The 107,505-nt window shown below is 64.9% G+C and carries 104 protein-coding genes and 2 tRNA genes; 48 read left to right on the forward strand and 58 right to left on the reverse strand.

What is annotated here, in order from left to right:
* Positions 1–208, forward strand: a 208-nt coding sequence (locus tag ACFSCT_RS03715; RefSeq protein ID WP_379140185.1) for a hypothetical protein, incomplete at its 5' end; no start/stop codon positions are given.
* Positions 209–618: 410 nt separating this feature from the next.
* Here ACFSCT_RS03715 and ACFSCT_RS03720 read toward each other — a convergent pair.
* Positions 619–695 (reverse strand) — tRNA-Pro (locus tag ACFSCT_RS03720).
* Between the two features lie 82 nt (positions 696–777).
* Between ACFSCT_RS03720 and ACFSCT_RS03725 the strand changes: the two genes are divergently transcribed.
* Together ACFSCT_RS03725 and ACFSCT_RS03730 are read left to right on the forward strand one after the other, a co-directional pair.
* The gene (locus ACFSCT_RS03725; RefSeq protein ID WP_379140188.1) at positions 778–1,602 is read left to right on the forward strand and encodes a helix-turn-helix domain-containing protein; all 825 of its coding nucleotides are present in this window, start codon (positions 778–780) and stop codon (positions 1,600–1,602) included.
* A gap of 41 nt (positions 1,603–1,643) precedes the next feature.
* Positions 1,644–2,036 (forward strand): VOC family protein, encoded by a 393-nt coding sequence (locus ACFSCT_RS03730; protein ID WP_379140190.1) that lies wholly within the window; start codon positions 1,644–1,646, stop codon positions 2,034–2,036.
* On the opposite strand, the gene ACFSCT_RS03735 is transcribed toward ACFSCT_RS03730, so the two are convergent.
* Genes ACFSCT_RS03735 through leuC form a run of 5 tightly spaced genes read right to left on the reverse strand, consistent with a single transcriptional unit; the run spans position 2,000 to position 7,296 of the window.
* Positions 2,000–2,995 (reverse strand): DMT family transporter, encoded by a 996-nt coding sequence (locus ACFSCT_RS03735; protein ID WP_379140192.1) that lies wholly within the window; start codon positions 2,993–2,995, stop codon positions 2,000–2,002. The genes ACFSCT_RS03730 and ACFSCT_RS03735 overlap by 37 nt on opposite strands.
* Before the next feature lie 3 nt (positions 2,996–2,998).
* On the reverse strand, positions 2,999–4,126 hold the full coding sequence (gene leuB, locus ACFSCT_RS03740; protein ID WP_379140193.1) for a 3-isopropylmalate dehydrogenase: 1,128 nt from the start codon (positions 4,124–4,126) through the stop codon (positions 2,999–3,001).
* Between the two features lie 57 nt (positions 4,127–4,183).
* Positions 4,184–5,242 (reverse strand): endonuclease/exonuclease/phosphatase family protein, encoded by a 1,059-nt coding sequence (locus tag ACFSCT_RS03745; protein ID WP_379140194.1) that lies wholly within the window; start codon positions 5,240–5,242, stop codon positions 4,184–4,186.
* Positions 5,242–5,847 (reverse strand): 3-isopropylmalate dehydratase small subunit, encoded by a 606-nt coding sequence (gene leuD / locus ACFSCT_RS03750; RefSeq protein ID WP_379140195.1) that lies wholly within the window; start codon positions 5,845–5,847, stop codon positions 5,242–5,244. Before leuD ends, ACFSCT_RS03745 begins: the two co-directional genes overlap by 1 nt.
* A 12-nt stretch (positions 5,848–5,859) precedes the next feature.
* Complete coding sequence (gene leuC, locus ACFSCT_RS03755) at positions 5,860–7,296, reverse strand: 3-isopropylmalate dehydratase large subunit (RefSeq protein WP_379140196.1); 1,437 nt, start codon at positions 7,294–7,296, stop codon at positions 5,860–5,862.
* A gap of 237 nt (positions 7,297–7,533) precedes the next feature.
* Between leuC and ACFSCT_RS03760 the strand changes: the two genes are divergently transcribed.
* The 4 genes from ACFSCT_RS03760 to ACFSCT_RS03775 all read left to right on the forward strand — a co-directional run bounded on the left by ACFSCT_RS03760 (position 7,534) and on the right by ACFSCT_RS03775 (position 10,680).
* Complete coding sequence (locus ACFSCT_RS03760; RefSeq protein ID WP_379140197.1) at positions 7,534–8,943, forward strand: mechanosensitive ion channel family protein; 1,410 nt, start codon at positions 7,534–7,536, stop codon at positions 8,941–8,943.
* Positions 8,944–9,097: 154 nt separating this feature from the next.
* On the forward strand, positions 9,098–9,523 hold the full coding sequence (gene rsfS / locus ACFSCT_RS03765; protein WP_379140198.1) for a ribosome silencing factor: 426 nt from the start codon (positions 9,098–9,100) through the stop codon (positions 9,521–9,523).
* Between the two features lie 21 nt (positions 9,524–9,544).
* Positions 9,545–10,012 (forward strand): 23S rRNA (pseudouridine(1915)-N(3))-methyltransferase RlmH, encoded by a 468-nt coding sequence (gene rlmH, locus ACFSCT_RS03770; RefSeq protein WP_379140200.1) that lies wholly within the window; start codon positions 9,545–9,547, stop codon positions 10,010–10,012.
* The gene (locus ACFSCT_RS03775) at positions 10,009–10,680 is read left to right on the forward strand and encodes a glutathione S-transferase family protein (protein ID WP_379140201.1); all 672 of its coding nucleotides are present in this window, start codon (positions 10,009–10,011) and stop codon (positions 10,678–10,680) included. Before rlmH ends, ACFSCT_RS03775 begins: the two co-directional genes overlap by 4 nt.
* A gap of 39 nt (positions 10,681–10,719) precedes the next feature.
* On the opposite strand, the gene ACFSCT_RS03780 is transcribed toward ACFSCT_RS03775, so the two are convergent.
* The 4 genes from ACFSCT_RS03780 to smpB all read right to left on the reverse strand — a co-directional run bounded on the left by ACFSCT_RS03780 (position 10,720) and on the right by smpB (position 13,821).
* The gene (locus ACFSCT_RS03780; RefSeq protein WP_379140203.1) at positions 10,720–11,904 is read right to left on the reverse strand and encodes an amino acid aminotransferase; all 1,185 of its coding nucleotides are present in this window, start codon (positions 11,902–11,904) and stop codon (positions 10,720–10,722) included.
* Positions 11,904–12,755 carry a 3-mercaptopyruvate sulfurtransferase gene (gene sseA, locus ACFSCT_RS03785; protein ID WP_379140206.1) on the reverse strand — a complete coding sequence of 284 codons (852 nt, stop codon included), beginning with the start codon at positions 12,753–12,755 and terminating at the stop codon, positions 11,904–11,906. Before sseA ends, ACFSCT_RS03780 begins: the two co-directional genes overlap by 1 nt.
* A 187-nt stretch (positions 12,756–12,942) precedes the next feature.
* Positions 12,943–13,242 (reverse strand): hypothetical protein, encoded by a 300-nt coding sequence (locus ACFSCT_RS03790; protein ID WP_379140209.1) that lies wholly within the window; start codon positions 13,240–13,242, stop codon positions 12,943–12,945.
* A gap of 108 nt (positions 13,243–13,350) precedes the next feature.
* Entirely contained in the window at positions 13,351–13,821 is a 471-nt protein-coding gene (gene smpB, locus ACFSCT_RS03795; protein ID WP_379140210.1) for an SsrA-binding protein SmpB, read from the reverse strand.
* Between the two features lie 102 nt (positions 13,822–13,923).
* Between smpB and ACFSCT_RS03800 the strand changes: the two genes are divergently transcribed.
* Positions 13,924–15,597 (forward strand): thiamine pyrophosphate-binding protein, encoded by a 1,674-nt coding sequence (locus tag ACFSCT_RS03800; RefSeq protein ID WP_379140212.1) that lies wholly within the window; start codon positions 13,924–13,926, stop codon positions 15,595–15,597.
* A 75-nt stretch (positions 15,598–15,672) separates the two neighbouring features.
* Here ACFSCT_RS03800 and ACFSCT_RS03805 read toward each other — a convergent pair whose 3' ends face one another.
* Positions 15,673–16,665, reverse strand: a complete 993-nt coding sequence (locus ACFSCT_RS03805) for an asparaginase (RefSeq protein ID WP_379140213.1) — start codon at positions 16,663–16,665, stop codon at positions 15,673–15,675.
* Between the two features lie 236 nt (positions 16,666–16,901).
* Between ACFSCT_RS03805 and ACFSCT_RS03810 the strand changes: the two genes are divergently transcribed.
* The 3 genes from ACFSCT_RS03810 (at position 16,902) to ACFSCT_RS03820 (ending at position 19,797) form a co-directional block, all read left to right on the forward strand.
* Entirely contained in the window at positions 16,902–17,417 is a 516-nt protein-coding gene (locus ACFSCT_RS03810; protein ID WP_379140215.1) for an invasion associated locus B family protein, read from the forward strand.
* A gap of 158 nt (positions 17,418–17,575) precedes the next feature.
* Positions 17,576–18,751 carry a dual-specificity RNA methyltransferase RlmN gene (gene rlmN, locus ACFSCT_RS03815; protein WP_379140217.1) on the forward strand — a complete coding sequence of 392 codons (1,176 nt, stop codon included), beginning with the start codon at positions 17,576–17,578 and terminating at the stop codon, positions 18,749–18,751.
* A gap of 125 nt (positions 18,752–18,876) precedes the next feature.
* Positions 18,877–19,797, forward strand: a complete 921-nt coding sequence (locus tag ACFSCT_RS03820; protein ID WP_379140219.1) for a hypothetical protein — start codon at positions 18,877–18,879, stop codon at positions 19,795–19,797.
* 39 nt (positions 19,798–19,836) lie between these two features.
* Here ACFSCT_RS03820 and ACFSCT_RS03825 read toward each other — a convergent pair whose 3' ends face one another.
* Complete coding sequence (locus ACFSCT_RS03825; protein WP_379140220.1) at positions 19,837–20,673, reverse strand: LOG family protein; 837 nt, start codon at positions 20,671–20,673, stop codon at positions 19,837–19,839.
* Between the two features lie 100 nt (positions 20,674–20,773).
* On the opposite strand from ACFSCT_RS03825, the gene dapD reads away from it, so the two are divergent.
* The gene (gene dapD / locus ACFSCT_RS03830; RefSeq protein WP_379140222.1) at positions 20,774–21,610 is read left to right on the forward strand and encodes a 2,3,4,5-tetrahydropyridine-2,6-dicarboxylate N-succinyltransferase; all 837 of its coding nucleotides are present in this window, start codon (positions 20,774–20,776) and stop codon (positions 21,608–21,610) included.
* Positions 21,611–21,646: 36 nt separating this feature from the next.
* On the opposite strand, the gene ACFSCT_RS03835 is transcribed toward dapD, so the two are convergent.
* Both ACFSCT_RS03835 and hppD read right to left on the reverse strand, forming a co-directional pair.
* A complete protein-coding gene (locus ACFSCT_RS03835; RefSeq protein WP_379140224.1) occupies positions 21,647–21,988 on the reverse strand; it encodes a Rieske (2Fe-2S) protein in 342 nt (113 codons plus the stop codon).
* Positions 21,985–23,109, reverse strand: a complete 1,125-nt coding sequence (gene hppD, locus ACFSCT_RS03840; protein ID WP_379140226.1) for a 4-hydroxyphenylpyruvate dioxygenase — start codon at positions 23,107–23,109, stop codon at positions 21,985–21,987. The genes ACFSCT_RS03835 and hppD overlap by 4 nt, the downstream gene beginning before the upstream one ends.
* Positions 23,110–23,246: 137 nt before the next feature.
* Between hppD and ACFSCT_RS03845 the strand changes: the two genes are divergently transcribed.
* Positions 23,247–23,723, forward strand: coding sequence for an Lrp/AsnC family transcriptional regulator (locus tag ACFSCT_RS03845; RefSeq protein WP_379140227.1), 477 nt, complete (start codon positions 23,247–23,249; stop codon positions 23,721–23,723).
* Here the strand turns inward: ACFSCT_RS03845 and ACFSCT_RS03850 are convergent.
* Positions 23,714–24,475: a TSUP family transporter gene (locus ACFSCT_RS03850; RefSeq protein ID WP_379140229.1), complete on the reverse strand. Its 762-nt coding sequence runs from the start codon at positions 24,473–24,475 to the stop codon at positions 23,714–23,716. The two genes, ACFSCT_RS03845 and ACFSCT_RS03850, sit on opposite strands and share 10 nt — an antisense overlap.
* A 135-nt stretch (positions 24,476–24,610) precedes the next feature.
* Here ACFSCT_RS03850 and ACFSCT_RS03855 point away from each other — a divergent pair, with 135 nt between their 5' ends.
* Positions 24,611–25,633 carry an NAD(P)H-dependent flavin oxidoreductase gene (locus tag ACFSCT_RS03855; RefSeq protein WP_379140230.1) on the forward strand — a complete coding sequence of 341 codons (1,023 nt, stop codon included), beginning with the start codon at positions 24,611–24,613 and terminating at the stop codon, positions 25,631–25,633.
* Positions 25,634–25,657: 24 nt separating this feature from the next.
* On the opposite strand, the gene ACFSCT_RS03860 is transcribed toward ACFSCT_RS03855, so the two are convergent.
* Positions 25,658–26,044, reverse strand: a complete 387-nt coding sequence (locus ACFSCT_RS03860) for a MerR family transcriptional regulator (RefSeq protein ID WP_379140232.1) — start codon at positions 26,042–26,044, stop codon at positions 25,658–25,660.
* 164 nt (positions 26,045–26,208) lie between these two features.
* On the opposite strand from ACFSCT_RS03860, the gene ACFSCT_RS03865 reads away from it, so the two are divergent.
* From ACFSCT_RS03865 to ACFSCT_RS03875, 3 genes are read left to right on the forward strand one after another with little or no spacing between them, the layout of a single operon-like run.
* Positions 26,209–26,676, forward strand: coding sequence for a PaaI family thioesterase (locus tag ACFSCT_RS03865; RefSeq protein ID WP_379140366.1), 468 nt, complete (start codon positions 26,209–26,211; stop codon positions 26,674–26,676).
* Complete coding sequence (locus ACFSCT_RS03870; protein WP_379140234.1) at positions 26,673–27,185, forward strand: PaaI family thioesterase; 513 nt, start codon at positions 26,673–26,675, stop codon at positions 27,183–27,185. The genes ACFSCT_RS03865 and ACFSCT_RS03870 overlap by 4 nt, the downstream gene beginning before the upstream one ends.
* A 28-nt stretch (positions 27,186–27,213) precedes the next feature.
* The gene (locus ACFSCT_RS03875) at positions 27,214–28,572 is read left to right on the forward strand and encodes an MATE family efflux transporter (RefSeq protein WP_379140367.1); all 1,359 of its coding nucleotides are present in this window, start codon (positions 27,214–27,216) and stop codon (positions 28,570–28,572) included.
* Here the strand turns inward: ACFSCT_RS03875 and trpS are convergent.
* Positions 28,544–29,566: a tryptophan--tRNA ligase gene (trpS, locus tag ACFSCT_RS03880; RefSeq protein ID WP_379140235.1), complete on the reverse strand. Its 1,023-nt coding sequence runs from the start codon at positions 29,564–29,566 to the stop codon at positions 28,544–28,546. The genes ACFSCT_RS03875 and trpS overlap by 29 nt on opposite strands.
* Positions 29,567–29,656: 90 nt before the next feature.
* Between trpS and ACFSCT_RS03885 the strand changes: the two genes are divergently transcribed.
* Positions 29,657–30,358 carry a rhomboid family intramembrane serine protease gene (locus ACFSCT_RS03885; protein ID WP_379140237.1) on the forward strand — a complete coding sequence of 234 codons (702 nt, stop codon included), beginning with the start codon at positions 29,657–29,659 and terminating at the stop codon, positions 30,356–30,358.
* A 55-nt stretch (positions 30,359–30,413) separates the two neighbouring features.
* Here the strand turns inward: ACFSCT_RS03885 and murJ are convergent, their stop codons facing one another.
* From murJ to ACFSCT_RS03900, 3 genes are read right to left on the reverse strand one after another with little or no spacing between them, the layout of a single operon-like run.
* On the reverse strand, positions 30,414–31,958 hold the full coding sequence (gene murJ / locus ACFSCT_RS03890) for a murein biosynthesis integral membrane protein MurJ (RefSeq protein WP_379140239.1): 1,545 nt from the start codon (positions 31,956–31,958) through the stop codon (positions 30,414–30,416).
* Positions 31,955–34,738, reverse strand: coding sequence for a [protein-PII] uridylyltransferase (locus tag ACFSCT_RS03895; protein ID WP_379140241.1), 2,784 nt, complete (start codon positions 34,736–34,738; stop codon positions 31,955–31,957). The genes murJ and ACFSCT_RS03895 overlap by 4 nt, the downstream gene beginning before the upstream one ends.
* 2 nt (positions 34,739–34,740) lie before the next feature.
* Positions 34,741–35,922, reverse strand: coding sequence for a penicillin-binding protein activator (locus ACFSCT_RS03900; RefSeq protein ID WP_379140242.1), 1,182 nt, complete (start codon positions 35,920–35,922; stop codon positions 34,741–34,743).
* 165 nt (positions 35,923–36,087) lie between these two features.
* Here ACFSCT_RS03900 and rsmI point away from each other — a divergent pair, with 165 nt between their 5' ends.
* The 15 genes from rsmI (at position 36,088) to ACFSCT_RS03975 (ending at position 49,582) form a co-directional block, all read left to right on the forward strand.
* Positions 36,088–36,969 (forward strand): 16S rRNA (cytidine(1402)-2'-O)-methyltransferase, encoded by an 882-nt coding sequence (rsmI, locus tag ACFSCT_RS03905; RefSeq protein WP_379140368.1) that lies wholly within the window; start codon positions 36,088–36,090, stop codon positions 36,967–36,969.
* A 26-nt stretch (positions 36,970–36,995) separates the two neighbouring features.
* Positions 36,996–37,403 (forward strand): YraN family protein, encoded by a 408-nt coding sequence (locus tag ACFSCT_RS03910; protein ID WP_379140370.1) that lies wholly within the window; start codon positions 36,996–36,998, stop codon positions 37,401–37,403.
* Between the two features lie 94 nt (positions 37,404–37,497).
* Complete coding sequence (gene gshB / locus ACFSCT_RS03915; RefSeq protein WP_379140243.1) at positions 37,498–38,460, forward strand: glutathione synthase; 963 nt, start codon at positions 37,498–37,500, stop codon at positions 38,458–38,460.
* Between the two features lie 93 nt (positions 38,461–38,553).
* Positions 38,554–40,068, forward strand: coding sequence for a YifB family Mg chelatase-like AAA ATPase (locus ACFSCT_RS03920; RefSeq protein WP_379140245.1), 1,515 nt, complete (start codon positions 38,554–38,556; stop codon positions 40,066–40,068).
* Positions 40,069–40,204: 136 nt separating this feature from the next.
* Positions 40,205–41,467 (forward strand): bifunctional phosphopantothenoylcysteine decarboxylase/phosphopantothenate--cysteine ligase CoaBC, encoded by a 1,263-nt coding sequence (gene coaBC, locus ACFSCT_RS03925; RefSeq protein WP_379140372.1) that lies wholly within the window; start codon positions 40,205–40,207, stop codon positions 41,465–41,467.
* Complete coding sequence (locus ACFSCT_RS03930; RefSeq protein ID WP_379140246.1) at positions 41,467–42,510, forward strand: cysteine desulfurase family protein; 1,044 nt, start codon at positions 41,467–41,469, stop codon at positions 42,508–42,510. The genes coaBC and ACFSCT_RS03930 overlap by 1 nt, the downstream gene beginning before the upstream one ends.
* 43 nt (positions 42,511–42,553) lie before the next feature.
* A complete protein-coding gene (gene sufB, locus ACFSCT_RS03935) occupies positions 42,554–44,080 on the forward strand; it encodes a Fe-S cluster assembly protein SufB (RefSeq protein WP_379140248.1) in 1,527 nt (508 codons plus the stop codon).
* A gap of 96 nt (positions 44,081–44,176) precedes the next feature.
* Entirely contained in the window at positions 44,177–44,788 is a 612-nt protein-coding gene (locus tag ACFSCT_RS03940) for a hypothetical protein (protein WP_379140250.1), read from the forward strand.
* A gap of 31 nt (positions 44,789–44,819) precedes the next feature.
* The gene (gene sufC / locus ACFSCT_RS03945) at positions 44,820–45,575 is read left to right on the forward strand and encodes a Fe-S cluster assembly ATPase SufC (RefSeq protein ID WP_379140252.1); all 756 of its coding nucleotides are present in this window, start codon (positions 44,820–44,822) and stop codon (positions 45,573–45,575) included.
* The gene (locus ACFSCT_RS03950) at positions 45,575–46,939 is read left to right on the forward strand and encodes a SufB/SufD family protein (RefSeq protein ID WP_379140254.1); all 1,365 of its coding nucleotides are present in this window, start codon (positions 45,575–45,577) and stop codon (positions 46,937–46,939) included. Before sufC ends, ACFSCT_RS03950 begins: the two co-directional genes overlap by 1 nt.
* A 4-nt stretch (positions 46,940–46,943) precedes the next feature.
* The gene (locus ACFSCT_RS03955; RefSeq protein ID WP_379140256.1) at positions 46,944–47,474 is read left to right on the forward strand and encodes a hypothetical protein; all 531 of its coding nucleotides are present in this window, start codon (positions 46,944–46,946) and stop codon (positions 47,472–47,474) included.
* Positions 47,471–48,082, forward strand: a complete 612-nt coding sequence (locus ACFSCT_RS03960; RefSeq protein WP_379140258.1) for a YIP1 family protein — start codon at positions 47,471–47,473, stop codon at positions 48,080–48,082. The genes ACFSCT_RS03955 and ACFSCT_RS03960 overlap by 4 nt, the downstream gene beginning before the upstream one ends.
* A 3-nt stretch (positions 48,083–48,085) precedes the next feature.
* Positions 48,086–49,303 carry a cysteine desulfurase gene (locus tag ACFSCT_RS03965; RefSeq protein WP_379140260.1) on the forward strand — a complete coding sequence of 406 codons (1,218 nt, stop codon included), beginning with the start codon at positions 48,086–48,088 and terminating at the stop codon, positions 49,301–49,303.
* A 46-nt stretch (positions 49,304–49,349) separates the two neighbouring features.
* Positions 49,350–49,426: transfer RNA gene (locus ACFSCT_RS03970), tRNA-Arg, on the forward strand.
* A gap of 15 nt (positions 49,427–49,441) precedes the next feature.
* A complete protein-coding gene (locus tag ACFSCT_RS03975) occupies positions 49,442–49,582 on the forward strand; it encodes a hypothetical protein (RefSeq protein ID WP_379140262.1) in 141 nt (46 codons plus the stop codon).
* Between the two features lie 22 nt (positions 49,583–49,604).
* On the opposite strand, the gene ACFSCT_RS03980 is transcribed toward ACFSCT_RS03975, so the two are convergent.
* The 9 genes from ACFSCT_RS03980 to ACFSCT_RS04020 form a co-directional block, all read right to left on the reverse strand.
* Positions 49,605–50,375, reverse strand: a complete 771-nt coding sequence (locus ACFSCT_RS03980; RefSeq protein ID WP_379140264.1) for an HpcH/HpaI aldolase family protein — start codon at positions 50,373–50,375, stop codon at positions 49,605–49,607.
* Positions 50,376–50,384: 9 nt separating this feature from the next.
* Entirely contained in the window at positions 50,385–51,167 is a 783-nt protein-coding gene (hpaH, locus tag ACFSCT_RS03985) for a 2-oxo-hept-4-ene-1,7-dioate hydratase (protein ID WP_379140266.1), read from the reverse strand.
* 11 nt (positions 51,168–51,178) lie between these two features.
* The gene (locus ACFSCT_RS03990) at positions 51,179–52,633 is read right to left on the reverse strand and encodes a 2-hydroxymuconic semialdehyde dehydrogenase (protein ID WP_379140268.1); all 1,455 of its coding nucleotides are present in this window, start codon (positions 52,631–52,633) and stop codon (positions 51,179–51,181) included.
* Positions 52,634–52,645: 12 nt separating this feature from the next.
* Positions 52,646–53,320 (reverse strand): class II aldolase/adducin family protein, encoded by a 675-nt coding sequence (locus tag ACFSCT_RS03995; protein ID WP_379140270.1) that lies wholly within the window; start codon positions 53,318–53,320, stop codon positions 52,646–52,648.
* Entirely contained in the window at positions 53,320–54,180 is an 861-nt protein-coding gene (locus ACFSCT_RS04000) for a VOC family protein (RefSeq protein ID WP_379140272.1), read from the reverse strand. The genes ACFSCT_RS03995 and ACFSCT_RS04000 overlap by 1 nt, the downstream gene beginning before the upstream one ends.
* Positions 54,177–55,034, reverse strand: coding sequence for a VOC family protein (locus ACFSCT_RS04005; protein WP_379140274.1), 858 nt, complete (start codon positions 55,032–55,034; stop codon positions 54,177–54,179). The genes ACFSCT_RS04000 and ACFSCT_RS04005 overlap by 4 nt, the downstream gene beginning before the upstream one ends.
* 63 nt (positions 55,035–55,097) lie before the next feature.
* Positions 55,098–56,060: a TRAP transporter substrate-binding protein gene (locus ACFSCT_RS04010; RefSeq protein ID WP_379140276.1), complete on the reverse strand. Its 963-nt coding sequence runs from the start codon at positions 56,058–56,060 to the stop codon at positions 55,098–55,100.
* Positions 56,061–56,119: 59 nt separating this feature from the next.
* Positions 56,120–57,394, reverse strand: a complete 1,275-nt coding sequence (locus ACFSCT_RS04015; protein ID WP_379140278.1) for a TRAP transporter large permease — start codon at positions 57,392–57,394, stop codon at positions 56,120–56,122.
* On the reverse strand, positions 57,391–57,999 hold the full coding sequence (locus tag ACFSCT_RS04020) for a TRAP transporter small permease (protein WP_379140280.1): 609 nt from the start codon (positions 57,997–57,999) through the stop codon (positions 57,391–57,393). The genes ACFSCT_RS04015 and ACFSCT_RS04020 overlap by 4 nt, the downstream gene beginning before the upstream one ends.
* A gap of 114 nt (positions 58,000–58,113) precedes the next feature.
* Between ACFSCT_RS04020 and ACFSCT_RS04025 the strand changes: the two genes are divergently transcribed.
* On the forward strand, positions 58,114–58,848 hold the full coding sequence (locus tag ACFSCT_RS04025) for a GntR family transcriptional regulator (RefSeq protein ID WP_379140282.1): 735 nt from the start codon (positions 58,114–58,116) through the stop codon (positions 58,846–58,848).
* 55 nt (positions 58,849–58,903) lie between these two features.
* On the opposite strand, the gene ACFSCT_RS04030 is transcribed toward ACFSCT_RS04025, so the two are convergent.
* The gene (locus ACFSCT_RS04030) at positions 58,904–59,656 is read right to left on the reverse strand and encodes an IclR family transcriptional regulator (RefSeq protein WP_379140283.1); all 753 of its coding nucleotides are present in this window, start codon (positions 59,654–59,656) and stop codon (positions 58,904–58,906) included.
* 160 nt (positions 59,657–59,816) lie between these two features.
* On the opposite strand from ACFSCT_RS04030, the gene ACFSCT_RS04035 reads away from it, so the two are divergent.
* The 7 genes from ACFSCT_RS04035 to ACFSCT_RS04065 are packed head-to-tail and all read left to right on the forward strand — an operon-like array spanning position 59,817 to position 65,634.
* Positions 59,817–60,806, forward strand: a complete 990-nt coding sequence (locus tag ACFSCT_RS04035; RefSeq protein WP_379140285.1) for a cupin domain-containing protein — start codon at positions 59,817–59,819, stop codon at positions 60,804–60,806.
* Positions 60,807–60,809: 3 nt separating this feature from the next.
* The gene (locus tag ACFSCT_RS04040; protein ID WP_379140287.1) at positions 60,810–61,538 is read left to right on the forward strand and encodes a fumarylacetoacetate hydrolase family protein; all 729 of its coding nucleotides are present in this window, start codon (positions 60,810–60,812) and stop codon (positions 61,536–61,538) included.
* Between the two features lie 23 nt (positions 61,539–61,561).
* Positions 61,562–62,014 (forward strand): DoxX family protein, encoded by a 453-nt coding sequence (locus tag ACFSCT_RS04045; protein WP_379140289.1) that lies wholly within the window; start codon positions 61,562–61,564, stop codon positions 62,012–62,014.
* Entirely contained in the window at positions 62,011–62,697 is a 687-nt protein-coding gene (gene maiA / locus ACFSCT_RS04050; protein WP_379140291.1) for a maleylacetoacetate isomerase, read from the forward strand. Before ACFSCT_RS04045 ends, maiA begins: the two co-directional genes overlap by 4 nt.
* A gap of 42 nt (positions 62,698–62,739) precedes the next feature.
* Positions 62,740–63,777, forward strand: coding sequence for a TRAP transporter substrate-binding protein (locus tag ACFSCT_RS04055; RefSeq protein ID WP_379140293.1), 1,038 nt, complete (start codon positions 62,740–62,742; stop codon positions 63,775–63,777).
* A 14-nt stretch (positions 63,778–63,791) separates the two neighbouring features.
* A complete protein-coding gene (locus tag ACFSCT_RS04060) occupies positions 63,792–64,337 on the forward strand; it encodes a TRAP transporter small permease (RefSeq protein WP_379140294.1) in 546 nt (181 codons plus the stop codon).
* On the forward strand, positions 64,327–65,634 hold the full coding sequence (locus ACFSCT_RS04065) for a TRAP transporter large permease (protein ID WP_379140297.1): 1,308 nt from the start codon (positions 64,327–64,329) through the stop codon (positions 65,632–65,634). Before ACFSCT_RS04060 ends, ACFSCT_RS04065 begins: the two co-directional genes overlap by 11 nt.
* Positions 65,635–66,019: 385 nt before the next feature.
* Here the strand turns inward: ACFSCT_RS04065 and ACFSCT_RS04070 are convergent, their stop codons facing one another.
* The 4 genes from ACFSCT_RS04070 to ggt all read right to left on the reverse strand — a co-directional run bounded on the left by ACFSCT_RS04070 (position 66,020) and on the right by ggt (position 72,504).
* Positions 66,020–66,988 carry a diguanylate cyclase gene (locus tag ACFSCT_RS04070; RefSeq protein WP_379140299.1) on the reverse strand — a complete coding sequence of 323 codons (969 nt, stop codon included), beginning with the start codon at positions 66,986–66,988 and terminating at the stop codon, positions 66,020–66,022.
* On the reverse strand, positions 66,985–69,930 hold the full coding sequence (locus ACFSCT_RS04075; protein ID WP_379140301.1) for a hybrid sensor histidine kinase/response regulator: 2,946 nt from the start codon (positions 69,928–69,930) through the stop codon (positions 66,985–66,987). The genes ACFSCT_RS04070 and ACFSCT_RS04075 overlap by 4 nt, the downstream gene beginning before the upstream one ends.
* Positions 69,930–70,241, reverse strand: a complete 312-nt coding sequence (locus ACFSCT_RS04080) for a hypothetical protein (RefSeq protein ID WP_379140303.1) — start codon at positions 70,239–70,241, stop codon at positions 69,930–69,932. The genes ACFSCT_RS04075 and ACFSCT_RS04080 overlap by 1 nt, the downstream gene beginning before the upstream one ends.
* Before the next feature lie 520 nt (positions 70,242–70,761).
* Complete coding sequence (ggt, locus tag ACFSCT_RS04085; protein WP_379140306.1) at positions 70,762–72,504, reverse strand: gamma-glutamyltransferase; 1,743 nt, start codon at positions 72,502–72,504, stop codon at positions 70,762–70,764.
* A 194-nt stretch (positions 72,505–72,698) separates the two neighbouring features.
* Here ggt and ACFSCT_RS04090 point away from each other — a divergent pair, with 194 nt between their 5' ends.
* From ACFSCT_RS04090 to ACFSCT_RS04100, 3 genes are read left to right on the forward strand one after another with little or no spacing between them, the layout of a single operon-like run.
* Positions 72,699–73,373 carry a lysophospholipid acyltransferase family protein gene (locus ACFSCT_RS04090; protein WP_465263172.1) on the forward strand — a complete coding sequence of 225 codons (675 nt, stop codon included), beginning with the start codon at positions 72,699–72,701 and terminating at the stop codon, positions 73,371–73,373.
* Positions 73,370–74,311 carry a phosphatidate cytidylyltransferase gene (locus tag ACFSCT_RS04095; protein ID WP_379140309.1) on the forward strand — a complete coding sequence of 314 codons (942 nt, stop codon included), beginning with the start codon at positions 73,370–73,372 and terminating at the stop codon, positions 74,309–74,311. The genes ACFSCT_RS04090 and ACFSCT_RS04095 overlap by 4 nt, the downstream gene beginning before the upstream one ends.
* Before the next feature lie 12 nt (positions 74,312–74,323).
* Positions 74,324–74,968 (forward strand): CDP-alcohol phosphatidyltransferase family protein, encoded by a 645-nt coding sequence (locus ACFSCT_RS04100; RefSeq protein ID WP_379140311.1) that lies wholly within the window; start codon positions 74,324–74,326, stop codon positions 74,966–74,968.
* A gap of 30 nt (positions 74,969–74,998) precedes the next feature.
* On the opposite strand, the gene ACFSCT_RS04105 is transcribed toward ACFSCT_RS04100, so the two are convergent.
* From ACFSCT_RS04105 to ACFSCT_RS04145, 9 genes are all read right to left on the reverse strand, one after another.
* On the reverse strand, positions 74,999–76,681 hold the full coding sequence (locus tag ACFSCT_RS04105; protein ID WP_379140314.1) for an ABC transporter permease: 1,683 nt from the start codon (positions 76,679–76,681) through the stop codon (positions 74,999–75,001).
* Between the two features lie 48 nt (positions 76,682–76,729).
* On the reverse strand, positions 76,730–77,755 hold the full coding sequence (locus ACFSCT_RS04110; protein ID WP_379140316.1) for a Fe(3+) ABC transporter substrate-binding protein: 1,026 nt from the start codon (positions 77,753–77,755) through the stop codon (positions 76,730–76,732).
* A 101-nt stretch (positions 77,756–77,856) separates the two neighbouring features.
* The gene (locus ACFSCT_RS04115; RefSeq protein WP_379140317.1) at positions 77,857–78,924 is read right to left on the reverse strand and encodes an ABC transporter ATP-binding protein; all 1,068 of its coding nucleotides are present in this window, start codon (positions 78,922–78,924) and stop codon (positions 77,857–77,859) included.
* Positions 78,925–79,178: 254 nt separating this feature from the next.
* Positions 79,179–80,783 (reverse strand): GMC family oxidoreductase, encoded by a 1,605-nt coding sequence (locus ACFSCT_RS04120; protein ID WP_379140319.1) that lies wholly within the window; start codon positions 80,781–80,783, stop codon positions 79,179–79,181.
* Between the two features lie 86 nt (positions 80,784–80,869).
* Complete coding sequence (locus ACFSCT_RS04125) at positions 80,870–81,871, reverse strand: branched-chain amino acid ABC transporter permease (protein WP_379140321.1); 1,002 nt, start codon at positions 81,869–81,871, stop codon at positions 80,870–80,872.
* Position 81,872: 1 nt separating this feature from the next.
* Positions 81,873–82,760 (reverse strand): branched-chain amino acid ABC transporter permease, encoded by an 888-nt coding sequence (locus ACFSCT_RS04130; protein WP_379140323.1) that lies wholly within the window; start codon positions 82,758–82,760, stop codon positions 81,873–81,875.
* A 3-nt stretch (positions 82,761–82,763) separates the two neighbouring features.
* Complete coding sequence (locus ACFSCT_RS04135) at positions 82,764–83,468, reverse strand: ABC transporter ATP-binding protein (protein ID WP_379140325.1); 705 nt, start codon at positions 83,466–83,468, stop codon at positions 82,764–82,766.
* Entirely contained in the window at positions 83,465–84,244 is a 780-nt protein-coding gene (locus tag ACFSCT_RS04140; protein WP_379140327.1) for an ABC transporter ATP-binding protein, read from the reverse strand. Before ACFSCT_RS04140 ends, ACFSCT_RS04135 begins: the two co-directional genes overlap by 4 nt.
* An 11-nt stretch (positions 84,245–84,255) precedes the next feature.
* Entirely contained in the window at positions 84,256–85,458 is a 1,203-nt protein-coding gene (locus ACFSCT_RS04145; RefSeq protein ID WP_379140329.1) for an ABC transporter substrate-binding protein, read from the reverse strand.
* 219 nt (positions 85,459–85,677) lie between these two features.
* Between ACFSCT_RS04145 and ACFSCT_RS04150 the strand changes: the two genes are divergently transcribed.
* Together ACFSCT_RS04150 and ACFSCT_RS04155 are read left to right on the forward strand one after the other, a co-directional pair.
* On the forward strand, positions 85,678–86,583 hold the full coding sequence (locus ACFSCT_RS04150; protein ID WP_379140331.1) for a LysR family transcriptional regulator: 906 nt from the start codon (positions 85,678–85,680) through the stop codon (positions 86,581–86,583).
* 88 nt (positions 86,584–86,671) lie between these two features.
* A complete protein-coding gene (locus tag ACFSCT_RS04155) occupies positions 86,672–86,971 on the forward strand; it encodes a hypothetical protein (RefSeq protein ID WP_379140334.1) in 300 nt (99 codons plus the stop codon).
* A gap of 351 nt (positions 86,972–87,322) precedes the next feature.
* Here the strand turns inward: ACFSCT_RS04155 and pta are convergent, their stop codons facing one another.
* From pta to ACFSCT_RS04195, 8 genes are all read right to left on the reverse strand, one after another.
* Positions 87,323–88,297: a phosphate acetyltransferase gene (gene pta, locus ACFSCT_RS04160; protein WP_379140337.1), complete on the reverse strand. Its 975-nt coding sequence runs from the start codon at positions 88,295–88,297 to the stop codon at positions 87,323–87,325.
* 173 nt (positions 88,298–88,470) lie between these two features.
* A complete protein-coding gene (locus ACFSCT_RS04165; protein ID WP_379140338.1) occupies positions 88,471–89,487 on the reverse strand; it encodes a YeiH family protein in 1,017 nt (338 codons plus the stop codon).
* Between the two features lie 182 nt (positions 89,488–89,669).
* Positions 89,670–91,451, reverse strand: a complete 1,782-nt coding sequence (gene xsc / locus ACFSCT_RS04170) for a sulfoacetaldehyde acetyltransferase (protein ID WP_379140340.1) — start codon at positions 91,449–91,451, stop codon at positions 89,670–89,672.
* Positions 91,452–91,463: 12 nt separating this feature from the next.
* On the reverse strand, positions 91,464–92,855 hold the full coding sequence (locus ACFSCT_RS04175; protein ID WP_379140342.1) for an NAD(P)/FAD-dependent oxidoreductase: 1,392 nt from the start codon (positions 92,853–92,855) through the stop codon (positions 91,464–91,466).
* An 8-nt stretch (positions 92,856–92,863) separates the two neighbouring features.
* Entirely contained in the window at positions 92,864–93,259 is a 396-nt protein-coding gene (locus ACFSCT_RS04180; protein WP_379140345.1) for a nuclear transport factor 2 family protein, read from the reverse strand.
* 17 nt (positions 93,260–93,276) lie between these two features.
* Entirely contained in the window at positions 93,277–94,617 is a 1,341-nt protein-coding gene (locus tag ACFSCT_RS04185; RefSeq protein ID WP_379140346.1) for a TRAP transporter large permease, read from the reverse strand.
* The gene (locus tag ACFSCT_RS04190) at positions 94,617–95,174 is read right to left on the reverse strand and encodes a TRAP transporter small permease (RefSeq protein WP_379140348.1); all 558 of its coding nucleotides are present in this window, start codon (positions 95,172–95,174) and stop codon (positions 94,617–94,619) included. Before ACFSCT_RS04190 ends, ACFSCT_RS04185 begins: the two co-directional genes overlap by 1 nt.
* A gap of 81 nt (positions 95,175–95,255) precedes the next feature.
* The gene (locus ACFSCT_RS04195; RefSeq protein ID WP_379140350.1) at positions 95,256–96,257 is read right to left on the reverse strand and encodes a TRAP transporter substrate-binding protein; all 1,002 of its coding nucleotides are present in this window, start codon (positions 96,255–96,257) and stop codon (positions 95,256–95,258) included.
* Between the two features lie 117 nt (positions 96,258–96,374).
* Here ACFSCT_RS04195 and pdxR point away from each other — a divergent pair, with 117 nt between their 5' ends.
* Positions 96,375–97,910, forward strand: a complete 1,536-nt coding sequence (pdxR, locus tag ACFSCT_RS04200; protein ID WP_379140352.1) for a MocR-like pyridoxine biosynthesis transcription factor PdxR — start codon at positions 96,375–96,377, stop codon at positions 97,908–97,910.
* Between the two features lie 223 nt (positions 97,911–98,133).
* Here the strand turns inward: pdxR and ACFSCT_RS04205 are convergent, their stop codons facing one another.
* From ACFSCT_RS04205 to ACFSCT_RS04230, 6 genes are read right to left on the reverse strand one after another with little or no spacing between them, the layout of a single operon-like run.
* Positions 98,134–98,841 (reverse strand): response regulator, encoded by a 708-nt coding sequence (locus ACFSCT_RS04205; protein ID WP_379140354.1) that lies wholly within the window; start codon positions 98,839–98,841, stop codon positions 98,134–98,136.
* Entirely contained in the window at positions 98,834–101,542 is a 2,709-nt protein-coding gene (locus tag ACFSCT_RS04210; RefSeq protein ID WP_379140356.1) for a DUF4118 domain-containing protein, read from the reverse strand. Before ACFSCT_RS04210 ends, ACFSCT_RS04205 begins: the two co-directional genes overlap by 8 nt.
* Before the next feature lie 9 nt (positions 101,543–101,551).
* Positions 101,552–102,100 carry a potassium-transporting ATPase subunit KdpC gene (gene kdpC, locus ACFSCT_RS04215; protein ID WP_379140358.1) on the reverse strand — a complete coding sequence of 183 codons (549 nt, stop codon included), beginning with the start codon at positions 102,098–102,100 and terminating at the stop codon, positions 101,552–101,554.
* Positions 102,101–102,109: 9 nt separating this feature from the next.
* Positions 102,110–104,149, reverse strand: a complete 2,040-nt coding sequence (gene kdpB, locus ACFSCT_RS04220; RefSeq protein WP_379140359.1) for a potassium-transporting ATPase subunit KdpB — start codon at positions 104,147–104,149, stop codon at positions 102,110–102,112.
* An 8-nt stretch (positions 104,150–104,157) separates the two neighbouring features.
* Positions 104,158–105,843 carry a potassium-transporting ATPase subunit KdpA gene (gene kdpA / locus ACFSCT_RS04225; RefSeq protein ID WP_379140361.1) on the reverse strand — a complete coding sequence of 562 codons (1,686 nt, stop codon included), beginning with the start codon at positions 105,841–105,843 and terminating at the stop codon, positions 104,158–104,160.
* A gap of 1 nt (position 105,844) precedes the next feature.
* The gene (locus tag ACFSCT_RS04230; RefSeq protein WP_181744148.1) at positions 105,845–105,934 is read right to left on the reverse strand and encodes a potassium-transporting ATPase subunit F; all 90 of its coding nucleotides are present in this window, start codon (positions 105,932–105,934) and stop codon (positions 105,845–105,847) included.
* Between the two features lie 640 nt (positions 105,935–106,574).
* On the opposite strand from ACFSCT_RS04230, the gene ACFSCT_RS04235 reads away from it, so the two are divergent.
* Positions 106,575–107,174, forward strand: a complete 600-nt coding sequence (locus ACFSCT_RS04235; protein ID WP_379140363.1) for a calcium-binding protein — start codon at positions 106,575–106,577, stop codon at positions 107,172–107,174.
* A gap of 111 nt (positions 107,175–107,285) precedes the next feature.
* On the opposite strand, the gene ACFSCT_RS04240 is transcribed toward ACFSCT_RS04235, so the two are convergent.
* On the reverse strand, positions 107,286–107,505 hold a 220-nt coding region (locus ACFSCT_RS04240; protein ID WP_379140365.1), incomplete at its 5' end, for a hypothetical protein.

The raw sequence follows: 107,505 nt of genomic DNA on the forward strand, positions 1-107,505 counted from the left end.
CCTGATCAAAGGGAATCACGATCGACGCTTCTGCGGAAGCCAAAACGATTCAGGGTTTGGACGAAAAGCTTTAAGTAGCGTGAGCTATGCGATGGACGCATGCCTTACTATAAATTCGTGCTTAAACGCCGCTTTCAAAGCCTTCGATCGGGCCGGTTTTTTTGACGCGCTACATGAGGTCAGGTCAATTGAAAACTCCAACGACTGATGAGGCGGGGCAGAGCGCTATGCAGAATTTAGGCATGTTCGGAGAGCCTGCCTTCACGCCCGCTGCTGTCAAGGAATTGCCGCAGTTCTTCACTGGATATTGAGACCCCTCCGAGCTGCGATTGGTGCGGGCGCGTTAAATTGGGGCTTTGTCCTGTACATCTTAAATTCACCCGGCGCGAGGCCGCTCAGATGCAGCGAATGGCCGCAACGGCGGGCCGCACTGCAGCATCCTGTTCGACCGCGAAGGTCGGCAATGGGCCGATCTCGACTGCGCTCGTGAAGAGGTTGATGGCCGCTCAGCAGCCGCCTTGGGCCATGACCACGCAAGCTCATGCGACCCCGCGCGCCGGGCCGCCTTTGTGAAACAAAAGGCAAACCTTCCTGAAACGCCATACCATATCGGGAATATGGTCGGAGCGAGAGGATTCGAACCTCCGACCCCCTGCTCCCGAAGCAGGTGCGCTACCAGGCTGCGCTACGCTCCGACCGTGGGGGGCGAGGTAGCGCGGCGGGGGCGGGAATGCAAGGGGTATCGGGAACTTTCGGGAAGGCGCCGGGTTTCGGGTCATGTCCCTCAGCCATCGCATGATCCAGCGCGCGCCAAGGCCCGGGCTTCGGGGTCTGGTGGATCGGCTGTCCGCCTATCGCGCCGATGGCACGGGCAGCGCAAACAGCCGTCAGGCCGCGCGGCCGGTGCTGCCGCTGATCGTGAATTTCGGGCCGGGCTATGACATCGCGCTCGGGTCGGGCGCGGCCAGCCGGCACGAGGCGGGCTTCGTTGCCGGGCTGTTCGCCGGGCCGGTCAACATCCTGACGCCGGCCGGGGCGGAATCGGTGCAGGTCGATCTGACGCCGCTGGGTGCGGCCTGTTTCTGGGGCGGTGCGGGGGCCGATCTGGCAGGCCGCATGGCCGGGCTGGACGACATGATCGGGGCCGAGGGTGCGCGTCTGCGCGACCGGCTGGCCGCGACCGATGACTGGTGGCTCAGGCTGGATCTGGCCGAGGCCTTTGTCGCCGGTCGCCTGCGGCACCGACCCTCGGCAGCCGTTCTGCATGCCTGTCGGCGCATCACACGCGCTGGCGGCGATCTGAGGATCGGCGTATTGGCGGACGAGATCGGTTGGAGCCGGCGCCACCTTGCAAACCGCTTTCGCGCCGAGATCGGCACGACGCCGAAGTTGCTGGCCCGGCTGATCCGCTTTGACCGGGCGCAACGGCTGTCGCGGGGTGGCAGTTCCGGGGGCTGGGCCGACATTGCGGCGGCTTGCGGCTTTACCGATCAGGCGCATCTGGTGCGCGAATTCCGGGCGCTGGCCGGCGACAGCCCCGGTGCCTGGCATCACGCCAACCGGTCCGCGCAGGTCACAAAACCACAAGACGGCGGCCGTTAGCCGGTTCACCTTGGGCGTGTCACAACCGAAAGGGCACCGCCATGCAGGACGCACCGCGCCTTTACCCGATTCTCCGCTTTGCCGATCCGGACGCCATGATCGGCTGGCTGACCAGCGCGCTGGGTTTTTCCACCCGCGCGATCTATCGCGACGAGGCCGGAGGCGTCCGGCATGCCGAGCTGATGCTTGGCCCCTCGATCCTGATGGTCGGCACGGCACAGGATGGCACGGTCGGAAACGGCCTGCCGCCCTATGTCGCCGTCGACGATGCCGACGCGCTTCATGGCCGGCTGGCCGCCGCCGGCACCGTCATCGTCGATCCGCTGAAGGATACCGATTACGGCAGCCGCGATTTCTCGTGCCGCGACCCCGAGGGGAACCTGTGGTATTTCGGGACCTATCGCCCGTCACCCTCGGACACGGCGGGGACCTGACCGCGACGGCGCGGATGCAGCAGGCGTTGCAGCAGCGACGGCTTTGGGCTGACTGCGGTTTCGGCGCTCATCCGGGTCTCGGACACCGGGCGGGTCGCCGATCTGCCGGTGCTTTCGCGCCAGACGATATAAAGCCCCGAGGCGATGATCACCGACGCGCCGACGATCGTATTCAGGTCCAGCGATTCGTTGAACAGCAGCCAGCCGAAGATCGCGGCCCAGATGATCTGGGAATATTGCATCGGCGCGACCACCGATGCCTCGCCGTGGCGATAGGCGGCGATGAACAGGAAACCGGCGACCAGACTCAGCGTCGAAATTATCGCGGCCAGGCCCAGATCGCCCAGCGTCATGGGCGTATATCCAAGGGTCAGCATGCCGCCGGTTACCAGAAAATTGCCCAGCATCGGATAAAGCATCAAGACGACGGTGCGTTCGGACCCGCCCAGCTTGCGGGTGATGACCGCGTTGGTCGAACCCGCGATGGCACCCCCCAGCGCTGCCAGATGGGCCAGAACCAGTTGGGCCTGCCCCGGGCGCAGCACGATCAGCACCCCGACCAGACCGACGGCCACGGCCATCCAGCGGTGAACGCCGACCCGCTCGCCCAGTATCGGGATCGACAGCATCGTGATCAGCAAAGGCGTGGCGAACAGGATCGAATAGACCTGCGCCATCGGCAGATGCGAAAAAGCGTAGAACCCGCAAACCCCCGAGGTGATCATACAGATCACCCGGCCCGTCAGCCAGCCGGGCGCGCGCGGGCGCAGATCAATGCCCGACCCGGTCCTGACCAGCAAGACGGTCAGCAGCGGGAATGTGAAAAGCGCCGCGAAGAACAGCACCTGATAGGATGGATAGCGCGATCCCAACGCCTTGATGATCGCGTCATGCGTCGAATAAAGCGCCATCGAGGCAAGCGCGAACCCGGCGCCTTTGACGTTGGGACCAAGCTGCATTTGTCAGGCCAGCGTGTCGAGCGCCTTCACGATGTGATCGCCCATCTGGGCGGTGCTGACCGGGGTGCCGCCGTCCGGGCCCATCAGGTCGGCGGTGCGCACACCGTCGGCCAGAACCTTCTCGACCGCCTGTTCCAGCAGGTCGGCCTCGGCCCCGCGATCGAAGGAATAGCGCAGCGCCATGGCGAAGCTGAGGATGCAGGCGATCGGGTTCGCCTTGCCCTGACCGGCGATATCCGGGGCCGAGCCGTGGACGGGTTCATACAACGCCTTCGGGCTGCCGTTTTCCATCGGCGCGCCAAGGCTGGCCGAGGGCAGCATGCCAAGGCTGCCGGTCAGCATGGCGGCGGCGTCGGACAGGATGTCGCCGAACAGGTTGTCGGTGACGATGACATCGAACTGCGACGGGCGCCGGACCAGCTGCATCGCGCCGTTGTCGGCGTACATGTGGCTAAGCTCGACCTCGGGGTATTCGTTGTCGTGGACCCATTGCACTTCCTCGCGCCACAGGATGCCGGATTCCATGACATTGGCCTTTTCCATCGAGCACAGCCGGTTGTTGCGCTTTTTGGCCAGCTCGAACGCCGCGCGGGCGACGCGGCGGATCTCTCCGCTGGTGTAACGCTGGGTGTTCACGCCGACGCGGCCGCCTTCGTTCTGCGGGTTGTTGTCGTCGGAATGGATGCCGCGCGGCTCGCCGAAATAGACGCCCGAGGTCAGTTCGCGCACGATCAGGATGTCGAGGCCGGCCACAACCTCGCGCTTCAGCGACGAGAAATCCGCCAGCGCGTCGAAGCATTGGGCGGGGCGCAGGTTGGCGAACAGGTCCATTTCCTTGCGCAGACGCAGCAGGCCGCGCTCGGGCTTCAGGCTGAAATCGAGGTTGTCGTATTGCGGGCCGCCGACCGCACCCAGCAGGACCGCATCCGCCGCCTGCGCCTTGGCCATGGTCGCGTCGGTCAGGGGCGTGCCATGCGCGTCATAGGCGCAGCCGCCCACCAGATCCTCGGAGACGTCGAAGGCCATGCCCCGGTTCGCCTCGAACCAGCCGATGACCTTGCGGACCTCGGCCATGACCTCGGGGCCGATGCCGTCGCCGGGCAGGATGAGCAGTGAGTAGGGGGCTGACATGGATGAAGTCCTTATTCCTGAAGGGTTGGCTTTGGGTAATCCCCGCTTTCCGCAGGGTCAAGGCAGGTTCAGATCGACCCAGACCAGCCGGTGGCGCGAGGCCGCCGTGACCACCGGGGCGAGGGGGTCGGGGGGCGCCGGCCACAGCACGCCGGCGTCCTTTATGCGCAATGTGCTGGCGGGCAAAACATAATCGACCCGCAGGTTTCCGGGTCCGTCGGCGTCGGGCCAATCGGCGGTGTCCAGCGACGGGTCACCCTTTTGGCCCGGGTTTTCCGCGCCCGCCGCGCGGCCGCCGGGGCTGGCCGGTTTCGGGTCCTGCACGCGCGGGTCATTCAGGACCGACTGGATGCCATCCGGCCGGCCTTCACCATCGACCGGGTCCAGATTGGCATCGCCGAGGATCACGAAGGGTGCGCCTTTCAGCCGGTCCAGATAGGACAGCCAGAACCTGCTTTCGTCGGCATTGCGGCGGCCGTTCCGGTCCTCGGGGCCGTCAAAGACCGGGGGCGTGGCGGCATAGGCCAACAGATGCAGCGCCGTGCCGCCGGGCAGGTTCACCGGCACATCCCAATGCGCGGTCGTGGACAGGCGCTGAATCTCGGCGGCGGCGGTCGAAAGCCCGGCGCCGTTCATGCTGTTCCCGGGAACATCGCGCCAGAGCGTATCAGACATGTCGGTGACGGTTCCCAGCGGCAGGCGGGACAGGATCGCCATCCCCCCCTGGCCGCTGAAAAAGCCAAAGCCCTGCGCGTCCTCGGGCGTGACGACCCGGCCGTCGCCATCCATGTCGACCTCCGTCGCCATGCCGGTATTGGGGCGCCCGGCATAGCGGTAGGGATAGGGCGCGCCCGCCTGCTCCAGCCGATCGGCCAGCGCGCGCAGCGCCAGTCCGTCGTAATCCCAGTCGATGCCGGTCAGCAGCAATACATCGGCGCGGGATGCGGCGATGACCTGAACCACGGCGGCGATCTGCGGGTCCTTGGCCTCTTGCAGATCGGACAGCAAAAGCCCCGGACCCTTGCGGGTCAGGTCGGGGCTGAACGTGGCGATCCGAATGCTGTCGGCCATCGCAGGCGCCGCCAGCAAAAGCGACAGCGCCAGCGCGCGAAACATCAGACCCAGGGCTGCGATTGCGCCATCCGGGACTCATAGGCGTCGATCTTCGAGGATTTCTCCATCGTCTGACCGATATCGTCCAGGCCGTTCAGGAGGCAGTGTTTCTTGAACGGGTCGATGTCGAAATGATAGGTCTCGCCGCCCGAGCCGGTGACCGTCTGGCTTTCCAGATCAATGGTGATGCGGGCGTTGGCGCCGTTGCGGGCGTCCTCCATCAGCGCGTTCACCGCGTCCTCGGGCAAGACCACCGGCAGGATGCCGTTCTTGAAGCAGTTGTTATAGAAAATATCGGCGAAACTGGTCGAGATGACCGAGCGGATGCCGAAATCCAGAAGCGCCCAGGGGGCGTGCTCGCGCGACGAGCCGCAGCCGAAATTGTCGCCGGCGACGATGATCTCGGCCTGACGGTAAGCCGGCTGATTCAGCACGAAATCAGGCACTTCCGAGCCATCCTGATTAAACCGCATCTCATCGAACAGGTTTTTGCCCAATCCGGTGCGATGGATGGTTTTCAGGAATTGCTTGGGGATGATCATGTCGGTGTCGATATTGACCAGCGGCATCGGTGCCGCGACGCCGGTCACTGTGGTGAATTTGTCCATGATCGCGTTCCCTTAAACCGTTTCGCCCATGACTTCGCGGACATCAGTCAGATGCCCGGCGATGCCCGCCGCCGCCGCCATGACCGGCGACATCAGATGGGTGCGTCCCTTGTAGCCCATCCGCCCCTCGAAATTGCGGTTCGAGGTCGCGGCGCAGCGCTCGCCCGGCGCAAGCTGGTCGGGGTTCATCCCCAGACACATCGAGCAGCCGGCAAGGCGCCATTCAAAGCCCGCATCGGTGAAAATCTTGTCCAGACCCTCTTCCTCGGCCTGGGCGCGCACAAGGCCGGAACCGGGCACGACCATGCCGCGCACCCCGTCGGCCAGATGCTTGCCCTTGACGATCCCGGCGGCGGCGCGCAGATCCTCGATCCGGCCATTGGTGCAGGAGCCGATGAACACCGCGTCGATCGCGATCTCGTTCAGCGGCGTGCCGGGCTTCAGACCCATATAGTCAAGGCTGCGGCGCGCGGCCTCGACCTTGCCGCCCTCGAAATCCTCGGGCGCCGGCACGCGGTCGGTGATCGGCAGCACGTCTTCGGGGCTGGTGCCCCAGGTGACGACCGGGGCGATGTCCTCGCCGCGGATGGTCACAACCTTGTCCCAATGCGCGTCATCGTCGGTGTAAAGCGTCTTCCACCAAGCCAAGGCGGCTTCCCACGCCGCGCCTTTCGGCGCGTGCGGACGGCCTTTGACGTACTCAAACGTTTTTTCGTCGGGCGCGATCAGCCCGGCGCGGGCGCCGCCCTCGATCGCCATGTTGCAGACCGTCATGCGGCCTTCCATGGACAGATCGCGGATCGCCTCGCCGCAATATTCAATGACATGGCCGGTGCCCCCAGCGGTGCCGGTCTTGCCGATCACCGCAAGGGTGATGTCCTTGGCGGTCACACCCGGGCGCAGCTTGCCGGTGATTTCCACCTTCATGTTCTTCGATTTCTTCTGGATCAGCGTCTGGGTGGCCAGCACGTGTTCGACCTCTGAGGTGCCGATGCCATGCGCCAGCGCCCCAAAGGCGCCATGCGTCGCGGTGTGGCTGTCGCCGCAGACCACGGTCATGCCGGGCAGGGTCCAGCCCTGTTCGGGGCCGACGATGTGGACGATGCCCTGACGGATGTCGGTCACCGGGTAATAGGTCAGCTCGAATTCGCGGGCGTTCTTGTCCAGCTCTTCGACCTGAATGCGCGATTCCTCGTTGTCGATATGGGTTTCGCGCCCGGCTGTGGTCGGAACGTTATGATCCGGCACGGCGATGGTCTGGTCCGGGCGGCGGACCTTGCGGCCGGTCATGCGCAGACCTTCGAACGCCTGCGGGCTGGTCACCTCATGCACCAGATGCCGGTCGATATAAAGCAGGCAGGTGCCGTCCTCGGAACGGTCGACCACATGGGCGTCGAATATCTTGTCGTAAAGCGTGCGGGGCGCGCCCGCATTGGTGTTGCCGGTCATGGCTTGTCTCTCGCTGTGAAGGGCTGGATGTGAACGTCTGGCGGGCATGGCGCGCAACGCGGCGCGCGTGCCGTCACAGTCGTGCAGTCACGGAAAGGCTTTCGCCATAAAAGCGCCCCGGCAGGCGGGCGCGGTCGTGAATGTCGAAAAAGCGCATCATGGGTCGGAGTAATAGTACCCAACCCCCCTTGTGGCAAGGGGGAGAGCAGAGTCTAATCCCAGACGAGGAGGGAACGGATGGGCGGCATCGACCCCGGCATATTCAGCGCGGCCGAAGGATTGTGGAGACAGGTTCTGACCTTTCTGCAATCCATGCTTCTGCCATGGCGACTCGCGCAGTTGGGGATCATCGTCGGGCTGTTTCTGATCGCGCATGTGTTCGCGCGCTTCGCCTCGCACCGGCTGACGCATTGGCTGCGCGGGCGCGAGGGATGGCCGAAATGGCGCCTGCGCCTTGGCATCCTGATCGAGCAGCGGATGCGGATCATCCTGTTCGCGGTGCTGGCATGGGCGGTGGTGCTGGTGATGCGGCAGGCGACCTGGCCATCGCGCAGCCAGATCGTGGCGCTGGCCGCGATGATTTCGACGGCATGGGTGCTGATCGGTCTGACCACCCGGCTGATCGGCAACCGGTTCGTGCGCCGGATCGTGACATGGACGGCATGGATCTGGGCGACGCTGTATTTCCTTGGGTTCCTTGATCCGGCCTCGCGGTTTCTGGACAGCGTGGCGATAACCTTCGGCGCGTTCCGGCTGTCGGCGCTGACCGTGCTGAAGGCGCTGGCGGTCACCACGCTGCTGTTCGCCGGCGCGCGCTTTCTGTCGGCGCTGGTGACCGGGCGGCTGGCGCAGAACGAGGATATCTCGCCCAGCATGCGGGTGCTGACCGCAAAGCTGGTGCAGGTGGTGCTGTTCACCATGGCGCTGGTGGTCGGGCTGAAGGCGGTCGGCTTCGACCTGACCGGGCTTGCGGTGTTTTCCGGCGCGGTCGGCGTCGGCCTTGGCTTCGGTCTGCAAAAGGTCGTGTCGAACCTCGTGTCGGGGGTGATCATCCTGCTGGACAAGTCGATCAAGCCCGGCGACGTGATCAGCCTTGGTGATACCTTCGGCTGGATCGACAGCCTTGGCGCCCGCTATGTCAGCGTCGTCACCCGTGACGGCAAGGAATACCTGATCCCGAACGAGGATCTGGTGACCGGGCAGGTGGTCAACTGGAGCCATACCAACGAATTCGTGCGGCTGGACCTGAAGTTCGGCGCCTCATACGCCGATGACCCGCATGAGGTCAGCAAGGTCGCGATCAATGCCGCCGTGACCGTCAAGCGGGTGCTGGCGCATCGCAAGCCGGTCTGCTGGGTGATCGGGTTCGGTGACAGCTCGGTCGATTACGTGCTGCGCTTCTGGATCAAGGATGCCGAGGCCGGGCTGACCAATGTGCGCGGTCAGGTCTATCTGGCGCTGTGGGATGCGTTCAAGGAAAACGGCTTCTCGATACCCTTCCCGCAACGCGAAATCCGGGTGCTGAACCCATCGCTGGCGATCGCGCCGGCGACCGCGCCCACGGCCGGGACGGCGGTTGAGGCGGCGGACGCCTCAAAATTCAGGATGCCCAAGGACGATCCGCCGCAGGATCGCGACGACGCCTGACGCCGGCCGGATGCTGCCTGTCGGGCCACTAGGGGCAACAATTTCCACCACCACGCATTGAGAATTGCGCTTTTCATGCTATCTTTAGGGTATCCCCGGCGCCGGGGGTTTTGCGGCGCGCGACATAAAGGATGAACCCCTGTCAACCTCCCCTATGCCGGATCTGAATCCGGCAGGAACCGCCGCGGCCGCGCCGCTGAACGCCGATTTCACCAGCGATCAGCTTCTGGACCGCATCCTTGCATCGCTGGAAGACGACAAGGCCGAGGATATCGTAACGATAGATCTCCGCGGTCGGTCAGCCATGGCAGATTACATGGTGATCTGTTCGGGCCGCTCCAGCCGTCAGGTCGCCGCCATCGCCGAAAAGCTGGTGCAGCGACTGAAAGACCAGACCGGCCGCACCGCCCGGGTCGAGGGTAAGGACACCGGCGACTGGGTGTTGATCGACACCGATGATGTCGTCGTCCACGTCTTCCGGCCAGAGGTGCGCGAGTTCTATCAGCTGGAAAAGATGTGGATGCCGCCGGAAAGTCTGGCCGGTCTCCGGTCTCCGGTTCAGGATCCGGCCCGGGTCTGATCCGGGCGGGATCTGCGCCGAATGCGCATCGTCGTTATCGCGGTGGGCCGTTTGCGGGCCGGCCCCGAGCAGGTTTTGGTTGACGATTATCTGGATCGCTTCGCCAAGACCGGCCGCGCGCTTGGCTTGCCTGCGGCGCAGGTGATCGAGGTTGACGACCGCAAGGGCGGCGGCATGGCGGCCGAGGCGGTGCTGATCGGCCGCGCCATCCCGGACGGCGCCGCGATCGTCGTGCTGGACGAACGCGGCACGCAACCGACCTCGCCCGAGTTTGCCGGGCGACTGGCCGGCTGGCGCGATCAGGCCCGCGATGTGGCGCTGATCATCGGCGGCGCGGACGGGATCGCGCCCGAATTGCGCGCCCGCGCCGATCTGGCGATCAGCCTTGGCCGCATGGTCTGGCCGCATATGCTGGTCCGGGTCATGCTGGCCGAGCAGCTTTATCGTGCCGCGACGATCCTGTCCGGCAGCCCGTACCACCGGGAATGAGCTTGATAACCGTCCATCATCTGAACGACTCGCGGTCGCAGCGCGTCCTGTGGGCGCTGGAGGAAATGGGCCGCGATTACGAGATCATCCGCTATCAGCGCGATCCCCGGACCATGCTGGCACCGCCCGCTTTGCGCGCCATTCACCCTTTGGGCAAGTCTCCGGTGATCGAGGACGGTGCCGAGGTCGTCGCCGAAACCGGCGCGATCCTTGAATATCTGACCGAAGGGGCGCCCTCTGACCTGCGTCCCGACCGCGCCACCGGCGTGGGGCGACGGGTGACCTATTGGCTGCATTACGCCGAAGGCTCGGCCATGACGCCGCTTTTGCTGCGGCTGATCTTCGATCAGATGCCGGTCAAATCGCCCGCCCTGTTCCGGCCGGTCGCACGCGGCATCGCGGGGCGGATGAACGATCTGCTGATCCAGCCGCAGTTGGAGACCCATATCGGTTATTGGGAGGATGATCTGTCCGAGGGGCATTTCGCCGGCCCGGATTTCACCATCGCCGACATCGTGATGAGCTTCCCGGTCGAGATGGCGGCCCTGCGCGTTGGCCTTGGCGACAAACCCGCCCTGCATGACTGGCTGGCCCGGATGCACGCCCGGCCGGCCTATCAGCGCGCGCTGGAGCGCGGCGGGCCATACAGCGGCGGGGCGGCGACGTGACCGCCCGCGCGCCGGTTTGTTCCGCTGATCAGATGCTGATCAGATTCCGACGTCGATGATCGCCTGCGCCAGAACCGGCACGGTGTTCTTGTTCAGCCCGGCGATGTTCAGGCGCGAATCCCCGACCAGATAGATGCCGTAATCCCGTTTCAGCGTCTCGACCTGTTCCGGCGTGGCGCCAAGCCGCGAGAACATGCCGCGATGCGCCGCCAGAAACCCGAAACGGTCCGAGCCGGAGCGTTCGCGCAACTCGCGCACCAACTGCTCGCGCAGGTCGAGCATGCCGGTGCGGACCTCCTCAAGCTCGGTTTCCCAGTCCCGCCGCAATTCGGGGTCCGTCAGGATCGTGGTGACGATCCGGGCGCCATGGTCGGGCGGAAAGGAAAACGTCTGGCGGTTCAGATGCGCCATCGCCCCCTGCGCCAGATCGCGGGTCGCGCTGTCGGGACAGATCGCCAGCAGGATGCCGGTCCGCTCGCGGTAGATGCCGAAATTCTTGGAACAGCTTGCCGCGATCAGCACCTCGGGCAGGCGCGATGCGATCAGCCGGGTGCCGGCGGCATCCGCGTCAAGCCCGTCGCCGAAACCCTGATAGGCAAGGTCGATCAGGGGGGTGGCGCCGGTTTCCGCAAGCAGCGCGGCAACCTCGTCCCATTGCGCGATATTCAGGTTCGCGCCGGTCGGGTTGTGGCAGCAGCCGTGCAGCAACACCAGATCGCCCGGTTTTGCGCCGCGCAGATCCTCGATCATGCCGTCGAAATTCACCCCGCGCGTCTCGGCATCGAAATAACGGTAGGTCAGCGTCTCGACGCCCAGATAGTTCAGGATCGAGACATGGTTCGGCCAGGTCGGATCACTGACCCAGACCCGCAGCGCGGGGTTCGCCATCCGCGCCAGGTCGATCCCCACCCGCAGCGCGCCGGTGCCCCCGACCGAGGCGACGGTGGCCAGCCGGTCCACCGGCAGATCATCGCCAAGGATCAGCCGCGCCATCGCTTCGCGATAGGCCGGCTCTCCGGGCAGGGCGGTGTAGGTCTTGGTGGTCTCTTCGCGCAGGATGCGTTCCTCGGCCTTCCTGACCGCCCGCATGACCGGGGTCAGCCCGGTTTCGTCCTTATAGACACCGACGCCAAGGTCGATCTTTTCCGCACGCGGATCGGCGCGGAACTCGGCCATCAGGGCAAGGATCTTGTCGGGGGATTGCGGTTGCAGGTTGGACAGCATCAGGCCTCTCCGGTTTCGATTTTCAGATCGCCGAACATGCCCCATTCGGCCCACGACCCGTCGTAAAGCGAATGATGCCGGTGCCCGGCGCGCTCCAGCGCAAGCGACAGCACGGCAGCGGTCACGCCCGAGCCGCAGGTGGTGATGACCGGCTTCGACAGATCGACGCCGGCGTCCTGAAACAGCGCCCGGATCTCGTCGGGTGATTTCATCGTACCGTCGGCGTTCAGCACCTTCTTGAAGGGCAGGTTGCGGGCGCCGGGGATATGGCCCGTTCGCAGGCCCGGCCGCGGCTCGGGCGCATCACCGCGGAAACGTTCCGCCCCGCGGGCGTCGACGATCGCATGATCCCCCAGTTTCGAGGCGCGGGCGACCTGCGTCACATCCTTGACCAGACCGGCCTGACGCTGAACGGTGATGTGGCGGTCGCGCAGGATCGGGGGCATGTCCTCGACCGCGCGTCCCTCGGCCAGCCATTTGCCAAGACCGCCGTCCAGCACCGCCACATCGCTTTTGCCCATCAGCCGGAACAGCCACCACACCCGTGCGGCGCTGCGCACGTCCGAATTGTCATAGATCACCACCTGATGGCCGTCGCCGACGCCCATGGCGCGCATCCGGCTGACGAACATCTCGGGCTGTGGTGCCATATGGGGCAGCGCGCTGCGGTGGTCGCTGATCTCGTCCAGATCAAAGAAGCGCGCGCCGGGAATATGCGCGGTCTCATATTCTTGTCGTGCATCGCGCGCCGGATCCAGATGCCAGGTTGCGTCCAGAATGCGCAGGTCGGGGTCGTTCAGATGGGCGGCAAGCCAATCGGTCGACACCAGCGTCTTGGGATCGTCGGTCATCGGATATTCCCCATGTCGGATCGCCCCGGTGTAACCGTCCCCTCCCATCGCCGCAATAACCCGCCGGGCCTTGGCGCACCGGCCGCGGCATAAAAACGGGGCGCGCCGGCGATCTGGCGCGCCCCGTCATCTGATCGGCCTGTCCCGGAACGTGGTCGGAACGGCGCCGGACCAGAGATTTATGGGTTCAGGCCTTGTTCATCGCGTTCTTGATGACACCGATAACGGCCATCAATATGCCGCCGCCCGCGCCGCCGCCCAGAACGTTCGAGATGACGGTGTTCAGGTCCACACCCGTCGCCTGAACCGAGGCTGCGGTGCCGCCGGCGCCCAGTGCGGCGAGTATCCACTGGCCGATGCCACCGCCCAAGGCCCCCGCGACCGAGTTTCCCGCGGTGCCGAGGCTGATGGATTTGGCGATCGCACCCACGATGTTGCCCCCGATCGCACCAGAAACAAGGCTGATGATAAGCGGAAGATAGTCCATTTCATCCCTCCCAGGATTTGGATGGACCTATCATATCAAATTAAGGTGAGTTTTGCGGCAAATCGTCCGTATAACAACGCCTTGCGCCCGCGATGTGGCGGAAAAGACTCAGCCCTGCTTCAACAGCCGCTGTTTCTGGCGGCCCCAATCGCGCTTGGCCTCGGTTTCGCGTTTGTCGTGGTTCTTTTTGCCCTTGGCGATGCCCAGCTTCAGCTTCACCCGGCCGCGATCGTTGAAATACATCACCATCGGCACCAGCGTCATGCCCTCGCGCCCGATCGCCTGCCACAGCCGCGCCAATTCCTTGCGCGACACCAAGAGCTTGCGGCGGCGGCGTTCCTCGTGCCCGAAGACGCCGGCCTGCATATAGGCGGCGATGTAGCTGTTGATCAGCCACAGCTCTCCGTCCTCGACGCTGGCATAGCTTTCGGCGATGTTCGACTGGCCGGTGCGCAGGCTTTTCACCTCGGACCCGGTCAGCACGATGCCGACCTCCAGATCGTCCTCGATATAGTAATCGAAGCGCGCCCTGCGGTTTTCGGCGATGGTCTTGCTGTTGGGGTCTGATTTCTGGGCCATGGTCCGGTTCAGATAGTCAGCGGGGCGGGGCGTGTAAAGCCACCTCGCCTTGCGGTCGCCTCACGGATCGCTAAGGTCTGCGCGGAACAGCAGGGGGCAAGAATGGCAAAGAATTCGCGGCATGGTGGCCAGATACTGGTGGACGCGCTGAAGGCGAATGGCGTCACGCGGGTGTTTTCCGTCCCCGGCGAGTCATTTCTGGCCGCGCTGGACGGGCTTTATGAATCGGGCATCGAGAATGTCGTCTGCCGGCAAGAGGGTGGGGCCTCGATGATGGCCGAGGCGGCGGCCAAGCTGACGGGCCGTCCGGGCATCGCCTTTGTCACCCGTGGCCCCGGCGCCAGCAACGCCAGTTCCGGCATTCACGTCGCGATGCAGGATTCGACCCCGATGATCCTGTTCATCGGCCAGATTTCCCGGTCGGACCGCGACCGCGAGGCCTTTCAGGAGGTTGATTACCGCGCCATGTTCGGCCCGCTGGCGAAATGGGTGGCCGAGATCGACCAGACCGAACGCATTCCCGAATACCTTTCGCGCGCCTTCCAGATCGCCATGTCGGGGCGTCCTGGGCCGGTGGTTCTGGCCCTGCCCGAGGATATGCTTTCGGCCCGGGTCGATACGCCGGACATCCCCCCGGCACCGCCGCGGGTGCTGGCCGTGGCGGCGGATGCGGTGACGGCGGTGACCGAGGCGCTGGCGCAGGCCAAACGGCCCTTGGTCGTTGCCGGGGGCGGGGTCTGGAACCAGAAGGCGGCGGATGATCTGGCGGCTTTCGCCGCCGCGTGGAACCTGCCCGTCGCGGTCTCGTTCCGGCGGCAGTCCTATATGGACAACCGCCTGCCGCATTATGTCGGTGATCTGGGCGTCGGGATGAACCCCGCACTGGGCGCGGCGCTGGAAAAAGCCGATCTGGTCCTGTCGCTGGGCAGTCGTCTGGGGGATTCGGTCACCCGTGGGTATGAGCTGATGAACCCGGCGCGGCAGGACAAGCGCATCGCGCATGTCTATCCCGACCCGAATGAGCTGGGCCACCTGTGGCTGCCGGACCCCGGCATCGTCGCCGACGCGCCGGCGATGGTGGCGGCGCTGGCCGAAACCACGCCCCCCGTCGGCGCGTCGTGGGACGCTTGGACCACCGAATGCCGCACGGCCTATGAAAACTGGCGGAAACCCAAGGAAACACCCGGCGCCGTGAAGATGGAGAATGTGGTTCGCTGGTTGTCCGACAATCTTCCCGAAAACGCCATCATCACCAACGGCGCCGGCAACTATGCCGCGTTCCTGCACCGCTATTATCAGTGGAAACAGGCCGGCACCCAGCTTGCGCCGACCTCGGGGTCGATGGGATACGGGCTGCCGGCGGCGATCTCGGCCAAGATCGCGCATCCGGATCGGGTGGTGGTCTGCATGGCGGGGGACGGCTGTCTGCAAATGACCGTCAATGAGCTGTCGACCGCGCTGCAATATGGCGCCGGCGTGATCGTCATCGTGGCCAACAACGGCCAGTACGGCACCATCCGCATGCATCAGGAACGGCATTATCCCGGCCGCGTCTCGGGCACCGGGCTGGCCAGCCCCGATTTTGCGACGCTGGCCCGCGCCTATGGCGGCCACGGGGAAACCGTCACGGAGGATGGCGAATTCGCCGCCGCCTTCGCGCGTGCCCGGGCCGCAGGCACCCTCGCGGTGATCGAGCTGCGTCTGGACCCCGAGGCGCTGACCTCGGGCGCGACGCTGTCGCAGATCCGTGCGGCGGCCGAGGCTGCGGCGCCCTGACCGGGTGCAACACGGGGCCGTAACAAGGGGGCCCAAATACCGGGCCGCAACACCGGGGCCCACCGGAAGGCGTGCCTAGTTCGCGAACCCCGGCGCCAGCCGCAGCTCCCCGGTTTCAAAGCCGCGCCAGTTCTTCTGGGGATCGGTCAGATAGCGGCCGACCACCGGATCGCCGCTGTCCAGCACGCCAAGCCGGACCAGAAGCGCGGTGATTGCGGCCTCGGAGGCGCGGGTGCCGCCGTCAAGGATCTTCAGCGCGATGCCAAGGCCTTTTTCGGGCAGAATACCGACGAAAACCGCCTCGGCCCCGGTCTTGACCGCCGCCGCCCCCTTGGCCGCCCGCATGATTGCCGTGCAGGCGCGCCCCTCGCCCGCGACCAGTTCGGGATGGGCCATCATCGCCTGCGTCAACCGCGCCGCCGCCCGGCTGCGCGTATCGTCGCGCTGATCCGCCGTTGCGAAAAACGCCATCGCCCGCCCGAGCCCGGCCAGCGAGGTAGCGAAATTCGGCGCTGAACAGCCGTCGATGCCGAAACCGGGCGAGGTCTCGCCGGTGACCTCCTCAAAGGCCTGCCGCACGGCTTTCTGCACCGGATGGTCGACCTCGACATATTCGCTGCCGCCGCCAAGATGCTTGTTCAGCGTCAGAAAACCCGCGTGCTTGCCGGAACAGTTGTTATGAAGCTGACAGGGTTTGCTGTCGGTGCAGGTCAGGGCGCGGTTCGCCTCGCGGTCCTGCGGCATGTGGCTGCCGCAGCGCAGATCGGGTTCGGCCAGTCCAAGGTCGTCCAGCCACTGGCCGACACGTTGGGTGTGGATCGCGGCGCCGTTATGGCTGGCGCAGGCAAGGGCAAGCTGCTGGGTCGTCAGCCCGGCCGCATCGGCCGCACCGCTTTCGATCAGCGGCAGCGCCTGAAGCATCTTGCACGAGGACCGCGGATAGATGATCGCCTGCGGGTCGCCCCATGACTGAACGATCCCCTTCGCATCGCAGATCACCGCATGTCCCTGATGGACACCCTCGCGCAGGTCGCCCCGCCAAACCTCGATCAGATCAACAGCAGACATCCCGTTTCCTTTCAGATTCAACACCAGTTTAAGCGCAAATTTGTGCGATTTCTGATCTGGGGGGCTTTTTTCACGCCCAACAATTGCGTTACCCTGCGGCTGCGAGGTTGAAAAGGCCGCCGTCTTGATAAAAAAGTGCCCCCAAAGGCACGCGAACGCGCCGGGATTGCTGCGAGCATGCCGTGAACCCCCGGGGTGGCGATGGCGCCAGAGGCAGAATGGCAGGAGGCTGATCCATGAATAAATTGACGCTGCTGGGTGCAGGTGCGCTGTTTGCGGCGTTGCCGCTAGTGGCGGCCGCGCAGGTATCCACGAATGTGGTCGCCGTAGAAGGCGACTGGAGCGTGTTTGCCGGCGATAACCCGAAGGAATGCTGGGCTGTGTCGCAGCCGACGCAGACGGTTAACACCCGCGACGGCAAACCGACCGAGGTGCAGCGCGGCGACATCCGGCTGTATGTCGCCTATCGTCCCGGCTCGGGCGCCGAGGTTTCGTTCGGTGGCGGCTATCCCTTTGCGGCGGATTCCGCGGTCGAGGCGAATGTCGGCGGCCAGACCTTCAAGATGTTCACCGAGGGTGAGAACGCCTGGACGGGTTCGGCGGCCGAGGATGCGAAGCTGTTGAGCGCGATGCGCGCCGGCTCGACCATGGTGCTGACCGGGCGCTCCAGCCGTGGCACGGTCACCAAGGACACCTTTTCGCTGAAAGGGATAACCGCCGCGTCCAAACGGGCGGAAAGCCAGTGCAAATAGGCGCCAATCGGCACCGCAAGGCAAATCTGGCCGCATAACCCGGCCGGATCATGCAGATTGCCCCCGGATCGCACGTCCGGGGGCTTCTTTGGGTTTGGCTTTCCCGGCAAGCTCGCCTATATAGGCGCATTCGGTTCCCCTAAATCCAAAGCCACGCCATGACCGCCCCGATCACTCAGGATCTGCTGACCATTCCGCGCAAACTGCCCGAAGGCGGCGCGGTCAATATCGTCGGGCTGACGCGCGCGCAGTTGCGCGACGCGCTGATCGCCGCCGGCACGCCCGAAAAACAGGCCAAGATGCGGGTCGGGCAGATCTGGAAATGGGTCTATCACTGGGGTGTGCGCGATTTCATGGCGATGACCAATCTCGCCAAGGATTATCGCGCCCTTCTGGCCGAAAAATTCACCATCGCGCTGCCCGAGGTCGTGACCCGTCAGGTCAGCGCCGATGGCACGCGCAAATATCTGTTGCGCATCGCCGGCGGGCACGAGGTCGAGACGGTCTATATCCCCGAGGAAAATCGGGGCACGCTGTGCATCAGCAGCCAGGTCGGGTGCACGCTGACCTGTTCCTTCTGCCACACCGGCACCCAAAAGCTGGTGCGCAACCTGACCGCCGGCGAAATCGTCGGACAGGTCATGGTCGCCCGCGACGATCTTGGCGAATGGCCGGTGCCCGGACAGCCCAAGGATGAAACCCGGCTGGTCAGCAACGTCGTGCTGATGGGCATGGGTGAGCCGCTCTACAACTTTGAAAACGTCCGCGACGCCATGAAGGTGGTGATGGACGGCGAGGGTATCAGCCTGTCGCGCCGCCGCATCACCCTGTCGACCAGCGGCATCGTCCCCGAGATCGCCCGCACCGCCGAGGAAATCGGCTGCCTGCTGGCGGTCAGCTTTCACGCGACCACCGATGCGACCCGCGACAAGCTGGTGCCGGTCAACCGCAAATGGAACATCGCCACGCTTCTGGATGCGCTGCGCGATTATCCGCGCCTGTCGAACAGTGAACGGATCACCTTTGAATATGTGATGCTGGACGGGGTCAACGACAGTGACGAGGATGCCCGCCGGCTGGTCAAGCTGATCCGGGGCATTCCCGCCAAGATCAACCTGATTCCGTTCAACGAATGGCCGGGCGCGCCCTACAAGCGGTCGAGCTGGGAACGGATCGAATCCTTCGCCGACATCGTTCACAACGCCGGTTACGCCAGCCCCATCCGCAAGCCGCGCGGCGAGGATATCATGGCCGCCTGCGGTCAGTTGAAATCGGCGACCGAACGTGGCCGCCGCTCGGCCGCGCAAATCGCCGCCGAGGCTGCCAGCGCTTAAGGCAGATCGCCGACCGGCGTGCTTCCGGCATTCATCGCATGCGCCCCGGCGACGGATCACGGCTTGACTTCGCCCCGCGATAGGGGCGGTTATGCCGGGTCAAAGGCTGTAGGACGGGGCAGGATATGGTGGCGCAGAACACGGTAGCGCAGGAAACCTCGACCGCGCGGATGCTGGCGCTTCTGATGGTGACCGGCGGGTTGCTGGCGGTGACGCTGATCTTCGCCAAGCTCGCCTCGGACGCGGGCATCCCGATGCTGTGGTATCAGGCGGTGGTGACCGGGATCGCGGGCGCCGTGCAACTGGGCATCGCGGCGCTGACTGGGCAGATCCGGGGCGACGCCCGCCATCTGACGCTGTATGCCGCCGGCGCCGGTGCGTTTCAGGCCACGCCCTCGGGCATGGCATATCTGGCCATCGGCCATGTCGGCGCCGGCTATGTCTCGCTGAGCTTCGCCTTTCCGATCCTGCTGACCTGGGTCATTGCCCGGCTTCTGGGGATGGAGCGGCCCTCGACCACCCGGCTGATCGCGGTGCTGCTGGGTCTGGGCGGGGGTATCCTGCTGGCGGTCGCGAAGTTCAGCGGCGCGCCGGGCGGCACCCGGGCCTGGATTCTGGTCGCCACCCTGATCCCGGTGGTGCTGGCGATGGGCAACATCTATCGCAGCCGGTTCTGGCCGCATGGCGCGCCGGCGGTGCTGCTGGCGGGGATGATGCTGGTCGCCTGCGCGGGCTGGAGCGCCATTGCGGCCTATGCGTCCGAGGGGCCGATGCCGGTCGCGATCTTCACCGACCGGCTGTGGCTTTTGCTGACGCTGGGCAATGCGGCCACCTTCGCGGTCCAGTTCGTCACCTATTTCATGCTGCAACGCGCCGGAGGGCCGGTGGCGCTGTCGCTGATCGGCTCGGTCGCGGGTGTCATCGGCGCGGCGGTCGCGATCTCGTGGTTCGGCGAGACGATGCCGGTCACCACCCCGGTCGCCGCGGTGATGATCGCCATCGGCATCGCGCTGATGCTGCGCTCGCAAAAGGCGGCCGTGGTCTGATCGGCGGTCGGGCGGGCGGTCCGGCCGCAAGTCGGGCCCTCAGTCGCGGTCGTCGCAGGGATCCTTGGGCCAGCCGTCGATGATCGCGATCGCCTCGTCGGCGGTCTCGACATAGCGGAACAGGCTCAGATCCTCGGGCGAGATGGTGCCGGCCTCGGACAGCGCCTGCCAGTTGATCATCGTCTCCCAGAATTCTCTGCCGAACAGCAGGAAGGGGATCGGGCGCATCCGTTCGGTCTGGATCAGGGTCAGCGTCTCGAACATCTCGTCCAGCGTGCCGAAGCCGCCCGGAAAGATGCAGATCGCCCGCGCGCGCATCAGGAAATGCATCTTGCGGATGGCGAAATAGTGAAAGTTGAAGCACAGATCGGGCGTCACATAGCGGTTCGGCGCCTGTTCGTGCGGCAGGACGATGGACAGGCCGATCGACTGGCCGCCGGCATCATCGGCGCCGCGGTTGCCGGCCTCCATCACGCCCGGGCCGCCGCCGGTGCAGACCACGTTCTCGCGCCCATAGCTTTGCAGGCTGCGTTCGGTCATCAGGCGGGCGAATTTGCGCGCCTCGGTGTAATAGCGCGACAAGCCGGCCAGCGTGGGCGTGCGCGCCTTGTCGGCGTGGTCGGGATCGGGGATGCGTGCGCCGCCGAACAGCACCACGGTCGATTCGATGCCGCGCTCGTCAAGGATCATCTGCGGTTTCAGCAGTTCCAGTTGAAACCGGACCGGGCGCAGTTCGGGCCGCAGCAGAAAATCGGTATCCGCAAAGGCCAGCCGGTACGAGGGCGCGCGGGTCTGTGGTGTGGAACGATCCTCGGCGGCGGTTTCTGCGTCTTTCTTGCTGTCACGCAACGGATCGTTTCGTTCGGCTTCGTCCATCCTGCCCCTCATCAGATCGGGGGTCCTACGGATTGCGCCCCCTGTTGCCCCCGCTTATAGCCTGTTTACGACAGTTTCCACCCGAACGCGAGGAACCGCCATGACCGCCACGACCCACGCCGATCTGGAATCCGCCATCAACGCCGCCTGGGAAGATCGCGATTCGATCACCCCCGCGACCAGCGGACCGAAGCTCGAGGCGATCAAGGAGACGCTGGACGCGCTGGACAGCGGCAAGTTGCGGGTGGCCGAACGCGGCGCGGACGGCGCTTGGCACGTCAACCAATGGGCGAAAAAGGCGGTCCTGCTGGGCTTTCGCGTCACGGAAATGGAGATGCAGTCGGGCAGCCCGCAAGGCGCGTCGTGGTGGGATAAGGTCGATAACAAGTTCAAGGGCTGGTCGGAACACGACTGGCGCGCCGCCGGGTTCCGCGCCGTGCCGAACGCGGTCGTCCGCCGCTCGGCCCATATCGGCAAGGGCGTGGTGCTGATGCCGAGCTTCGTCAACGTCGGCGCCTTCGTGGACGAGGGCACCATGGTCGACACCTGGGCCACGGTCGGTTCCTGCGCCCAGATCGGCAAGAACGTGCACCTGTCGGGCGGCGTCGGCATCGGTGGCGTGCTGGAGCCGATGCAGGCCGGTCCGACCATCATCGAGGACGGCTGTTTCATCGGCGCCCGGTCCGAGGTGGTCGAGGGCTGCATCGTCCGCGAAGGCTCGGTCCTTGGCATGGGCGTGTTCATCGGCAAATCCACGAAGATCGTCGACCGCGAGACGGGCGAGGTCATGTATGGCGAGGTGCCCGCCGGTTCGGTCGTCGTCGCAGGCTCGATGCCGTCCAAGAACGGCATCAACCTTTATTGCGCGGTGATCGTGAAGCGGGTGGATGCGCAGACCCGCTCGAAAACCTCGATCAACGATCTGCTGCGCGACTAAGCTGCGTGGGCGCCGGTCCCGAACCGCGGCGGCGGATCAGGCAATCACGATCTGCCCGTCGCGGATGGCCAGCGGAATTTCATCCAGGCATTCGTCGGTCGGGCCGCCCAGACAGGCACCGGTGCCGGCGTCGAATATCGCCTGATGCGAAGAGCAGATCAGCCGCGCGCCATCCGCCGACAGGATGTTCGGCCCCTTGTAATCCAGCGGCAGGAATTGGTGCGGGCAGGCGTTGACGAACGCGCGCAGGCCGGCCGCGCCCTTGACCAGCAGGATCGGAAAGCCGTCCAGCACCAGCGTGTGCACGCCCGTGACGGCATCGCGAGCGCCAAGCGCGGTCCCCCGCGCCGGGGCGCGGGGATAGTCCTGCCAGCTCATGCCGCCGGTTCGGCCGCGTCCGAGGGTTTCAGCACGCCCCGGCGGATCTGGTCCTCCTCGATCGATTCGAACAATGCGGTGAAATTGCCGTTGCCGAAACCGTCGTCGCCCTTGCGCTGGATGAATTCAAAGAAGATCGGGCCGATCACAGTTTTCGAGAAGATCTGCAGCAGCACCCGGGTCTCGCCGCCGCCGACCACGCCCTCGCCGTCGATCAGGATGCCGTGGCGCTTCATCCGGTCCAGCGGCTCCTCGTGGTTCTTCACCCGGCGGCGCGACATCTCATAATAGGTGTCGGGGGGTGCCGGCATGAACTCAAGGCCGTTGGCGGCGATGGCGTCGGTCGCGGCATAGATGTCTTCGGTCGCGATGGCGATGTGCTGGATGCCCTCGCCCTTGTATTCGCGCAGATATTCCTCGATCTGGCTGTGGTCGTCGGCGGATTCGTTGATCGGGATGCGGATCTTGCCGTCGGGGCTGGTCAGCGCCCGGCTGGTCAGCCCGGTCTGCTTGCCCTTGATGTCGAAATACTTGATCTCGCGGAAATTGAAGGTGTCGGCGTAAAAGCGATACCAGGTGTCCATGTTGCCGCGAATGACATTATGGGTCAGGTGGTCGAGGTAATAGAAGCCGACGCCTTCCGGTTTCGGGTCGACCTCGCCCAGCCAGTCGTATTCGCCGGACCAGGCGCTGCCCGCGTCGCCGTATTTGTCGATGAAGTAAAGCAGGCTGCCGCCGATGCCGATGACGGCGGGGAAATCCAGAACCTTGCCCGGGCCGGTGTATTCGGTGGCGCCAAGCTCGACCGCGCGTTTCAGCGCGTGGCGGGCGTCGACCACGCGCCAGCCCATCGCGGGCGCGCACGGACCGTGGTCGGCGATGAAGCGGCTGGCGTGGCTGTCGGGCTGATTGTTCAGGACATAGTTGACGTTGCCCTGACGATACAGCGTCACGTCCTTCGATGTGTGACGCGCGACCGGGACAAAGCCCATCTGACGGAACAGCTTGTCCAGAACCTCGGGCCGGGGATGGGCGAATTCGACGAATTCAAACCCGTCGGTGCCGGCCGGGTTGGCGGCGCTGATCGTGGCTTTCGGGGCATTATGCGGGAACGGGCCCATGACATGTTCCTTTGCTCGGGTGCATTTGCGCGGATTATAGCGCGGAACGCTTGCACAAGGCGTGCGAGTTCGTGCAGTTTCGATTATCGTAATGCACGATTTACGCATGTTTTATGAATACTTCTGGAATTTCATGTATGGACAGCTTTGACCGTGCAATCCTGACCGCCCTGCAGCAGAACGGCGCCATGACCAATGCCGAGCTGTCGCAGCGGGTCCATCTTTCGCCCTCGCAATGTTCGCGTCGGCGGGCGGCGCTGGAGAAAGCCGGGGTGATCCGGGGCTATGCGGCGCTCCTGGACCCCGCCGCGCTGGGTTTTGGGGTGCGGGCCTTCGCACGGGTCAACCTGCGCGACCACGGCCAGCAGAACGAGGGCAATTTCGCCGCCTTCGTCGGGCGCTTGCCGCAGGTCAGGGCGGCGCATTCGGTGTCGGGCGATGCGGATTATATCCTTGATTTGCATGTCGAGGATCTGGGCGCATTGGCGGCATTCATCCACGATCACCTGCTGCCGCACCCACAGGTGGCGCAGGTCCGGTCCGAGATCGTGCTGAAGACGATGAAGGATGATGGCGGCCTGCCGCTGGCGGCGGTGGCGGCCTGTCAGCCGTAGTTCTGCCACAACAGCCGCAGCGCCAGTGCGACCGAGGTCAGGACCAGCAGCGGCCGGATCACCCGGGCCCCGACGCGCATGGCCAGCCGGGCGCCCAGCATCGCCCCCGCCGTCTGCGCCACCGCCATGACCAGACCCAGCCCCCAGACCGGCGCACCCGTGGCCGCAAAGATCACCAGCCCGCCGAAATTCGAGGCGAGGTTCAGCAGCTTTGAATGCGCCGTCGCCTTCAGAAGACCGTAACCTGCCAGCGAGACGAAGCCGAGCATATAGAACGACCCGGCGCCGGGGCCGAAGAAGCCGTCATAAAACCCGACCAGCGGCACGATGGTGGCCGAGAATACCGCCGGGCTGATGCGCCGCTGTCCATCGACATCGCCAAGCCCGCGTTTGAACGCGAAATATCCAGCGATCGCGATCAGGATCCACGGCAGGACGCCCCGCAACCATTCACTCGGCAGATAGGAAATCAGGATCGCGCCGGCGACCCCGCCGCCGAACGCCAGCAACGCGGCCGGCAATTGTCGCCGCAGGTCGACATGGCCCGCCTTGGCATAGCTATAGGCCGCGCTTGAAGCGCCGAAAACGGCTTGCACCTTGTTGATTGAGATCGCCTCGAGCGGTGAAAGCCCGGCCAGCATCAGCGCCGGTATGGTGATCAGGCCGCCCCCGCCCGCGATGCTGTCGATGATCCCGGCGAAAAACGCCGCCCCGATCAACAGAATAACAAAGGTCAGGGAAATCTCGAACACCTGTCCTCCGGCGGCACGGGCGCTTTTGGCGTCATGCCGGTTGTTTGCCCGGTGACGCGCATGATTGTAAAGGATGAAGCAGGGGGGCAAGATGATCCCGCCGGGTGACGAAAGCGGAACGGAAGGATAACGGCGATGGGTTTGGCCGAACGTTTGGGGCTTGCGGTGCCGTTGGTGCAGGCGCCGATGGCCGGGGTGGCGACACCGGAACTGGCGGCGGCGGCATCGAATGCCGGTGCCTTGGGCGGGCTTGGCCTTGCCGCGATGAGCCCGGCGCAGGCGGCCGAGGCGATGGCCGCCACCCGGGCCCTGACAGATCGGCCCTTTGGCGTGAACCTGTTCTGTCACCGCCCCGCCCGCCGCGACCCGGCGCGCGAGGCAGCATGGCTGGAACTCATGCGCCCGGCTTTCGAGGCCGCCGACGCGCCGGTGCCGACCGGCATGGCCGAAATCTATATCCCGTTCCCCGGCAACGACGAAATGCAGGCGGTGATCGAGGCCGCGAACCCGGCGGTGGTCAGCTTTCATTTCGGCTTGCCGCAGCCCGATCAACTGGACCGGCTGCGGGCCATGGGGGCGGTGCTGCTTGGTTCGGCCACCAGCCTGGCCGAGGCGCGGGCGATCAGGGACGCCGGCCTTGACGGGATCGTCGCCCAAGGGTGGGAGGCCGGCGGCCATCGCGGCATGTTCGACCCCGACGGCCCGGACGAGCGGCTGTCGACCCGCGCGCTGCTGGAATTGTTGCTGCCCGTCGGTCTGCCGGTGATCGCGGCGGGCGGCATCATGACGGCCGAGGACGTGCGCCGGATGCTGGATCACGGGGCCGATCTTGTGCAATGCGGCACCGCCTTTCTGCGCTGTCCCGAATCGGCGACGCAGCCCAGCCACAAGGCGCTGATGTCGACGGGCCGGACGGTCATGACCCGCTCGATCTCGGGCCGGCCGGCGCGGTCGCTGGAAAACCGGCTGACCGCGCTGCCCAGCGATCTGGCGCCCGATTATCCGCTGCCCTACGATCCGGCCAAGGCGCTGATGGCGGCGGCCAGAAAGGCGGGGATCGCCGGATATAATGCGGATTGGGCCGGAACCGGCGCCGCGCAGGCGGTCGAGGAACCGGCGGCGCAGGTCGTGGCCCGGCTGACCGAGGGGCTGCGCTGATCGCAACGGTGCCGGCCGGTCGGTCTATTGACCCCCGGCCGGTTTGCCGATCATTTCGGCCACGCTGTCGCGCAGGGATTTGAGATCCTCGATCGTCGCGTCCAATTCGGCGCGCTGCTGGTTCAGAACCCCAAGCTGCCGGTTGGCAAGCTGTATCCAGACCTGATTCTGCTCGCTGGTGCCTTTCTCGCTATAGATCATCAGCCATTGACGGATTTCTTCAAGACTGAAGCCAAAGCGCCGGCCGCGCAGGATCAGCGTCATCCGCGCAACCTCGCGCGGGCCGTAAAACCGCGCGCGGCCAACCTTAATCGGGCTGAGCAATTCGATATATTCGTAATAGCGCAAGGTCCGGGGCGTCACGTCGAAACGCTCGCACATCTCTTTGAATGTGAGCTGATTTTCGGGCATGCGCGGCGATACCTCCCCCATTTCTTGCTGCTTATGATAAGAAAAGCTTGCGCGAACTACAACGACCGCTTGCCCGGCTGTTGGGGCGGCCGGACGCGCGGTCAGGGTTGTGCAGGTGATGGCGGCTGGACTATTCGACAGGAAAGCAAAAGCGAATGGCGGACATGATTTCACCCGAGGACCACGAAAGCGTCAAAGGCGGCGATGACGCGACCAGGAATCAGATTGCGCGGCAGTTCATCAACGCGATTCCGCATGCGCGCGCGCTGCAACTGGAGTTGGGCGACCTTGGTCATGGCGTGGCCGAAATCAGCATGCCGTGGAGCGAAAATCTGGTGGGTGATCCGCGCACCGGCGTGATCCATGGCGGCGCGGTGTCAGCGCTGATGGATACCTGCTGCGGCGCCGCGGTGATGAGCCACCCGAGCCAGCCGATCAGCACCGCCACCATAGACCTGCGGATCGACTATATGCGCGCGGCCAAGCCGGGCCAGCGGATCGTGGCGCGCGCGGTCTGTTACCACGTCACCCGCTCGGTCGCCTTTGTGCGGGCGACGGCGATGGACGATGATACCCAGAACCCGGTGGCCACCGCGACCGGCACATTCACACTTGAATCGGCGGCGCGATGATGGACCGGAACGAGCCGCTGGCGCAGATCAAATCCCGCCGTGACGGGGCCTTGGGCGCATTGATGACCGGCGTGCCCTATATCAGTTGGCTGGGCATCACGATGGAACGCCGGGGCGATGAGCTGACCGCGATACTGCCCTATTCCGAGAAGCTGATCGGCAACCCGATGCTGCCCGCGATCCACGGCGGCGTGACGGCTGCGTTTCTGGAGGTGACGGCGATCATCAAACTGTCGTGGTCGGCGATGTGGGCCGATCTGGAAGAGGGGCGGATCAGCCCGTCGCCCGGTGATCCCGAAAGCCTGCCGCGTCTGCCGAAGACCATTGATTTCACCGTGGATTACCTGCGATCCGGGCTGCCGCGCGATGCCTATGCACGGGCGCGCGTGGTCCGCCTGGGCCGGCGCTTCGCCAGCGTTCAGGTCGAGGCGTGGCAGGATAATCGCGACAGATTGCTTGCGCAGGCGACCGGGCATTTCCTGATGCCGCCGCCGGGCAGCGGTGACTGAACCGCTGCCCACCGCGCCGCAGCCCGAGCTGCCCACCGCGCCGCAGCCCGCGCCGGCAGGCGCGGCGGACCGGCCCGTCACCTCGGGCCGGGTGCTGCGGATCGCGCTGCCCATCGTGCTGTCGAATGCGACCGTGCCGATCCTCGGGCTGGTCGATACCGGCGTCATCGGACAGATGGGGCAGGCGGCGCCGATCGGTGCGGTCGGGATCGGGGCGATCCTTCTGTCCACGATCTATTGGATCTTCGGCTTTCTGCGCATGGGCACCTCGGGGCTGGTGGCGCAGGCCAAGGGCGCGGGCGACCCGGCCGAGGGTGGTGCGCATCTGACCCGCGCGCTGACGATTGCCGGGCTTGCCGGGCTGATCATCATCCTGTTGCAGATCCCTGTCTTCTGGATGGCCTTCCGGCTTTCCCCGGCGACGCCCGAGGTCGAGGCGCTGGCCCGGCAATATCTTCTGATCCGCGTCTGGGGGGCGCCCGCGACGATCGCGCTTTATGCCGTCACCGGCTGGCTGATCGCCGAGGAGCGCACGGTCGGTGTCCTGCTTATTCAGGTGCTGATGAACGGGCTGAACGTCGCGCTGGATTTCTGGTTCGTGCTGGGCCTTGGCTGGGGGGTGCAAGGGGTGGCGACGGCCTCGCTGATCGCCGAATGGTCGGGGCTGGCGCTGGGCCTGTGTCTTGCCCGGCACGCAATCGCGCTGGCGCTGAGGCAGCGGCTGGCCGATCTGTTTGCCGCCGTGAAACTGCGATACTTCGCCCGGGTGAACGGCGATATCCTGATACGCACCGCGCTGCTGCAGCTGTGCTTTCTGAGCTTCCTGTTCCTTGGCGCCGGACAGGGGGACGTGACCCTTGCGGCCAACCACGTGCTTTTGCAGCTTCTAAGCGTGACCGCCTATGCGCTGGACGGCTTCGCCTTCGCCGCCGAAACGCTGGTCGGTCAGGCGATGGGTGCGCGGCGTCCCGACCGGCTGCGCCGCGCCGCCATCGTGACCAGCCAATGGGGCGCGGCGGGGGCCTTGCTGCTGGCGGCGGTGTTCTGGATCGGCGGGCCGGCGTTCATCGACATCCTGACCACATCCGAACCGGTCCGGCACGCCGCCCGCGACTATCTGCCGTGGCTGGTCGCGGCGCCGGTGATCGGGGTCGCAAGCTGGATGTATGACGGCATTTTCATCGGCGCCATGCTGACCCGGGAAATGCGTCAGGCGATGATCCTGTCGACGGCGATCTATGCCCTGTCGCTGATCGTTCTGCTGCCGCTATTCGGCAATTCCGGGCTATGGGCCGCGCTGATGGTCCTGAACATCATGCGCGGCGTCACCCTGGCACTGTTGTATCCGCGCGCCGAGGCTAGGGCCGCGACCGCAGCAACCCCATGATCGCCTTGGTTTCCTCGACGATGGGATGGGCGATGGCGTCGGCGCGCATGGCCCCGTCCCCCAGAATGCGGTCGATCTCGGCCGGGTCGGCCAGATATTCCTGCATCCGCCTGGTGATCGGGCCAAGGGTTGCGACCGCGACCTCGGACAGCGCCGGCTTGAAGGCGCCGAAGCCCTGACCCTCGAACCGGGCCAGAACGGCATCCGGCGTCTCATCCGTCAGCGCGGCATAGATGTTGACGAGGTTCCGCGCCTCGGGGCGGGCGGCAAGATCGGACATCCGGCCGGGCAGGGGCTCGGCATCGGTGCGGGCCTTGCGGATCTTCTGGGAGATGGCATCCGCGTCGTCGGTCAGGTTGATGCGGCTGGCGTCCGAGGGGTCGGATTTCGACATCTTCTTCGACCCGTCGCGCAGGCTCATCACCCGGGTCGCGGCGCCCTCGATCAGCGGCTCTGGCGACGGGAAGAATTCGGTGCCGTAATCGTGGTTGAACTTGGCGGCGATGTCGCGGGTCAGCTCGACATGCTGCTTTTGATCCTCGCCGACCGGAACCAATGTTCCGTGATAGGCCAGAATGTCGGCGGCCATCAGCGCCGGATAGGCGTAAAGCCCAAGGCTGACGTTTTCGCTGTTCTTGCCGGCCTTGTCCTTGAACTGGGTCATCCGGTTCATCCAGCCCAGCCGCGCGACCGTGTTGAACAGCCAGGCGAGCTCGGCATGGGCCGGAACCTGGCTTTGGTTGAACAGGATCGACTGTTTCGGATCGACGCCCGCCGCCATGAAGGCCGCCGCCGCCTCGCGCGTGCGGTCGGCCAGCAGCGCCGGATCCTGCCAGACCGTCAGCGCGTGCAGATCGACCAGGCAATAGATCGTTTCGGGGCCGGTCCCCTGAAAAGCCGCAAAGCGTTTCAGCGCACCCAGATAATTGCCCAGCGTCAGACCGCCCGAGGGCTGGATGCCGGAAAAAACGCGGGGTTTGTGGGCGTTGGCCATCGGATCATGCTCTCGGGCTTTTCAAATGATGCGGCTTGGCTTACCCCTTGGCCGGCGCGGGTGCAACCGCCCAACCCAACGGAGAATGTGATGCGCCCCGGTTTCGACCAATCCCCCGTCAACCCGCTGCCGCCGGTGGTATGGGTGCTGATCCTGCCGATCGCCGCGACCGAGATCCTGTTCGCGCTTGGCGGCGTGGGTTTCGTGGGCGGGCAAAGCGGGATCGGTCTGCGCTCGAACGCGATCAACTGGGCGTTCTTCTCGCCCGAGTTTCTGGTGCGGATGTGGCAGACCGGTGATCTGAACCCGGATTATCTGCGGCGGCTGGTGACCTATCCTTTCGTCCATCTCAGCGCCCTGAATGCGCTGTTCGTGGGCGTGTTCACGCTGGCGCTGGGCAAGATGGTGGCCGAGTATTTCAAACCCGCGGCGGTTCTGGTGCTGTTTTTCGGCTCGGCCATCGGGGCGGCGCTGATCTATACGCTGTTCGCGCTGCTGGTGCCGGTGCGGATCAGCCCGCTGGTCGGCGGCTATCCGGCGGTCTACGGCTTCGTCGGAGCCTTCACCTTCATCCTGTGGACCCGGCTGGGCATGGAAAACGCCAATCGCATGCGGGCCTTTACCCTGATCGGCATGCTGCTGCTGTTCCAGTTGGTTTTCGGGGTGGTGTTCGGCAATTCGGATTATGTCTGGGTCGCCGAAATCGCCGGTTTCTGCGTCGGCTTCGCGCTCTGCTTCGTGCTGGTTCCCGGCGGCATCGCCAGAGTATTGAGGGAATTGCGGCGGCGCTGACCGCCGCCCCCCAACCCGCCCCCCCGACCGCCGCCCCCACCCCGGGTTCAGGCACCTAGCGTTTCCGCCGGACCGTGGCTTTCAGTTCCGTCACGGTGAACGCGCCTGTCAACAGGATGGCGGCCGCATAGACCGCGATCCCGCCGGCGATCAGCACCGCCAGCGCCAGATAGCGTTTGCCCGGCAAATGCAGGCTGTCGCCCAGAAACGCCGTCATCCCGATCAACGCCGCACCCATGATCAGCGCCGAGATCAGGATGCGGGGCGCGCGGCGTTTCAGCCGGTCGTCGAATTGCGTCGCCGCGCCCATCGACCGGCTGCCCCACCATAGCTGACCGGCCATCGTCCAGCCGGCGATGGTGGTGCCAAGGGCGGCGGCGCTGAACCCGATCAACGGCGCAAGGCCGATGGCCGCGATTGCGTTCACCACCATCGCATGGACGGCATAGCGGAACGGCGTGCGCGTATCCTCGCGGGCGAAATACAGCGGTTGCAGCACCTTTTGCATCACGAATGCGGGCAGGCCGATCCCGTAGATCGCCAGCACCAGCGCCGTCGGCGTGATATCCGCGGCGCCGAAATCGCCGCGCCCGAACAGGACCGAGATCAGCGGCGTCGCGATGACGATCAGCGCGATCGCGGCGGGAACGGTCAGGAACAGCGCGAACTCGGTCGCGCGGTTATAGGCGTGGCGTCCGCCCAGATCGTCGCCCGCCTTCAGCCGGCGCGAGATGTCGGGCAGCAGCACGATCCCGATCGCGATGCCAAAGACCCCGAGCGGAAGCTGATACAGCCGGTCGGCATAGGTCAGCCAGCCGATCGCGCCGTCGAAAAAGCTGGCCACCTGCCGGCCGACCAGCAGATTGACCTGCACCACGCCGCCGGCCAGAACCGCCGGCCCGGCGATGATCAGCAGCCGGCGGATGTCGGGGGTCAGGCGCGGGCGGCGCAGGCGCAGCGGAAAGCCCATCTTCGCCGCCGCGATCCAGACCATCGCCAGTTGCGCGATCCCGGCAACCGGCATCGACCATGACATCGCAAGCCCCATGTCCCAGCCGAACCAATCCGCCATCAGCATCGCGATGATCAGCACAAGGTTCATCAGGATCGGCGCGGCGGCGGCGGCGAAAAAGCGATGACCGGCATTCAGCAGGCCGGACAACAACGCGGTCAGCGAGATGAAGAAGATATAGGGAAAGCAGATCCTGCCATACAGCGTCGCAAGCTGGAACCGCTCATCCCCGCGAAAGCCCGCCGCCATGGCCAGCACCAGCCAGGGCATGACCACCATGGCGATGGCCGAGACCAGAAACACCGTCGCGGCCAGACCGGACATGGCGTCCTCGGCGAACCCGCGAGGGTCATCGCCGGATTCCAGCTTTTTGGCGAACAGCGGCACGAAGGCGGTGTTGAAGGCGCCCTCGGCGAAAAAGCGGCGAAACATGTTCGGCAGGGACGAGGCGACGAAATAGGCCTCGGCCACCGGTCCGGCGCCCAGAAATGCCGCGATCATCATGTCGCGGATGAAACCCACCATCCGGCTGCCCAAGGTCCAGCCGCCCACGGTCACGAAACCGCGCATCAGTCTGACGGGTTTCACCGGCCGGCCCTTTCGGCACCCTCGGTTATCGCCTGACGCAGCTTTCGCTCCAGCGCCTCGCGGCGACCCGGTTGGTGCAGTTTCAATCCGAACATGTCCTTGACATAGAAAGTATCGACCACCTGCGCGCCGAATGTGGCAATCACCGCGCTGTGGATCTGGATGTGGTTGGCCGCCAGCGTCCGGGTCAGGTCGTAAAGCAGCCCGGGGCGGTCGCGGGTGTCGACCTCGACGATGGTGTAGATGTCCGAGCCATCGTTGTCGAATAGGATATGGGTCGGAAAGCGGAACTCGCGTTCGCGCTTCTTGACCTTGTCGCGGCTGGCCAGCGCCTCGCGCGCGACGATATCGCCCTTCAGCGTCTTGCTGATCATCTCGCGCAGGCGGGGCAGGCGTTCCAGCGAATAGGGGTGGCCGTCGCTGTCCTGTATCCAGAACACGGCCGTCGCGAATCCGTCCTTCGAGGTATAGGTACGCGCATCCACCACGTTTGCCCCGACCAGTGCCAGCGCGCCGGCAAGCCGCGAGAAGATGCCCGGATGGTCCGCCAGCGCGAAAGCCGCGCGGGTCGCATCGCGTTCGGCATCGGGATGAAGGTCGATCTTGATCTCGTCTTCGCGGATGTTACGCAGCAGATCGGCGAATACCGCGTGGGTTTCGGTCGCAAGCCCTTGCCAATAGGCGGCATAATGGCGCCCCAGTTCGGTGCGCAGGTCGCGCGGCTCCCACGCGCCTTCGACATTCAGGAAATGGCGCAGGCTGCGTTTCGCCTCGTCCTCGCGCTTCTCGCGGTTCAGCGCCTCCATCCCGCCTTCCAGCACGCGCGAGGTTTCGTCATGCAGACGGCGCAGCAGCATGGCCTTCCAGTTGTTCCACGTCCCCGGCCCGACGCCGCGAATGTCGCAGACGGTCAGCACGGTCAGCAGGTCCAGCCGCTTCTTGTTTTTCACCGTTTTGGCGAAATCGCGCAGGGTCCGCGGGTCCGAGATGTCGCGCTTTTGCGCCACGTCCGACATCAGAAGATGATTGCGCACCAGCCATTCGACGGTATCCACCTCATCGGCGTTCAGGCCCAGCCGGGGTGCGACCTTGCGGGCGATCTGGGCACCGAGGATCGAGTGATCCTCGGGCCGCCCCTTGCCGATGTCATGCATCAACAGCGCGACATATATAACCCGCCGGTTTAGTCCGGCCTTGATGATCGCGGTGGACAGCGGCAGGTCGTTTATGGCCTCGCCGCGCTCGATCTCGGCCAGCGCGGCGATGGTCTGGATGGTATGCTCGTCGACCGTATAATGGTGATAGACGTTGAACTGCATCATCGCCACGATCGGCTCGAACTCGGGGATATAGGCCCCGAGCACGCCAAGCTCGTTCATCCGGCGCAGCACCCGTTCGGGATTGCCGTATTTCAGCAGCATGTCCAGAAAGATCCGCCCCGCCTCGGGATCGGCGCGGATCTTGTCGGTGAACAGGTCCAGATTGGCGGCGACAAGCCGCATGGCGTCGGGATGGATCGACATGCCGACCCGCAGCGATTCGTGGAACAGCCGCAGCAGGTTCAGAGGATCGGCCAGAAACGCGGCCTCGTCCGCCACGGCAAGACGCCCCGAGTCGTCGGTGAACGGTGCGGGCAGCGCGCGGCGGCGGCGGAACAGGCGGCGGAACACCGGCGGCTTGTGCAGGTGCTGGGCCTCCAGCGCGGTCAGAAACACCCGCGTCAGGTCGCCCACGCGGGTGGCATGGCGGAAATAATCCTGCATGAAATATTCGACGGCGCGACGCCCGGCGGTATCCTCATAACCCATGCGGCGCGCCACCTCGACCTGCATGTCGAAGGTAAGCTGATCCATCGGTCGCCCGGTAATCAGATGCAGGTGGCAACGGACCGCCCACAGGAAATCCTCGGCCTGCCAAAAGGCCCGATGTTCGTCGCGGGAAAAGAAGCCAAGGTCGATCAACTCGACGGCGCGGTCGACGCGATAGATGTATTTGGCGATCCAGTAGAGGGTTTGCAGATCGCGCAGGCCCCCCTTGCCCTCTTTCACATTCGGCTCCAGCACATAGCGCTGACCGCCCTGCCGTTCGTGGCGGGCGTCACGCTCGGCCATCTTGGCCTCGATGAACTCGGCGTGGGTCGAGGCGAACATGGACTGAAGGTTGTCGCGCAGGTCATCCGCGACCGTGGCGCTGCCGGCCACGACCCGATGTTCCAGAAGCGAGGTGCGAATGGTCATGTCCTGCCGCCCAAGCCGCAGGCAATCCTCGATCGAGCGGGCGGCGTGGCCGACCTTCAGATTCAGGTCCCACAGCATGTAAAGCATCGATTCGATGACGCTTTCGGCCCATGGCGTGATCTTCCACGGCGTCACGAACAACAGGTCGACGTCCGAGCGCGGCGCCATCTCGGCCCGGCCATAGCCGCCGACGGCCATGACCGCCAGACGTTCGGCGTCGGTCGGATTGGGCCGGCGGTGCAGATAGGTGGTGGCGACGTGCCAGACCGTGGTGACCAGCCGGTCGGTCAGCGCGGCGATGGCGCGCACGGTTTCGCGCGCGGCGCGCGGATGGGTGGCAAAACCGCTTTCGATATCCTCCATCGCGGCGCTGCGGGCGGCGGCAAGACGGGCGACGGTATGGGCGCGGATGTCGCGCGCTTCGGTCAACCCGGCCAGCTCGGCATCCAGCGTGGATTCGAACTGCTCCTGGTCGAATACAGAATGCGCCCCGGGCAATGCCGGGGCGCTTTGCGCGATGGGTTGTCTGGTCGGCGCGGGCAAGATCAGAAGCCTGCCCCGCTGAACCGGCGCGGCGCGGGATCAATCACCACGACCTGACCGCCGCGGATCGTGGCGACGGCCAGACCGCGTTGGTTGGTGCCGTCGCGGTTCAGCCGGAACGTGCCGTTGACGCCGGCAAAGCCCGAGCCCGTGGTCAGCCCGGCGGTGGTCAGCGCATTGGCCTTGCCCGCCCGGACAAGGGCCGCGATCGCCGAAACGCCGTCATAGGCGAGGCTGCCCAGATCATGCGGGGTTTCGCCATATGCGGCGCGATAGCGGCTGTCGAACTGACCTTTCAGCGCCATGTCGGGAATCGCGAACCAGCCGCCCTGAACCCCCGGCAGTTGCAGCCGCGCCGCCGGAATATCCCACCGCGTCAGCCCCATCATCTGGGTCACGCTGGAATTGACCCCGGCGCCGTTCAGCTTTCCGGTCAGATAGGGCAGCACCTGCTGCTGGTTGGCGGTCAGGAACAGCGCGTCGACCCGGCCGCTTCTGGCGGCATCGGCCACGCCGGGCACGACGCTGTCGATGCCGGCTTGCGAGACCGGATGCTTGATCTCACCCGCCAGCGACGCGCCATTGCGCGAGATCGCGGTACGGATCGCGCCGGCGCCGATCTGGCCCGGAATGTCGTCCTCGGCCACGATCATGATGCGCCGCTTGCCCTGCCGGACCCCGTATGAGACCAGCCGGTCGGCCACGTTCGAGAAGGTGTTGCCCAGAATGAAGACGTTGCCGCCAGCGATGTCGGGGTTGTTCGAGAAGGCCAGCACGTTCACGTTGCGCGCGGCCACGGCGCTGCCGGCGGCATTGGCCGAATCGGCATGAAGCGGGCCAAGGATGATCTTCGCACCCTCGTCGACCGCCTTGTTCGCGGTTGATGCGGCGGAAGCCGCGTCAAGCCCGACCTCGTAGACGCGAAGGTCGATCTGGGCGCCCTGCGCGTCGGCGGCGGCCATCTTGGCCGAATTCACCAGCGAGCGGGAAAGCCATGACATTTCAGAGCTTCCGGCACCGGCCGGCACCAGAAGCGCGACCGGGACCGGCTGCCGCGGGTCGATCATCTGTCCGGTATTCGGGCCCGAAACGCCCGCCACGCCCATCGGACCGCAGGCGGCAAGCCAAAGCGTCGTTAGGATTGCGCCGACCCGCAGAACCGGGCGCGGCGATATTCGGCTCATGATTTTCATTTGTTAACTTCCCTCGTTTGCTGGCAATCGAACGCGGTAGGCAGTCTGCGCTAGGCACGGTATGCAGATATCGGCAGGTTGTAAACGGAAGCGGACAGTATGCGACAGAAGCCCGGAAACGCCGATCGGCAGGACCCCGCCGCGCCTCGCGATTTCATGGCCGAGGCGGCGCCGCTGCGTGCCGGCATCGAGGCCGCGCGCCTTGATCCGGGGCTGTATCTGGTGGCGACGCCGATCGGGGCGGCGCGTGACATTACCCTGCGTGCGCTCGATACGCTGAATTCCGCCGACATCCTTGCGGCCGAAGATACCCGGACGATGCGGCATCTGATGGATATCCACGGCATTCCCCTGCGGGGGCGCCGGATTCTGGCCTATCATGACCATAATGCCGACCGCCATGGCCCGGCCATGCTGGCGGCGATAGGGGGTGGAAAGTCGGTGGCCTATGCGTCGGACGCGGGCACGCCCCTGGTCTCGGACCCGGGTTATCGGCTGGGTCGGGACGCGATCGACGCCGGTCTGGCGGTCCATGCCGTTCCGGGCGCCTCGGCGATGCTGGCGGGGCTGACGGTCAGCGGCCTGCCCAGCGACCGCTTTCTGTTCGCCGGCTTTCCGCCGACCCCGCTGGGACAGCGGCGGAGCTGGCTTGAGAAATGGTCACAGGTCGATGCGACGCTGATTTTCTTCGAATCGCCAAGGCGCGTTAAGCAAACATTAGAACTGTTGTGCGAAACCGGCGCTGATGGACGTAACGTGGCGGTGGGCAGGGAACTGACCAAGCGATTCGAGGAAGTGTTCCGGGGGACGGTGGCGCAGGTGTCGGATGCCATCCCCGACGGGGGCATAAAAGGTGAGGTTGTCGTGATTCTGGACCGCGCCGGGGAAGCCGAACCCGACCCGGACCGGGTCCGGAAGGAATTGCAGGAGGCCGTGAAAACCATGACCAAACGCGATGCCGCCGCAGCGGTCGCGCAAAAGCTCGGCCTTCCGCGGCGGGAGGTCTACCAGATTGCCCTGCAACTCGGGGAGGGATGATGGCAGATCGTGGATATTACGCAGGCATGGGTCGCGGGACAGTCGCTGTCGCGGCGCGATCGGTCAGCGCACGGCAGGTTGCCGGGGTGGCCGCATTCGCCAACGGTCAGAACGCCGAGTTGCGTGTGGCCGAACGCTACGAACAGCAGGGCTATGAAATTCTGGCCCGGCGCTGGCGCGGCAAGGCCGGGGAGATCGACCTTATCGCCCGGCATGACGGTGATTTCATCTTCATCGAGGTGAAACGGGCCGATACCCGCGACATGGCGGCCGAACGGCTGAGCCGTCGGCAGATGGACCGTATCTGTCTGGCGGCATGCGAATTTTGCGCCACCCAGCCGATGGGACAAGCGGCGGGAATGCGGTTTGATGCAGCCCTCGTCGATGGGTCGGGCATGATCGACATTATCGAAAACGCTTTCGGCGGCCATTGACTGGGGGTCATTGACCGGTCGTCATTGATCGGGGGCGGTTGCATTCAATGTCTCAACGCGACATGACTGGCGCGATCAACTGGGGATCGCCGGAATGAGCCTTTACGTCGCCTTGCAAATGGATCCGATCGAACACGTCTCGATCTCGGCCGACAGTACCTTCCGCATCGGTATCGAGGCAGAGCTGCGGGGTCATCGGCTGTTTCAATATACCGCCGACCAGCTGATTTTCGACGAAGGTCGGGTGCTGGCGCATGGCAGGAAGATCACCCTGCGGCGCGAACAGGGCAATCACGTCACATTCGGCGATTGGGAAACCGTCGAATTGGGCGATTTCGACGTCATCTGGTTGCGGCAGGACCCGCCTTTCGACATGGGCTATGTCACCTCGACCCATCTTCTGGATCGGGTGCGCGAGCAAGTTCTGGTCGTGAATGATCCGTTCTGGGTGCGGAACTCGCCCGAGAAACTGATGGTGCTGGATTTTCCCGAACTCACGCCGCCGACGATGATCGCCCGCGACAAAGCCGCGATTCAGGCCTTCCGCAAGCGCCACGGCGACATCATCGTCAAGCCGCTTTACGGCAATGGCGGTGCCGGGGTGTTCCATTTGCGGCCCGAGGATCCGAACCTTTCGGCGCTGCTGGAACTGTTCGGCGGCATGAACCGCGAGCCGGTGATCGCCCAGAAATATCTGCCTGCCGTGGTCAAGGGCGACAAGCGCATCATTCTTGTCGATGGCGAAGCGGTCGGGGCGATCAACCGGGTTCCGGCGGCGGGCGAAGCGCGGTCGAACATGCATGTCGGCGGCCGTCCGGAAAAGATCGGCCTGACCCCGCGTGAGCTGGAGATCTGTGCGGCCATCGGTCCGGTGCTGAAGGAAAAGGGTTTGCTGTTTACCGGGATCGACGTGATCGACGGCTGGCTGACCGAGATCAACGTGACCTCGCCGACCGGCATTCAGGAACTCGAACGGTTCGACGGCGTCAACGCGGCCGCGCTGATCTGGCAGGCGATCGAGGCGCGGCACAAAGCGCGGAACAGGGCGCGCGTCTGACGGCGCGCCCCGGGGCCGTCCGATCGCGCCCGCCCGTTAACCATTTCTCAATGATCTGGGCTTAGCCATTCGGGCAACGGGTCCGGGGGTCAGATGGTCGCAGTTGCCTATACGGTCGCATTCGAAGGCGTGGAGGCGCGGCTGGTCGAGGTGCAATGTGCCGTATCCGCCGGGCTGCCGTCGTTCTCGGTCGTCGGGCTTCCCGACAAGGCCGTCTCCGAAGCGCGAGAGCGGATCCGGGCGGCTTTCGCCTCGCTGGCGATTGCGATGCCCTCGCGCCGGGTGACGGTCAACCTTTCGCCGGCCGACATGCCCAAGGAGGGCAGCCATTTCGATCTGCCGATCGCGCTGGCGATTCTGGCGGCGATCGACGTCATTCCCCGCGACAAGCTGGAACAGGTGATCTCGCTCGGCGAACTCGCCCTGGATGGGCGGCTGGTGGCGGTCGGCGGGGCGTTGCCGGCGGCGATGACGGCTGCCGCGACGGACCGCCTGCTGATCTGCCCGAAAGCTTCGGGTGCCGAAGCGGCGTGGCTTGAATCCGTCACCGTCCATGCGGCGCCGGCGCTGCGGCAGGCGGTCGAGCATCTGACCGGGCGGGTCCCGCTGCCGGCGGCCGTGGCCGGTGAGATCCGCAATGGCCACGACCGCGGCGATCTGCGCGACATAAAGGGCCAGGAAAGCCTGAAACGCGCGGTCGAGATTGCAGCGGCCGGGCGGCATCACATGCTGATGGTCGGACCGCCCGGGGCGGGCAAGTCAATGATCGTCGCCCGTCTGCCCGGGCTGTTGCCGCCGCTTACCCCGATCGAGGCGCTGGAGACCTCGATGATCCATTCGCTTGCCGGAACGCTGGGCGAGGGCGGAATCTCGCGCGACGCGCCATTCCGCGAGCCGCATCACACCGCCTCGATGGCGGCCATCGTGGGCGGCGGGCGCGGCGCAAAGCCGGGCGAGATCAGCCTTGCCCATAATGGTGTCCTGTTCATGGACGAGTTCCCCGAATTTCCCCGTGCCGTGCTGGAAACGCTGCGGCAGCCGGTCGAAACCGGCGAGGTGGTGGTGGCGCGCGCCAATGCGCATATCCGCTATCCCTGCCGGTTCCTTCTGATTGCGGCGGCTAACCCGTGCCGCTGCGGGCAACTCGCCGATCCGTCGCGATGCTGCGCCCGCGCCCCGGTCTGTGGCGAGGATTACATGCGGCGCATCTCTGGCCCGCTGATGGATCGCTTCGACCTGCGGATCGAGGTTCCGGCGGTTTCCGTCGATGACCTGGCGTTGCCGCCGTCAAGCGAGGGTTCGGCCGAAGTCGCCCGCCGCATCGCCGATGCCCGCGCGCTGCAGCTTACCCGTTATGACGGGCATGCGTCGGTACGGGTGAATGCGGACCTGAGCGGCGCGGCGCTTGAAGAAGTCGCAGGGCCGGATCGCGAGGGGCAGGACCTGATCCGTCGCGCCTCGGACCGGCTTGGGCTGACGGCGCGGGGCTATCACCGCATACTGCGCACCGCCCGCACCATTGCCGATCTGGCCCAATCGGCGACCGTGCGCGCGCCGCATGTGGCCGAAGCCATCAGCTATCGTCTGGCTTTCGCGCGCGGTGTCTAGGCGGTGACTAGGCGGTGTCTGGGCTGAACTCCGGGGCGGTTTGACCCGGTGTTATTGCCGAATCCGGCCCTTCCGCCTATATGCCAAACACATTGACATGAAATCTGACTGGTTTGGTCAACCGAAGGGGATGGCGATGCTGCAAGGCGCGCGCGTTTTGCTGATCATTGGGGGCGGAATCGCCGCCTATAAGGCGCTGGACCTGATCCGGCGGCTGAAGGGCGCGGGCGTCGCGGTCACTCCGGTTCTGACCCGTGGCGGCGCCGAGTTCGTGACCCCCCTGAGCGTGTCCGCCCTTGCCGCCGAGCGTGTCCATCAGGATTTGTTCGACCTGACCACCGAAGCCGAAATGGGTCATATCCAGTTGTCCCGCTCGGCCGATCTTGTTGTCGTCGCGCCGGCGACCGCCGATCTGATGGCCAAGGTGGTCGGCGGTCTGGCGAATGATCTGGCATCGACGCTTTTGCTGGCCACCGACAAGCGGGTGCTGATGGCGCCGGCGATGAACGTGCGGATGTGGCAGCACCCGGCGACGCGGCGCAACCATGAAACGCTGGCGCGTGACGGCATCCTGTTCGTCGGCCCGAACGCCGGCGAGATGGCCTGCGGCGAGTTCGGCGACGGCCGCATGTCCGAACCGGCCGAGATTCTGGACGCGATCGAGGCGGCGCTGAAGGACGGCCCTGCCGCTTTGCCGCTGATGACCTCGACGGCCGTGGTGCGGCCTGCTTTGCCGGGCCCGGTGAATGGTCCGCTGAGCGGGCGCCACGTCATCGTGACCTCGGGCCCGACCCATGAGCCGATTGATCCGGTGCGCTATATCGCCAACCGATCCTCGGGTGCGCAGGGCACCGCGGTGGCGGCGGCACTGCGCGATCTTGGGGCGCGGGTCAGTTTCGTCACCGGACCGGCCGACGTGCCAGCCCCTGCCGGGGTCGAGGTGATCCGGGTCCAGACCGCGGCCGAGATGCGGCAGGCGGTGGAAAAGGCGCTGCCGGCCGATATCGCGGTGATGGCGGCGGCGGTGGCGGATTGGCGGGTCGCGAATGCCTCGGACCGGAAGATCAAGAAGGACGGCAAGGGCAATCTGCCGGTGCTGGAGTTTGCCGAAAACCCCGATATCCTCGCCTGGGTCAGCCAGTTGTCCGAAGGCAGGCCGGAACTGGTGGTGGGATTTGCCGCGGAAACCAATGACGTGGTTGGCAACGCGACGGCCAAGCGGGCCCGGAAAGGCGCGGACTGGATCGTCGCCAATGACGTCTCGCCCGCGACCGGCATCATGGGCGGGACCGAGAATGCGATCACGCTGATCACGGCGGACGGATCCGAAATCTGGCCGCGCATGCCGAAGGAACAGGTCGCGCAGCGGCTCGCCGACCGGATCGCGAGGGCGATGTGATGAAGCGTGCCTATTTGGACTGGAATGCGACCACACCGCTGCGCCCCGAGGCGCGTCAGGCGATGGCCGATGCGATGGACATCTCCGGCAACCCGTCCTCGGTTCATGCCGAGGGCCGGGCCGCGAAAATGGCGCTGGAGAAAGCCCGAGAAACCGTTGCCACCACTATGGGGGCCGAGGGTGCGGATGTGATCTTCACCTCATGCGCGACGGAATCGGCGGCACTTCTGCTGGAGGGCAGGGAATATGCGGCGGCGCGGGTCGAACATGACGCGATCCTTGCGTGGTGTGACCCGGCGCTGGCTGTCGATGCCGAAGGGCGGGTCACGGTGGACGATCCCGGGCGCAGCACGTTGCAGATCGCCAATTCGGAAACCGGCGTGCTGCAAACGCTGCCCGAGGGGCTTGCGGTCAGCGATCTGACGCAGGGTTTCGGAAAGATACCGCTGGCCTTCAACTGGCTGGGGATCGGGGCGGGGCTGGTCTCGGCCCATAAACTCGGCGGGCCAAAGGGGATCGGCGCGGTGGTGCTGCGCAAGGGAACCGAGCTTGCCGCCCGCCTGCGTGGCGGCGGTCAGGAACAGGGGCGGCGCGCGGGCACCGAAAACCTGATCGGGATCATGGGCTTTGCGGCGGCGGCGGCGGCGGCGCAGCGGGATCTGGAAACCGGCGTCTGGGACCGGATCAGGGAGTTGCGCGACCGCTTGCAGGCCGATCTTGGCGGCGCGGCCGAGGGGGTGATGTTCCCGGGCGCCGGTTCCGAACGGCTGCCGAATACGCTTGCCATCGTGACCCCGGGATGGAAAGGCGAAACGCAGGTCATGCAGATGGATCTGGCGGGTTTCGCGGTTTCGGCCGGTTCCGCCTGTTCATCGGGCAAGGTGCATGCAAGCGGGACCTTGCAGGCGATGGGTGTTTCACCCGATATGGCAAGCAATGCGATCCGGGTCTCGCTTGGGCCGGTGACGACGGATGATGATATAGCGCGGTTCACCGACGCATGGCTGGCCGCCCATCGGCGCTGGCGGCAGCGGGCGGCCTGAGCGGTGAAAGGACAGGGGCGGTGCCGCCCCGGAAAGGATGACAATGGCCAAGATCGACACAGCAGATTTCGAGGTGCGCGAGGGCGTAGACCGCGAAACGGTCGAAACCGTGGCGAACATGGGGTCCTACAAATACGGCTGGGACACCGATATCGAGATGGAATATGCCCCGAAGGGGCTGAACGAGGATATCGTTCGTCTGATCTCGGAAAAGAACAACGAACCCGAGTGGATGACCGAATGGCGGCTGGCCGCCTTCCGGCGCTGGCAGACCATGACCGAACCACGCTGGGCGATGCTGAACTATCCCGATATCGACTATCAGGAACAGTATTATTACGCCCGCCCGAAAAGCATGGAGGTCAAGCCGAAGTCGCTTGACGACGTTGACCCGAAGCTGCTGGCGACCTACGAAAAGCTGGGGATTCCGCTGAAGGAACAGATGATCCTTGCCGGCGTCGAGGGCGTGGGCCAGACCCCCGCCGAAGGCCGCAAGGTCGCCGTCGATGCGGTTTTCGACAGCGTCAGCGTCGGCACCACCTTCAAGGATGAACTGGCCAAGGCGGGGGTCATCTTCTGCTCGATCTCCGAGGCGATCCGCGAGCATCCCGAACTGGTGAAAAAATACCTCGGCAGCGTCGTGCCGCCCAGCGACAACTTCTTCGCCACGCTGAACAGCGCGGTGTTTTCGGACGGGTCCTTCGTCTATATCCCGCCGGGGGTTCGCTGCCCGATGGAGCTGTCGACCTATTTCCGCATCAACGCGGAAAACACCGGGCAGTTCGAACGCACGCTGATCATCGCCGACAAGAAATCCTATGTCAGCTATCTTGAGGGCTGCACCGCCCCCAAACGCGACACCGCGCAGCTTCACGCCGCCGTGGTGGAAATCGTCATTCTTGAGGATGCCGAGGTCAAATATTCGACCGTTCAGAACTGGTTCCCCGGCGATGAGGAAGGCAAGGGCGGCATCTATAACTTCGTGACCAAGCGGGCCGATTGCCGCGAGGCGCGGGCCAAGGTGATGTGGACGCAGGTCGAAACCGGCAGCGCGATCACCTGGAAATACCCGTCCTGCATCCTGCGGGGCGAGGAAAGCCAGGGCGAGTTCTACTCGATCGCTATCGCCAACAACCTGCAGCAGGCCGATACCGGCACGAAGATGATCCATCTTGGCAAGAACACGCGGTCACGCATTGTTTCCAAAGGGATTTCGGCGGGCAAGGCGCAGAACACCTATCGCGGGTTGGTGTCCATGCATCCGCGCGCCACGAACAGCCGCAACTATACCCAGTGCGACAGCCTGCTGATCGGCGACAAATGCGGCGCCCATACCGTGCCCTATATCGAGGTCAAGAACACCTCGTCCCGCGTCGAACATGAGGCGACGACCAGCAAGGTCGACGATGACCAGTTGTTCTACTGCCGCTCTCGCGGGATGGACGAGGAAGAGGCCGTGGCGCTGATCGTGAACGGTTTCGTGCGCGACGTGTTGCAAGCCTTGCCGATGGAATTCGCGATGGAGGCGCAGTCGCTGGTCGCGATCTCGCTGGAAGGTTCGGTCGGTTAGGCCCCACGCGCCCCCGAAAAGGGTGCCGGGTGGGAAAAGACGGTGCGGTGGGGATGTCGCCGGTTTGGCGGCATCATCGGCCGCGGAAGGATTTGGATGCAGGTAGCGCAGAACAATCAGGGATCGGCCTGGCGTCCGGAACTGACGTTTCCGGCCGGCGTCGCGGAATGGGTGAAGGACCATTACCGCGCCGCCCCTGTCATTCTGGAATACGGCTCGGGCGGGTCCACGGTCATGGCGGCGGAAATGCCCGGCAAGACCATTTTTACCGTCGAATCCGACAAGGGCTGGCTGGATAATCTGCAAGCCTGTCTGGATCGGCTGGCGCCGCCCTCGGTCCCGCATCTGCATTGGGCGGATGTCGGGCCGACGATGGCCTGGGGCCGCCCCCGGAATGAGGCGAATTGGCGCTTGTTCCACCGTTACCCGCTGTCGGTCTGGGACCGGCCCGATTTCGTGACGCCCGATCTGGTGCTGATCGACGGCCGGTTCCGCGCGGCCTGCTTTGCGACCGTGCTGTTCCGGGCGGAAAAGCCCGTGACGGTGCTGTTTGACGATTATACCGACCGGACGGAATACCATCTGGTCGAAGAATGGGCTAAGCCCGTCGAAACACGGGGACGTATGGCGCGATTCCAACTGGAACCGCGCCGTCTTACCCCGAACGAAATTACGCGCTTTGTGGCTTTGTTCGGACAGATCCGCTGAGGCGCGAACCGGAAAGAGATAAAGGATCACCATGCTGAAAATTGAAAACCTGCACGTGAAGCTTGAGGAAGAAGACAAGCAGATCCTCAAGGGCGTGAATCTGGAAGTCCCGGACGGTCAGGTCCACGCGATCATGGGCCCGAACGGCTCGGGCAAGTCGACGCTGTCCTATGTGCTGTCGGGCCGCGACGGCTATGAGGTGACCGAGGGAACCGCCACGCTGGACGCCGCGGATCTGCTGGAGATGGAGCCCGAGGAACGTGCCGCAGCCGGGCTGTTTCTGGCGTTCCAGTATCCGGTCGAAATCCCCGGCGTCGGCAACATGACCTTTCTGCGCACGGCGCTGAACGCGCAGCGCAAGGCGCGCGGCGAGGATGAGGTATCGGCAGCCGAATTCCTCAAGCTGGTGCGTGAAAAGGCCAAGACGCTGAAGATCGACGCCGACATGCTGAAGCGGCCGGTCAACGTCGGCTTCTCGGGTGGCGAGAAAAAGCGCAACGAGATCCTTCAGATGGCGCTTCTTGAACCCAAGATGTGCATTCTGGACGAAACCGATTCGGGTCTGGACGTGGATGCGATGCGTCTGGTCGCGGATGGGGTGAATGCGCTGCGCAGCGCCGGGCGGTCGTTTCTGGTCATCACCCATTACCAACGCCTGCTGAATCACATCAAGCCGGACGTGGTGCATATCATGTCCGACGGCCGCATCGTGAAAACCGGGGGTCCGGAACTGGCGCTTCAGGTCGAAAACGAAGGCTACGGCGATATTCTGACGGAGGCCGGTTGATGGCAGTCGACGCAGCAGAGAAAAAGCTGACCGAACCGGCCGGCGCGAACCGCGCCGCGGTCGCCAAGGGCGGCGAGTCGCCCCTGTCGCGGCGGCTTGACGGGGTTGCGCTGCCGAAGGGGGGCTTCACCTTTGACGCGCGGGCCAAGGCGCGCGCGCGGCTGGAAACGATGGGATTGCCGGTCAAGCGCGACGAATACTGGCGCTATACCGACCCGGCACCGTTCAACGCCGCCACCCCCGAAGAACTGGCGGTCACCGACCGCGCGGCGGGCGATCTCGCGTTGTTCGAGACGTTGGACCGGCTGCGGCTGGTGTTCGTTGACGGGGTGCTGGACGAAAGCGCCTCGGACAGCCTTGAGGGGCAGGGGTTGACCATCGACCTTCTGTCGCGCGTCGATGTCGGCGGCGCGCATTGGGCGGCGGAAATCTACGGCAATCTCGAGGCCGCCGGGCAGAATCCGGTGCCCCGCCCGCTTGCGGCGCTGAATACCGCGCTGGCCGTCGAAGGCGTGCTGATCCGCGTCACCGGCAAGCCCGAACGCCCGGTGCATCTGGTTTACCGCCGCCGAGACAAATCGGCCGATGTGATCCTGCATCACGTCATTCTGGTCGAGAAGGGCGCCGAGCTGACGCTGCTGGATACCGGCGATGTCGGCGCGCGCAGCAATATCGTGACCGAGGTGCAGGTGGCCGAAGGCGCGCATTTTCATCACGTCGCCTCGCGCCGGACCGAGGGCGCGCGTGTCGCCCTGTCCCATATCTTTGCCCGCGTCGGTGCCGATGCCCGGTTCAAATCCTTCGCGCTTGCCGTGAACGGCAGCCACATGCGGCAGGAATCCGTCATCGACATCGTCGGCGATGATGCGGTTGCCCATGTCGCGGCGGCGGTTCTTGGCGATGGCAGCGACGGCACCTTCCACCACGACGATACGGTCTTTGTCACCCATGCGGCCGAGCGTTGCGAAAGCCGTCAGGTGTTCAAGAAGGTGCTGAAGAACGGTGCTGTGGGCGTGTTCCAGGGCAAGATTCTGGTCAAGCCCGGCGCGCAAAAGACCGACGGATATCAGATCAGCCAGGCGCTTTTGCTGGACGAGGACAGCCAGTTTCTCGCCAAGCCCGAGCTGGAGATCTACGCCGACGACGTCAAATGCAGCCACGGCTCGACCACCGGCGCGCTTGATGAAACGGCGCTGTTCTATCTGCGCTCGCGCGGGGTGCCGCGTGACCGGGCCATCGTGCTGCTGGTGCTGTCCTTCCTTGCCGATGCCTTGGCCGAGGTCGAGGATGAGGCGTTGCGCAACGAAATATCCGAGCGGCTGGAGGGCTGGTTGACCCGCCACACCGCCGCGCACGCCGGGTAAGGTGATGGCGGCATCGGGCAATTCGGCATCGGCGGATCGCAGCATCGTGCTGCGGGTTCTGCGGACTTGGGTGCAACCCGCCCGCGTGCTGCGCGGCATCGCGCGGCAGGGGGTATCCGAGGCCGGGCTGATCGTCATGCTGATCGGCGCGCTTGCGGTCCTGCTGGTCGCGCAACTGCCGATGCATGCGCGCGCGGCGCAGCTTGACCCCGCGGTGCCGTTTCAGGCCCGGCTTGGCGGCGCCCTTGTCGCGGTCATGTTCATGATGCCGCTGATCGCCTATGCGGTCGCATGGCTTGCGGGCGTGATCATGCGGCTGGCCGGGCGTCCGATCACCGGCCTTTCGTCGCGTCTGGCGCTGTTCTGGGCGCTGCTCGCGGTATCGCCGGCAATGCTTTTGTCGGGTCTGCTTGCCGGCTTGGTGGGGCCTTCGCTTGGGTTGACGGTGACAAATATCATATGCGGCGTGGCTTTCGCGACATTCTGGATCACCGGCCTTTGCGTGCTGTCCGCCCCGAAACAGGTGGCTCCATGACCGGCGCCCCGACAATCGCCGATATCGGCCGGCTGATGGTGCTGACCGTGCGCGATCCGGCCGCGGCGGTGCGCATATTGCGCGGGCTGAACCTGACCATGGCGGCGCGCTGGACGGGTTATGCGCTGGTCGTGGTCCTGTCCGCCATGCTCAGCCTGATCGTGGTTCTGACCCTGCCCGACACCGGCGATGCGCAAAACCCTTATCAGGAACTGGGGCGCCATCCCGTCGCCGTGGCGATCACGCAAGGGCTGGTCATCCTGCTGGTGGCATGGCTGATGACCTTTGCGGGGCGCGTTTTCAAAGGCCGTGGCTCATTCGCCGACGGGCTTTTGCTGGTCACCTGGGCCGAGGCGATTCTGCTGTCGGTGCAGGTCATCGCCTGGCTCGCGATACTGATCCTGCCGGGACTGGGCATGGTGCTGACCATGGCGCTGGTGCCGCTGTTTCTTTGGCTGATGGCGAATATGGCCCGCGAACTTCACGGCTTTTCAAACCTGCCGATGGTGTTTCTGGGCATGATCGCCACCGCAATGGTCGCGGGCATGGCGCTGTCGGTTCTGGCCGCGGCGCTGGGTATCGTGCCGCCCATGCCAATCGAGGGGTAAGCCATGTTCGACGTCGATGCGGTTCGCGCCGATTTTCCGATCCTGTCGCGGCAGGTGAACAACCGCCCGCTGGTCTATCTGGACAATGCCGCCAGCGCGCAAAAACCGCAGGTGGTGATCGACGCCGTCTCGAACGCCTATAGCGGCGAATACGCCAACGTCCATCGCGGGTTGCACTATCTGTCGAACCTCGCGACCACGAATTACGAACGGGTCCGCGCCATCATCGCGCGCTTTCTGCACGCCCCGCATGAGGATGAGGTGATCTTCACCTCGGGCGGGACCGAGGGCATCAATCTGGTCTCCTACGGCTGGGCCGCGCCGCGACTTCAGGCCGGCGACCAGATCGTGCTTTCGGTGTTGGAGCATCACGCGAATATTGTGCCATGGCATTTTCTGCGCGAACGGCAGGGTGTCGAACTGGTCTGGGTGGAACCCGAGGCAGACGGCAGCCTGCCACCCGAAAAGATGCTTGCCGCCGTCGGACCCAAGACCAGGCTGATCGCGGTCAGCCATATGTCGAACGTGACCGGAACCATCGTCGACGTGGGCGCGATTGCGCAGGGCGCGCGTGCGCTTGGCGTGCCGGTGCTTGCCGACGGCAGTCAGGCGGCGGTTCACATGCCGGTGGACGTGGGCGCCCTTGGCGTGGATTTCTACGCGATTACCGGACACAAGCTTTACGGCCCGTCGGGTTCGGGTGCGGTCTGGATTTCCCGCGCCCGCCAGGCCGAGATGCGGCCCTTCATGGGCGGCGGCGACATGATCGACACCGTGACCCGCGACAAGATCACCTATGCCGCGCCGCCCCTGCGGTTCGAGGCCGGCACCCCCGGCATCGTCAACCAGATCGGCCTTGGGGTCGCGCTGGAATATCTGATGGGTCTCGGCATGGACAAGATCGCCGCGCACGAACGGGGCTTGCGCGATTACGCCCGTGCCCGCCTGCGCGAACTGAACTGGCTGAACGTGCAGGGCGACGCCCCGGACAAGGGCGGCATCTTCTCGATGACGATGGAGGGGGCGCATGCGCATGACCTTTCCACGATTCTCGACAAGCGCGGCATCGCGATCCGCGCCGGCACCCATTGCGCCATGCCGCTGATGGAGTTTTACGGCGTCACCGCCAGCGCCCGGGCCAGTTTCGCCATGTACAACACCCCCGCCGAGGTCGATGCGCTGATCGACGGCCTGATCTTTTGCCGTGAGCTTTTTGGCTGAATTCGGCGTTGCAGCCCCGGTTCTTTGCCGCTATTGAGGCGGTTACGCACCCGTAGCTCAGCTGGATAGAGCGTTGCCCTCCGAAGGCAAAGGCCACACGTTCGAATCGTGTCGGGTGCGCCATTTCAGAACAAAACTATGAACGCCGAACGCCGCCGATTTTCGCTGGAAGCGGCGAACGGCGTTTCTGACTTTTCCGATATCGGCTTTTTGGTGCGGGTCGCGGTATCGGTCGCCTCACGTCACGGGGCGACCGACGGTGTTCGCGGGGTGTGCTAACGGTTAACCCGTGGTCTGCCGTTCAGCCCGCTTTACGCATTTCAGCCAACGTCGCTTGCGCGCCCTTCAGCAGCAGCCCGAGATCGACGGCGCCCGCGACGAACTGATAGCCCCAGTCGCGATAACGGCGGGCGTCGGTGGGGTTGGTGGCGAGGATGCCGGGGGCCTTGCCGACCGCCCTGATCAGCGCTGCCGTATCGCGCAGCACCGATTGCACCTCATCGGCGCCGGTGCGGCCCAAGTGACCCATTGAGGCGGCCAGATCGGACGGCCCGATGAACACGCCATCGACCCCGGGCACCGCCGCGATCTCCTCCAGCCGTTCCAGCGCGGCACGGGTTTCGATCTGCACCAGAACCGCGATCTGGTCGTTGGCCACCTCGAAATAATCCGAGGTCAGCCCGAAGCGGCTGGCCCGCGTGCCGCCGGCCACGCCACGGATGCCCTGCGGCGGATAGCGGGTGGCGGCGACGGCGGCGCGGGCCTCCTCGGCGGTTTCGACGAAGGGGATCAGCAAGGTCTGTGCGCCGATGTCGAGCGCGCGCTTGATCAGCACCTTGTCGTTCCACGCCGGCCGCACCACCGCCGAAGAAGGCCCGGCGGCGGCGGCCTGCAACAGCGGTTGCAGCGCCCCCAGATCGACCGGCGCATGTTCGGTGTCGAACAGCAGCCAGTCGAAGCCGATCAGCGACAAGGCTTCCGAGGCGACGGGACTGGCCAGCGACAGCCACAAACCGTCAAGGGTCTCGCCCGCCAGCAGCCGGTGTTTGAACTCGTTACGCGGAGCTTCCATGGCGCCCCCTCACACAAACTGCACGGCGACGCTGCCGAGCGGGCCGAAATCGGCATGCAGCGTATCGCCTTTCCTGGCCCAGACCGGGCGGGTGAAGCTGCCCGACAGCATCAGATCGCCGGGCTTCAGCGTCACGTCGAACGGCGCGAGCTTGTTCGCCAGCCACGCAATCGCCATGGCCGGATGACCCAGCACGCCCGCGGCCAGACCCGTCTCCTCGATTTCCGAGTTGCGGTAGAAGACCGCGCCGATCCAGCGCAGGTCGACCTCGTCGGGACGCACCGGGCGGCCGCCCAGCACGATCCCCGCCGCCGCGCCATTATCGGCGACGGTGTCGAAGATCTTGCGCGGCTCGGTCACGCGGGCGTCGATGATCTCGATCGAGGGCACCACCCATTCCGTCGCCCGCAGCACATCGACCAGCCCGACATTCGGCCCCTTCAAGGGCTCCTTCAGGATGAAGGTCAGCTCCGGCTCGACGCGCGGCACGCAGAAGCTGTCGAAGGGAACTTTCGCCCCGTCCGCCAACACCAGATCGTCAAACAGATAGCCGTAATCCGGCTCGTCGATCTTGGACGCCGCCTGCATCGCCTTCGAGGTCAGGCCGATCTTGTGGCCGATGATCTTCGCCCCCGCCTTCACCTTGGCATCGGCCACCGCCGAGGAGATCGCATAGCTGTCGGCGATCTCGATCTCCGGGAACATCTCGGACGGACGCATGCCCTGCACCTTGGTGCGGTGACTTTCCAAGAGGCTTTCAACCGCGCGCGCGCGTTGGTCTTCGGTCAGCATATGGGGGCCTTTCAGAGTTTGACGCAGACGTTGCGAAGTTCGGTATAGAATTCCAGCGAATGAACCCCGCCCTCGCGCCCAATGCCGCTGGCTTTCGAGCCGCCGAAGGCGGTGCGCAGGTCGCGCAAGAACCAGCTGTTGATCCAGCTGATGCCCACATCGACGGCCTTGGCGGTGCGATGGGCGCGGCCCAGATTGGTGGTCCAGATCGAGGTGGCGAGGCCGTAAGGCGTGTCATTGGCCAGTGCCGTCACCTCATCCTCGCTGTCGAAGGGGGTCAGATGGGTGCAGGGGCCGAAGATTTCCTCGCGCACCACGGCGCTGTCCTCGGGCAGGCCGGTCCAGACCGTGGGTTCCACCCAATAGCCGTTTTCATAGCCCTGCATTTCCGGCACGCCGCCCCCGGCAAGGATCGTCGCGCCGGCATCCCGCGCCTTGGTGTAATAAGACAGGACCTTGTCGCGATGCTCGGCGCTGATGACCGTGCCCATGGTCGTCGCCGGATCGAAGGGGTCGCCAAAGCGATAGCCGCGCGCCTTTTCGGCCAGCCCTTCGGCGAAGCGGTCGAAAATGCCGCGCTGGACATAGACCCGCTCGGTCCCCAGACAGACCTGCCCGGTATTGGCGAAACAGGCGCGGCCGATCCCTTCCAGCGCCGCGTCCAGATCGGCGTCGTCAAAAACGATGCCCGCATTCTTGCCGCCGAGTTCCAGCGAGACCGGGCGGACGCCCCTGGCGGCGGCGCGCATGATCGCCTCGCCCGTGCGCGTCTCGCCGGTGAAGGTGATGCCGTCGACACCGGGATGGCTGGTCAGAAACTCGCCCGCCGCATCGGGGCCAAGACCGTGGACGACATTATAGACGCCGGGCGGGATGCCGACGGCATTCATCACCTCGCCCAGCAGGGTGGCGGTGGCGGGGGTTTCCTCGGACGGTTTCACCACCACGGTATTGCCGCAGGCGAGCGCGGGCGCGACCTTCCAGGTCATCAGCAGCAGCGGCAGGTTCCACGGGCAGACGACGCCGATCACGCCGCGCGGGCTGCGCAGCGCATAGTTCAGCGCGCCCCCGCCGTCCGGCGTCGCCATCTCGAAGGTTTCGGTCGAGGCGGTCAGGATCTGGTCGGCAAAGACGTTGAAATTCGCCGCGCCGCGCGGGATGTCGATATGGCTGGCGATGGCGCGCGGCTTGCCGGTATCGCGGATCTCGGCCGCCAGAAACTCGTCGAACCGGGCGTTGATGCCGTCGGCCAGCTTGCGCAGCAGGGCCACCCGTTCGGCGACCGGCATCCGACCCCAAGGCCCTTTCAGCGCCGCGCGGGCGGCGCCGACGGCGGCATCGACCTCGGCCCGGCCGGCGGCGGAAACCTCGCCGATGACCTCGCCCGTGGTCGGGAAATGGTTGGCGAAGGGCTGGGCCGAGCCTTTGACGAACTGCCCGTCGATGAAATTGAGATAGGTGGTCAACGCGAAGTCCTTTCAAGAATCCAGTTCGGGGTCGCCCGCGGTCAGGTGATCCCACATGCGTTCGAAAATCCGCCCGGCGCGAGTGGCGCGTCTGGCGGCCTGATCGGGCGGAATGACCGGCGCAGTTTCGGCCAGACCCGCGGCCAAAGCCGCCAGCTCGATCCGGCACATATCCTCCAGATAGAAGGCGAGGCCCGTCGCTTCCTGAAGGCTGGCGCCTGCCACCACAGCGCCATTGCCGCGCATCAAAAGCCCGGCGCTGTCGCCCATCGTGTCGATCGCCGCCGCCGCCCCGGCATCGTCGCGCAGCAGTTGGATGTCGTCCCACAGGCCGGGCGCGGGCGCGAAATAGGTGCCGAAGCCGTGGCGCATCTTTGGCACAACGCCAAGCGCCGCCAGCGCCATCACCGAAGGCCCCATGAAGCGGATGACGCCGCCCGCCTCAGGGCGCCGCGCATAGATCTGCTGGTGCAGCCGCACCTCGCCCAAGACGCCCTCGGGCAGCGGGCCGTCAACCGGGACCACGGTGCAGGCCTCGCCCACGGCGACCTGCGCCATCGGTCGGGCGGGACAGACCAGAAAGCTGTCCTGATCGATACGGGCCGAGCAATGGCCGTAGGCATGGACCAGCCCGGCGCGGCCAAGCGCGCGGGCAGCGATGCGGACGGTGCGGGCAAGATCTTCCATCATTCGTCCTTGAAGGCGGCGATATTCGGTTTCGCGCCCCAGTGGCAGAAGCCCTTCGGCTCGAAATGGAACTGCCGGTCGCGCCACAAGGGCTCGTCATGGATCTCGCAGACGCCGGTGGAATATTCGAAGGTCATGCCCTCGGGCCCGCTGAAATACAGGAACTGCGCCGAGGAGGTCGGATGCCGCCCCGGCCCGAAGGTGATGTTCACCTGATTTTCGCGCACGAAGTTGAAGCTGCGCTGGATGTCGTCGGCGCTTTCGACCTGATGGTTGATGTGCTGAATCCCCGCCTTGTGATAGGGGAACAGCGCGATCGAATGATGGATCGTGCCAAGTCGCATCAAGGGCGCGTCGCCGATCCGGTCCGAGACGCGGGCATTGCAGACCTGCGTCCAGAAGGCTTCGTCACGCTCGGGATCCGTGGTGCAAAGACCGACATGCGAAAAGCCGGTGATGCCCGCATCGCGGGTGCCGTGATAGCGGATCCCCGAGGTGGTCGGGCGGACGACGAATTCGATGCCGTTGCCGGTCGGGTCGCTGAAGCGGATGAAGGCGCTGACATGGCGCGCCTCGCATTCGGCGCGGGTGCCGACATGGACCCGGTGGCCAAGGTTTTCCAGCGTCGCCGCCGCGCGTTCCAGATCGTCGGCCGAGCCGATTTCGAAGGCCGTCACCTGATCATCGGGATTGCCCTCGAAATAGCACAGTGTGTGTTCGCGCTGGTCCGATTTGAAATAGGTGGCACCCTTGCGCCGCTCGCTGACCTGAAGGCCCAGGATGTTGACGGCGAACCATTCGGCCCCCGCCAGATCGGTGGTGCCGAGACGGCAATAGACCACGTCCTTGAGTTCGATCATCTCTCCCTCCCTGAAAATTCGGGGGCGTCGCTTTGCGATCCCCAGACATCGTGAGATTGCGGCGTATCGGGGAACTGGCGCGGGCCGCGCGCCGCGATCTGCGGCCCCTGTTCGGTTTCGGCGGCATAGCTGAAAAGGATGCCCGAAGGTCCGCGCGCAGTCACGAAAACCGCGCCCGAGGTGGGCTGCCGCCCCGGCCCGTGAACCACGGGCACCTGCCGGTTCTGGAAGTGGTACCAGTTCTGCATCACGTTATTGAGGCTTTCGACCGCCCAGACCGCGCCCAGAAGCCCGTCCCCGTCCGAGGGATAAAGCGCGATCCGATGATGGGCATCGTCGATGCGCAGAAAGACCGCATCGCCCGCCCAGTCCGAAACCTCGGCGCCGATGCCTTCGGTCCAAAACCGTTCGTTAGCGGCAATATCTGTGCAGGCCATTTGAACGGCCTGAAACTCGGTGATGCCGGCATCGCGCGGCCCGTGATAGCGCCAGCCCGAGGTCAGCGGCCGCCAGACCAGTTCCACCTCGACCCCGTTCGGCGCCGTCACCACCAGACCCGACTTGACCTGACGGCGCGCGCAGGCGGCACCGTCCAGACGCCGCGGGCTCCAGCGCGCCAGCCGGATCTCGGCCGCGTCGATATCCGCGGCGCTGCCCACGGTAAGCGCCGCCGCCTGCCCCGGTTCGGTCGAACAGCACAGCGCATAGTTCCGCGCATCGGATCGGAAGCGGGCATCGGTCTCGTCCCGGTCGGCGGGCTGAAGGCCGAACACTTCCGTCGCGAAGGCGCTGGCGGCGGCGAGGTCATCGACGAAGAACCGAACATAACGAAGGTCGCGATAGGCGATGCTCATTCTATTTCCTTTCCGGTACCGGCGGAAACCGGCTGGCGGCGCGCGGCGCGCCGCCGCGTCGGGTCATTTCGCCGCTTCGGCCTCAAGCTCGATCAAGAGCGGCGTGCGCTTGCGCCAATCCTCATACCAGGCCTCGATCGCCGGTCCGAAAAAGCTCCGATCGACGGTGATCACCGGCACCGAGGTGCCTTTCAGATCGGCCAGATATTTTGCGTCGATATCGGCATAACGTCCGACCATGGCGTCAATCTCTTCGCCCATCACCTTGGTGATAAGGGCGCGGTCTTCTTCGGACATGGTTTGCCATTTCCGCGCCGAAGCAACGGCGATCATCGGGAACATCATGTGGTTGGAATCGATGATGGTGCCGGCCTGATCATAGTATTTCGAGTTCCACGTGCCCTCGAAGTCGATTTGCATGCCGTCGACCTGACCGTTTGCAAAGGCGTCGTACAGCGCGGGCAGGGGCATCGGGGTCGGTGCAGCGCCCAGCCGGGTCCAGAAATCAAGCTCTTGCGCAAAGGGAACGGTGCGGATTTTCTTGCCCTTGAGGTCGGCGACCGTCTCGGTCTTTCCCTTCATGACGATCTCGCGCATCCCGGCCATGCCCCAGGCGATGCCTTGCAGGCCGAACTTGCTGGTGCCGGCCAGAAGTTTGCCCGCGACCTCGCCTTTCAGCAGATCCCGCGCGGCCTGCGGCCCATCGACGATATAGGGCGCCAGAAAGATGCCATAGCTTTCGTCGCGATTGGCCAGCTCGCCCAGCGTCAGAAAGGCGAAATCAAGCGCGCCGGTCTGCAATTGCTGCAGCATCTGCGCCTCGTTGCCCAACTGGCCCGAGGGGAAGGTCAACAGGTCGATCCGTCCGTCGCTTTCGGTCTTCAGCCGCTCGCCGATGGTGGTGGCGGTCTTGGTCCATTCATGCGGTGGCGGGGTGATCAGGCCGATACGGTACTGCTCGGCCGTCGCCGTCATCGTCCCAAGGCAAAGCGCGACCACCGCCCCCGCGATCGAAGTGAATTTCATTTGTTTTCCTCCCCTTTTTGAATGTTTCCAGATTGCAGCCGGACCCACGCCGGCGCGTGTCATCGCATCAGGCCGATCAGGCTTGTCGACAGCGCAGGGAACACAACGATCAGCAACAGCACCGCCAGCACGGCAATAAAGAACGGCAGGAGCAGGCGCGCCAGCCGCTCGGCCCGCACATTGCCCATAAGCGCCGCCACGAACAGTCCGGTCCCGACCGGCGGGGTCAACAGCCCCAGCGTCAGATTAAGACAGACGACGACGCCGAAGTGGAATGGGTCGATCCCATAGACGCCCGTCGCCACCGGCAGGAAAACCGGCACGATCAGGATGATGGCGGGGATCGGGTCGGTGATCATGCCAAGGCACAGCAGCAGCACGTTTAGCATCAGCAGGAAAACCACCGGCGAGGCGGTCATGGCCTGCATGGTCGACGCGACCAGCGCCGGCAGGTTCTCGAACGTCAGCACCCAGCTGAACACCTGCGCCGCCGCGATCAGGAACAGAACCGCCGCCGAGGCGACGCCGGCGTTGGCGAAGGCTTTGGGAATGTCTGACCAATGCATCTCGCGATAGACGAAAAGCCCGACCAGAATGGCGATGAGGCTGGCGATTGCCGCGGATTCGGTCGGGGTGGCCAGACCGCCCAGGATCGAGCCGACGATCGCGACGGGAATCAGCGCCGCCGGCAGCGCGTCGCGCACGGCGTGGATGCGCTGGGCCAAGGTCATCGCTTCGTTGCGGGGGAAGGCGTGGCGATGGCCAAGCCAGGCGATGACAGCGATGAACGCCACGAAAATGATCAGCCCGGGGATGATGCCGGCGATGAACAGGTCACCGATCGGGATCTGGGCGATCACGCCATAGATGATGAACAGCATCGAGGGCGGAATGATCGGCGCCAGCAGCCCGCCGGCGGCGGTGATCGCCATGCTGACATCGCGCGGATAGCCGGCCTTTTCCATCTCGGGCACGGCCAGCCGCGACATGATGGTGATCTGCGCCACCGTTGAGCCAAGGATCGACGCCATCATCATGTTGGCGCAGAGATTGACATAGGCCAGCCCGCCCCGGACCCGGCCTAGAAAGGCCATGGCCAGCGCCATCAACCGCCGGCCGATGCCGCCGGCATTCATGAACTCGCCCAGCAGGATGAACAGCGGCAATGCGATCAACCCGTAATTCTCAAGCCCGCCGTAAAGCTGCTGCGGAAAGCTTTGCAGCATGATCGTGTTGCCCGAGGCGAAGATGTAGATCAGCGCAAGCAGCGCCAGCGCGAAGGCGATCGGCGCCCCGATGGCAAGCAGCGCAAGGAAAGAGCCGGCGACGATCATACGGTCACCTCTGTCGTCGAGCTGTCGCGGATATGGCGCATCAGCGACATCGCGACGTGGAATGTGCCGGTCAGGCAGAAGATCGGCAGGATCAGCCAGAACCAGACCTTGCGGACGGAAAGCGTCATCATCGGCTCTTGCCATGTGAAGTTGAATCGGCTTTGCGCCAGCGCGTCGGCCGAGCCGGCAGCGATCAGCCCGGGCAGGTCGAGCCAGTTCCAGACCAGAACCGCAAGGATCGCAAAGAAGCTCAGCAGCACCAGATCGACCAGAATGGCTAGGACATGCCTGCCGCCGGGCGCCAGCGCGTCGGGCAGCAGCGTGACCGCGATATGCTGGCGCCGCGCCAGACCCAGCGAGGCGCCGATGAAGGCCGCCCAGATCATCAGGTTGATCGCCAGCTCATCGCTCCAGATCAGGGGCCTGCCGACGCTGCGCGAAAAGACGTTGGACAGCAGGATAAGGAAAACCGCGGCGGTCACGATGCCGATGGCGACCGTCTCCAGCCGCGCCAATCGGCGCTCGAACCGCTCAAGCCCCGCCAGCAGACCGCCCTGTTCGGTATCAGTGACGGTCGCAGCAGGTGGGTTGCCTGTTGATTTCATCGGTATTCCTCCCAGTCACGATAAAATATCGAAATTTTACGTGTGTCAAACAATAAATTGATTTTATTTGGCTGAGGGCTTAGACTTCGTTCAGATATGCAAACGGATCATCACATGGGCGAAATTCCCCCTTTCGACGCGGATAAGACGTTGGCAGAGCGTGCCTATCGCCTGCTCCGCGAGGACATCGTGTCCGGTGCGCTGGCGCCGGGTCTGAAGCTGAAGATCGAGATGCTGCGCGATCGCTATGACATGGGCGCCGGACCGCTGCGCGAGGCGCTGGCCCGGATCTCGGGCGAGCATCTGGTTTCGCTTGTCGGCCAGCGCGGTTTCGTCGTAGCACCCATGTCGGCCGATGACGCGCGCGAGATCGGCCATCTGCGCAAGATGCTTGAGGCCGAGGCGCTGGCCCAGTCGATCCCGAACGGCGATCTGGATTGGGAAGAAAAGATCATCACCACATGGCATCGGCTTGAGCGGGTGGAGCGGCGCGAGCTTCAGCGCGTCGGCGACCTGGCCGAGTGGGAGCGGTTGAACCATGCCTTCCATGAGGCGCTGGTCGCGGCATGCCCGTCGGTCTGGCTGCTGCGCATGCGCGAGATGATGTTTCGCCAGCATGAACGGTATCGCCGCCTGTCACGGCAAAAAACCGTGCTGACCCGCGATCTGAGCATGGAGCACCGGCAGTTGATGGAGGCCGCGCTGGATCGCGATGTGGATGCCGCGGTCGCCACAATCCGCGCCCATGTCGAGCGCACCACCGAGGCGGTCGACGCCGCGCTGCGGGCGCGGAACGGCGCTGCGCCTGCCGGGGATATTGGTGTTCCTGCGCCGATGACCGGGGGCTGACCGGGCGCTGACGGGGCCACGGGTCGGGTCTGCACACGGCGTTTCAGCCCCGGCCTCAGCCGCGGCCAAGCTCCGCGGCGGCGGTAAGTTCGCGCGCGATGGCCCCCGATGCGCCATCGGGGCCGAATGCGCCGGCCATTCCGGTGGCGGTCACCACGCAGGCCAGCGAGCCATCGAAATCGAACACCGGCGCCGAAAGCGCCGCCAGTCCGGGAATGATAGTGCCGTCGACGAAACCGATTCCGTGTTCGCGCGTCTCCTCGACCGCCTGCCGGATCTTTTCCTGATCCTCCGGGCCGGCGGTTTCGAGTTCGGCCAGTTCCCGCGTTGCGTTCGGCGGCAGATAAGCCAGAAACACCAGCCCGGTCGCCGATCGTGTGACCGGCAGCACCCGACCAAGCCCGAGGCTGGTGACCAGCGGCCGGCCGCCGTGATGCGTGCGCACGATCACCGGGCCGTTGTCGCTCCACACGCTCAGATGCCCGGTCAGCCCGTGCCGGTCGAGCACCGCGTTCAGCGCGTTCTCGGCAAAGCCGATCACGTCCCGACGCCCCAGCGCGGCAAGCCCAAGCCGAATCGCCAGCGGCCCCAGATCATAGCGCGCGTCATTCTGCCGTTGCGAGGCCAGACCGATGCGAATCAGGCTGGTGAGATAGCGGTGCAGCTTGGCGGCCGGCACGCCTGTTTCGTCGCTGAGCCGCTTGAGCGTGATCGCCCCGTTCGCCTTGACCAGCGCCTCCAGCAAATGTCCGACGAAGTCGATCGACTGGACGCCCCTTCGTTCTTCGATGTCCGAACCGTCTGTCATTCCCGTCCGCTTTCCCCTGCGCATCCCTGCACTAGCACGGCGCCGGCGATTCGCAAAAATTTCCTATTGCGTAACGAATTACCTAATGCATAATGACCGCAACGAGGAGATTGAAATGAATCCACAACCTAACGATGAATTCCGGCAGAGGCTGTCAGCCATGGGCACCTCTCCGTTGTGGGATGTCCTTGACGCTCTGGTCACGCCGCACCCGGCGCCGCGCACCAAACCGGCGTTCTGGGCCTATGACGGCGTCAGGCCTTTGCTGATCGAGGCCGGAGACCGCATCACCGCAAGGGAAGCCGAGCGTCGGGTTCTGATTCTGCAAAACCCCGCGCTGCCGGGCGCGCATCGCGTCACCGATACGCTTTATGCGGGCTTTCAGCTTGTGCTGCCGAATGAAATCGCGCCTTCGCATCGCCACACCCAGTCCGCGCTGCGGCTGGTGCTGGAAAGCGATGGGGCATGGACCGCCGTCGATGGCGAGCGCGTCGATATGGCTGATTTCGATCTGGTCCTTACGCCGAACTGGCGCTGGCACGAACACGGCAATGACGGCGATCGGCCTGCGATCTGGCTGGACGGGCTCGATATACCGATTGTGACCGCTTTTGCCGGCGGTTTCGCCGAGCATCTGGGCAACAACCAGCCGCCCGCGCCTGCTGCCCCGGGCGACAGTCGCGCCCGCTATGGCTCATCGCTGAAGCCGGTCGCGGGAACGACGGCCGAGCGCACGGCCACGCGCTATCCTTTGTTCCATTTTCCTTATGCGCATTGGCGCGCCGCGCTGGCCGCGACGGCCAAGAACAGCGAAGCCGATCCGCATTTCGGTTATGCGATGGAATTCGTGAACCCGGTCGACGGCGGGCCGGTGATGGGAACGATCTCGGCTTTCGCGCAGATGATCCCGGCCGGCATGACCACCCGCCCGCGTCGCCAAAGCGGAAGTGCGGTCTATGTCGGCGTCGAAGGCAATGCGGTGGTCAAGGTCGACGGCGAAACCTATCGCATCGGCCCGCGTGATGTCGTCGCCGTGCCCAGTTGGGCGGAACTGACCATCGAGGCACCCGGCGCCGACGTGGTTCTGTTCAGCTACTCGGACCGTGCGTCGATGGAAAAGCTCGACCTGTGGCGCGAGCGGAGGGACTGATCGGTGACGCTGCTTTTTCAACCGCAACCGGCCACGGTTTTGAAAACCGTCGATGGTGATGACTATCCGGTCCGCCGGGTGTTCTGCATCGGGCGCAACTATGCCGCCCACGCCCGCGAAATGGGTCGCGACCCGGACCGTGAGCCGCCCTTTTTCTTCACCAAATGGGCGGATACCGTCGTCAATGCCGATGCCGCCGACCGCTGCATGATCGCCTATCCGCCCGAAACCTCGAACTTTCATTTCGAGATCGAGCTGGTCGTCGCGATCGGCCGCCCGGCGTTCCGCGTCGCGCCCGATGAGGCGATGGACCGGCTTTGGGGCTATGCGGTCGGGCTGGACATGACGCGCCGCGATCTGCAACTGATCGCGCGCGAGCATGGGCGCCCCTGGGATACCGGCAAGAACGTCGATCAATCCTCGCCCACCGGCCGGCTGGTGCCGGCGGCCACCGCGCTTGCAGGCGGCTTCAGACCGGATGCCGGCCGCATCCGGCTTTCGGTCGACGGCGAGGTCAAGCAGGATGCCGATCTGGCCGAACTGATCTGGCCGGTCGGCGATGTCGTCGCGCATATCTCGCGCTTCTACCGGCTTGAGCCGGGCGATCTGATCTTTACCGGGACACCGGCGGGGGTGGGGCCGGTCGTGCCCGGTCAGACCATGCGCGGCGAGGTTGCCGGACTGCCGTCCCTTGAAGTTCTTATCACCGAAGCCGTGGACGACGCCCCCTGACCCTGAGGAGAAAGGACGAACCCATGTCGACAGAAACCTTGACCGAGGGCGCAGGCGTCACGACGTCGACGTCCAACGACCGGCTGGCGATGACATTGTTGCGCGTCGTGACCGGGCTGCTGCTGGTTCCGCATGGCGCCCAGAAGCTGTTCGGATTGTTCGGCGGCGGCATCGAAGGGACGACGACCTTCCTGGCGAATTCGGGTTACCCGATGCCGCAAATCGCGGCGATCGCGATCGGCACGCTGGAATTCTTCGGGGGCCTCGCACTCGCGGCCGGTTTCCTGACGCGCCCGATTGCGATCGCGGTGGTCATCTTCATGCTGTTCGCCATCCGCTTTCACCTGCCGAACGGGTTCTTCTGGATCAAGGGCGGCTTCGAGGTTCCGGTGTTGTGGGGGACGGCGGCGCTGGTATTGGCGCTGCGCGGCGGCGGACCCTGGTCGGTTGACGCTTTGCTGTTCGGAAAACGATGACCGCGCCCGGTGCAGATTCACCCGCTTTGACGCCCGCCCTGCGGGTCGAGGACGCGACCTTCTATAATTACGGGCGGTCGTCGGCGTCGTTCCGTGTCCGGATCGCGCTGGGTCTGAAGGGGCTGGCGCCACGGGAGATCGTCGATATCGACCTGCGTGCGGGCGCGCAATCGTCGATGGATTATCGCAAGATCGCGCCCTCGGGCCTTGTGCCGGCGTTCGATTTCGGCGCGCAGTCCTATTCCCAGTCGCTCGCCCTGATCGAGTGGATGGATGCCGCCTATCCCGAGCCGCGGCTGATCCCCCAAGACCCGCTTCGCGCCATGGCGGCGCGCGAAATTTCCTATGCCATCGCCTGCGATATACATCCGGTAAACAATCTTCGGATATTGAAGTACCTGACCGGTGTTCTGGGGGTGAGCGAGAATCAGAAAAACGATTGGTACGGCCATTGGGTGCGACAGGGATTTGACGGTGTCGAGGCGCTGTTGCGGCGCCGCTCGGAAGACGGGCCCTATTGTCTGGGCGCCGAGGTGACGCTTGCCGACATCTGCCTTGTGCCGCAGGTGTTCAACGCGCGGCGGTTCAACGTCGACCTGACGGAATACCCGCGCATCGTGGCGGTTGATGCGGCCTGCAACCGACTGCCGGCCTTTTCAGAGGCGCGTCCCCAGGAAACCTGACCGATCACCCTTCAATTTTCATATTCTTGGGAGGAGACAAGCATGACGATCAAACGCAGAACCCTGTTGAAGGGCGCAGGGGCAGGCATTGCGATGGCGATGATCGGCCGCCCGGCGTCGGCGCAGACGATCACCCTGCGGATGAGCAACTATCTGCCGCCGATGCATGGCTTCACGGCCGATTTCATGAAGCCCTTCGCGGCGGAACTGGAAAGCCGCACGAACGGCGCGGTGAAGGCCGAGATTTTCGATGCCACCACGGCTTTCGGCAAGACCGAGCGGCAGGCCGATCAGGTGCGCGCCGGTGTGATCGACATTGCGCTTGGCCTCAACGGTATTCCGCGCGACCGGTTTCCGGCCAGCTCGATCATCGAGATGCCGTTCCTGGTCGAGAATGCCGGTTCGGGCTCGAAGGCGCTGTGGACGCTTTATAAGGAAGGCGCGCTGGGCACGGAATATGACGATTTCCACGTGCTCGGCCTGATGACCCACCATGGCGGCCTGATCCATACGGTGTCGAAACCGGTCCGCACGCTTCAGGACCTCGCCGGTCTGCGACTGCGGACGCCGAGCCCGGCGGTATCGGCGATGCTGGAGGCCGCCGGCGCGTCGCCCGTCGGCATGCCGCCCGCGGCGATCTATGAAAATCTGCAGAAAGGTGCGCTCGACGGTGTTGTCACCACTTGGGATCTGGTCGGCGCGATCAAGATCAACGAACTGATCAAATATCATACCGATGCCCGTGCCTATGTCGCCGGTTTCCACATCCTGATGAACAAGAAGTCTTACGAGGGGCTGCCCGCGGATGTGAAGACGGTCTTCGACGACATGACCGGCGACAATCTTGTCGCCAAGATGGGCGGCTGGTGGGATAAATGGGACCAGCGCGGGCGCGAGGACGCAATCGCGCGCGGTAACGAGATCATCGAGCTTGACGAGACCGCGCGCAACCAGTGGAGGGCCGAGCTGGAGCCGATGATCAACAGCTATCTTGACGGGCTGACCAAGCTTGGCGTCGAGGATCCGCAAAAGCTCTATGCCCGTGCCCAGGAACTGGTCGCCCAGTTCGACGCCGCCTAGAGGCCGCCCCGCGCATGAGCGACAGCAGCAATGGGCTTGCGCGGCCGCCGGGCAATCCGGGGGTCGCGGCACTTGACGCGGCGATGAAGCGCGTCACCAGCTTTCTTGCCGTCATCGGCATGTCGGGGCTGGTTCTGGCGATCATCGTCGTGGTCTGGGACATCGTCTGGCGCAGGATCGGCGGCCGGTCGATGATCGGCACGGTCGATCTGACCGAACTTAGCGTCGTGGCGGCGGCCTCGCTTTCCATCCCCTACGCCTTTGCCCATGGCAGGCACGTGACCGTGGACCTGCTGACCAATGCCTTGCCCGGCGGCGCCACGCGTCTGCTTGACATCGCGGCCGCTTTTGGCGCCGCCGTGCTGACGGCGTTTCTGCTGTGGCTCAGCTATGGGCGGGCGATGGAGGTGTGGTCCTATGGCGACGTTTCGCAGGATCTGGCGATCCCGATGATCTGGTACTGGGCGCTTCTGCTGTTCGGCCTTGCCGCCTCGGTGGTCGTCTGTCTGGTGAACCTTCTGGTGCTGGCCACCGCGAACTGGAGACGACATGACGAATGAATGGGCCGGACTGATCGGCTTTGCGGCCGCGATGATCATGGCGCTGCTGCGCGTGCCGGTCGCCATCGCGATGGGCGGTGTGGGCGTGGTCGGGGTCCTGCTGATGATGGACTGGTCCAGCGCCACCTATGTGATGGCCAACCTGCCGTTCGAGGCGATTTCGCCCTATGGGCTGTCGGTCGTGCCGCTGTTCATCTTCATGGGAGTGTTCGCGAGCTATTCGGGTCTGTCCGAAAACATGTTCAAGGGCATCGTCGCCTTTGTCGGGCATCGTCCGGGGGGGCTGGCTTCGGCGACGGTCGGCGCCTGCGCCGTCTTTGGCGCGATCAGCGGATCGTCCCTGGCGACCAGCGCCACGATGGGCCGGGTGACCCTGCCCGAGATGGAGCGGCACGGCTATGCCGGAAGCCTCGCCGGCGCGTCGGTTGCGGCGGGCGGAACGCTGGGCGTGCTTATTCCGCCGTCGATCCTGTTGATCATCTATGCGCTGATGACCGAGCAGTCGATCGGCGTTCTGTTCGCGGCGGCGATGATCCCGGGCCTGCTTGCCGCCGGTCTTTATATCGCCTCGATCCAGATCCAGGTCTGGCGTAACCCCGCCCTTGGGCCGCCGACGCAGCGGCACAGCTGGGCCGAGCGCTGGCGGGCGTTTCTTCAGATGTGGGATGCGATGGCGCTGATCGTGCTGGTCATCGGCGGGATCTATGCGGGGCTGTTCTCGCCCACCGAAGCCGCGGCGGTCGGGGCCGGCGGTGCGATCCTGCTGACCGCGCTGCGCGGTCAACTGAAAGCGCGGATCCTGCGCGAGGGGATGCTGGAAACCGCGTCCATCACCGGCATGATCTTCATGATCCTGATCGGCGCGGCGCTGTTCAACTTCTTCATCGAGACCAGCGGGATGACCCAGGCTCTGGTCAACTGGATCACCAATGCCGGATTTGCGCCGATCACCGTCATCCTGCTGTTGCTGGTGTTTTACGTGGTGCTTGGGTGCTTCATGGACAGCCTGTCGATGATCCTGCTGACGGTCGTTCCGGCCTATACGGTTGTCACCGGGCTTGGCTATGATCCGATCTGGTTCGGCGTGCTGCTGGTCTCGGTGGTCGAGATTGGCCTTATCACACCGCCGGTCGGCATGAACCTGTTCGTCATTCAGGGCGTCGCGCCCAACCTGAGCCTTGCCAGCCTGTCGCGCGGCATCGTGCCGTTCGTTCTGGCCGATTTCGTGCGGATCGCGCTTATCCTCATGTTTCCGGCGCTGACCTTGTGGTTGCCGCGGGTGCTGGCGCTGGGCTAGGTTTGGGGGGCGCGGATGCCCGGTGCAGGGCGCGACGCCGGGGCAGGGCGCAACACCCGGTGCAGGCGCGACACCGGGGCGGCGCGCGACATCGGGGCGGCTCGCGCAGCCCAAGAACCGCGGCGCCCCGTTTTGCGACGCTGCATTTCCAAACCCCGACAGCATGTGCGCCGCTCCTGACCATAAGCGGAACGGATCAATGCCAATGTCGACCCGCGCTTGAATGTATCGCTGGGGGGCGCCTGTTGCGTGCCCCGGGGGGCGAGTGGATCGACCTGTTATGCGGGCCGCACGACCTGCTGATCATATCGACGGCTGTCGTGTCTGCGGATGAACCGCCACGCGCCAGATCAGCTTGAATAATGTCGATCCGCCCGGTTGCGGGTCACCCGGATGCGCCGCGCACACGGCGCTCGGCGCGCAGGAAAGCGCTCTCGACCCGTGGAGGCTCGATGATGTGCCCCGCGGTCTGATTGCGCCCGGTGCGCTTGCATTCGTAAAGCATCGCATCCGCCGTCGTGATCCACAGCTCTTCGGACAGGCCGTGAATGCAGCGTCCGGAGGCGACGCCGATGCTGACGGTCACGAACGGGCTGATTTTTGAGCGGGAATGCGGGATCGCAAGCTCCTCGACCTGCCGGCGCATCGATTCCGCGACATGGAGTGCGCTGGGGGGATCGGTCTTGGGCAGGATGCAGGCGAATTCCTCACCCCCATAGCGCAGCCCGACGTCGTTGCTGCGACGCATCGCCGCGCGGATCTGATCGGCGACCGCGCGCAGACAGTCATCGCCTTTCGGGTGCCCGTATATATCGTTGAATTGTTTGAAAAAATCTATGTCCAGCATCAGATAGGACAACCAGTCGCCGTCGCGCGCCAGACGCCGGGCTTCGGACGGCAGCAGCTTTTCCAGCAAGCGCCGGTTGCCCAACCCGGTCAGCGCATCCGTCATGGCCAGATCGGCAAGCTGGTCCCGCATCCGCTTCAGTTCCACGTGGTTGCGGACGCGGCTTTGCAGGACCAGCGGCTGGATCGGCTTGGTCACATAGTCGATCGCCCCGGCCTCGAAGCCCCGGACCTCATCCTCGGGCTTGAAGAGGCCAGTGGTGAAGATCACCGGAACGTCGGCCAGAACCTCATCCTGTTTGAGGCGGCGGCACAGTTCATAGCCGTCCATCCCGGGCATCACGATATCCAGCAGCACCAGATCCGGCGGCGTGGCGCGCGCCTGAAGAAGGGCTTCTTCGCCCGACCGGGCAAAGCGAACCTCATAGCTGTCCTCAAGCACGGCGCCGATCATTTCGATGTTCGAAATTTCGTCATCGACGATCAGAATGACAGGGCGGCCCATCATGATGCACCGCCCTGGCCGGATGCCGGAAGCGGATGGGTGGCGTCCAGATGCGCCAATGCCTCTTTGAACTCGAGCCGCGTGAGCGCGAGAAATACCGGATGCGTGTCGCGCCCGGCGGGGTCCAGCCCCAGCGCATCAGCGAATGCGTGAAAGCCGCTTCGCGCTGACATGCTGTTGCGGCGGATCTGTTCGCATAACGCATCGCGGGCCACCCTGACCCCGGCGGTGTCGGTCGTCAACGGGCCGAGGACCGGCACCGGCGGCGCAGGCGGCGCAGGTGGCGCAGGCGGCGCAGGTGGCGCCGAAAGGCTGCGGGCGGCAAGAATGGCCGGCGCAATGCGCTCGGTCAGCTCGGCCACCAGCGCGGGTACGGATGCGCCTTCGCCCCCGGCAAGCTCTGTCTCGATCCGGCCGGCTATTTCGGGGATCGCGGGCAGCTCCAGCGACGCCGCCACGCTTTTCAGCGTATGTGCCAGCCTTGAGGCATCCTCGATTCGGCCGGCGGCAAGCAGGCGTGTGATCTCATCCCCGACATCGCCATAATTATCGCCGAAATTCACGATTAGACGCCGCAGCAGGCCCGCCTTGCCGTTGACCCGGCGCAGCGCCGGCGCGAGGTTAAAAGGGGGCAAGGCTGCGGGAAGCGCATCGACTGGGGTGGTGACAACGCCCGTGGTCTTCGGTTCGCCGCAAGGCGCTACGCTTGCGCCGGCCATCATCGGTGTTTCGTCCATACGGGCGGCGTCCGGCCGATCGACCGTTTCGGCGGCGGGTCGGCCGCCCGGTTTCCGAAGCCATTTTTCCAGCGTTCCGATCAGCAGCTCCGGGTCGACCGGCTTCGAGATATGGGCGTTCATCCCCGCATCAAGGCAACGGTTGCGTTCTTCCTCATAGGCATGCGCGGTCATTGCGATGATGGGAAGTTCGTGGCGCGAGATGCGTTTGCGGATCGCGATGGTTGCCTCGACCCCATCCATTTCGGGCATCTGGACGTCCATCAGAACGGCGTCATAGCCGTTTGCTTCATCAAGCACCTTGCGGCAGGCGATGCGGCCGTCTTCGGCGCAATCGACCAGCAGCCCGGCATCGGTCAGCAATTCGACCGCGATTTCGCGGTTGATCGCATTGTCTTCGACCAGCAGAACTTTCCGATTGCGAAGCGATGGCCGCGACATCGTGGCCGGTACGGTCGCGGCGTCCGGGGTGCCGGCATGGCGGCGGGGTGCTTTTGCGAACAGGTGGTTCAAAATGTCGAGCAGATTGTGCGGATCAATCGGCTTTCTCAGAACCGCGTCGATCAGGGCCCGGTCATCATCCTGAAGACATTCGTCGATGCTGTAGGCGGTGACGATCACCGTCGCGGGCAGGGCGGTCAGCCGGCTGTTCGCGCGCATCGCCTTGATCGTTTCCAGACCGTCGAGCTCCGGCATCTTCCAGTCGAGAAGGACGAGATCATAGGCTTCGCCCGCGGTCGATTGCCGTTCGATCATCGACAGCGCCTCGGGGCCGGACGAGACCAGATCGGCGGCCAGATCCCAGCGGCCGAGAATTTCGCTGATGATGTCGCGCGACGCCGGGTTGTCGTCGGCGATCAGCACCCGCAGTCCGGCGAAAAGCGGGGCCGAGACGTTGTTTTCGGCATCGCTGGGCGCCGCGATCCCCAGACGGACCATGAAAGACACCACGCTTCCGACATTCGGCGTGCTGTCAACGCGGATCCAGCCGCCCATCTGTTCGACGATCTGGCGCGAAATTGTCAGCCCCAGGCCGGTCCCGCCGAAGCGCCGGGTGGTCGAGCTGTCGGCCTGCACGAAGGAATTGAACAGCTTCTTCTGTTCGTCGGGCGACATGCCGATGCCATTGTCCTTGACGGCGAAAACGATGCTGATCTGCTGGTCGGTTTCTTCCAGCAGGCGCGCCGAGACCTCGATATCGCCCGTATCGGTGAATTTGATCGCATTGCTCAACAGGTTCAGCAGGACCTGACTGACCCGCAACTCATCCCCGACGACAAGGCGCGGGATTTCATCGCCGGCGGTCGAGCACAGCCGCAATCCCTTGGCCCGGGCCGTTTCGGCGACCAGTTGGATCTGGTTTTCGATGGCCAGCCGAAGGTCGAACTGATGGTTTTCCAGAACCAGCTTTCCGGCTTCATTCTTCGAGAAATCCAGTATGTCGTTGATCAGCCGCAACAGGGACGCACCGGCCGCGTTCAGCTTGCCGATGTGATCGCGTTGTTTCGGGTCAAGGTCGCTGCGCTGCAAAAGATGGCCGAAGCCGAGGATCGCGTTCAGAGGCGTGCGGATCTCGTGGCTGACATTGGCAAGGAACATGCTTTTCGCGCGGCTCGATTCCTCGACGGCGCGGTTGCGATCCTCAAGGTCGATGCTTTTCGTCAGAAGCTCGTCGCTCATCACGCCGATGCGGGTGAACGCCTTGTGTATCATGTCGTTGATCCAGATCAGGATAACCATCTGGATCAGGACGATGACCGTGTGTAACAGGACGCGCGCCACGTTCCCCTCACCCGGGAATACCACGAACGGGAGGAGATACAACAGGACCAGATGATGAAGCGCGGTCGCGACGGAAAACAAGACCAGCACCCGGGCGTCGAACCACGCGATGCTGAGCGCGAGCATGGCGAAGAAGTACATATGCATGTCCATCTGCCACGGGTGACCGGCGAACAGCACCAGGAGCAGCGCCGGTTCGCACAGCATCACGATGGCGGACAGGTTGCGGGTGACCGGCGCGGTGCCGAAGCGCAGCCACATCAGATGGTACAGCGCCGCAAGACACACCCCGATCAGCAGGGCCGAAGACACCGGGATGACCCTGTTCCAGGTGGCCGCCGCGGCCAGCAGCGGCACATGCGCCCAAAGCACCCAGACCAGCAACTCGCCAAAGCGTTGGCGCAGACGAATGATCTCGGTCTGCATCAGACGGCCCCCCCGAGCGGCGTGAAACATCCCAGAAGGCGCGGCGACGGCATGACCAGCCAGACCCCGGGAACCCTGACCGCTTTGGAAAAACCCGGATCGGCCGAGGCCGCGATGGCGACGTTGGAAAGACCGCCAAAGCCGACCACGCCGCCATTGGCGCGAAAGACGATATCCAGCATTTCCACCCGACCGATGCCCGGGCGGGCTATGATCAGATATTGCCCCGGGACCGCGGTCGACAGCAGATTGAAGACGATCAACGCCATAAGCGCCGCCAAAAGCAGCCCGACGGCCGGCAGATAATCCATCAACCGGCCGCCCTGTTCATCCCGGTCAAACCCCGGTGATCCGATGCATTTGTCCGCCACTTGTCGCACCTGTACCCTCTGATACCTAGATGCCCTAGTTTGGCGATGAATGGTCAATAAACCTTTGAAGCGGCGGGGAATAATGCTGAAACTTTGACGCTATTTTATGTCAAAACCGATCTAATTCGGGCAACGCTGTGGTGCATGGTCCAGCAATTCATGCCGTATCCGGGCCGAGGAAAGGACCTTCGCCCCGACGGACACGCCGGGCGCCTGCACCGCTATCGGTGCGGTAAAAATCCTCACGGTTCAAAATGACACCCGCGCGCCCATCCAGCGGCGCAGGTTGGGCTGATTCTCAGGGTCTCGCCGACTCGGGTTGCGCGACGGGAAGGAAATCATCCGCGCCCCGGCGATCAATATGCGCCGATAGCCCCCGGGGTGAGCGTGGCTGCCGGGCTTGAGAATCAAAAAGGCCGGGGTTTGCGCCCGGCCTTTTCCGGTTCAGTGCGGGTTTCCGTCAGTAGCCGACCGTCGCCGCCCCGGCGACGCGGGGGTCGGATGCCCCGAGCAAATAGCCGCTTTCGGGGTCAAGCATCACCGATTGGGTCGAACCCATGACCTCTTGCAGCGACAATACATGCCCCTTGGCCTGCAGCGCGCGCTGAGTGTCCAGACTGATGCCCTCTTCGATCCGCAGCTCATCCGGCAACCATTGGTGATGGATGCGGGGGGCGGTGCTGGCCTCGGCCACGTTCATGTTGTGGTCGATCATGTTCATGATGACCTGAAGCACGGTGGTGATGATCCGCGCCCCTCCGGGCGAGCCGGTGACCAGCCAGACCTTGCCGTCCTTGTTCACGATGGTCGGCGTCATCGAGGACAGCGGCCGCTTGCCCGGGCCGACCGCGTTCGCATCGCCACCGATCAGCCCATAGGCGTTCGGCACACCGGGTTTGGCCGAAAAGTCGTCCATCTCATTGTTCATCAGGACGCCGGTCCCCTCGGCCACCAGCCCCGAGCCATAGGAAAAGTTGATGGTGTATGTATTCGACACCGCGTTCCCGTCCTTGTCGATGATCGAGTAATGCGTGGTCTGGTCGGATTCGTAAGGGGTCAGATCGGCGGGCTTGATCTGCTCGGACGGGGTGGCGAAGGCGAGGTTGATCTTGGCCCGCATGTCCTTTGCATATTCCTTGCTGGTCAGCGCCGCGACCGGAACGTCGACGAAATCCGGGTCGCCCAGATATTCCGACCGGTCCGCATAGGCCAGTTTCATCGCTTCGGCCATCAGATGGATCGTCTCGGACGAGTTCTGACCCAGCGCCCCGATCGGATATCCCTCAAGCGTGTTCAGGATCTGGATTAGATGGACCCCGCCGGACGAGGGCGGCGGCATCGAGACGACCTCATAGCCGCGATAGGTGCCTTTGACCGGCGTGCGCAGCACCGCCTTATAGGCGGCCAGATCGTCGGGCGTCATTTTGCCGCCGGCATCGGTGACGGATGTGGCGATGGCCTCGGCCACCGGGCCCTTGTAAAAGCCGTCCGGCCCCTCGGCGGCGATCTTTTTCAGCGTATTCGCCAGATCCGCCTGTATCAGCTTGTCGCCGGGGCGATACAGCTCTCCACCGTCCTTGTAGAAGATCTTGGCCGCCGATGGATAGCGGGTCAGCCGCTCTTTCAGCGCCTCGAGGCTGTCGGCCAGATCGGGGGTGACGGTAATGCCTTCCTCGGCGAGCTTGACGGCGGGGGCGATCACAACGGCCCATTCCATGCTGCCATAGCGATCGAGCGCCAGTTTCATGCCGGCGACGGTTCCGGGCACGCCCGACGCGGCGCCGGTATAGCGCGACTTGTCGGAATCCGCCTCGCCTGCGGCATCAAGGAACATGTCGCGGGTCGCCCCGGCAGGCGCCATCTCGCGATAGTCGATGGCCTGGGTCTCTCCGGTTTCGGCGTCGTGGATCAGCATGAAGCCGCCGCCGCCCAGATTGCCGGCGCGGGGCAGGGTGACCGCCAGCGCGAAGGCCACCGCCACGCCCGCATCGACGGCATTCCCGCCCTGCGCAAGGATATCGCGCCCGACCTCGGCCGCGACCCTTTCCTGCGCTGCGACCATGCCGTTTTCGGCCCAGACCGGGTGAATCCGGTCCATGCCGGAATAGATCGCGGCCTCTTGCGCGCCGGCCGGCAGGGCGCATAACGCGGCGACTGCCATCACCGTCACCGCGCCGAACCGGCTGATCCCCTTGATCCGCATAGTGATTCCTCCTCTTTTCCAAACCTGAATGCCTTGGCTTAGTCGACACCCATGCCGGGGCGGGGTCAAACCGAAATGCAGGCTAATTGCCCAAAATCACCGCTCCGGCGCCGTTTTCCGCAGGGCGCCGAAGCTTTTCGGCCACCGCCGGTGCGGGTCGGCATGTTCGCTTGCGGTGACCCGTTGCCACGGCCATGGGCTTGAGACAATCTGCCGGGATGTTTGCCAGTTTCACGTCATCGCTTATTGTCGCATTTGCCAGACTCGTCACCGCTGTACGCGGGATATGGCTTGGCATCGAGCCCCGCGCCACCCAGCGGGTCTATTTCGCCAATCACGCCAGCAACGGCGATTTCGTTCTGCTGTGGAGCGTTCTGCCAAAGACCATGCGCAGCAGAACCCGCCCCGTCGCGGCCGCCGATTACTGGCTGAAATCACGGCTGAAAACCTTTATCGGGCGGTCGGTGTTCAATGCGGTGCTGATTGAAAGAGATCCCGCGAAACGGACCAAGGACCCGGTCGAGGCGATGGTCGAGGCGCTGGACGCGGGCGACAGCCTGATCCTGTTCCCGGAAGGCACGCGAAATACCACCGGCCAAATGCTCTTGCCCTTCAAATCGGGGCTGTTCCATCTGGCAGGCGCACGGCCGTCGGTGGATCTGGTGCCGGTCTGGATCGAGAACCTGAACCGGGTGATGCCGAAGGGCAAATTCATACCGATCCCGCTGATCTGCACGGTCAGTTTTGGCGCGCCGATGCACCTGTCGCCGGGCGAGGATAAGGCCGCCTTCCTGAAGCGCGCCGAAACCGCGCTGCTGGCGCTGGCGGCCGGGGCGAAGGGCACCGGGGCGAAGGGCAGGGCGTCATGACCGACAGTTTTCTGTTTCTTTCCCTTTGCGTGCTTGCCGTGCTGGTGCTGGCCTCGGCGGTCGGGCAGGTGCTGAAACTGCGGTCCGGCCCCGCCGGTCCCAGTCTGACGGTCGAAAACCTGATCGCGCGCATCAATGCGTGGTGGGTCATGGTCGGGGTCATGGCGCTGGCCTTCATCGCCGGCAAGGTGGGGGTGGTCATCCTGTTCGCCATCTGCTCATTCGCGGCGCTGCGCGAATTTCTGACGCTCACGAACACGAAAACCGCCGATCACTGGGCATTGGCGGCGGCGGTTTTCGTCGTCCTGCCATTGCAGTATATATCGGTCGGGATGAACTGGTACGGGTTCTTCTCGGTCTTCATTCCGGTCTATGCGTTTCTGCTGATGCCGGTCGTCTCGGCGCTGAGCGGCGAGACCGACAATTTTCTGGTCCGCGTTGCCGAAGCGCAATGGGCGCTGATGATCAGCGTGTTCTGCATCTCGCATGTTCCCGCGCTGCTTGGCCTTCATATCGAAGGTTATGAGGGCAAGGATCTGTTTCTGATCTTCTTTCTGGTGGTCGTGGTGCAGTCCAGCGACGTTTTCCAGTACATCTGGGGCAAGCTGATCGGCAAGACCCGCATCGCGCCGAACATCTCTCCGTCAAAAACCTGGGAGGGGCTGATCGGCGGGGTTCTGTCGGCCAGCGTGCTGGGGGCGGCGCTGTACTGGATCACCCCGTTTTCGGTGCTGCAGGCGGCGGGAATGTCCGTGGTCATAACCATCATGGGCTTTCTGGGCGGTCTGGTCATGTCGGCGATCAAGCGGGATCGCGGGGTCAAGGATTGGGGCCATCTGATCGCCGGTCATGGCGGCTTCATCGACCGGCTGGATTCCGTGATCTTTTCGGCGCCGATATTTTTCCACATCACCCGCTTTTTCTGGGATGTGCATTAGGGGTCCTTGCCGATGAACGCTGCCGATAACCGCCGTCCGCTGAACAGCCGCGACACCCGATGGGCGCGGTGGATCGCGCGCACCCTTGCCGGACGCGGGATCACCCCGAACCAGATCTCGCAAGCCAGCATGGCGATGGCGCTGATCGCGGGGCTGGCGTTCTGGTCGCTTGCGCTGACCGACAACACGGTGGTCAGGGGGTGTTTGCTGATCGTGGGCGCATTGGGCTGTCAGCTACGCCTGCTTTGCAACCTGATCGACGGGATGGTGGCGATCGAGGCCGGCCAAGGCGCGCCCGACGGGCCGTTCTGGAACGAGTTTCCGGACCGCATTTCCGACATCCTGATTCTGGCCGGGGTGGGGCTTGGCATCGGCACCCCGGCGCTGGGCTTTGCCGCCGCCACGATCGCGGTTCTGGCGGCTTATGTGCGCGAGCTTGGTTCCGGGCTGAAGCTGCCCGCCGATTTCCGCGGCCCGATGGCCAAGCCGCATCGCATGGCGCTGATCACCGGTGCCGCGGTTCTGTCGGTTGTTCTTTCGGTTTGGGTCCGCGCCGATGATATCCTGACCGCGGCGCTTTGGGTCATCGTGATCGGCGGGATCGCCACGGTCGCACGCCGCGCCCTGACGCTGCGAGAGCGGCTGCTGGCAGGCTAGGCGGGCGTCCGTCCGCAAGGGGGCCGCCGCCTAGGGTCTGTTGGGTTCGACCCGGCCGACCCTTGCCAGCAGTATCACCGGCAATATCCCGACCATCACGATGGCCAGTGCGGCAATCGCGGCCTCTTCATAGGTGCCGCGCGCGGCCTCGCCATAAAGATGCGTGGCGAGGGTTTCGAAATTCAGCGGCCGCAGCAAAAGCGTGGCCGACAGTTCCTTCATGCAATCGACAAAGACCAGCAGCCCGGCCGCGGCAAGCGTTGCGCGCGACAGGGGCAGGTGCACGCGCCACAGCATGCCCGTGACACCATAGCCAAGCGTGCGCGCGGTGTCGTCATAACTGCGTGGGATGCGGCTTAGCCCGGCGTCGACCGACCCGACCGAGATGGCCAGAAACCGCGCCAGATAGGCATAGCCCAAGGCCAGCCCGGAACCGATCAGCAGCAGCCCGGTCGAGAAGCCGAACCAATCCTGCGCGCTGCGGTCGATAAAACGGTCAAGACTGCCCACCGCGATCAGGATCCCCAGCGCCAGAACCGTGCCCGGCATCGCATAGCCTAGCGAGGACACCCGTTGCAGCACCTGCATGCCCCGGCGCGGCACGATCCGCGCAGTATAGGCCACGATCAGCCCGCAGATGAGCACCACGACCGTCGCGGCGGCCGACAGCACGAAGGTGTTGCGCGCCTCGATCAGCAGCTGGTCGGAAAGGCCGGCGAATTGAAACCGCCGCCACGCCTCGATCGACAGGTGCAGCGCCGGGGCGACGAAGCCGAGCAGGATCGGCACCATGCCAAGCCCAAGCGCGACCAGCCCCGCCTTGCCGCTGAGCTTCCACGGCGTGAAGCTGCGCGATCTTTGGGCGCTGACGCTGTAACGCTGATGCCGTCGTGCCCAGCGTTCAAGCGAGACCAGCGCGATGACCAGCAACAGCAGCGCAAGCGAGATCTGCGCCGCGCCCGGCAGGTCCGAGCGTGTCACCCATGTGGTGTAGATCGAAACGGTCAGCGAGCGGACGCCCAGAAACTCGGACGCGCCGATGTCGTTCAGCGTTTCCATCAGCGCAAGACTGACCCCGACTGCCACCGCGGGCCGCGACATGGGTAGCGCGACGCGCCAGAACAACTGTCGCCGGGTGGTGCCCAATGTGCGCGAAACCTCGATCAGGTTGGCGGCTTGCGTCATGAACATCGCCCGCGCCGGCAGATAGACATAGGGATACAGAACCAGGCTTAGCAGCCCGATGGCACCCGCCATGTTGCGGATGTCCGGCAGGCGGAACTCGCGCGGGCTGCTATAGCCCAACACGGCGCGGATCGCGGATTGAACCGGCCCAAGCGGGTGCAGCAGGTCCAGATAGGCATAGGCGACGATATAGGTGGGAACCGCAAGCGGCAGCAGCAGCGCCCATTCCAGAACGCGGCGCCCGGGGAATTCATAGGCGGTGACAAGCCAAGCCGTCGAGGTGCCGATGGCCGCCACCAACACCCCCACGCCGGTCATCATGATGGCGGTCTGGCCAAGGGAATAGGCCAGCACATTGGTGAAAAGGTGGCTCCACAGCCCGGCCGATCCGCGCGCGGCCTGCCAGAAAAGCGCGATGACCGGCACCAGCATCAGCCCGGCGATCAGCAGGCTGGCAAGAACCCATACCTTGCCGCGTATGCGAAAGGTCCGTTCGGAGTGAAAATCTTGCTCGGTTGAAACCGCCATCATCGTTGACCGTGCGGCGACATGTGCCGCCGCACGGTCCTGTCCTTATCAGTTGTCGAAGCCGACTTCGTCGACCAGCTCGCTTGCCTGTTTGCGATAGGTCACGATTTCGGTCAGGGGGGTCGGGTCGACCTTCAGATCGCCGAACGACGCGACGATCGGGTCAAGCGCGACACCGGGTTTGACGGGATATTCGAAATTCGCCGCGCCATACAATTTCTGCGCTTCGTCCGAGACGAGGAACTCCAGAAACTGCACCGCTTGGTCCTTGTTGGGGGCATATTTTGCGACGGCCGCACCGCTGATGTTCACATGGGTGCCACCCTTTTCAAAGGTCGGCAGGATTACCTTGATCGCGTCGCCCCATGCGCGCTGTTCGTCGCCGCCTTTGCCCGAGCGCATCAGCCCGACGTAATAAGAGTTCGCAACCGCGATATCGCAGATGCCGCCCAGAATGTCCTTGGCGCCGTCGCGGTCGCCGCCGCCTGCCTTGCGGCCCAGATTGGCTTTCAGCCCGGTCAGCCACTCCTTGGCCTGTTCGGCGCCGTTATGGGCGATATAGGCCGAGATCAGCGCCGTGTTATAGGGATGCTGACCCGAGCGGATGCACACCTTGCCTTTCCATTTCGGGTCCGCCAGCTCTTCATAGGTGATCTTGTCCAGCTCCAGATCCTTGGCGGCATAGACGACGCGGGCGCGCATCGACAGGGCGAACCACTGGTTGCCGGGATCGCGCAGGTTTGCAGGGATGGAATCCTGAAGGATCTTGGAATCGACCGGCTGGGTCAGCCCCTGCTCGGTCAGATCGGCCAGATTTCCGACATCGACCGTCATCAGCACATCGGCGGGCGAGCTTTCCCCTTCAGAGGCGACACGTTCGGCGACGCCATCCTTCAGAAACACCGTATTGACCACGACGCCGGTTTCTTCGGTGAAGGCGTTCAGCAGCGGTTCGATCAACCCGGGCTCGCGCGAGGTATACAGGTTCAGCTCTTGGGCGAAGGCGCCGCCCGCCCAGGTCAGGGCGAATGCCCCCGCCAGCATGGCGCGCGGCAAAATCGTCGCAACCGTCATATCCAATTCCTTCCAGTCAGGTTCGGGGCCGTCCAGCGGCCGGTGGTCCCGGAAGCGGTAGGATAGTTTAGTATTTTTGTCAAATTATTACCGACGCGCGTTCAGACCGGAACCACGGCATCGGCAAACACGTGAATCTCGGCGTGATTCAGGTGCAGACTGACCTGCTGCCCCACCGCCATGGGAATGCGCTGATGGCTGTGCACGCGCAGCGGCTGGGCCAGGGGGTGGACACTGATGTCGATCTGCTCGCTTTCGCCCAGAAAGGATTTGGCCAGAATCCGCGCGGCGATTCCATCGCCCGCCGATTCGATGGTCAGCGCCTGCGGCCGGATGCAGGCCACCGCCAGCGCGCCGTCGGGCAGGTTCAGATTGGCCTGAAACTTGCCGATCGGCGTTTCGATCTGGCCGCGCGCGAATATTCCGGTCAGCCGGTTGCAGGGGCCCATGAATTCGGCGGCATAGGGGGAAACCGGGTGATCGTATATGTCGAAGGGCGATCCGATCTGTTCGATTTTCCCCTCGCGCATCAGGATGATGAGGTCGCCGACGGCCAGTGCCTCTTGCGGGTCATGGGTGACGATGATCGCCGTGGTGCCCAGTTTGCGCAGCGTTTCCACGGTTTCCTTGCGCACCCGCTCGCGCAACCCCTGATCGAGATTCGAGAACGGCTCGTCCATCAGCAGGACCGCCGGTTTCGGCGCCAGCGCCCGGGCAAGGGCGACGCGCTGCTGCTCGCCGCCCGACAGCGAATGCGGAAAGCGGTCGACCAGATGCCGGATGCCGATTCCGTCGACGACCTCATTCACGCGCTTTTGCTGTTCCGCCTTGGACATGCCGCGCAGACCAAAGGCAAGATTCGCCGCCACGCTGATATGCGGGAACAGGGCGTAATCCTGAAACATGAAGCCGATGTTGCGGCTTTCGGGTTCGACGAAACTGCCGTCGCCGACGATTTCCTGCCCGTCCATGCGAATCCGGCCGCCGTCGGGGCGGTCGACGCCCGAGATCAGCCGCAACAGCGTCGATTTGCCGCAACCGGATTGGCCCAGCAGGCAACTGATCTTGCCCGTCGGTATGGAAACCGTGATGTCGGACAGGATCTGCCGGCCGCCCAGCCACCGGGAAATGCGGTCAAGTTCAAGCGCGGGTGGCTGATTAGGGGTCATCTGATCGTAATTCTCTAGCTTTGGGCGTATCGCGAATCTGTCGTCGATCCGGGAAACGTTGAATCCGTTCGGGATTCCAGTTCCCATACCTTTAACGACGCTTGGCCGGCCGCGTCCAGACCGGCCAACAAAGACGTTACTTGCTCCGCCGTCACGCCACACACCTACCGCGCCGTCAGGTCAGCGGTGCGAAGGGCAGGGCGGCGGCACAAATGCCCCCCCGATGATCATGCATAATCTAATAAGGTTTGGCCCTAGGCCAAGGTCCTTGCATCCTCAAGGATCATGTCCGCCGCGCGCTCGGCGATCATGATGGTGGGCGAGTTGGTGTTGCCCGATGTGATGCTTGGCATGATCGAGGCGTCGGCAATGCGCAGCCGGCCCAGCCGGCGGAATCGCAGCCGCGGATCGACGACCGAGGCGTCATCGGCACCCATCCGGCAGGTGCCGACGGGATGAAAGATCGTCGTGCCGATGTCGCCTGCGGCGCGGACCAGTTCTTCATGCGTCTGCAAATCTGCGCCGGGGCGATACTCGGTCGGGTTCAGCCGCGCAAAGGCGGGTTGCCGGGCGATCTCGCGGGTGATCCGGATCGCGCTGACGGCGATCTGGCGATCCCCTTCGGTGGTCAGATAATTCGGCCGGATCGCCGGGCCGTTCGCCGGATCGGCGTCGCGCAGATGGACCGATCCCCGGCTTTCCGGGCGCAGATTGCAGACCGAGGCGGTCATGGCGGGGAATCGGTGGACGGGTTCGCCAAACCGATCAAGGCTGACCGGCTGAACGTGAAACTCCAGATCCGGGGTGGCCTTGTCGGGGCCCGAGCGGGTGAAGATGCCAAGCTGGCTGGGGGCCATCGACATCGGGCCGGAACGCCGGATCAGATATTCCATGCCGATTCCCAGCTTGCCCATCATGCTGGAGGCGCGTTCGTTCAGGGTCGGCACGCCCTCGACCTTGTAGACGACGCGAAGCTGCAGATGGTCCTGAAGATTTTCACCGACCGCCGGCACCTCGCAGACCGGGGTTACGCCGGCGGCCGTCAATACATCCGCCCGGCCCACGCCCGAAAGCTCAAGCACATGCGGCGAGCCGATGGCCCCCGCGGACAGCACGGTTTCGCGCAACGCCCGCGCCTGCTTCTTGACGCCGTTCTGAGTGTATTCGACGCCGCGGACCGCGCCTTGTTCGATGATCAGCCGGGTCACCTGCGCGTGGGTCTGGATGTTCAGATTGGGCCGGTTCCGGGCGGGACGCAGAAAGGCCTTGGCGGTGTTCCAGCGGATTCCGGCGCGCTGGTTGACCTCGAAATAGCCGCCACCCTCGTTATCGCCGGTGTTGAAATCCTCGGTGCGGGGGATGCCGGCCTGCACGGCGGCCTCAAGATAGGCGTCCAGAACCGCCCAGCGCAGGCGCGACTGCTCGACCCGCCATTCGCCGCCGGCGCCGTGCGCGTCAGAGGCGCCACGGTAATAATCCTCCTGCCGCCGGAATACCGGCAGAACGTCGTCCCAGCTCCAGCCGGTGCAGCCCATCTGTCGCCAGCCGTCATAATCGGCCGCCTGACCGCGCATATAGATCATGCCGTTGATCGACGAGCAGCCACCCAGCACCTTGCCGCGCGGATAGCCCAGACTGCGGCCGTTCAGACCGGGCTCGGGTTCGGTCTTGAACATCCAGTCGGTGCGCGGGTTGCCGATGCAGTAGAGATAGCCCACCGGGATGTGTATCCAGTGGTAATTGTCACGCCCGCCCGCCTCGAGCAGCAGGACCCGGTTGCGGGGATCGGCGGAAAGCCGGTTCGCCAGAACACAGCCGGCGCTGCCCGCGCCGATCACGATATAATCGAACTCTTCCATTTCGGTTCCTCAAGTAATGTCCGCGACCCGATGGCGGGGCACGGGTGCCGGCGCCGGCCCGCGTTCAGTGCGGCCGGTCGCCGAAATCAGTTCTCGGCCCGGAAGCCCAGCCACCGACCAAGCCGTGAGGCGTAGAATTCGCCCACCAGCCCGCGCCGGAACAACAGGACGCACAGCATAAAGACCACGCCCGTCACGATGGTCACCGGGAAATCCGAGGTGGCCAGATAGTTCTGCAAGGTCACGACCAGCCCGGCGCCGACGATCGGGCCCAAAAGCGTCGCGATACCGCCCAGCAGGGTCATCAGGATGACCTCGCCCGACATTTGCCATGCGACATCGGTCAGGGTCGCGAACTGAAACACCAGCGCCTTGACCGATCCGGCAAGCCCGGCCAGCGCGGCCGACATCACGAAAGCGGCCAGCTTGTAGCGCGCGACCGAATAGCCCAGCGAGATCGCCCGGTTCTCATTCTCGCGGATGGCTTTCAGGATCATTCCGAAAGGCGAATTGACGATGCGCCAGATCGCGAAGATGCCGATCAGGAACGCGCCCAGAACGAAGAAATACATCGTCATGGTCTGGGACAGATCGAAGATGCCGAACAGCATGCCGCGCGGAACCGACTGGATGCCGTCCTCGCCATGGGTGAAATTGGCCTGAAGGCAGAAGAAAAAGAACATCTGGCTAAGCGCAAGCGTGATCATGGCGAAATAGATGCCCTGCCGGCGGATGGCGACGGCCCCCATGATCAACCCCAGAAAGGCGGCAAAGACGACCCCCAGCAACACCCCCAGTTCGGGCGGGAAACCCCAGACCTTGCAGGCATGGGCGGTGATATAGGCGGCGCCGCCGAAGAACGCGGCGTGACCAAAGGACAAAAGCCCGGTGTAGCCAAGCAGCAGGTTGAAGGCCGAGGCGAAAAGCGCGAAGCACAAGATCTTCATGACGAAGATCGGATAGAACAGATAAGGTGCCGCGATCAGCGCCGCGAGGCCGATGATCAGAAACGCAAGCCGTATCTTCGCGGCGCCGGGTTGGCCTGCCCGGGCCGGACGCGCGGATGTCGCAAGCTGCGCATTTGCCATGTCAGGTTTCCTTTCCGAACAGTCCGGCGGGCCGCAGGACCAGCACGATGGCCATGATCACGAAGATCACGATATTGGAGGCCTCGGGGTAAAAGACCTTGGTCAGGCCCTCGGCTATGCCCAGAAGATAGCCGGTGACGATGGCGCCCATGATCGACCCCATGCCGCCCACCACGACCACCGCAAAGACGATGATGATCAGGTTCGACCCCATCAGCGGGCTGACCTGATAGATCGGCGCGGCCAGAACCCCGGCAAAGGCGGCAAGCCCGGCCCCCAGCGCATAGGTCAGCGTCAGCAGCAAAGGCACGTTCACACCGAAACTCTGCACCAAAGTCGGGTTTTCGGTCGCCGCGCGCAGATAGGCGCCCAGTTTGGTTTTCTCGATCAGCAGCCAGATGCCCAGACAGACCACAAGCGAGACCACGACGACCCAGCCGCGATAGATCGGCAGGAACATGAAACCCAGATTGACCGCGCCGCCCAGAGCCGGGGGCACCGAATAGGGCTGGCCCGAGGCGCCGTAGAAGTACCGGAACGTGCCCTCGATCGCTAAGGCAAGACCGAAGGTGAACAACAGCCCATAAAGCGGGTCCAGATTGTAAAGCCGCGACAGCATCCCGCGCTCGATGACCGCGCCGAACAGCGCCACCAGAACGGGCGCAAGGATCAGCGCCGGCCAATAGCCGATCCCGGCAACCGTCGACAGCAACAGCGCGGTGAATGCGCCCAGCATGTATTGTGCGCCATGGGCGAAGTTGATGACCCGCAAAAGGCCAAAAATCACCGCCAGCCCCAGCGACAGCAGCGCATAGAACGAACCGTTGATCAGCCCGACCAGAAGCTGACCCAAAAGCGCTTGTAGGGGGATTCCGAATATCATCGTCATGATCTAGACCCCCAGCGCCGCTTGCAGCATCTCGGCCTGCCGCGGCAGATCCGATACCGGGAATTCCGCCGCCATCCGGCCGTGGTTCATCAGATAGAACCGGTCGGCGATTTTTGAGGCGAAGCGGAAGTTCTGCTCGACCAGCACCACGGTCATTCCCCGTTCCTTCAGTCTGCTCAGCACCTCGCCGATGCGCTGGATGATGACCGGGGCCAGCCCCTCGGTCGGCTCGTCCAGCAAAAGACAGTTGGCGCCGGTGCGCAGGATCCGCGCCATGGCCAGCATCTGCTGCTCGCCACCCGACAGCTTGGTGCCGGGGCTGTTCCGGCGCTCCAGAAGGTTCGGGAACAGATCATAGATTTCGTCCACCGACATGCCGCCATCGGCCACCTTTGGGGGCAACATCAGGTTTTCATGCACCGAGAGGCTTGCGAATATGCCGCGTTCCTCGGGGACGAAACCCAGCCCGGCCCGCGCGGTGTGGTGCAGCGGTATGTTCATGATGTCGCGGCCGTTCAGCAGGATCTGCCCTTGGCGCTGGCGCAGAATGCCCATGATGCTGCGCAGGGTGGTGGTCTTGCCCATGCCGTTGCGGCCCAGAATGCACACCGTCTCGCCCGGCGCGACATGCATGTCGACGCCGTGCAGGACATGGCTTTCGCCGTACCACGCGTGCAGATCCTTCACGTCCAGAAGCGGGTTCGTCATGCCTCGGTCCCCATATACGCGGTCCGGACCTGCGGGTTTTCGGATACGGTCGCATAATCGCCATGCGCGATGATCTTGCCGCGTTGCAGGACGGTGACCTCGTCACAGATGTCCTCGACCACGGCAAGGTTATGCTCCACCATCAGCACGGCCCGGTCGCGGGCGACATTGCGGATGATGTCGGCGACCATCTGCACATCCTCGCCGCCCATGCCGGCCATCGGTTCGTCCAGCAGCAGGACCTCGGGGTCCAGCGCCAGCGTCGTCGCGATTTCCAGCACGCGTTTGCGGCCATAGGACAGGTCGGCGGCGCGGGTGTCACGAAACGCCGTCAGACCCAGATCATCAATCAACGCCTCGGCCCGCGCGTTCAGCCGGTTCAGCGTCGACAGCGGCAGCCAGAACTGAACGGCAAGCCCGGCCGGGCGTTGCAGCGCGACGCGCAAATTCTCAAGCACGGTCAGATGCGGGAACACCGCCGAGATCTGGAACGAACGCACAAGCCCCATGCGCGCCACCCGATCCGGCCGCATCCGGGTGATATCGGTGCCCAGCAGCGTGATCGTGCCGCGCGTGGGTTGCAGGAATTTCGTGAGCAGGTTGAAAACCGTGGTCTTGCCGGCGCCGTTCGGCCCGATCAGCGCGTGGATCAGGCCATGCCGGACATCAAGATCGACGTCGTTGACGGCGGTGAACCCGCCAAAATCCCGACCGAGGCCGCGGGCGGACAACACCACCCGCGGCTGGTCCTGCGTATCGACAGCAGGCATTGCCATGGTCGGACGACTTATTGCGTCACAAGCGGGCAACCGCTTTTGGCGGGGTCGAGATAGGCCTCGTCGCCGGGGATCGTGGCCAGAACGTTATAGTAATCCCACGGGATGTCGCTTTCGCCCGGCTTCTTGACCTGCATCAGATATACGTCCGAAATCATCCGCCCGTTCGGTGCAACCTTGCCGTTTTCGGCAAAGACATCCTTGACCGGAAGTTCATGCAGCTTGGCGGCCACGGCCTCGGTTTCATCGGTGCCGGCGGCCTCGATGGCCTTCAGATAGGACAGGACGGCCGAATAGGTGCCGGCCTGAATCATGTTCGGCATGCGGCCGGTCCGTTCCATGAAACGTTTGCCGAATTCGGCCGATTCCGCGTTGCGGTTCCAATAGAAACTTTCGGTCAGGTTCAGCCCTTGGGCGGCTTCAAGCCCGATGCCGTTCACCTCGGACAGCGTGAACAGCAGCGCCGCCAGCCGCTGGCCCCCTGCGACGATGCCGAATTCCGTCGCCTGCTTGATGGCGTTCTGCGTATCGGCGCCGGCATTGGCCAGACCGATGACCTTGGCGCCCGAAGCCTGCGCCTGCAGCAGGAACGAGGAATAATCGGTCGTCGCCAGAGGATGGCGGACCGAGCCCAGAACCTGACCGCCCTTGGCCTTGACGAAATTGCCGGTCTGCTCTTCCAGCGAGTAGCCAAAGGCATAATCCGCGGTCAGGAAGAACCAGGAATCGCCGCCCTGTTCCACCAGCGCGCCGCCGGTGCCGACGGCCAAGGCATGGGTGTCATAAGCCCAGTGAAAGCCGATCGGGGTGCATTGCGCGCCGGTCAGTTCGGTCGTCGCGGCGCCGGTGGTGATGGTGATCTTGTTCTTTTCCTTCGACAGCGCCTGCACCGCCAGCGCCACCGACGAGGTCGTCAGCTCCATGATCGAATCGACCTGTTCGGTATCGTACCACTGCCGGGCGATATTCGACGCGATGTCGGGCTTGTTCTGATGGTCGGCGGTCACCACCTCGATCGGGGCGTCAAGAACCTTGCCGCCAAAATCCTCGACCGCCATTTTTGCGGCCTCGAACGACCATTTCCCGCCGAAATCGGCATAGACGCCAGATTGATCGTTGAGAATCCCGATCTTGACCTTGTTATCCGAGACTTGCGCAAGGGCCGGGACCCCCAGCACACAAAGCGCCGTTGCCGACAGTAGCAGTTTCTTCATGGTATCCTCCCATTAACGTCGAATTGGACATGGCCGAGCTTGACCCGTTCCGGGCGCCCCGTCCTGTTATGATGTGTCCCAGCGTATCCGGACGGCTCCTCTACGCCCCGACATGCAAAGACTAACCATCCGCCGTCATGTAAGACAAGTGACAGATGGCTGCATATTTCATACAGAGTCTGTACGAAATCTTTATGGTGTTTGCGGGCAGGAGGGGTCGTGACGGGGCTGCCATTCGTTTGGGACGATCTGCAATATTTTCTTGCAGTGGCGCGGACCGGCCAGTTGACGCGGGCGTCCCAACAGCTTCGGACCAGCCATGTCACCGTGGCGCGCCGGGTCGAGCGGCTGGAAATGGCGCTGAACTGCCGCCTTTTTGAGCGGAACCCCCGCGGCTACGGGACCACACCGGCGGGCGAGCAGTTGCGCGCGCTGGCCGAGCGGATCGAGAAAAGCGCGACCGATCTGCGCGAGGAGCTGGCCGGGACCGCCGCCGCCGTGTCGGGGGTGATTCGCTTCAATGTGCCGGAGGGGTTCTGTGATCTGTTCTGCCGGCAGTTCCTGCCCGAGTTTCGCCGCAAGCTGCCCGGGCTGTCGCTGGAGCTTGTCTCGATCCAGCAGATCATGGCGCTGTCGCGAAAATCCTCGGACATCGGTATCTCGCTCGATCCGCCCAAAAGCACGCCCTACCGGGTTGAAAAGCTGACGGATTACACGCTGCACCTGTATGCGAGCCGCAGCTATCTGGCGCAGGCGGCGCCGATCCGTTCCCGGGACGACCTGACCGCCCATCCCTTCATCGGTTATATCGACGACATGATATTCGCGCCGGCGCTGGATTATCTGAGCGAGGTCAACCCGCGCATCCGCCCGACCATGGAAAGCTCGTCCATCTTCGCGCAGATGACGGCGGTTCGGCAGGGATTGGGGCTTGGCATCCTGCCGCATTACATGGCCAGCACCCGGCCCGATCTTGTGCAGCTTTTGCCGGATGAGGTGCATCTGGTCCGCACCTATTGGCTGTCCTGCCACCGCGATCAGCGCGACGCCCCGCGCGAGCGTACCGCGATCGGGCTGCTCTATGATCTGGTCGAGGCGCGTCAGGACATGCTGATCGCGCGTTGAGATCGGACCCGGCGTGCCGTCGCCGATCTGTCCAGAACCGGCCTTCGATGCTATGCTGACGCTCCGGCTCCAGATGCGGAGATATGCCATGCGCCCGATGATCGCCCTTGTCCCATTGGCAATGCTTACGGCCTGCGTTCAGGACCAGCCGGCGACACAGCCCGATGCCGGGCCGGATTTGCGCGCCATGCAGGAATCGGCCTGTACGGCAGCGATCGCCGCGCATATCCGGCGACCGGTGGCGGATGTCAGATCGACCTGGGCCTCGACCCAAGACGGCGTTGCGATGATCGAGGCGCGGGACGGCAACCGGCTGCATCTCTGCCGCGTCGACGCCGGCGGGCGGGTGCTGGGGTATATCCATCCGAACATGAACCCCGCCGGCTGAGGCCGGTTTTTCCGCGTCGGCCCTCCATTCTCCGGCGTCGGAGACAGCCCCGCCATCCCATGCGTTCATAACCAATCATGCGGCGAGGGACAGCACTCGGAACATGGTTTGAAAGCTGATGTATCAGATTCTGACCGAATGCGATCATATCGGACCACATACGGCGAGTGTCTGAACGAGCGCAGCCTGTCGGCCGAGCTTGGCGTCTCGACCAGTCCGCTGAAAGAGGCGCTATAGTTGGAAGGCGGGGGGTGGTCAGGACTGTGCCCGACGCGACACCGGCCGCCGGCGTCCGTTTCCGTTTGCCGGGTCGGACCGCTGCGCCCCATCAGGCGGCGGTCCGCTGGCCCGTCAATCCTTTTGGGCAGTGCCCGCCGCCTGAACGGCCGTGACCGCGCATGCGGCGATGATATCGTCGACCGAGGCGCCGCGCGACAGATCGTTGGCGGGGCGGGCAAGGCCTTGCAGGATCGGGCCGACCGCGGTCAGTCCGCCCAGACGCTGGGCGATCTTGTAGCCGATGTTGCCCGAGGCGAGATCGGGAAAGATGAACACATTGGGCCGGCTGGTCAGGCGGCTGTTCGGCGCCTTCTTGGCGCGAACGGCATCGTCAAGCGCCGCGTCGAACTGCAATTCTCCGTCGATCTCCAGGTCCGGTTCCGCCGCCCGGATCATCGCCAAGGCCTCGCGGATCTTCTGCAGGCTGGGGTGATTGGCCGACCCCATGGTCGAAAAGCTCAGCAGGGCGACGCGGGGCGTCTGGTCCAGCAATTGCCGGCAGGATTGCGCGGCCGAGCGGGCGATGGCGGCGAGTTCACCCGCGTCAGGATCGACGATCAGCCCGCAATCGGCAAATATCACGCCCTCGCCGATAGGGCCGTCCGGCGCCGGGGCCAGCATCAGGAAGAAGCTGGAAACGATGCTTGCCCCCGGGGCGCGGCCGATCACCTGAAGCGCCGCGCGCACGGTATCGGCGGTGGTCGCGACCGCGCCGCCGACGGTGCCGTCGGCCTGACCCAGATGCACCCGCATCGCCGCCTGCCGGATCGGGTCGCGCATCTCGGCCAGCGCCTGTTCGGCGGTCATGCCCTTGGCCGCGCGCATCTGATGCCAGCGGTCGGCAAGTGCGGCCAGATCGGCGGCTTCGGCCGGGACCAGCGTGGTGATGCCCGGCAGCTCGGGACCGTTCATCAGGGTGATGCGGGCCAGACCTTCGGCGGTCAGGCGCCGCGCAGCCTCGGCCACGCGCGGATCATCGCCTTCGGAAAGGATGATGTGGCGCGGCGTGGCGCGGGCGGCATCGAAGATACGTTCAAGCGGTGTCATGGCGGCGGCCCTTTCAGAAGGCAATGGCTGTTGAAGGTCGCGCGCGGCCCGCGCAACGAATGATGTCTTACGCGCGCGCGCGCCCCGCGTCGCCCCTCGGCCGTGTACCGGCGCTGTACGCCCGGTATAAAGGCTGTGGAGAGGGGCGTGCGGGGGCCGTCACGGCGTTGGCCTCAGCCCAGGAAGTGCAGCCCGGCGACGACGAAGACGCCAAGGAAGATGGTCTCGGCCACGATCAGCGCGATGGCACCGCCGCCGACTTCCAGCATCTTCTTCAGCGAGGTCTTGATGCCCACCGCCGCGATCGAGATTAGCAGCGCCCAGCGCGACAGATCGCCCGCCACGTCCGACACCGCCTGCGGGATCAGCCCGAAGCTGTTCAGCGCCGCCAGCACCAGAAAGCCGATGACGAAGCCCGGCAGCAGCGGCGGCGCCTTGCCGCCATCGGTATCGGCCAGCCCGCGGGCCCGGATCACCAGCGAGAAGCACAAGACCACCGGCGCCAGCATCGACACCCGGATCAGCTTCACCAGTGTCGCCGTCTCGCCGGTTTCGGGGCCGATGGAAAAGCCCGCGCCGACCACCTGCGCCACGTCGTGGATGGTGCCGCCCAGAAACACCCCGCTGTCGCGCGGCGTGAAGCCGAAGGCATTGGACAGCATCGGGTAAAGCACCATGGCGACGGTCGAAAGCACCGTGACTGACAGCACGGTAAAGACCAGATCGCGTTCGGATTTCTCGTGCTTCGGCAGCACCGCCGCGATGGCCATGGCGGCCGAGGCGCCGCAGATCGCGACCGAGCCGCCGGTCAGCAGCGCAAAGCGCCAGCCCCGTCCGACGAAGCGGCTGGCCACCAGCGCGAACAGGATGGTCAGGATCACCCCGGCCACCACCAGCGCGATCGAGGCCCCGCCAAGCGCGGCCAGCATGTCGACCGAGATCCGCGCGCCCAGCAGCGCCACCCCCAGCCGCAAGACGGTGCGGGCGGTGAAGGCGATGCCCGGCGCGGTGCGGGTGCCCTCATCAGCCAGAAAGTTCAGCGCCAGCCCCAGCAGCAGCGCCAGCAGCATCGCGGGCGCGCCGTAATGGTCGGACAGGAACTGCGCGGTCGCGGCGACGAGAACCGAGACGGCAAAGCCGGGAAAGGCATCGGTCAGCGTGCCGCGCGAGGGGATCATGGAGGTCAGCATTGTCGTCTCCGGTCAGGGTCGGAATACCTTCCGGCAAAGGGAATGCCCCGCGCCGGAAGGAAAGGGATGGAACCGCTGCAGCCCAAGGGAAAGGCGGTTCCTGCCGGGCCGCCGCGCCGTCGTTGCGGCGGCGGCCGTCACTGTATGGGCGGGGCGCGCTTGGCGCCCCGGCCCGGCCGTTCTCAGACCGCGCCTTTCTGCGGGCGCATGTCGGCCTTGTCGACGCCGGCCACCGGGACCGGTTTCTTCATGGCGTCGCGGCGGAAGGGCTCGCCCAGTTCCTGATTCAGCAGAACCTCGATGAAGGTGGTTTCCTTGTTCTTCATCTGGCGTTCGACCGCCTCATGCAGCGCGTGGGTCAGATCCTCGGAGGTTTTCACCTGCACCCCGCGCACGCCGCAGGCCTCGGCGATGCCGGCATAGGTGGTCTCGCGGTTCAGCTCGGTGCCGACGAAGTTGTTGGCATACCACAGCGTCGTGTTGCGCTTTTCGGCGCCCCACTGATAGTTGCGGAAGATCACCATGGTCACCGCCGGCCAGCCCTCGCGCCCGACCGAGACCATCTCGTTCATCGAGATCCCGAAGGCACCGTCGCCCGCAAAGCCGATCACCGGCGTGTCGGGATTGCCGATCTTGGCGCCGAGGATCGACGGGAAGCCATAGCCGCAGGGACCGAACAGGCCCGGGGCAAGGTATTTCCGCCCGGCCTCGAAGGTCGGATAGGCGTTGCCGATGGCGCAGTTGTTGCCGATGTCCGAGGAGATGATGGCATCGGCCGGAACCGCCTGCATGATCGCCCGCCATGCCTGACGGGGCGACATCAGGTCGCCGTCACGCTCGCGCGCTTCCTCGTTCCAGACCGTGCCCGGATCGTCCTGCTCGTGGTCGAGGCTGGACAGTTCCTGCGCCCAGCGCGATTTGGTCTGGGCGATCAGGTCGCGGCGTTCCTTGCGCCCGGCGTCGCCGGCATTGGGCGAAAGCTGGGCCAGAATGCCGCGCGCCACCTTGGCGGCGTCGCCCTGAATGCCGACCGTCACCTTCTTGGTCAGCCCGATCCGGTCGGCATTGATGTCGACCTGAATGATCTTGGCGTCCTTCGGCCAATAGTCGATGCCATAGCCCGGCAGGGTCGAGAACGGGTTCAGACGGGTGCCGAGCGCCAGCACCACATCGGCCTTGGCGATCAGCTCCATCGCCGCTTTCGAGCCGTTATAGCCCAAGGGGCCAACGGACAGCGCGTGCGAGCCGGGGAAGGCGTCGTTGTGCTGATAGTTCGAGGCGACCGGCGCCTCCAGCCGCTCGGCCAGCATGCCCACATCCGGGATCGCCCCCGACAGGACCACGCCCGCACCGGCGAGGATGACCGGGAACTTGGCTTCGGACAGCAGACGGGCCGCCTCGGCCACGGCTTCCTCGCCGCCCGAGGGACGCTCGAAGGCCACGACCTGCGGCAGATCGACGTCGATCACCTGCGTCCACATATCGCGCGGGATGTTCATCTGCGCGGGCGCCGAGTTGCGCCATGCCTGCATGATCACCCGGTTCAGCACCTCGGGGATGCGGGAGGGGTCGCGGACCTCCTCCTGATAGCAGACCGAATCCGCGAACAGGCGCATCTGCTCCATTTCCTGGAAACCGCCCTGACCGATGGTCTTGTTGGCGGCCTGCGGGGTGACCAGCAAAAGCGGCGTATGGTTCCAGTAGGCGGTCTTGACCGGGGTGACGAAGCCGGTGACGCCCGGGCCGTTCTGCGCGATCATCATCGACATCTTGCCGGTCGAGCGGGTGAAGCCATCGGCCATCAGTCCGGCATTGGTTTCATGCGCGGTATCCCAGAAGGTGATCCCGGCCTTCGGGAACAGGTCGGACACCGGCATCATCGCCGAGCCGATAATCCCAAACGCCTGCTCGATCCCATGCATCTGAAGGACTTTGATAAAGGCTTCTTCGGTTGTCATTTTCATCGGCGTCGCTCCTTATTTGCGTTCGTCGCGGAAGTGATAAAGTTGATACAGGCCCCATTGGCCCAGCCGCCGGAACGGGGTTTTCCAGCCCTCATGCGGCAATTCGGTGTTGAAGATCGGCAGGTCTGGCACCGCCTCACCCGCGACCAGTTGCGCCATGCGGCGACCGGCCATGGCGGAATACATGACCCCGTTGCCGCCATAGCCAAGCGCATAGAAGGCGCCGGGCATGTCGGGCAGGCCGGTGATGCGGGGCATCATGTCATGGCTGACATCGACCCAGCCCCACCACGAGTAATCCAGATCAATGCCGCGCAGGGCCGGGAATTTGCGGGCCATGCCTTCCTTCAGCGCGTTCAGATGCGCCGGGTTGGCGGCATCCTTGCCGGTGATCGCGGCGCGCGAGCCGATCTGCAGCCGGTTATCGGGCAGCAGACGATAATAGTGGCGCAGCGTGCGCGTATCGGTCAGCGGCGACAGCTTCTGGATGCCGACCTCGGCCAGTTCGCTGTCGGTCAGCGGCCGCGTCACGATGCTGTTCGACATGATCGGCATCAGCCGGTCGCGCACCCGCGGGTTCAGCCCGCGCGGCGCATAGGCGGCGGTCGCCACCGCAACGCGCTTGGCGCGGACGGTGCCGCCGGGGGTGCGCAGCAGATGCACGCCGTTCTTGTATTCCCAGGTCTGGACCGGGCTGTCGGTGTGGACCTTGGCCCCCAGCGACCGCGCCAGTTTCAGATAGCCGAAGGCCAGCTTCGCGGCGTGGATGCCAAGCCCGTCCGCCTCCCACATGGCGCCATGGGCCTCCATGTCGCGGGCGACGGTGGCGTGCAATTCGTCACGCGACAGCATCCGGGCGTCATAGCCGAAGGTGTCGCGCAGCAGCTTGGCCTCGGACTCCAGCGGGGCCATCATCGACGCCTTGTGGGCGATGTAGTAATGGCCGCCTTCCTGCGGGTCGCAGTCGATATTGGGATCGCGGATCAGGTCGCGGAACAGGGCGAAAGCCTCGGATATCTCGGCGTGCATGCCTTTGGCCACGTCGAGGCCCCAGCGGTCGATCCACTGGCTGCGCTTGAGCCGGCCCGAGCTGATCTGCGCCTGCCCGCCGTTGCGGGTCGAGCAGCCGTAGGCGACGCCATTGGCTTCAAGAACCGTGGCCTTGATGCCGTGCATCTTGGCCAGATGGATGGCGGTCGAAAGCCCGGTATAGCCCGAGCCGATCACCGCCACGTCCACATCCATGTCGCCGGTGACGGGGCCGTCATCTTCCGGGGCGGGCCCGGCGGTGCCGATCCAGTAGGTCGGGGCATAATCGCTGCGCGGACCCAGCGCGCGCGCCGTCATCGGGTCATAATAGGGATCGAAGGGGACCGATCCGGGACGTTTTTCGATTGCCTGCATGGCAGACCTCACTTGGCGGGAATGGCGGGGCGTTGCTTGCGGATGGCCTGTTTCTCGACGATCTGGCCGTCCTTGATCCGGAACAGGTCGGCGCCCTGAACCTCGGTGCGGGTGCCGTCGGGATTGGTGGCGCGGAAGGTCCATTGGCTGACGCCGCGGGTGCCGTCCTCGGACATGAAATGGCTGTGGTCGGCCCATTCGACATCCGGCATCGAGGTCCAGACATTCACGAAGGCCTTGGCGATGGCGTCCTTGCCCTCGATCCGGTTGCCATATTCATTGTCGCCCGCCACGGTGAAGAACACGCAGTCATCGGCGAATTTGGTCATCACGGCGTCGATGTCGTGGCGGTTGAAGGCGTCGAAGGTGGCCTTCAGATCGTCGGCGGTCAGGTTGCGTGACATGGGATTTTATCCTTTCGTTAATAGCCCAGCATCCGCGGCAGCCAAAGGGCGATGGCCGGGAAAGAGGCGATGATGAAGATTGCCACGACCGAGGAGATCGCGAAGGGAATGGCCCGCAGGCTGATCCGCTCGATCGAGACGCCCGAGATGCCCGAGGCGATGAACAGGTTCTCGCCCAAGGGTGGGGTCTGGAAGCCGACCGACAGCGTGCAGATCATCACGATGCCGAAGTGGATCGGGTCGATGCCGACCATATAGGCGACCGGCAGCATCACCGGCACAAGGATCATGATCGCGGCCAGCGTCTCCATGAACATGCCGACGATCAGCAAGAGACCGATGACCATGGCCCAGATCAGGTAAAGATTGGTGGTCAGCGACAGGATACCGCCCGCGATCACGCCGGGGATGTTGTTCTCGACCAGCACCCGGCCGAAGATCGTAGCCGCGAACAGCACCAGCAGAACGCGCCCGGCCAGCCATGTCGTGGTGTCAAGCGACTTGATCACCTCGGTCAGATCCAGTTCGCGATAGATGAACAGGCCCACGAACAGGGTATAGAAGATGGCGACGATCGCGGCTTCGGTCGGGGTGAACAGGCCGGTATAGATGCCGCCCAGGATCACGACCGGGGCCAGAAGCGCCCAGAAGCCCTTGTAGCAGGCGCAGGCGACCTTGTGCAGCGACAGGGGTTCGTCCGAGCCGTGGAAACCGCGCATCCGGCAACGGATGTAGTTCATGATCAAGAGACCGCCCGCCATCACCACGCCGGGCAGGAAGCCGGCGATGAACAGCTTGGAAATCGACACCGACTGGAACTGGCCATAGGTTTCGACGGCGGCGGGGTCGGGTTGCAGACCCATCGCCGAAATGCCGTAGATGACCATCGGGATCGAGGGCGGGATGATGATGCCCAGACCCCCGGCCGCGGCGGTGACCGAGGCGGCATAGCCGGCGCCGTAGTTCTGGCGCACCATGGCCGGGATCATCAGCATGCCGACGGCGGCGGTGGTGGCGGGGCCGGAACCCGAGATCGCGCCGAAGAACAGGCAGGCGATGATGGTGGCGGCGGAAAGGCCGCCGGTGAAGGGACCGGCAAGGCTTTCGGCGACGGCGATCAGCCGGCGGCTGAGGCCCGCGGCCTCCATCAGCGCGCCGGCAAGGATGAAGGCGGGCAGCGCCATCAGCGGGAAGGACCCGACCGAGGACCACGCCATCTGCACCATCTTGATCGGGTTGTCGCCCAGATACAGCATCGCGGCCAGCGCGGCGACGCCAAGCGCCACGGTGATCGGCGCGCCGAGGATCATCAGCGCGAAGAACGAGCCGAACAGGATTTCGACCAGCAGGTTATCCATCAGCGATGCTCCCGATCATAGGCGCGTTTTTCGTCTTCGGCCAATTCAAGCACGGCCTCGACGGTGACGCGGTCAGGGTCGGCCGGGTCGACACCACGGACCAGTTTCAGATAATTCACCTGGATGATGCGGATGGTCATCAGCGTGAAGGCGATCGGCAGCGCCATATAGACATAGCGCATTTCCCAGCCGAGCGTCTGGGCCTTCACGAAAGGCTTCAGGCGGCTGATGAACTCGATCGCATACCAGATGAAAACGACATTGAAGGCGATCCAGAAGGCGTCACCGATGGCCTCGATGATGCGGGCCTGCTTGCGGGGCATCATGTTCAGGTGAAACGTCACCCGGTTATGCGCGGCCATGCGGGCGGCATAGGACGCCCCGAAATAGGCGAACCAGACGAAAAGGATCACGGAAAGCTCTTCGATCCATGTGATCGAGAAACCGAAAATCTGGCGGGCGACGATCTGCACGAACAGCAGCGTCACGAACACGGCCAGCAGAATCCGGCAGACGTGGCTTTCAAACCTGTCGAGAAACGACCAGAACGCAGACATGGTGGGCCTCCGAAAGGGACGGCTACGGAACAAATGAAAAAAGCGCGCGGAACCAGCCCGCGCGCCAGTCGGGGAGGAACCTTACGGCGCGGCCGGGCGACCCAGCGAGGTCAGCACGTTGTCCAGCACCTCTTTGCCGCCGATCTGATCATAGAATTTCGGCCAGACCGCCGCCGTCGCCAGATCAATGAACTCCTTTTCGCCATCGGCGGGCTCGGTGATTTCCATGCCGCGCTTTACCAGCTCGTCGCGGATCTTGGCCTCTTCGGTGCGCAGGAATTCTGCCGAAGCCTTGGTCGCGGCTTCACCGGCGGCCAGCACCTGCTTCTGTTCATCCTCGCTCATGTCCTGAAACACCGCCTCGGAGATGATCAGCGGCTCGATCGAGAACAGGTAGCGCAGGTTGGTGATGTATTTCTGAACCTCGTCGAATTTCATCGCATAGACGGTCATGTAGGGGTTGTCCTGCCCGTCCACGACCTTCTGCTGAAGCGCTGCGAAGGTTTCGTTCCACGACATCGGCGTGGGGTTCACACCCCAGCTTTTGTAGGTCTCGATCATGATTTCGTTCTTCGGCACCCGGATGACCAGCCCTTTCAGATCGGCCACGGTCGAGACCGGCTTTTTCGAGTTGGTCAGCACCCGGAAACCCGAATAGCCCCAGCCGATGATGCGCACGCCGGCGTCCTCGATGGTCTGGTCGATCATCTGCTGCCCGATCTCACCCTGGGTGATCTTTTCCGCATCCTCCAGCGACAGGATCACATAGGGCAGCGTCAGCGTGCCGACGGTGGGCGAGAAGGGGGTGATGTTATTGATCGCGAGGATCGAGAAATCCAGCGTTCCGGTCGCGGCGGCGCTGACGGTATCCTCTTCGCTGCCAAGCTGGCCGTTCAGGAACAGTTTCCCGGTCATGTTGCCGCCGGACTGTTCCGCCAACGCGGCGGTGAACGCGTTGCCAAGCGCTTCCTGCGTGCCCCCGGCGCCATCGCCGACGGCGATGCGGTATTCCTTGGCGGCAACGGGCAGCGCCAGCACCAGAGCGGTCGCGGCACCTGCCAGCAGGCGGGTCATCATGGTCATCGTTTTTCCTCCCGATATATGGCCACAGCTCTCCCGACTGCGGCTTCGTGACGCAGGGTAATGTTGCAGAGCGGGCGATTCATTGATATGTCCAGATGCAAGAAAAGATAGGTCCAGATGCAGAGCCGCATTTCCCCCGAAATGATCTTTCTGCGCGACGACGAGGCACCGACGCTTCAGGGGCGGTTGGCGGCGGCGATTGTCCGGGCGATTCTGGAAAGCCGTGCGCGTCCCGGCACCCGATTGCCGTCAAGTCGCCGGCTTGCGGAAAGTCTTTCCGTGTCGCGGATGACGGTAACGCTGGTTTATCAGATACTTGTCAGTCAGGGTTACCTTGAAACCGCGCCGCGTTCAGGCATTGCGGTCGCAGCCACGGTCCCGCATCGGCGGCTGCGCGCGACGTCGCAATGGCCGGACCACGACGCGGCGGGATCGTCGGGAACGCCGGTGCATGCCGGCCCCAAAAATCAGGCCCCGGATTGGAGCGGCTGGTTGTCGGATCACCAGATGCCGCGCCGCACCATCCGCAAGCCCAGCGACTGGCGCGACTATCGCTATCCCTTCATCTACGGGCAGGCCGACCCGGATCTGTTCGATCACAGCGCCTGGCGGGATTGTGCGCGGCGCGCGCATGGCACGCGCGATTTCGCCGATCTCGCGGTCGACCGCTATGGCGCGGATGACCCGTTACTGATCGACTATATCTGCTCGAACACCTTGCCGCGTCGCGGGATAGCGGCCAATCCCGACGAGGTTCTGGTCACGCTTGGCGCGCAGAACGCACTGTTTCTGGCGGTCGAACTGCTGGCGCGTGTCGACCGGCTGGCGGTGACCGAGGACCCGGGCTATCCCGATTTCGCCGAAACCTTGCGCCGGGCCCAAAGCCCGACGACGTTTCTGCCGGTTGACGAACTGGGGCTGGATCCGTCCATTCTGCCCGAACAGGCGCGGCTGGTGATCGTTACCCCCAGCCACCACATCCCGACCGGCGCGACGATGCCCCTGTCCCGCAGGCGTGAGCTGATCGCGCGCGCCGCCCGGCAGGATTTTCTGATCATCGAGGACGATTATGATTTCGAGATGTCCTATCTGGCGCCGCCCGCGCCGGCGCTCAAGTCGCTCGATGTGAACGACCGCGTCATCTATCTGGGCAGCTTCTCCAAATCGTTGTTTCCGGGGTTGCGGATCGGATACATGGTTGCGCCCGCGCCGCTGATCGCGCAGGCCCGGGTGCTGCGGTCGATCATGCTGCGTCATCCGCCCAGCCATTTGCAGCGCATAACGGCCTATTTTCTGGGGCTCGGGCATTACGACGCCCATATCGTGCGGCTGCGCGAAACCCTGCGCCAGCGCCGTGAAATCCTTGAGGACGCCATGTCCCGCACGGACCTGCGGATCGCGGGGGCGCCTGTCGCCGGGGGGTCCAGCGTCTGGGTGCATGGCGGCGACGGCGTCGACAGCGGGGCTTTGGCGCGGCGCCTGCAACAGGCCAGCGTGCTGATCGAGCCGGGCGCGGTGTTTTTCGAGACTCCGCCCGAAATCTGCCCGTATTTCCGGCTTGGCTACAGCTCGATCAGAGAGGGGCGTATCGCCGCGGGAATCGGCCTGATCGCAAAAATCGCGGCGGAAATGTCTTCCGCAGCAACATATTAGCCGTCGCAGCGCGAAAATCTGCGGCATCCGGCGCGGCAGCCGGTTGCAGACAGTCCCATCAATCCCTGTTCAGCCGCGCGTTCAAGACGCGGGGCGGTCGTTCCCGTTCCTTTCGCGCGGCTTACGTCGCCCCAATGCAAACGGGGTCCTGATGTCGGGCATATCTGTGGTGCCCGGAACCGGCGCGGCGGCCGGAAAACCGCCGTGGCGTGAACGCGTTGTCCTAATCTTCGCGCTTCGCGGCCGAGGCGAAGCGATAGCCGATGCCGGGTTCGGTGAAGATGAAACGGGGCGCGGCGGCGTCATCGCCCAGTTTCTCGCGCAGGTGGCCGATCGCGACGCGCAGGTAATGGCTGTCCTTCAGGTGGGTCTGACCCCAGACGGTGCGCAGTAACTGCTCATGGGTCAGCAACCGCCCGGCATTCTGGACCAGAAGGGCCAGCACGTCGAATTCCTTGCGCGTCAGCCGCAGGGGCGTTTCGCCAAGCGTCACCATCCGCGCCGCGATATCGACGGTCAGATCATCGACCGTAATGACCGGGGCTATGTCGTCCGGGCCGCGGCGGCGTGTCAGGGCCCGCAGCCGCGCCAGAAGCTCGCCCGAGGCGAAGGGCTTGGTGACATAATCATCCGCCCCGGCATCCAGCGCCGTGATGATCTCGGCCTCATCCGCGCGGACCGACACCACCATGATCGGCACCGATGACCATTCGCGGATCGCGGCGACCACGTCTTTGCCGTCCAGATCGGGCAGCCCGAGATCGACCAGCACGACCGAAGGCGCGCCGGTGGCGGCAGCTTCGATCCCCTCGCGGCCGCGCGCGGCCTCGGCCATGGCATAGCCCGCGCCTTCAAGGATGACCCGCAGAAATCGGCGGATCGGGGCCTCGTCCTCGATCACCAGAATGCGGGCAGGGGTGGCGTCAGTCATCAATCTCCTCGGGGGCGGCCGAATCGGCAGGCAGCAGCAGTCGGATGGCCGCACCGCGCCCCGCCGGCGGCTCGATCGCGGCGACGCTGCCGCCATTGGCTTCGACCATGCCCTTGACGATGGCAAGCCCCAAACCGGTTCCGGCGGGCTGGCCATCGCCCTGCACCGCGCGGTGGAACAGATCGAACACGCTGCCGCGTTCGGCGGGGGGAATGCCCGGGCCTTCGTCGCTGACGGTGATGGCGACCTGCGCGTCCTCGGGTGCGGCAGTGATGCGGATGGTACTGCCCTCGGGCGCGTATTTGCTGGCGTTTTCCAGCAGGTTCGACAGCGCCTGGCCGATCAGAAGCGGATCGACCAGCACCGGCGGCGTGTCCGGCGCGACATCGACTGCGACGGTGAACCCGTCCAGCACGCGGGCCAGATCGGCGCGGGCGGCGGCGATCAGCTCGGCCGCCTCAACCCCGCGCAGGCGCGGGACGAGCGCGCCGTGGCCCAGCCGCGTCATCCCCAGAAGATTGCCGACGAAACGGTCCAGCCGCCGCGCCTCGTCCAAAGCCTGCCCGGTCAGGGCGCGATCCTGCGCGGGCGACAAGCCGCCATCCGCGACCGCTGAAAGCGCACCGATCACCGTCACCAAAGGCGTGCGCAGGTCATGGCTGACGCTGTTCAGCAGCGCCGCGCGCAGCTTTTCGGTTTCCGAGGTCAGCCGTGCCCGCTCCAGATCCTCGCCGACCTTGATCCGCTCGACCGCGACCGCGACCTGATCCTCGACCGCGTTCAGCAACCGGCGCGTGTCGGGGTCCATGCGCCGCTTCGGGTCGGTAAAGCGCAGCCCGATCACCCCCATCGGCGCGCCCTGCGTGGCCAAAGGCAGGAACATCCAGCCGGCCGCCGGCAGCGTGTCGGTATCGCGCCCGGCGGCCTGACCGCGCTGAAAGGCCCAGAGCGCCGCCGCGTCCGAGATCGGGTCCAGATCCTCTTCGATCGAGGGGAACCCCTGCACCTGCGTCAGATGCCCCTGCGGTCCCGGCATCAGGATCAGCGAATGACATTCAAGCGTGCGCGCGATATGCGCCACCCCTGCCCACAGCACGTCATCCGTGGTCGAGGCCGAGGCGATCTTGCGGGCGAAATCATACAGGGTCTCGGTCCGCGCCTGCGCGTCATGCATGAACTCGACCTGACGTTTCAGCCGCCCCGCCAGCGTGCCGGTGAACAGCGCCGAGATCGTGAATACCAGCAGGGCGACGACCGATTCCTCGGCCGCGACCTTGAAGGAATAATAGGGTTCGGTGAAGAAAAAGTTATAGGTCAGGAAGCTGACGATGCTGGCCGTGATCGCCGCCGCTACGCCCCGCCGCATCCCGACCGCCAGCACGCCGACCAGATAGATCACCGCAAGCGAGGCGACCGGCAGGACATGCCAGAACGGCCAGGCGATCAACGTGCAAAAGGCGGCGGCCGCCAGCGATTCCCCAAGGATGCGGAACCAGCGCTGCCCATTGAGCGGGCGCGCGCCGCGCGGCGCGGCAACGGCGCGATCGCCAAGCGGGGTCAGGATCGTCACCTCGAAATCCCCGGCGGCTTCGACCAGCCTTGCGGTCAGGGGCGGGAAGAACCGCGCCTTCAGCCGGTCCAGCCAGCCGGCGGAGGCAGGGCGGCTGACCACCAGCCGGGTCACGTTCAACTGCTGTGCCGCGTCCAGAAACGCGCCCGCCACGTCATGTTCGGCATGCAGGGTGCGGGTTTCGGCGCCAAGGCGTTCGGCCAGTTGCAGCGCGTCGATCATCGCGCCCGAGGCGGCGCTGCCCCGCGCCTCGATCCCCGGCGTCAGCACATGGGCCACGACCCACGGGATGCGGGCGCGGTCGGTCATCCGCCGGCCCGCACGCACCAGCCCCTTGGCGGTCGCCGGATCGTCCAGACAGACCATCAACCGGTCCTGAACCCCGGTCCGCCCCATGCCGCGCGTCAGCGCCAGCATCTCGGCATCGACGCGGCTGGCGGCGGTGCGCAGCGCCAGTTCGCGCAACGCGGTCAGGTTCGGCTTGGAAAAGAAGTTCGCCAGCGCCCGCCCGGCTTCCGCCGGCATATAGACCTTGCCGTCATGCAGCCGCTGGATCAGATCGTCGGCCGGCAGGTCGATCAGCTTGATCTCGTCGGCCATCTGCAACACGGCGTCGGGCACGGTTTCCTGAACCTGAACGCCGGTGATCCGCGCCACCACGTCGTTCAGGCTTTCGACATGCTGGATGTTCAGGGTCGTATAAACGTCGATCCCGGCGGCCAGCACCTCCTCGACATCCTGCCAGCGCTTGGGGTGGCGCGAGCCGGGGGCGTTGGTATGGGCAAGTTCGTCGATCAGGGCGAGGCCGGGGCGCCGGGCCAGCAGCGCATCCAGATCCATCTCGGTCAGGCGGCGGTCGCGATAGGAAATCTCGCGCCGGGGGATCTGGTCCAGCCGGGCCAGCAGCGCCGCCGTTTCCGTGCGCCCATGGGTTTCGACAAGCGCCGCCACCACATCGCTGCCCGCCTTGCGGCGGGCGGCGGCTTCTTCCAGCATGGCATAGGTCTTGCCGACGCCGGGCGAAGCCCCGAGGAAGATTTTCAGCCGCCCCCGTGGCGACGCCTCTGGTGCTGCCTCGGCATTCGCTTCGGGCAGGAAGGCTTCCGGGTGGGGGCGGTTGTCGTCGTTCATGGCGCGACCTTACGCATCCATAGCGTCAAGCGCGAGGTTCGCGCGCAACACATTCACCATCGCGCCGTCGACCAGACCAAAGGCCGGTCCGGTGGTCGCGATCCTGATCGCGGCGCGGATGCGGTCTTCGTCCAGCCCCCGCGCCGCCGCGATGCGCGGCACCTGCGCCAGCGCGGCCGCGAGCGAGATATGCGGATCAAGCCCCGAGGCCGAGGCCGTCGCCATGTCGGACGGCGCGGGCTGGCGGTCGAAGGCGGCGGCGCGGGTCCGCACCTGGGCCAGCAGTTCGGCCGAGGACGGCCCGAGGTTCGAGCCGCCGGAACCGGCGGCGTCGTAATCCACGGCCGAGGGACGGCTGTGCAGATATTCGGGCCGGGTGAAGTTCTGCCCGATCAGGCTTGACCCGACGATAACACCATCGCGGGAAATCAGCGAGCCGTTGGCCTGCGCGGGCATCAGCGCTTGCGCCAAGCCGGTCATGGCCAGCGGATAGGCAAGCCCAAGGATCAGCGAGAAGGCGCCAAGCAGGGTCAGCGCGGGGCGGAGTTGTGTCAGCATGGGAAAACCTCAGGCCAGATGCAGCGCGTCGACGAGAATGTCGATCAGCTTGATTCCGATGAACGGGGCGATCAGGCCGCCCACGCCGTAGATCAGAAGGTTGCGCGACAGCAGCGCGCCCGCCGAGGCCGGGCGGTATTTCACCCCCTTCAGCGCCAGCGGGATCAGCGCGACGATCACCAGCGCGTTGAAGATGATCGCCGACAGGATCGCCGATTGCGGCGTCCCGAGGCCCATCACGTCAAGACCGGCAAGACCGGGATAGGCGGCGACGAACAGCGCCGGCAGGATGGCGAAATATTTCGCCACGTCATTGGCGATGCTGAAGGTGGTCAGCGCGCCGCGTGAGATCAGCAGCTGCTTGCCGACCATGACGATCTCGATCAGCTTGGTCGGGTCGCTGTCCAGATCGACGAGGTTGCCGGCCTCTTTCGCCGCCGGCGTGCCCGAATTCATGGCCACGCCCACATCCGCCTGCGCCAGCGCCGGCGCGTCGTTGCTGCCATCGCCGCACATCGCGACCAGCTTGCCCGAGGCCTGTTCGGCGCGGATCAGCTCCAGCTTCTTTTCGGGCGTGGCTTCGGCCAGAAAGTCATCCACCCCGGCCTCGGCGGCGATCGCGGCGGCGGTCAGGGGGTTGTCGCCGGTAATCATCACCGTGCGGATGCCCATCCGGCGCAATTCGGCAAAGCGGTCGCGGATGCCGGGCTTCACGACATCCTTCAGGTGGATGACGCCAAGGATGCGCCCGTTCCGCGCCACCACCAGCGGCGTGCCGCCCGACATGGCGATCCGGCGGACCAGCGGCTCGGCGGCCTCGGCACCGCCTTGGGGAAAGGCCCGCGCCATAGCGTCCGAGGCGCCCTTGCGGATCTCGGTCCCATCGGCCAGATCGACGCCCGACATGCGGGTCTGGGCGGTGAAGGGCACGAAGCTGGCCCCCTGCCGCAGCGTGCCTTGGGTCAGGCCGTGCAGCTTGGCGGCCAGATCGACGGTCGATTTCCCCTCGGGCGTGTCATCGGCAAGGCTGCTGGCGAATGCGGCTTCGGCCACCTCGCGCTCGGTCGCGCCGGGGACGGGCAGGAAGGCGTCGGCCATGCGGTTGCCGAAGGTGATGGTGCCGGTCTTGTCCAGCAACAGCACGTCGATATCGCCTGCCGCCTCGACCGCGCGGCCGGATTTGGCGATGACATTGGCCTTGACCAGCCGGTCCATGCCGGCGATGCCGATGGCCGACAAGAGGCCCCCGATGGTCGTCGGGATCAGCGTGATGAACAGCGCGGCAAGCCAGATCACCGGGATGGTGACGCCCGACCAGCCCGCAAAGACCGGCAGCGTCGCCACCACCAGCAGAAAGACCAGCGACAGCCCGGCCAGCAGGATATCCAGCGCAATCTCGTTCGGGGTCTTGGCGCGTTTGGCGCCTTCGACCAGCGAGATCATCTTGTCCAGAAACGTCTCGCCGGGCTTCGCGGTGACGCGCATCACCAGCCAGTCGCTGACCAGCCGCGTGCCCCCGGTCAAGGATGACCGGTCGCCGCCCGATTCCCGGATGACCGGGGCCGATTCCCCGGTGATGGCGCTTTCATCGACCGAGGCCACGCCCTCGATCACCTCGCCATCGGTCGGGACGATGTCGCCCGCCTCGACAAGGATCAGCGCGCCGGTTTCAAGATCGGACACGTCGATCATTTCGTAGAGTTCGCGGTTGCCCTCGTTCAGCAGCGCCTTGGCCTTGGCGGTGGATTTGGTGGCGCGAAACGCATCGGCGCGCGCCTTGCCGCGCCCCTCGGCCACGGCCTCGGCGAAATTGGCGAAGATCACCGTCGCCCAAAGCCACAGAACGATCTGCACAGACAGGGCACGGCCCGGTTCGGACCAGTTGAGCACGGCCAGCACCGTGGTCACGGCGGCGACGGCGGCGGTGGCGAAGATCACCGGATTGCGCATCAGCTTGCGCGGGTCCAGCTTGGCGAAGGCCGCAAGCGCGGCGGGGCGCAGGATTTCGGGCGCGAACAGGCCCGGTTCGGATTTTGCGTGTTTCGACATCTTATGCCTCAGAAGCTTTGCCCGGCGGCGATCGACACATGTTCGGCGATCGGGCCAAGGGCCAGCACGGGAAGGAAGGTCAGCGCGCCGACGATCAGGATCGTGGCGACCAGAAGGATGGTGAAGGCCGTGCCATGGGTCGGGAAGGTTCCCGCCGTGGCCTCGGCGCGCGGCTTGGCGGCAAGGCTGCCGGCGATCGCCAGCACCGGGATGATATAGCCCCAGCGGCCGATCATCATGGCCAGCCCGATCATGGTATTGTGCCAGACGGTATTGGCCCCGAAGCCCGCGAAGGCGCTGCCGTTATTGGCCGTGCCCGAGGTATAGGCATAGATCAGCTCGGTCAGCCCGTGCGGGCCCGCGTCCTGCACCGCGCCCGCGGCATTGCCGGTCAGGATCGAGGCCGCCCCCAGCACCAGCACGCCCACGGGCATCACCAGCAGCGTCAGGGCGGCCAGCTTCATCTCGCGCGCCTCGATCTTCTTGCCCAGCCATTCGGGCGTGCGCCCGACCATCAGCCCGGCCAGGAACACGGTCAGCACGACATAAAGCACCATGCCATAGAAGCCCGCGCCGACGCCGCCGAAGATGACCTCGCCCACCAGCATGTTGAACAGGGGGATCATGCCGCCAAGCGCCATCAGGCTGTCATGCATGGCATTCACCGCGCCGCAGGAGGCGACGGTGGTCGCGACCTCGAACAGCACGGTCTGGGCGAGCCCGAAGCGGACCTCCTTGCCCTCCATGCCGGTGCCCGGTTCGGTCAGGCCGGCGTAAAGCGGGTTGCCGGCGCCCTCGGCGAAATAGGCGGCCAGCAGCACGGCCACGAACATCGCCGCCATCGCGGCGAAGATCGCCCAGCCCTGACGGCGATCACCCACCATGCGGCCATAGAAGAACGGGAAGGTGGCGGGGATGACCAGAATCGCGAAGATCTGCAAAAGGTTGCTGAGCGCGGTCGGGTTCTCGTAGGGATGGGCCGCGTTGACGTTGAAAAAGCCGCCGCCATTGGTGCCGAGCATCTTGATCGCCGCCTGACTGGCCACTGGCCCTTGGGCGATGACCTGCTGGCCGCCTTCCAGCGTGGTGGCGGTGACGGACCCGGCCAGCGTCTGCGGCACGCCCTGCCAGACCAGCAGGACCGCAAGGATGATCGCGCCGGGCAGCAGCAGATACAGCACCGCCCGGGTCAGATCGACCCAGAAATTGCCCAGGTCCCGCGTCGACCGCGCGGCCAGCCCGCGCACCACCGCCACCGCCACCGCGATGCCGGTCGCGGCGGAAACGAAGTTCTGCACCGTCAGGCCGAACATCTGGCTGAAATGCGACAGCGTGGTCTCGCCGCCATAGCTTTGCCAGTTGGTATTGGTCATGAAGCTGATCGCGGTGTTGAAAGCCTGATCGGCGCTCATCGCGCCGAAGCCCTGCGGATTGAAGGGCAGATAGCCCTGCAGCCGCAGCACCAGATAAAGCAGCAGGAACCCCGCCGCGTTGAAGGCCAGCACGCCGGCCGCATAGCCGGTCCACCGCTGGCCCGTGCCATCGGTGCCCGCCGCGCGTAACAGCAACCGCTCGACGGGCGCGAGATAGCGGATCCGTCCGGTGAACACCCCGGCCATGTAGGGGCCAAGCACCAGCCCGGCAGCGGTCAGGGCCGCGAGGAACAGCGCGAAGAACAGAAGATCGGAAAGCATCTCAGAACCTTTCCGGCGCCAGCAGCGCGCACAGGAAATAGATCAGCAAAAGCGCGGCCAGCCCGCCGCCGAGGATGAGATCGACGGTCATCTCACCGCTCCAGCCGCTGGATCAGCGCAAGGGACAGCCGCGCGGCCGCGAAAAGCGCAAGGCCGGATGCCGGAAAGATCAGGTCAGGGAGTGTCATGGTATTTCGCCGTTGTGGTTAGCATGGCGAAAAGGTGGCGTTTCAGCGCGTAACGGCGCCATATGCAATGCGAGCGGGCGCGTAACGCGGGCGTAAATTTTTGGGCGGGTGGGTGGCCGAAACCGGGGGGTGCAGCCAGCGTCAGCGGGGACGTGGGTTCGTCAGTTATGATATGGTGAGCTGTCCGGGCACAAAACGCGGCCACCGCTGCGGAAGGCGCATTGCTGCTCGCGCGGATTTCGGAAAAATATTCAGCGTCCCGTGCGTGAAGGTTATCGGGACCTGCCGTGCCAACTCGCAACAACGCACAGCGATCCCGGGGCTCCATGTGGCGAAGCAAGGGGCGCAGGTAACCGCCCGGATCCGAACCATAACGGTGACAGACCTGAGCGTGGGGGAACAGCGTACCGGCGCCCGCTTTCCCTTATCTCACAAATACATGTGGCGAATGGTATCGTCCGCCAACATCGCGCTTTTGCTGCCCTCTATCCTACCGTCACCGGAAACGACGGCGACAACGTGATCTATGCGCCGCAGGTTCGGATGACGGCCGATGGGGACGGCGGTAACGACACGCTGCTCGGGCCCAACGGCTCCGTGCTGTACGGCGGCGCTGGTAACGACTGCATCGTGATCAACGGCGCCAGCGGTCTGGGCGAGGGCGACGACGGCGACGATGTGTTGACTAGCGGCAGCGCCCCGATACGGGGTGGCGCGGCCAATGACACGCTGACCCTGACCGGCGACGGCCAGGCTCATGGCGATGCGGGCGACGACATGCTGATCGGTTCGTGCGGCAACGACATACTGATCGGCTATGTCGGTGATGATCTGCTTGACGGCGGGGCGGGTGCCGACAGCCTGTCGGGCGGACCGGGCAATGACACGCTGATCGCGCTTGGTGATGACACCTTGTCGGATGGGGCGGGCGCGGACCGCTTTGTCAACGGCCGCGCTGGCACGGCGCAGATCACCGACTGGTCGCCCGGCGAGATCATCGACCTGACGTCGTGGGCGGCCAATCCTGCCTATCGCCAGATCACAGCACAATCGATGCTGATCTGGGACGGGGCGCGCGGGGTCTATGTAAACCGGGCAACGGCTATCACCGTGGCCCAAGTGCAAGCAGCGGTGCTGATATGAGCGATCCTGACGATATCCCGGCACCCGGATCAGCACCGGCGGTCGCGCAGGGCTGCACCTGTAAGCCGTCCGACGGCGAGGCGGTCGAATCCGTGACGTGGCCCGGATGGATCACCGAGGGTTGTCCGCTACACGCAGGCCGGCTTCCTTCATTGCCGCCCGAGACGACGGGATGATCGTCAACCGCCTGTCACCAGAGGCCTCGGCAATGTCGATTTGCTTCTGCGCGTCGCTGTGCATGCCGTTTTTTACAAGTGGGCACCTCGATTTTTCACTGAATTCCTCTGAACGGACGAGATCAGCGGCTTGAAGCGGGGACTGCGACCGCCCG

The sequence above is a fragment of the Paracoccus pacificus genome, from assembly GCF_042680785.1.
Lineage (GTDB): Bacteria > Pseudomonadota > Alphaproteobacteria > Rhodobacterales > Rhodobacteraceae > Paracoccus > Paracoccus pacificus.

Excerpts from the sequence above, each read along its gene's own strand:
- ACFSCT_RS04010 (WP_379140276.1), bottom strand. The coding sequence starts at position 56,060 with ATGAAATTCACTTCGATCGCGGGGGCGGTGGTCGCGCTTTGCCTTGGG.
- ACFSCT_RS04235 (WP_379140363.1), top strand. The coding sequence starts at position 106,575 with ATGACGGCCGATGGGGACGGCGGTAACGACACGCTGCTCGGGCCCAAC.
- rlmN (WP_379140217.1), top strand. The coding sequence starts at position 17,576 with ATGACCGCCCCGATCACTCAGGATCTGCTGACCATTCCGCGCAAACTG.
- smpB (WP_379140210.1), bottom strand. The coding sequence starts at position 13,821 with ATGGCCCAGAAATCAGACCCCAACAGCAAGACCATCGCCGAAAACCGC.
- ACFSCT_RS04165 (WP_379140338.1), bottom strand. The coding sequence starts at position 89,487 with ATGCTGACCTCCATGATCCCCTCGCGCGGCACGCTGACCGATGCCTTT.
- ACFSCT_RS03800 (WP_379140212.1), top strand. The coding sequence starts at position 13,924 with ATGGCAAAGAATTCGCGGCATGGTGGCCAGATACTGGTGGACGCGCTG.
- ACFSCT_RS03900 (WP_379140242.1), bottom strand. The coding sequence starts at position 35,922 with ATGAGCCGAATATCGCCGCGCCCGGTTCTGCGGGTCGGCGCAATCCTA.
- kdpA (WP_379140361.1), bottom strand. The coding sequence starts at position 105,843 with ATGCTTTCCGATCTTCTGTTCTTCGCGCTGTTCCTCGCGGCCCTGACC.
- pdxR (WP_379140352.1), top strand. The coding sequence starts at position 96,375 with ATGCAGAGCCGCATTTCCCCCGAAATGATCTTTCTGCGCGACGACGAG.
- ACFSCT_RS04055 (WP_379140293.1), top strand. The coding sequence starts at position 62,740 with ATGACGATCAAACGCAGAACCCTGTTGAAGGGCGCAGGGGCAGGCATT.
- ACFSCT_RS03960 (WP_379140258.1), top strand. The coding sequence starts at position 47,471 with ATGACCGGCGCCCCGACAATCGCCGATATCGGCCGGCTGATGGTGCTG.
- ACFSCT_RS03865 (WP_379140366.1), top strand. The coding sequence starts at position 26,209 with ATGATTTCACCCGAGGACCACGAAAGCGTCAAAGGCGGCGATGACGCG.
- ACFSCT_RS04175 (WP_379140342.1), bottom strand. The coding sequence starts at position 92,855 with ATGCAGGCAATCGAAAAACGTCCCGGATCGGTCCCCTTCGATCCCTAT.
- ACFSCT_RS04030 (WP_379140283.1), bottom strand. The coding sequence starts at position 59,656 with ATGACAGACGGTTCGGACATCGAAGAACGAAGGGGCGTCCAGTCGATC.
- ACFSCT_RS03775 (WP_379140201.1), top strand. The coding sequence starts at position 10,009 with ATGAGCTTGATAACCGTCCATCATCTGAACGACTCGCGGTCGCAGCGC.
- ACFSCT_RS03860 (WP_379140232.1), bottom strand. The coding sequence starts at position 26,044 with ATGCCCGAAAATCAGCTCACATTCAAAGAGATGTGCGAGCGTTTCGAC.
- ACFSCT_RS04120 (WP_379140319.1), bottom strand. The coding sequence starts at position 80,783 with ATGGAAGAGTTCGATTATATCGTGATCGGCGCGGGCAGCGCCGGCTGT.
- ACFSCT_RS03805 (WP_379140213.1), bottom strand. The coding sequence starts at position 16,665 with ATGTCTGCTGTTGATCTGATCGAGGTTTGGCGGGGCGACCTGCGCGAG.
- ACFSCT_RS04095 (WP_379140309.1), top strand. The coding sequence starts at position 73,370 with ATGACCGACAGTTTTCTGTTTCTTTCCCTTTGCGTGCTTGCCGTGCTG.
- ACFSCT_RS04075 (WP_379140301.1), bottom strand. The coding sequence starts at position 69,930 with ATGCAGACCGAGATCATTCGTCTGCGCCAACGCTTTGGCGAGTTGCTG.
- ACFSCT_RS04045 (WP_379140289.1), top strand. The coding sequence starts at position 61,562 with ATGTCGACAGAAACCTTGACCGAGGGCGCAGGCGTCACGACGTCGACG.
- ACFSCT_RS04180 (WP_379140345.1), bottom strand. The coding sequence starts at position 93,259 with ATGTCACGCAACCTGACCGCCGACGATCTGAAGGCCACCTTCGACGCC.
- ACFSCT_RS03955 (WP_379140256.1), top strand. The coding sequence starts at position 46,944 with ATGGCGGCATCGGGCAATTCGGCATCGGCGGATCGCAGCATCGTGCTG.
- ACFSCT_RS03760 (WP_379140197.1), top strand. The coding sequence starts at position 7,534 with ATGGGCGGCATCGACCCCGGCATATTCAGCGCGGCCGAAGGATTGTGG.
- ACFSCT_RS03920 (WP_379140245.1), top strand. The coding sequence starts at position 38,554 with ATGGTCGCAGTTGCCTATACGGTCGCATTCGAAGGCGTGGAGGCGCGG.
- ACFSCT_RS04065 (WP_379140297.1), top strand. The coding sequence starts at position 64,327 with ATGACGAATGAATGGGCCGGACTGATCGGCTTTGCGGCCGCGATGATC.
- ACFSCT_RS04105 (WP_379140314.1), bottom strand. The coding sequence starts at position 76,681 with ATGGCGGTTTCAACCGAGCAAGATTTTCACTCCGAACGGACCTTTCGC.
- dapD (WP_379140222.1), top strand. The coding sequence starts at position 20,774 with ATGACCGCCACGACCCACGCCGATCTGGAATCCGCCATCAACGCCGCC.
- ACFSCT_RS03790 (WP_379140209.1), bottom strand. The coding sequence starts at position 13,242 with ATGGACTATCTTCCGCTTATCATCAGCCTTGTTTCTGGTGCGATCGGG.
- ACFSCT_RS04185 (WP_379140346.1), bottom strand. The coding sequence starts at position 94,617 with ATGGATAACCTGCTGGTCGAAATCCTGTTCGGCTCGTTCTTCGCGCTG.
- ACFSCT_RS04100 (WP_379140311.1), top strand. The coding sequence starts at position 74,324 with ATGAACGCTGCCGATAACCGCCGTCCGCTGAACAGCCGCGACACCCGA.
- ACFSCT_RS04090 (WP_465263172.1), top strand. The coding sequence starts at position 72,699 with ATGGGCTTGAGACAATCTGCCGGGATGTTTGCCAGTTTCACGTCATCG.
- ACFSCT_RS04005 (WP_379140274.1), bottom strand. The coding sequence starts at position 55,034 with ATGAGCATCGCCTATCGCGACCTTCGTTATGTTCGGTTCTTCGTCGAT.
- ACFSCT_RS03780 (WP_379140203.1), bottom strand. The coding sequence starts at position 11,904 with ATGCTGTCCAACCTGCAACCGCAATCCCCCGACAAGATCCTTGCCCTG.
- ACFSCT_RS04110 (WP_379140316.1), bottom strand. The coding sequence starts at position 77,755 with ATGACGGTTGCGACGATTTTGCCGCGCGCCATGCTGGCGGGGGCATTC.
- ACFSCT_RS04130 (WP_379140323.1), bottom strand. The coding sequence starts at position 82,760 with ATGACGATGATATTCGGAATCCCCCTACAAGCGCTTTTGGGTCAGCTT.
- rsmI (WP_379140368.1), top strand. The coding sequence starts at position 36,088 with ATGGCCGAGGCGGCGCCGCTGCGTGCCGGCATCGAGGCCGCGCGCCTT.
- ACFSCT_RS04205 (WP_379140354.1), bottom strand. The coding sequence starts at position 98,841 with ATGACTGACGCCACCCCTGCCCGCATTCTGGTGATCGAGGACGAGGCC.
- ACFSCT_RS03810 (WP_379140215.1), top strand. The coding sequence starts at position 16,902 with ATGAATAAATTGACGCTGCTGGGTGCAGGTGCGCTGTTTGCGGCGTTG.
- ACFSCT_RS04070 (WP_379140299.1), bottom strand. The coding sequence starts at position 66,988 with ATGATGGGCCGCCCTGTCATTCTGATCGTCGATGACGAAATTTCGAAC.
- ACFSCT_RS04190 (WP_379140348.1), bottom strand. The coding sequence starts at position 95,174 with ATGTCTGCGTTCTGGTCGTTTCTCGACAGGTTTGAAAGCCACGTCTGC.
- ACFSCT_RS04020 (WP_379140280.1), bottom strand. The coding sequence starts at position 57,999 with ATGAAATCAACAGGCAACCCACCTGCTGCGACCGTCACTGATACCGAA.
- ACFSCT_RS03975 (WP_379140262.1), top strand. The coding sequence starts at position 49,442 with ATGAACGCCGAACGCCGCCGATTTTCGCTGGAAGCGGCGAACGGCGTT.
- ACFSCT_RS03835 (WP_379140224.1), bottom strand. The coding sequence starts at position 21,988 with ATGAGCTGGCAGGACTATCCCCGCGCCCCGGCGCGGGGGACCGCGCTT.
- ACFSCT_RS03870 (WP_379140234.1), top strand. The coding sequence starts at position 26,673 with ATGATGGACCGGAACGAGCCGCTGGCGCAGATCAAATCCCGCCGTGAC.
- ACFSCT_RS03930 (WP_379140246.1), top strand. The coding sequence starts at position 41,467 with ATGAAGCGTGCCTATTTGGACTGGAATGCGACCACACCGCTGCGCCCC.
- ACFSCT_RS04135 (WP_379140325.1), bottom strand. The coding sequence starts at position 83,468 with ATGACGAACCCGCTTCTGGACGTGAAGGATCTGCACGCGTGGTACGGC.
- ACFSCT_RS03825 (WP_379140220.1), bottom strand. The coding sequence starts at position 20,673 with ATGGACGAAGCCGAACGAAACGATCCGTTGCGTGACAGCAAGAAAGAC.
- ACFSCT_RS04080 (WP_379140303.1), bottom strand. The coding sequence starts at position 70,241 with ATGGATTATCTGCCGGCCGTCGGGCTGCTTTTGGCGGCGCTTATGGCG.
- ACFSCT_RS03735 (WP_379140192.1), bottom strand. The coding sequence starts at position 2,995 with ATGCAGCTTGGTCCCAACGTCAAAGGCGCCGGGTTCGCGCTTGCCTCG.
- ACFSCT_RS03845 (WP_379140227.1), top strand. The coding sequence starts at position 23,247 with ATGGACAGCTTTGACCGTGCAATCCTGACCGCCCTGCAGCAGAACGGC.
- pta (WP_379140337.1), bottom strand. The coding sequence starts at position 88,297 with ATGACACCGCTTGAACGTATCTTCGATGCCGCCCGCGCCACGCCGCGC.
- xsc (WP_379140340.1), bottom strand. The coding sequence starts at position 91,451 with ATGAAAATGACAACCGAAGAAGCCTTTATCAAAGTCCTTCAGATGCAT.
- ACFSCT_RS03940 (WP_379140250.1), top strand. The coding sequence starts at position 44,177 with ATGCAGGTAGCGCAGAACAATCAGGGATCGGCCTGGCGTCCGGAACTG.
- kdpC (WP_379140358.1), bottom strand. The coding sequence starts at position 102,100 with ATGCTGACACAACTCCGCCCCGCGCTGACCCTGCTTGGCGCCTTCTCG.
- ACFSCT_RS03820 (WP_379140219.1), top strand. The coding sequence starts at position 18,877 with ATGGTGGCGCAGAACACGGTAGCGCAGGAAACCTCGACCGCGCGGATG.
- kdpB (WP_379140359.1), bottom strand. The coding sequence starts at position 104,149 with ATGTCGAAACACGCAAAATCCGAACCGGGCCTGTTCGCGCCCGAAATC.
- gshB (WP_379140243.1), top strand. The coding sequence starts at position 37,498 with ATGAGCCTTTACGTCGCCTTGCAAATGGATCCGATCGAACACGTCTCG.
- ACFSCT_RS03995 (WP_379140270.1), bottom strand. The coding sequence starts at position 53,320 with ATGGAAGATCTTGCCCGCACCGTCCGCATCGCTGCCCGCGCGCTTGGC.
- ACFSCT_RS04195 (WP_379140350.1), bottom strand. The coding sequence starts at position 96,257 with ATGACCATGATGACCCGCCTGCTGGCAGGTGCCGCGACCGCTCTGGTG.
- leuD (WP_379140195.1), bottom strand. The coding sequence starts at position 5,847 with ATGGACAAATTCACCACAGTGACCGGCGTCGCGGCACCGATGCCGCTG.
- hppD (WP_379140226.1), bottom strand. The coding sequence starts at position 23,109 with ATGGGCCCGTTCCCGCATAATGCCCCGAAAGCCACGATCAGCGCCGCC.
- ACFSCT_RS03980 (WP_379140264.1), bottom strand. The coding sequence starts at position 50,375 with ATGGAAGCTCCGCGTAACGAGTTCAAACACCGGCTGCTGGCGGGCGAG.
- ACFSCT_RS03910 (WP_379140370.1), top strand. The coding sequence starts at position 36,996 with ATGGGTCGCGGGACAGTCGCTGTCGCGGCGCGATCGGTCAGCGCACGG.
- ACFSCT_RS03745 (WP_379140194.1), bottom strand. The coding sequence starts at position 5,242 with ATGTTTCGCGCGCTGGCGCTGTCGCTTTTGCTGGCGGCGCCTGCGATG.
- ACFSCT_RS03855 (WP_379140230.1), top strand. The coding sequence starts at position 24,611 with ATGGGTTTGGCCGAACGTTTGGGGCTTGCGGTGCCGTTGGTGCAGGCG.
- ACFSCT_RS04000 (WP_379140272.1), bottom strand. The coding sequence starts at position 54,180 with ATGATCGAACTCAAGGACGTGGTCTATTGCCGTCTCGGCACCACCGAT.
- ACFSCT_RS04015 (WP_379140278.1), bottom strand. The coding sequence starts at position 57,394 with ATGATCGTCGCCGGCTCTTTCCTTGCGCTGCTTGCCATCGGGGCGCCG.
- sufB (WP_379140248.1), top strand. The coding sequence starts at position 42,554 with ATGGCCAAGATCGACACAGCAGATTTCGAGGTGCGCGAGGGCGTAGAC.
- ACFSCT_RS03950 (WP_379140254.1), top strand. The coding sequence starts at position 45,575 with ATGGCAGTCGACGCAGCAGAGAAAAAGCTGACCGAACCGGCCGGCGCG.
- ACFSCT_RS03885 (WP_379140237.1), top strand. The coding sequence starts at position 29,657 with ATGCGCCCCGGTTTCGACCAATCCCCCGTCAACCCGCTGCCGCCGGTG.
- ACFSCT_RS04230 (WP_181744148.1), bottom strand. The coding sequence starts at position 105,934 with ATGACCGTCGATCTCATCCTCGGCGGCGGGCTGGCCGCGCTTTTGCTG.
- ACFSCT_RS04025 (WP_379140282.1), top strand. The coding sequence starts at position 58,114 with ATGGGCGAAATTCCCCCTTTCGACGCGGATAAGACGTTGGCAGAGCGT.
- ACFSCT_RS03730 (WP_379140190.1), top strand. The coding sequence starts at position 1,644 with ATGCAGGACGCACCGCGCCTTTACCCGATTCTCCGCTTTGCCGATCCG.
- leuB (WP_379140193.1), bottom strand. The coding sequence starts at position 4,126 with ATGTCAGCCCCCTACTCACTGCTCATCCTGCCCGGCGACGGCATCGGC.
- ggt (WP_379140306.1), bottom strand. The coding sequence starts at position 72,504 with ATGCGGATCAAGGGGATCAGCCGGTTCGGCGCGGTGACGGTGATGGCA.
- sufC (WP_379140252.1), top strand. The coding sequence starts at position 44,820 with ATGCTGAAAATTGAAAACCTGCACGTGAAGCTTGAGGAAGAAGACAAG.
- ACFSCT_RS04145 (WP_379140329.1), bottom strand. The coding sequence starts at position 85,458 with ATGAAGAAACTGCTACTGTCGGCAACGGCGCTTTGTGTGCTGGGGGTC.
- leuC (WP_379140196.1), bottom strand. The coding sequence starts at position 7,296 with ATGACCGGCAACACCAATGCGGGCGCGCCCCGCACGCTTTACGACAAG.
- sseA (WP_379140206.1), bottom strand. The coding sequence starts at position 12,755 with ATGACCGACGATCCCAAGACGCTGGTGTCGACCGATTGGCTTGCCGCC.
- ACFSCT_RS03725 (WP_379140188.1), top strand. The coding sequence starts at position 778 with ATGTCCCTCAGCCATCGCATGATCCAGCGCGCGCCAAGGCCCGGGCTT.
- ACFSCT_RS04060 (WP_379140294.1), top strand. The coding sequence starts at position 63,792 with ATGAGCGACAGCAGCAATGGGCTTGCGCGGCCGCCGGGCAATCCGGGG.
- hpaH (WP_379140266.1), bottom strand. The coding sequence starts at position 51,167 with ATGCTGACCGAAGACCAACGCGCGCGCGCGGTTGAAAGCCTCTTGGAA.
- ACFSCT_RS04140 (WP_379140327.1), bottom strand. The coding sequence starts at position 84,244 with ATGGCAATGCCTGCTGTCGATACGCAGGACCAGCCGCGGGTGGTGTTG.
- ACFSCT_RS03965 (WP_379140260.1), top strand. The coding sequence starts at position 48,086 with ATGTTCGACGTCGATGCGGTTCGCGCCGATTTTCCGATCCTGTCGCGG.
- ACFSCT_RS04125 (WP_379140321.1), bottom strand. The coding sequence starts at position 81,871 with ATGGCAAATGCGCAGCTTGCGACATCCGCGCGTCCGGCCCGGGCAGGC.
- ACFSCT_RS04210 (WP_379140356.1), bottom strand. The coding sequence starts at position 101,542 with ATGAACGACGACAACCGCCCCCACCCGGAAGCCTTCCTGCCCGAAGCG.
- trpS (WP_379140235.1), bottom strand. The coding sequence starts at position 29,566 with ATGGCCAACGCCCACAAACCCCGCGTTTTTTCCGGCATCCAGCCCTCG.
- ACFSCT_RS04155 (WP_379140334.1), top strand. The coding sequence starts at position 86,672 with ATGCGCCCGATGATCGCCCTTGTCCCATTGGCAATGCTTACGGCCTGC.
- rlmH (WP_379140200.1), top strand. The coding sequence starts at position 9,545 with ATGCGCATCGTCGTTATCGCGGTGGGCCGTTTGCGGGCCGGCCCCGAG.
- maiA (WP_379140291.1), top strand. The coding sequence starts at position 62,011 with ATGACCGCGCCCGGTGCAGATTCACCCGCTTTGACGCCCGCCCTGCGG.
- coaBC (WP_379140372.1), top strand. The coding sequence starts at position 40,205 with ATGCTGCAAGGCGCGCGCGTTTTGCTGATCATTGGGGGCGGAATCGCC.
- rsfS (WP_379140198.1), top strand. The coding sequence starts at position 9,098 with ATGCCGGATCTGAATCCGGCAGGAACCGCCGCGGCCGCGCCGCTGAAC.
- ACFSCT_RS04115 (WP_379140317.1), bottom strand. The coding sequence starts at position 78,924 with ATGACCCCTAATCAGCCACCCGCGCTTGAACTTGACCGCATTTCCCGG.
- ACFSCT_RS04035 (WP_379140285.1), top strand. The coding sequence starts at position 59,817 with ATGGGCACCTCTCCGTTGTGGGATGTCCTTGACGCTCTGGTCACGCCG.